Source organism: Kitasatospora sp. NPDC050463 (assembly GCF_040655255.1).
In the GTDB taxonomy this organism is placed as follows: Bacteria; Actinomycetota; Actinomycetes; order Streptomycetales; family Streptomycetaceae; genus Kitasatospora.
Map to the genome: position 1 here is coordinate 1 of NZ_JBFAJO010000025.1, position 115,343 is coordinate 115,343.

Genomic DNA, 115,343 nt, shown 5'->3' on the forward strand with positions numbered 1-115,343 from the left:
GCGTGCAGCAGGTTGCGGCGCAGCATCGTGGTGGAGTCGCGTACGGCGAGGGAGAGGGTGCTCATCGGACGGCCTCCGTCGGCTGGTCGGTGGTGGCGGTGGCGGTGCTGGCCTCGGTTCCGGTGTCGGTGAGGGCGAAGAACACGTCGTCGAGGTCGGGGGTGTGCACGGTGAGTTCGTCGGCGTCGATGCCGGCGGTGTCGAGGCGGTCGAGGGCGGTGCGCAGGTCGCGCTGGCTGCCGTTGCTGGGGATCCGCAGGGTCAGTGCTTCGTCGTCGCGGGTGGCGTCGGGCAGGGTGGTGGTGGCGTTGCGGTAGGCGGTCGGGTCGGTGAAGCGGAGCCGGAGGTGTCCGCCGGGGATGAGTCGTTTGAGTTCGTCGGCGGTGCCCTCGGCCACGATCTTGCCGTTGTTGAGTACGGCGATGCGGTCGGCGAGTTCGTCGGCTTCGTCCAGGTACTGGGTGGTGAGGAAGACGGTGACGCCGTCGGAGACGAGCTCGCGGATGATCTTCCACATGTTGTGGCGGGAGCGGGGGTCGAGGCCGGTGGTCGGTTCGTCGAGGAAGATGATTCGTGGGTTGCCGACCAGGGTCATGGCGATGTCCAGGCGGCGCTTCATGCCGCCGGAGTAGGTGGAGGCGGGCTTCTTCGCGGCGTCGACGAGGTCGAACCGCTTCAGCAGCTCGGCGGTGACGCGTCGGCCTTCGCGCTTGGGCAGGTGGTGCAGGTCGGCCATGAGGAGCATGTTCTCCTCGCCGGTGATCAGGCCGTCGACGGCGGAGAACTGTCCGGTGACGCCGATCGCGGCGCGGACCGCTTGCGGATCGACGGCGAGGGTGTGGCCCGCGACCTGGGCCTGACCGCCGTCGGCGCTGATGAGGGTGGACAGGATCTTCACGGCGGTGGTCTTGCCGGCGCCGTTCGGCCCGAGCAGCGCGAACACCGACCCGGCCGGGATGCGCAGATCGACGCCGTCGAGGACGGCCTTGTCGCCGTAGGACTTGCGCAGACCGATCGCGGAGACGGCGGCGGGCGCCTGCGGAGCGCCCGACTGCCTGGGCGTGGGCATGACATATGAAGGCATGGAGCCCTCCCGTTCGAAGAGTGGCGTGGCCGGGGGTGGGTGAGCCGAGGTCGGGCTTCCGGGGTCAGGACTTGGCGCGGAGGATGTCGATGTTGCCGTGCCTGGTCCGGGCGCGGACCTCGACGGTGTCCTCGGTGTCCTCCGGGGCCTCGGAGGCGGTGAGCGTGTTGCGCACCTGCCCGGAGCCCGAGCTGACGTCGAGCCAAGCGGCCGTGCCCTCGCGGACGCCGACCTCGATGGCCCCGTAGGAGGTCTCCAACTGGACCTTGCCGCGGGCCACGTCGCCCACGCGCAGGGTGCCGTGGGCGGTGGTCGCGGCGACCGAGCCCTCGGCGCGCCGGATCTCGATGTCCCCGTTGGCGCCGCTCACCCGAAGGTCGCCGATCGAGGCGGCGACGGTCGTCGTGCCGTGCGAGTTCTTCAGCACGGCGGTGCCCTCGACGACGCCGATGCGCAGACTGCCGGAGCTGGTGGTGATCTCGGCCGCCCCCTCGACCCGGTCCACGGTGATCGAGCCGTGCGACGCGGTCAGCTGGAGCGGCCCGGTCGTGTCGAGACGGACGTCACCGGAGGTGGTCTTCACCCGGGCCTCGCCGAGCCGCCCCTCGCCGAGCACCTGGGTCCAGGCGCCGGTCAGGTCGATGCGCGAGCCCGTCGGCAGCTCGACCGTCACGTCCACGATGCCGGGGCGGCGAAGCGAATTGCGCTGCTTGGGCGTCCTGACGGTCAGGTTGCCGCCGGCGTAGGTGACCTCGGTCTGGTCGGTGGCCCGCACGTCCTGGTCCTTCTTCGGGTCGCGGGGCCGCACCTCGACCACGGTGTCGAGGCGGTCCGCCGCGGTGAAGCGGATGGAGCCGGCCTCCACGTGGGCGGTGACGGAGATCGGGGCGGGAGTGTCGAAAGAAGGCATGGCTGTACCGTCCTCTTGGGTCTCAGTGGCGTCCCCGCTGGTGGGACGTGGTGGGTGAGTGACGTGGTACCGGCGGGGGCGTGGCTAGCGCACCCAGCCCGTGATGCTCTGTCCGATGGTCTGGGTCTTCCCCGTCGGCCGCGGACGCGCGCCGCCGTCGACCGCGGCCGACACGGCCCGCACCAGCCACGCGTTGACCGACAGGCCCTCGCGGCCCGCGGCCTCCTCGGCGCGCGCCTTGAGGTGGGCCGGCAGCCGCAGATTGACGCGGGCGGTGCCACCCTCGTCGCCGTCGGCGGGCGCCTGCGCCTGGAGCGGCTCGACGGGCGCGGCCGGCTCCACGGGGGCGGCGCCGCCGGTGGCCGGCGGCGTCACCACGAAGTCGGGGTCGAGCCCTCGCAGCCGTACGTCGACCGAGCCGGGGGCGAGCTCGCGGGTGATCTCGTCCATCGCGGCGGAGAGCACGTTCAGCATGGTCAGCCGGGCCGCCGACTCCAGAGGGGCGGTGAGCCTCTCGGCCAGCTCGCGGGCTTCGTCACCGCCGGCTTCGGCGGCCACCGCCAGTTCGCGGCGGAGGGTGTCGATGTACGGGGTGAGGTCCATGACGCCATAGTGGCACCACGATGGCCCCACATGCAAGCTCTGCGGTGGCAGTGTGGCGCAGTTCTTTGGCGAAATCGCGCTGACCTGCGAAAACGCGTCGGCGTCTAGTCGGGTGACGGTGGCGCCATGGGCGCCATTGCGCACCTGGGGGCATCGAGTGGCACCATGTGGCGCCGAGTGGCACCAGGCTGCGCCACCCCGCGTCGCATGGTGGTGGTGTCCGCCTGGCAGGGGCCCGCAGGGTGCGGTGCCACGCGGTTCACTGGTGCACCTGCCCCGCCGCGAGGGCGTCGAGCTGATCCCTCGACCAGGCGAGCCCGCCGGCTCGCAGGTCCTCGACCACCGCGCGCACCCACTCCAGCTCGGCGGCCGTCACGGCTCGCAGGTACTCGGTCTCCAGGCGGGTGACGCGCGGCAGCCCGAGACCCGCCTCCGCGGCCATGGCCGCTTCCAGCTCGTCGAGCTTCTCCGCGAGTGCGCCGGCCCGTCGCTCCATGACGTTCGCGACCTCTTGCGGTGTGAGCAGCAGGAGATTCGACAGGGCGGCCGGGAACTCCGGGAATTCCTGTTTGGGTGCGGAGAGCATCTCCGCCAGCCAGGCGCGGGCGGTCTCGCGCCCGGCGTCGGTGACCTCGTAAACGGTCCGCTCGGGGTACTGCTGGTCGCGTTCCGTCTCGCGAACCGCGATCAGCCCGTCCTCGTTGAGTCGCTCGATCGTGCGGTAGAGGCTCGCGCGCTGCCTGACGTTGACGACCTGCTCCTTGCCCCAGTCCTTGACCAGGCGCTGGATGCCGTACGGGTGCAGCGGCTTGTAGTGCAGCAGGGCCAGGACGGTCAGGGCGAGGGGTGAGCGGCGGGGGGCGGACGAAGTCATGGACTTCACTCTAGCTTCGAACGGACTAGTTGACGTGACACTAGTTGCAGTGAAACTATCAAATCGTCAAGGCAACACCGCCCAGAGAGGAAGCACCGAGATGTCCCTCGCCGAGCGCATCCACTGCGCCCACGACCGCGTCAAGCACCTGGGGCGCTGCACCGAGGCCGGCCGTTTCGCGGTCAAGGCCCGTCACGGCGTCGCCGTCCTCGACCTCCGTTTCCCCGGCCTCCCCGACGACATCGAGAGTCACGTCGACCTGGACGCGGCCGCGGCCGTCCAGGATGTGCGCCGCGCCCACGGGGCCGGCGGAGTAGCGACGACCGACGGCCCGACCAGGGGGTGCCGGTCATGAACCGCACGGGCAAAGCCCGCACGGCGCTCGTCATCGGTGGTGGTATCGCGGGTCCGGTCGCCGCGATGGCCCTCCGGCGCGCCGGTATCGAGGCCGCCGTCTACGAGGCGTACGACTCCACGGCCGACGGGGCCGGGGGCGGCATGACCATCGCCCCGAACGGTCAGAACGCCCTCGACGCGATCGGCGCGGGGGACCTCCTCCGTGCCATCGGTACACCGGTCACCGCCATGGGCCTGCGGAGCTGGACGGGCAAGCACCTCGCACGGTTCGCCCCGCCCTCCCGTCTCCCGTCGCTGCAGTTCGTCTGGCGCGCCGATCTCTACCGTGCGATCTACGACGAGGCGGAGCGCCGTTCGGTCCCCATCCACCACGGCACGCGGCTGACCGGTACGACGGACCTCGACTCCGGTGTCACGGCGCACTTCGCGGACGGTACGCAGGCCAGTGCCGACGTCCTGATCGGCGCCGACGGCATCCGCTCGACGGTCCGCTCCCTCATCGACCCGGCCGCACCACAGCCGCACTACGCCGGCCTGGTCTGCTTCGGAGCCCGGATGCACCGGTCCGGACTTCCCTCCACCGATGGCGTCATGTACATGTGCTTCGGCAAGCGTGCCTTCTTCGGCTACCAGGTCTTCGACGACTCCTCGGCGGTGTGGTTCGTGAACCTGCCGCACGTCCGCCCGATGACGGTCGCCGAGGCCCAGGCGATCGGCGCGGAGGAGTGGAAGCGCACCCTGCGGACCGCCTTCGCCGACGACCGCACCCCCGCCCTCGACATGATCAGCCGTACCGATCCCCGCCGGCTCCTCATCACCGGCCCGATGGAGAACATGCCGAAGGTCCCGACCTGGACGCGCGGCCGGATGACCGTGATCGGAGACGCGGCCCACGCCGCCTCGTCCAGTTCGGGGCAGGGCGCCTCCATCGCCATCGAAAGCGCCGTCGAACTGGCGCGCTGCCTCAGGGACCTGCCCTACGACCAGGCCTTCTCGACGTACGAACAACTGCGCCGCCCTCGCGTCGAACGCATCATCAGACTCGGCGCCCGCACGAACAGCAAGAAGAGCGCGGGCCCGGTCGGCCGTGTCCTGCGCGACCTCGTGATGCCGGCGGCCACGAAGCTGATCAATCCGGAGAGGATGGCCTGGCAGTTCGACCACCGCATCGACTGGACCGCGAAGGCGGCCCCCCTCACCTGAACGGCGGCCCGCCCTCCGCGTGCCGGTCGTCAGAAGCTCTCTGTGCCCCGTCGGCGGTCCGCCCGGTTGCCGCGATCCGCCGGGAACGGTGTGGGCCTCGGCCTTCTGCCCAGCCACCCCCGGCGAGCGCTTCCCGGTCGGAAGGGGTGCACCGCTTCGCGGCAGTCTGCCCGCCCGGGGTCGGCCACCGTACGTAGACGCTCCCGGGTCGGACGTCCGGGATCAAGCCGCGGAGGTACCGGCCGGAGCCGTCCACGGCGGCCGCGAGCCAGGGGCGGCCGATCCAGGCGGTGGCGGCTGCTCGGCGTAGCGGTCGTGGGTGAAGCTGTTCATCGGGGCCCGGAAGGTTTCGGGGTCCCCTGTCGGACTGTGCGTCTCGCGCGCCACGTTTGCTGCTGCTAGCACTCTGCTTGCATTTGCAAGCACGGTGGGGCAAGGTGGGCGCATGGCCTCACTGAACGTCGGCTCGCTGGGCGAGTACATCCGCGAGCAGCGGCGGAACGCGCAGTACTCGCTGCGGCAACTGGCGGAGGCCGCCGGCGTGTCCAACCCCTACCTCAGCCAGATCGAGCGAGGGTTGCGCAAGCCGAGCGCGGAGATCCTGCAACAGATCGCCAAGGCGCTGCGGATCTCGGCGGAGACGCTGTACGTCCAGGCCGGGATCCTGGAGGAGCGGCGGGGTGAGGGCCTGGAGCTGCGGGCCTCGATCCTGGCCGATCCGCTGATCAACGAGCAGCAGAAGCAGGCGCTGCTCGCGGTCTACGACGCCTTCCTCAAGGAGAACGCCGCCCGTAAGGACACGGACGCGGCGCCCGACGACCCCGAAGCCGACGGCCCGACGGCCGCCGGCCCGGCAACCTAGACCACGGGAGGACCGGTCATGCCGATCACGGACGAGATCAAGAAGACCCTGAGCGACCCGACGCCGCTCTACGCGCTCGCCGGCGCGGGCGACCTCGCCTACGAGAAGCTGCGCGAGGTGCCCGGAAAGGTCGAGGCCCTGGCGGCGGACCGCAAGGGCGCGCAAGACAAGGCGGCCGCCAGGCTCCAGGAGGCGCAGGCCAGGCTGGTCGAGGCGCAGGCCAAGGTCGCGGACAGCGTCACCACCCTGCCCGCCGACCTCAAGGTGCTCCAGGAGAAGGCGCAGAGCTTCGCCCTCCAGCAGGTCGGCCGTGCGGTCGAGCTGGCGGTGAAGGCCAAGGAGGCCTACGACGAGCTGGCCGAGCGCGGCAAGGGTGTCGTCGAGCGGGGCGGCCCGGCCGAAGCCGTCGAGCCCGGGGAGGCGCAGCCCGCGGCGGAGCCCGGGCCGGCCGACGCAGAGCCGGTCGACGCCGAACTGGTCGAGGACGACGAGCCGGCCGCCGAGCCCGCTCCGAAGAAGGCCGCCCGCGCCAAGAAGGCTGCCGAGTAGCGCCGTCACCGCCGTCACCGCCGCCATCCGGCGGGGAGCGGGCTGCCCCGGGCACATCCGGTGACCTCGGGACGTTGACACCGTGGCGGACGGCCCACCGTGCCAGGATGGGCGGCGGCCGACACGCCGGAGCCGAGACGCAGAGGAGACCGCGATGGGCGGAGTGGCTCAGATCCTGGGCTTGGACTACCTGAACCCGTTCTGGTGGCTGGCCGTCGCCATCCTGGGCTTCAAGCTGTTCGCACTGGTCGACGCGGCCACCCGTCCGGAGGACGGCTACCGGGCGACGGACAAGAAGACCAAGGGATTCTGGTTGGCCGTCCTGGGCGTCGCCTTCGGGCTCGACCTGCTGTTCGGGGCGAACTTCCTGACCAGCTTCCTGACCCTGGGCGGCCTGGTGGCCGCGATCGTCTACATGGTCGACGTGCGCCCGGCGATCCGGGAGCTGACGAACCGCGGCGGCGGCCGGGGCGACCAGCGCAACACGGGTCCGTACGGCCCCTGGTAGAGCGCGCGAAGTGACAGCGGCGAGCCCCGGTGCACGCGGACCGATCCGTGTACGCCGGGGCTCGCGCAGTTCCTGCTGCCCGGCCGCTCTTCCTGGTGCCGCTGCCCCGGCCGGGCTCCTCAGCCCAGGATCAGCTGCACCGGGTTGCGTTCCAGCAGCAGCACCGCGACGTCGTCCGTCAGCGCGCCGCCGTTCAGCTCCTCGACCTCGGCGATCGCGCTGTCGATGAGGCGGCCCCTGGTCAGCCCGGCGGACTGGTGGTCACCCACGAGGTCGGCCAACCCGTCCTGGCCGAGGCGACGGGAGCCGGCGCCCACCCGACCCTCGATCAGCCCGTCGGTGTAGAGCAGCAGCCGCCAGCCGGGGCGGAGTTCGATCCGGTGCGCCGGCCAGACGGCCTGGCCGTCGTCGCAGGGCAGCAGGCCGAGCGCGGGGCCGGCCGGGTCGGCCGGCAGTGTCACCGGCTTGTGGTCAGTGCCGAGCAGCAGGGGAGCGGGGTGTCCGGCGAGGTAGAGCCGGGCGTGTTCGACGGCGCCGAGCGAGCCGGGTTCGCCGGTCGCGCCGCCCGGTTCGATGACCAGCATGCAGAGCGTCGCGAAGATCTCGTCACTGCGCCGCTCGTGCTCCAGGACGTGTTGAAGGGTGGTCAGCAGCGCCTCGCCGGTGAGGCCGGCGAAGACCAGGGTGCGCCACGCTATCCGGAGCGCCACCCCGAGGGCCGCCTCGTCCGGGCCGTGGCCGCAGACATCCCCGATCACCACGTGGACGGTGCCGTCGTCGGTGCGGACGGCGTCGTAGAAGTCGCCGCCGAGCAGGGCGCGGCGACGGCCGGGGCGGTAGCGGCGGGTGAAGGAGAGCCCCGCGCCGTCCAGCAGTGGCGTGGGCAGCAGGTGTCGCTGGAGACGGGCGTTCTCCTGGCCGCGCAGCTCGGCCTCGACCAGTCGGCGCTGCGACTCGTCGGCACGCTTGCGCTCGACGGCGTACCGCAGGGCCCGGGCCAGCAGCGGACCGTCCGTCTCGTGCTTGATCAGGAAGTCCTGCGCCCCGGCGGCCACCGCGGCGGCTCCCAGCTCGGCGCCGGCGGCGTCGGTGAGCACCACGACGGCGGTGTGCGGGGCCCGCCGGAGCAGCTCGTGCAGGCCCTCCAGGCCGTCGGAGGCGTCCGAGGGGTGCGGCAGGTCGGCGGGGGCGGCCAGGTCGAGCAGCACACAGCTGAAACGGCTGGCCCGGGGCCGGCCGCGCCGGTTTCCCGACGTACCGGCGGCCAGGAGTTCGGAGGCCTGTTCCAGCCCGCGGGCCCAGTGGATCTCGATCGGGGCGCCGCTGTCGGCGACGGCTGCCTTGAGCAACTGGGCGTCGGAGGCGTCGTCCTCGATCACCAGCAGCTTGAGCGGGGCGGCGGACGCCACGGCGGGAGAGGTGCCACCCGGGGAGGTGTCCGACCGGGGGTGGGGTATCGGCGGAGTCGCGGTGGCCGGACCGGCCGACTGTTCGGCGGAGGCGGGCCGGTTGCGGGCGCGCTCGGAGAGGGCGCCGTCGAGGGCGCCCAACAGGTCCGCGGCACCAGGTGCCCGCCCGTCTCCCGTTGCGGGCATCGACTGATCCTCCTTTTCCCCGAGTGCGTAACGGTCGGCGCCCGTCCGCAGTGCCCGCCTGGCACTCTGCGCCGGGGAACTTCTCGCGACCATAACGTGACTCCGGGGATTTCTTCGGCCACCCGGCACCGTTGTGGCTCTTGCCACGCCGGTGGCGGTGCGACGGGTGGTGGGATGACGGGAACGGGAGTGACAGCGGAGCACGCGCCTGCGAGCTCCGGGGCGGACGGCGGAGGACGGCGGAGGACGGACATGACGGTGGCACGGATCACCCTGGTCGAGGGTGACATCACGGAACAGCAGGTGGACGCGGTGGTGAACGCAGCCAACTCCTCCCTGCTGGGAGGCGGTGGCGTGGACGGCGCGATCCACCGCAAGGGCGGGCCGCAGATCCTGGAGGAGTGCCGCAGGCTTCGAGCCTCGCACTACGGCAAGGGGCTGCCCACCGGGCGCGCGGTGGCGACCACGGCGGGGCGGTTGCCGGCCCGTTGGGTGGTCCACACGGTGGGGCCGGTCCATCTGGTGGAGGAGTACGACAAGAGGGCCGAGCAACTGGCCTCGTGCTACCGCGAGTCGCTCCGGGTGGCGGCGGAGCTCGGCGCACGCACGGTGGCCTTCCCGGCGGTGTCGGCCGGGGTGTACGGGTGGCCGCTGGAGGACGCGGCCCGGATCGCGCTCGGCACCGTCGCGGCCGCGAGGTCGGGGCCGGCGCGAGAGCTGGACGAGGTGCGGTTCGTGCTGTTCGGGACGGCGGCGTACCGGGCGTTCGAGCGGGAGTGGCGGACGTTGGGGCTCGACGAGGAGCGGTCGCAGGGGCAGGAGTCGGGGGAGGCCGGGGGCCAGGAGCAGGAGGGCCGGTCGTGAGTCGCAGGGGCAGTCGCGAGTCGAAGGGGCAGGGCTGGGGCGAGGGGAAACGCCGGGTCGAAAGGGTGGGACGGGAGGCGCCGGCCGAGTGCCCCCATGGTGGCGTGACGAGGCGTCAACACGCCAGAGATATTCGATAACTCGTTCGAGTGAATCCCCGGGTTCGCTCACCCGCTCCTGCCCTCCTGCGCGAACACGGCGCCCTGCACCAGGCCCGGGAAGGCCCGGCCAGGCCCGGGACGGCTTCGCCGAAGGCCGGAACGACCTGGTCACCCCCCGGGGGGGCTCCGGCAGGCCGGAGGACGGCCACGACCGGGGCGGCGAGGCCGCCGGCTACGGAGCGAGCGCCGCCCAGGGGACGGTGACCTCGCCCTGCCGCCACCGCCCGCGCGCGTCCACCAGCGGCCAGCTCCCCGCCAGCGCCGTGCACGCGGCCACCCAGCGCTGCCGGGCGCCGAACGCCCCGTACGGCGCCGCCGCCGCCCAGGCGCGGTCGAAGTCGGCGAGGAAGGCGTGCACCGGCCGGCCCGGCACGTTGTGGTGGATCAGTGCCTTGGGCAGCCGTTCGGCGAGGTCGGAGGGGAGCCCGAGGCCGCCCAGCCGGGCGGCGAAGGTCACCGTACGGGGGCCCTCCGGCCCGAGCGCGACCCAGACGTGCCGGCGCCCGATCTCGTCGCACGTCCCCTCGACCAGCAGTCCGTCCGGTGCCAGCCGGTCCCGGAGCCGGTCCCAGACCCCGGCCACCGCCGACTCGTCGTACTGCCGCAGCACGTTGGCGGCCCGGATCAGCTGGGCCGGCGCGCCGCCGTCCAACGGCACCTCGAAGCCGCCGCGCCGGAAGGTGAGCAGCGGCGGCTCGGCGTACGGCAGCGCCGCCGCAACCCGCTCCGGCTCGATCTCGATCCCCACCACCCGGACGTCCGGCCGCACCGTCCGCAGCCGCCCGGCGAGCTCGACGGCCGTCCACGGCGCGGCGCCGTACCCGAGGTCGACGGCGACCGGCGGGCGGTCGGCGGACCGCAGTACGGGCCCCAGCGTGTGGGCGATCCAGCGGTCCATCCGGCGCAACCGGTTGGTGTTGGTGGTCCCCCGCGTCACGGTCCCCACCGGACGCCCGGCCCGCCCGCGGGCAGGCGCGGTCGCGGAGTCGAAGAAGGCGGCCATGCCCAAGAGCGTACGGGGAGTCCCCGGCCGCACCGCACCGCCACCGGCACCGGCACGTGCCGCCCTGCCCGCGCCGGCCGGTCACCCGCACGCCCCGCCGCACGCCCCGACACCACCCGCGCCCGTTCCACTCCGGCGCACCGGCGCACCGGCGCACCGGCCCGCCTCCCGCCACCCCTCCCCACCACCGCCCACCTCCCGGTCCCCACCCGTGGGCCATCTCATGGGCCGGGACGGGAATGCCGGTCGATGACCACGTGGTTGGCACACTGGTGGTGGTGCACGCCCGGACGGGGCAGCACGCCGCCGCCTCACCACCGTGACGCGGCGGTGCGGCGTGGGCGGCAGCGCACACACCGAACAGCAGGCAGGCAAGCGGGCTGCAGAGACGGGCAGCACAGAGGAGGCTTCAGCCAGGTGATCCAGCATCCCGTCCGTCCGGTACGCCGTGCCCAGCCGACTCCGCCCGTGCGGAGCCGGCTCCAGTCGCTCGTCCCGGGCCGCCAGCGCCGTCCGCGCCGGATAGCCATGCTCAGCGTCCACACCTCCCCGCTGCACCAGCCCGGCACCGGTGACGCGGGCGGGATGAACGTCTACATCGTGGAGCTGGCCAAGCGCCTCGCCGAGCTCGACATCGAGGTCGAGGTCTTCACCCGGGCGATCTGCTCGGACGACGCGCCCACCGTCGAGCTGGCCCCCGGCGTCCTGGTGCGCCACGTCACCGCCGGACCGTACGAGGGCCTGGTGAAGGAGGACCTCCCGGCCCAGCTCTGCGCCTTCACCCACGGCGTGCTGCGCACCGAGGCCGGCCACCGCCCCGGCCACTACGACCTGGTGCACTCGCACTACTGGCTCTCCGGCCAGGTCGGCTGGCTGGCCGCCCAGCGCTGGGGCGTGCCGCTGGTGCACACCATGCACACCATGGCGAAGGTCAAGAACGCCGCGCTGGCCGAGGGCGACACCCCCGAGCCGGCCGCCCGGGTGATCGGCGAGACACAGGTGGTCGAGGCCGCCGACCGGCTGATCGCCAACACCACCGAGGAGGCCGCCGAGCTGGCCCTGCACTACGCGGCCCGCCCCGACCAGCTCGCCGTCGTCCACCCGGGCGTCAACCTGGACGTCTTCCGTCCCGGCGCCGCGGGCTCGCGCGCCGCCGCACGGGCCCGGCTCGGTCTGCCGCAGGACGCCGCCGTGCTGCTGTTCGCCGGCCGGATACAGCCGCTGAAGGCGCCGGACGTGCTGCTCCGGGCGGTCGCGGCGCTGCTGGAGAGGCGGCCGCAGCTGCGCGAGCGGCTGGTGGTCCCGGTGGTCGGCGGACCGTCCGGCACCGGCCTGGCCAAGCCGGAGAGTCTGCACAAGCTCGCCGCCCAGCTGGGCATCGGCGACGTCGTGCGGTTCCACCGGCCGGTCGGCCAGGCCATGCTCGCCGAGTGGTACCGCGCGGCGACGGCGCTGGTGATGCCCTCGTACAGCGAGTCCTTCGGGCTGGTCGCGCTGGAGGCGCAGGCCTGCGGAACCCCGGTGGTGGCGGCCGCGGTGGGTGGCCTGCCGGTCGCGGTCCAGGACGGTGTGACCGGCACGCTGGTCCGCGGCCACGATCCGCAGGACTGGTCACACGCGCTGGAGCCCTACGTCACCCAGCTGGCGCTGGTCGCCCGGCGGGGCGAGGCGGCGGCCCGGCACGCCGCCGGATTCGGCTGGGACACCGCGGCGGCCACCACGGCCGAGGTGTACGCCGGCACGCTGGCCCGCCCGGCGGGCCGGCTCAGTGGATCCCGGCTCCGACTGGCCTGAGCACCCGGCCGACGCGCGTCCGCCACGGATCCGCGGCAGGGTCCGGGCGGGTCTGCCGCTGCACGCCACCGGTACCGCCGAGTAACGTCACCCCCATGGCAATCCGCACCAAGGACGAGGCCCTCACCCTCCTGCGCACCGCCCTGGACGAGGCCGGGGTGGCCTGGGAGCCGGCCACCACCGACCCGTACACCCTGGTGGCGACCCTCCCGGGCACCCGCAAGCTGAGCACCACCTGCGCCCTCCGGGTCGGCGACCACACCTTCTCGGTGAACGCCTTCGTGATCCGCCGCCCGGACGAGAACCACGAGGCCGTCTACCGCTGGCTGCTGGAGCGCAACACCCGGCTGTACGGCGTCGCCTACGCGATCGATCCGCTCGGCGACGTCTACCTGGCCGGCCGGCTGCCGCTGGAGGCACTCACCGCAGACTCCGTCGACCGGTTGCTCGGGACGGTGCTGGAGAGCGCCGACGAGCCGTTCAACACGCTGCTGGAGCTGGGCTTCGCCTCGGCGATCCGGCGCGAGTGGGAGTGGCGTACCAAGCGCGGCGAGTCCACCCGCAACCTGGCCGCCTTCGCGCACCTCGCCGCACCGACGGCGCAGCAGTAACGGCCCGGGCCCGGGTTCACCGGGCACCGGACCGCACTCCGCCCCAGGAACCGGCCGGGGCCTTGAGCCCCAGGAACCGGCCGGGGCCTTGAGCCTCAGGAACCGGCCGGGGCCTCCACCGGGGCCTTCACCGACACGTCGACCGCCGCCGCCGGTGTCCGCTGCGCGGGGACGGCGGCCGTGGCCGCGCCCGGGCGCCGTCCGAGCAGCACGTACCCGGCCGCCGCGACGGTGCCGCAGACCGCGCAGGCACCCCACATCGCCGTGCTGCCGGCCCGCTCCAGCAGCACCCCGCCGACCGCCGGGCCGAGGAACGAGGCGAGCGACCAGGAGAGCGAGTAGACGCCCTGGTAGCGGCCGCGCGCGTGGGTCGGCGACAGCTCCGCGACCAGGCCCATCATGGTCGGCGCGTTCAGGATCTCGCCGATCGTCCAGACCGCCACCGTGAACGCGTAGAACCACGCGGACGACCCGGCGAGCGCGGTCAGCCCGAAGCCCCAGCCGATGAACAGCGTGCTGGCGACCAGGAGCGCCGTCCGGTTGCGCCCCTCCATCCACCGTGTGAGCGGGATCTGCAGCACCACGATCAGCAGACCGTTGAGGCCGATGACCAGGCCGTACTGGGTCGAGGTGATGCCGTTGCGGCCCATGTCCACGGCGAGCGTGGTGCTGCCCTGCTGGGCGACCAGGGCGAGCAGCAGGTTGAGGGCCACGACCGCCATGAAACGGCTGTCCCGGAAGACCGTGCCGAGACCGACCGCGGGCTGGTCGACCCGCGCGGCCGGAGCGTCCGGCTTGGTCTCGGGGATCCGGACGAAGATCACCACCGCGCAGACCAGCGTGGAGAGCGCGTCCAGCAGGAAGAGCGTGAGGTAACCGTGCGTGGCGATCAGGCCGGCGGCGGCCGCGGAGAGGCCGAAGCCGATGTTGATCGCCCAGTAGTTCAGCGAGTAGGCGCGGACCCGGTCCTCGGCCGGCACGATGTCGGCGATGATCGCCGAGGTGGCCGGGCGGGTCGCGTTGTTGCAGAAGCCGACCAGGAAGGCGACCGCGGCGATCGCCACCTGGCCGTCGGTGAAGCCCAGCACCGCTGTGAAGAGCGCCGTGCCGAGCTGAGCGGCGACCAGGGTCGGGCGCCGTCCGATCCGGTCGGTCAGCACACCGGCGACGATCGAGGCGATCGCCGACCCCAGGCCGAACAGCGAGGCGACCAGGCCCGCGTACGAGGCCGAGTACCCCCGGTCGGTCGTCAAATAGAGCGCCAGGAACGTGACGACGAACGCGCCGAGCTTGTTGATCAGGGTCGACGTCCAGAGCCACCAGAACTGCCGGGGCAACCCGCCCACCGTCTCGCGCGCAACTCTTCTCATCCGGTCAGGAAGGGGCGAATCGGGCATGTGGGGGCTCCCGGGCGGCAGGCATCGCGCTGAGCGGACCGGCATGTCCGCGCTGCGGTGAGGTAAGTGTCACTGAGGCGATGCACACATTACACACGGGCTCGGGTCCCGACCAGCCATTTAATGGCCTCCATTAAGCTGGGGGCCATGGCTGACACGACGTACCGACTCATCCTCCTCCGCCACGGCGAGAGCCAGTGGAACCAGAAGAACCTGTTCACCGGTTGGGTCGACGTCGACCTCAACGAGAAGGGCGAGAAGGAGGCCGCCCGGGGTGGCGAGCTCCTCGCCGCCGAAGGCCTCTTCCCCGACGTGGTGCACACCTCGCTGCTGCGCCGGGCGATCCGCACCTCGCAGATCGCCCTGGACAAGGCCGACCGCCACTGGATCCCGGTCAGCCGCAGCTGGCGTCTGAACGAGCGCCACTACGGCGCCCTCCAGGGCAAGGACAAGGCCCAGACCCTGGCCGAGTTCGGCGAGGAGCAGTTCCAGCTCTGGCGCCGCTCGTACGACACCCCGCCGCCGGCGCTGGCCGACGACGCCGAGTACTCCCAGGCCGGTGAGGCCCGCTACGCCGACATCCCGAGCGAGCTGCGCCCGAACACCGAGTGCCTCAAGGACGTCGTCGACCGGATGCTCCCGTACTGGTACGACGCGATCGTCCCGGACCTCGCCGCCGGCAAGACCGTCCTGGTCACCGCCCACGGCAACAGCCTGCGCGCGCTGGTCAAGCACCTCGACGGCATCTCCGACGAGGACATCGCCGGCCTCAACATCCCGACCGGCATCCCCCTGGTCTACGAGCTGGACGCCGACTTCAAGCCGGTCGCCAAGGGTGGCCGCTACCTCGACGCGGACGCCGCCGCGGCCGCCATCGAGGCCGTCAAGAACCAGGGCAAGAAGTAACCCACTTGCCGATACGGCCCCTCACCAGCGCGTTTGGCGCTAGTGAGGGGCCGTCATCATTCCCGGGCCGTCTGCGGGCCGTCAGCCTTCGTGATCTTGGGGCTTGAAGACCCCTTCGATCGCCTTCCGGGCCCGGTGCCGGCTGTCCGGCATGAGGTGGGCGTAGACCCGCAGCGTCAGCCCCGGATCGGCGTGGCCCAGGTACTCGCTGACGGCCTTGATGCTCTCCCCGGCGTCCAGCAGCACCGAGGCGTAGAAGTGCCGGAGCGCGTGCATGCCGTGCTCCCGGGCGGATGCGTAGGACTCGCCCTTGCCAGGCTTCGGGATGACCCCGGCAGCGGCCAGCGCGGGCTTCCAGTAGTCCTCGTTGAGCATGCCGCGCCAGACGATCGAGTCGGACGTGCTGGTGAAGATCAGGCGCTTGGTCAGGGGCGGGCCGCCGACCTTCATCCACGGCAACGTGATCTCGACCGGGCGGAAGCGTTCCATGTGAGCCTGGAGCACTTCCGCCACCGGTTCGGGGAGGGGCACGCTCCGCAGCGTCCCGCCCTTCGGCGGGGCGAACACCGGCTTGCTGAGGCTGAGCTTGAGCTGGTGGGTGACGTGCACCGTGCCCGCCTCGAAGTCCAGCGCGTCCACGGCCAGCCCCAGGATCTCGCCCTGCCGCAGCCCGCAGCCGGCGCCCACGTCCACGGTCGCCCGGTACCGCTCGGTCATCGCGGCCCGGACGGCGAACACCCGCTCCGGCAGCCACGGCACGATCCGCGTCGACCCGACCACCGGCGGCCGGACCGTCTGCGCGGCGCAGGGGTTCCGGGGCAGGTGGCCGTCGTCCACGGCCGCGCTCAGCACGGCACGGACGTTGGAGAAGATGACCCGGGCGTACGAGCCGGAGATGGCGGACGTCTCCAACTGCGCCACGAACTCCCGGATGTGCCCCGGCTGGAACGACCCGAGCGGCCGGGCCCCGATCCGGGGAAACGCGTGCCGCCGAAGCTGCGAGCGCATGGACGCCTGTGTGTTGGGGTCGCTGGTCTGGCTCGCCAGCCACTTCTCCGCGAACTCCTGGAACGTCGTCTTCGCTGCCGCCGGGTCGAGGTACTGCCCGCGCGACATGTCGGCCTCGATCCGGGCCAGCCACTCCTCCGCCAACCGCCGCTGTCGGTCCGGGAAGCTCTTGCTCTTCTCGGTGCCGTCCGGGGCGACGTAGCGGGCCCGGTAGCGCTTGCCGGTGCCGTACCGGTCGGTGCGGACGCGGTGGGGCTTGCCGTCGGGGCCAGAGTCGGTCTTGTACCAGCGGTCCTGGATGTGTCCGGCCATGGGTCAGGCCGCCTCTCGGGTCTGGTCCATCACCCATTGGGCGACGGCGTCGGGGTGGTAGCGGACGTGTCGGCCGGCGCGGAAGCCGGGCGGGCCGGTGTGCTTGCGGCGCCACTGGTAGACGGTTTCCAGGGGGACGCCGAAGAGGGATGCGATGTCTTCGGGGGTGAGGAAGCGGGTGGGCAGCGTGACCGGGGTGTCGGCCGGTGTGCGGCGGTTGGCCAAGGTCTTCTCCTGGTCGGGTGGTGGGCCTGTCTGTCACCTGTCACCTGTCACCTGTCTGTCGCCTGTATGGGGCAGGTCAGGGGGTAGTTCCGGGCGTGCGGGGCCCGTTCTGGGGGTGGTGGTGACAGGTGACAGACAGGGGACAGGTGGGTGGTCGGGCCTGTCGCCTGTGTCGGCTGCCTGGTCGGGGCCGGGTTCGGTCGGTGCGGGGGTGTTCCGGTGGCCGGCGGGTGCCCGGACGACAAGCGACAAGCGGGCCGGTGGGTGGTCATCGGGCGGGTTGAGGTGGGTGTCAGGGCTGTCAGGTCGGGTGTCGGGTGGTGGGCGTCTGACGCGTCAGACGGGGTGCCAGACGCGTCTGACGGGGTCGTGCGCCCGCGTTACCCGGGGTTCGGGGCGGTCGGCGTCTGACGCGTCTGACGCGTCAGACGGCTGACGGCTCCTCGGGGCCGACTACTCGGGGTGATCCGGGCGGCTGTATGGGGCATACGGCTGTGTGGGGCACACAGAGCGGGTTTCGGGGCTGGAAGCGGGCTTTGTATGGGGCTGTGTGGCCCTGTATGGCCCATACGTGTGTGGGGCACACGGGTCACACGGCCAGGTCAGGGGGCCACACGGGGCGTGTGACCCTGTGTGGCCCTGTATGGGGCTGGCGTGTGGCCCTGTATGGGGCCATACGGTCACTCTGGGTGTGCGTATGGGGTGGTGCGGGGCGGTTGCCGTAGCGGGCGGTGCCATACAGATCCGTCGCCGTGGGTGACCTCCCACCCACCCCCCACCCGGCCGGTCAGTGTCCGATCGGGCTCTTGAGCAGCCGGGATGGGCTTTCCCGGGTTGGGGGGTGGGTGGGGGGAGATTACGGACTGTTGCCCGGGAGAGCGATCGGTGCCGGTGGGGAGCGGTCTGAAGAGACCACCCACCCCCCGGGGCGGCGGGGTGGCCTCTTCTGGGCGGTGGGGCTTGGTGGGGAGCGGGCGCGGGGTGTCGTGGCGGCCGGTGGTGCGGTTCGGGGGAGCGGTCGGGGACGGGCTGCGGTGGCGGCTGTGCGGGTCATGGCGGTGGTCTCCGTCCTGTGGGGTGCGGGTGGAAAGGGTGGAAAGGTTGATAAGGGGTCTGACCTGCGGTTTTGGCTGGTGCTAAGTGGGGTGGAAAGGGGTGGAAAGGGTCGGGGCTGCGGGGGGTGGGGGGCTTGGCACCCCTTTCCACCCCGCTTTCCACCCGGCGTCTTCGCAGGTCAGTGGCCTTTCCACCCTTCTCACCCTTTTCACCCGGGGGGTGCGAAGAGGTAGACGGTGCGGTGGCGGCCTTCGCCGGGAACCTGGGCGGCGACATAGCCGGGCAGCTGACACAGGCGGGCGGTGAGGTCGGAGCGGTAGGCGGCGTTGCGGCGCTTGAACAGCCGGTACACCTCGTCGCCGGTCAGCCCGGCCGCTCCGGCGGCCTTCACGGCGGCGGCGAGCTTGTCGAGGTCGGGGTCACCGGTGCCGTCGGCGAGGGCGCCGAGGATGTGGGCGGCGCTGGCGCGGGCGTAGCGGACCAGGGCCCAGGCGGCGCGGAGGTGGTGTTCGCCGATGCGGTCGGTGTGGTCGAGCAGGGCGTAGACCATGGCGGCGCGTTTGGCGTAGGGGGCGGCGCGGGCGGTGAACTCCGCGAGCGGGCCGTCGTCGGTCTCGTTCTCGCTCAGTGCCGGGTAGATGTCCTGCTTCCAGAGCCGGGCCGCGTCGGGGGCGAGCTGGACTTCGCCGACGCGGCGGGCGTCGGTGAGTACGGTCTTCCACGCGGTGGCGAGGTTGTTGATCAGCTCGTCCGGGGCGCCCTTGCCGTCGGCGTCGAGGAGGTTGCGGTGGACGAAGACCGGCAGGAAGCGGTTGTAGGTGCCGCCGGCCATCTCGGCGTCCTGCATCTTCGCCCGCAGCTCGCGGGGGGAGATGTGGCCGATGACGGCGATGTGCGGGGCGGTGGCGTGCAGGGCTTCCCGGTTCATCACGGCGAGGTCTTCGCCGTTCCAGGCCTGGCGCAGGATGCCGCTGAGGGAGGAGCCCTCGCGTCGTCCTCGGGCCATGGTGACGCCGTACTCGGACTCCACGACCCACAGGCGCTTGTCGGTGACGCCGGGGTCCTTGTCGCCGTCGCCGTCGCGGACCGCCTCGATCAGGCCTTCGCCGGAGGAGAGGCCGGAGCGGGCGTTGGTGGCGATGAAGTCCGGGACGGCGGCCGTGAGGAGCCGCTTCACGGTGTTGGTGGCGGCGCCCTTGCGGCCGGCTGCGGTGGCGCCGACGGTGAGGGCCCAGATGAGGGCGGGGTGGCGGTCGTTGTTGATCCACAGGAACGGTCCGGGGCCGATGGCGGCGCTGGCGGCGGACAGCAGGTTCACCAGCACGCCCACCGGGTCGGCCTCGGTGGTGGAGTCGAGGTCGCGGACGGTCTCCCCGGCCCAGCCACAGAACACCTCCGGGTCCGGGACGGGGCCCGGACGCTCGGGGCGGTCCACGCCGGGCGCGGGGTCGTACATCGGGTTCGGGCGGGCCTGTGGTCGGCCGTCGGGGGTGCTGGGGAGGGTTTCGACAGACACGGGTTCTCCGGCGGGTTCGCGGCGGGTCGGTCAGGGGCGGTCGGGCTGGGGTGGTGGGTCTCGCACCGGTGGCTGCCTCTCGGTCGGGCGGGTCGGGGACGGACGGCCCTGCCTCTTAAGAGCGCTTCTCCTCGGGGGAGGGGCGCGGGTCGGTCGGGCACCGTCGCCCCGCTCCGCCAAGGAGAAGCGCTCTTAAGAAGGAGCGGCAGACAGGTCGGGTGCTCGGGCGCCGGCGGGAGGGCGGCGGGGGCGGAGAAGCGCTGTTCCGCCCCCCGTCGGGGCCCGGTGAGCGGTCGTGTTCACCGGTGAACACCAGCCCCTCACCGCGACCCGTTTCGGGCCCGCCCGGTGGCGTTTCAGGTGCGACCCGGGTCGTTTCAGGTGCAGCGGGTCCGGGCCGGTGAGCGTTTCAGGTCCACCGGGTGAGCACCCGGTGAGCACCGGTGAACGCCCACCACGAGCGGCCCCCGTTTCAGGTCCAACCGCCGCCGCTTCAGGCACGGCTGTCGGTGTTTCAGGTGCGGGTCCGGTCGCTTCAGGCCCACCCGGTGAGCGGGCCGTGAGCGATGGTGAGCACCCGGCGTTCACCGGTGAACACCCGCCCGGACCGGGCCGTTTCAGGCGCGGCGGCGACCGTTTCAGGTCCACCGACCCCGGCTTCAGGCCCGCCCCGCGAGCGGGCCGTGAGCACCGGATGAGCGCCGGTGAGCACGGGCGGTCAGGAGGTGAGCACCCCGAGCCCGATCGGGATGCCGAGGGCCTTGAGGTAGGTGCGGAAGGCCGAGCGCTGGACACGGATCAAGCCCCGGCCCCGGCCGACCCGGTAGGAGGGCAGACGGCCGTCCTGGATCTCGCGGTAGACGGTGTCGTCGGACACGCCCAGCGCGTGGGCGATCTGGCGGACCTTCAGCGGCTCGTCGCTGGCGTAGCTGGACAGCGAACTGATCGACGCGGTGACGGCCGTCTCGGCGAAGTCGACGGGACCGGGCATGGCGGGGTTCTCCGGGTTCTGGTCGGCGCCGGCGGGCAAGTGGCTGGCGCACTGAGGGGTGGTGGTGGTTGGGCGGGCGCTGCCCGGCCAGCAAGAGGAGCACCCGGCCCCTCGGCCGCCGGTGCTCTTCTTGCGGGGAGGGCGGTGGGGGCGGTTGTCGCGGAAAGTGGCGACGGCCGGCTTCAGGCGGGGCAGCCGTCGGACGGCAGGGAACCGGCCGGGACGCGCACCCGGCGACGGGCGGCGGTCTCGCGGGCGGCGAACGGCTCGTCCGGGGCGACGCCGAACACCCGGGTGACGGCGTTGCCCAAGGCCCGCACGTAGGCCGGGGCCGGGTGGGGATGGCGGCCGGTGTAGTACTCCAGCGCCAGGTGGGCGTGGTCCGTGATGGCGGTGTGGGTGGAGCTGCCCAGCTCGAACCGCAGGGCCTCCATGACGGCCGCGTCGTCGGCGGCCTCCTCCTCCCCCAGCTCGCAGACGTTGAAGACCAGCAGGCCCAGGATCTCCGCGAACGACAGGCTCAGCGTGAACTGGACCGCCACGCGCGGCGTCGTGTCCGCCGGGTCCTTCTCCCCGAACATGTCCACGCCGGACTGGAGGGCACCGGCAGAAACTCGCTGGTTGGTGAGCGTTGCAGGCATGATGGAACTCCCTTCATGGGGCATGGAGCGGCGTACTGACTTGGCGGTTGGGGCGCCGCTCCATCGCATCTGGGCAGGTCAGAGAAGTGCTAGGCCCATTCCCCGTAGTGCTTAGGGGGGCTTTCGCGCTTGCCTGATACCCAAGGTAGGCAGATGGCTCCTGCGCGTCAAGCCCCCCTCGCGGTACCCTTGCTTCGCCCCCCTAGGCAGCGAAGGGAAGATCATGCACGAGGAGCTGGAGCGCGTCGCCAACGTCGCCGTCCCGATCGAGCGGGCCAAGGCGGCGATTGCCCTGATGGCGGACTATCAGAACCGTGTCGTCGAGCTCTCCCGAGTCCGCCGAGAAGCCATCGAAGAGGCGTCGGCGTCGGGAATGTCGCAGACCGAGATTGCTGCGCTGCTCGGCGTCAGCCGTGGGCGTGTCGGCCAGCTCGCTTCGGCTGGCCCCGCTCCGGAGCGCGCCTTCTTCGGCCTGGGGCCGATGACGGTGGCACTCGGCGGCAAGTACGAGGCCGGGAAGTCGCTGGACGAGAATCCAAGCGAGGTCGTGACCAGGGAAGACCTCAGCAACTACGAGCACCTGCGGAAGCTCTTCGCCAGTCTCAAGCTGGAGTCGGAGTACGAGGTCATTCCGGCATCCGGCATCGTGAACCTCAACCGCGAGCACCTGGTGGTCATCTGCGGTCCGCGGCTGTCCCCGATCGTGGCCCAGGTGCTCGAAGGCGACGACAACCTGCGCTTCCGCAAGGATCGGGCCTGGCACCTGGTAGACCAGCGCACGGACACGGAGTACCGGTCCCCGCTCGACGAGGACGGCATGGCGGGAGACGTCGGCTATCTCGGCAGGCTGCCCCGCCTCGACGGCAAGGGAACGTTCCTCTACATCGCGGGCATCCACGCGATCGGCGCGAACGGCGTCGTGCACTACCTGGAGAACCACTTGGCCGAGCTGTACCGCGAGGTCCGGACAAAGCGTTTCTCCACGCTCATCTCCTGCCGTTACGACCCGAAGACTCTGGAAGTTCTGGAGAGCAGCAGGGTTACCCCGATCTACCGACACGAGGGCTGACAGATGCGCGTCTCCATCGCCACTGCTCCGGGTGGCGCGAACCCGAACGAAGACTGGGTGGCGGCCACGCCTGCGCTCGCCGTCGTCCTGGACGGCTTGAGCACGGCCGGGCTGGACACTGGCTGTCGGCACGGCGTCCCGTGGTACGTCTCCCAACTCGGCGGCCACCTGGTGGCTGCCCTGGCGGAGCCCGGCCGGCCGCTGGCTGACGGGCTGGCGCAGGCCCTCAATCAGGTCGCCGCGCTCCACCCCGGGTGCGATCTTGGCAACCCCGGGACGCCATCGGCAACGGTCTCGATCCTGCGGGCTGGAGCTGCCAGCTTCGACTACCTGGTTCTCGCCGACTCGCCGATCGTCTTCGAGCGGGCCGACGACTACCAGGTGGTCACCGATCTGAGGGTGGACACCGTGGTGCCGGAACTCCGCGCCGAGACGGAACGCTTCGCCACCGGGACGCCCGAGCACACTGAGGCGGTCCGCCGGATGGTCGAGGCCCAGCGGCTCACCCGGAACACCGTGGACGGCTACTGGGTGGCTGCCTCCAGCGGCGAAGCGGCACACCATGCGCTGACGGGCGCGGTGCCGCTGGCCGACATCCAGGCAGCGACGGTCCTGTCCGATGGTGCCTCGCGGCTCGTCACCGAGTACCGCGCAGCATCGTGGGCGGATGCCTTTGCGACGCTCCGAGAGGCTGGCGCAGATGGGCTGATCTCAGCAGTCCGAAAGGCTGAGGCCACGGACCCGGATGGACTTCGCTGGCCGCGATACAAGGTCAGTGACGACGCTGCTGTGGCGTTCTGCCAGCTGCCGTAAGTCAACATGGATGCTCCTCGCGTCTGATGTAACGAGGAACAGTGAGGAACGGCGAGGAACCATGAGGAGGTAAGAGCCCTCGAATAATGTGGTTCAGTTGATACAGTTCTCTTGTTGCTTGCTAGCAAGCAACAAGATCGTGCTGGCGAGCAATGAAGCAACTTCTTGATGGAAGTCTGGAAGCAGCGAATGGTTGCTTCACTAGCTTCTACAACAGAACGCCCGGACCTGGCGGCAACCAGACCCGGGCTCCTGTGTAGAGAGGTCGAGTGAGTCCGGCCGACTAAGCAACGGCCGGGCTTGCTCATGCTAGCCCTGGGCGCTCGTCCGGTTCTGCCCTCGACCATGGGGGAGCGCTAGTTCAGCGCACCAGCTGCTCTACGCAGCTCGCGATAGCCGTCACCGCAGTGAGTGCAGCAATGATGATCTGCCCCCAAGGGGGCTGACTCTCCTGCTTCCTGACAGGTGACCGCCGCTTTCCCATGTTTGCCCAGCTCCTCGGGTTGAATTGCCTCGCAATGCGAGGCCCTCGGCCGCTCGCCGAGGCGTGCGAGACCGTTAGAGCTGAACATCGATCAGCATACCGGTTGAGAGCGTGCGTTAAGACGGTTACGGCGGTGATTACCCTTGATTAAGGCATTGGCATCGGACGTATTCGACCGATGTGGCATCGGTGCTGGGGGCGCGGCCTAGGCGTGCGGCCCCCGGGCCGCCTGTGGGCCGTCCGGTGTCGACCGAGGGAGGCCAGCGATGACAACTGTCGACGACTCAGCCCCAGCTCAGAGGCCTTTGATCAGGCCCGAGAACCGACAGGCCAAACCCAGGGCAAGAAGTAGGCCCGAGCGGTTCGACCACGGTGACGGCCCGCCTCCCCGATCCGGGGAGGCGGGCCGTCGCCGTTCCACTCGAACTCCCAACCCGCCTGTAGGGCACGGGGGTTCGGTGTTTCGCCGAGGTGGTTCAGACCATTGACGGTGGTCTCGGGTGCTCCTGCCGTGTGAGCACTGACCTGGCACAGACATGCCACGGATCTTCCGCGGCCGCCGCACCCCCACGCGCGCGCGTCTGTGCCCGGCGCACTCTCCATCCACCCCCACGGAGGAGCACCATGCGCACACGTCATCTCGTCGGAGCGGCCGTCGCCGCCCTCGCCGTCCCGCTCACCGTCGCCCTGCCCGCACAGTCGCACGGGTACATCTCGACCCCGCCCAGCCGGGCCGCGCTCTGCGGGGCCGGTACGGTCACCAACTGCGGTGCGATCCAATGGGAGCCGCAGAGCGTCGAGGGACCGAAGGGCTTCCCGGGCAGAGGACCGGCCGACGGCACCATCTGCGCCGGCGGCAACGGCCGGTTCGCCGAGCTGGACGACCCGCGCGGCGGCAACTGGCCCACCACCAAGGTGTCGGCGGGGCAGCAGCTCACCTTCACCTGGAAGTTCACCGCCCGGCACGCGACCACGAACTTCAAGTACTACCTGACCAAGGCCGGCTACAGTGCGGCCCAGCCGATCACCCGGGCCGGTCTGGAGCTGACGCCGTTCCTGACCGTCCCGTACAACGGCGCCCAGGTGCCGAGCACCGTCAGCCACTCCGCGACCATCCCGAGCGGCCGTACCGGCCACCAGGTCGTCGTCGCGGTCTGGGAGATCTCCGACACCGGCAACGCCTTCTACTCCTGCACCGACGTCCGGTTCTGACCCGCGCCGCACCGGGCGGGGCCCGGCGGCCGGAGAGCGCCGACCGGGGAACCGGGGTGCACGACCGTCTCCCACGGCGGCCGTGCACCACGGAGCTTCGCGGGCTGCGCCGGTTCTCAGTGGCCGCAGCAGCCGCCGCTGACGCCGCCGCACTGGCAGGGTGCGCCGGACTGGCAGCCGCAGCCGCAGCCGGGGCCGCAGCCGCAGCCGGCAGCGAGGACGGGCAGCAGCTTCGGGGTGGGCGGCTCGACGATGTCGTGGGCCGGTGCCGGTCGGGTCGGGTTTGCCTTCATCGCGCTGGAACCCTCCTTGTGACAGGCACACTTCGGTGCCTACGGCATCGAGTGAAACCGCCCATCGGACGGAGCGTCAACGGGCGCGCAGTGGTGGGGAGCCCATCAGGTCGTGCGCCCCCACCACCCCCGCCCGAGGTTTACTCACCCCGCGGGGTGAGCGTCGGCGGCCCCGGGAGGCCGGGGCCATGCCGAGCCCGGAGGCCGGGGCCGTTCCCGACCCGGAGCGCGGCCGCACCGCCGCCCGGAGCGGGAACGGCGGCGCCCCCGGAGGCGGGACCGACCCTGCCTGCGGAGGCGCCGTACCGCCCCGGGGTCACTCCCCGGCGGCCTCCGAGGAGGCCACGAAGTCGTCCACGTGCTCGCCGGTCACCAGGTACACCACGCGCTTGGCCACCGAGACCGCGTGGTCCGCGAAGCGCTCGTAGTAGCGGCCGACCAGCGTGACGTCCACCGCGGTCTCGATCCCGTGCTGCCAGCGGTCGTCGATCAGGTGCGCGAACAGGTCGCGGTGCAGTGCGTCGATCGCGTCGTCGTCCTGCTCCAGCTCCAGTGCCTTGTCGACGTCCTTGGTGGCGATCACCAGGCCCGCCTTGGCCACCAGCCGCTGGGCGAGCTGGCCCATCTCCAGGACGGTCGCGTGCAGGTCGCCCGGCACCGCCGACACGGGGTAGCGCAGCCGCGCGACCTTGGCCACGTGGCGGGCGAGGTCGCCGCAGCGCTCCAGGTCGGCGCTCATCCGCAGCGAGGTGACGACGATCCGCAGGTCGGTGGCGACCGGCTGCTGGCGGGCGAGCAGGTCGATCGCCCGGTTCTCCAGCTCGTGGTGCAGGTTGTTGATCTTCTCGTCGGCGGCGATCACGCTCTCCGCCAGCGCCAGGTCCGCGTCGAGGAGCGCGGTGGTGGCCCGGCCCAGGGCGGAGCCGACCAGCCGGGCCATCTCGATCAGGCTGTCGCCGATCGAGTCGAGTTCCTCGTGGTACGCGTCGCGCATGCTCTCTCCTCAGTAGCTGTGTCGGTGGCGGTGCCGACCGGTCGTTCCGTACGACCGTCGGTACGGTGTGCGGATGACCGCTGCTGGTGCCGCGCATCGTACGCGCGCACCGGGGGCGACGGACAGGCGTTCGATCCGCCGACCCCTCCCACACGGGCTGCGTGGCCAACTCTGGGCCGTCCGGGCGACCACGCACGACCCGTGCGGTGAATCGGCGACCACGTGGAGGTGAATTCTCGGCAACGGGCGGCCGATCCCTTGATCCGACCCTGGGGGAGAGGCCTGGTCGTGCGCTTAGGCTGGCGGTATGGACGTGAACGTGGCCGCCGCCGCTGCCTGCGCCATAGCCGGGCTCGGCGTCGGCCTCACGGCCTCCATCGCCTTCCGTTGGAGCGAGCGCGAACAGGCCAAGGGCAAATACGGCGGCACCAACGGCAGAACCCGGCAACAGGGCCTCCACACCCCTGCCCAGGAACCCCCCCTTCCCCCGGGGGTCGACACCGTCCTCTCCGTGCTGCGCTCCTGCGCGATCGTGCTCGGCGAGGGCGACGAGGTGGTCAAGGCCAGCTCGGCGGCGTACGCGATGGGACTGGTGCGCGGCGGCGCGGTCGCCGTCGACCAGATGCTCGCGCTGGCCCGGGCCACCCGCAGGGACGGCGAGATCCGCCAGGTCGAGCTGGAGGTGCCCCGCCCGGGTGCGGCGCGGGCCGCCGAGCCGCTCGCGGTGTCGGTCCGGGTCGCCCCGCTGGGCTCCCGGCTGGTCCTGGTCCTGGTCGAGGACCAGACCGACCGCCGTCGGGTCGAGGCGGTCCGCCGCGACTTCGTCGCCAACGTCAGCCATGAGCTCAAGACCCCGGTCGGCGCGCTCTCGCTGCTCTCCGAGGCGGTCGCCGACGCGTCCGACGACCCGGAGGCGGTCCAGCGCTTCGCCGGCCGGATGCAGATCGAGGCGACCAGGCTGGCCAGCCTGGTCCAGGAGATCATCGACCTCTCCCGGGTCCAGGACGACCGGCTGATGGTCGACCCGGAGCCGGTCGCGGTGGACGAGCTGATCGCCGAGGCGATCGACCGCTGCCGCCAGCAGGCCGCCGCCAAACAGATCCTGATCGCGGCCGGCGGCATCGCCGGCCTCTACCTGCACGGCAACCGTGGCCAGCTCGCCGCGGCCCTCGGCAACCTGGTCGAGAACGCCGTCAACTACAGCCCGCCGCGGACCAGGGTCGCGATCGCCACCCGCCGGATCTCCAGCGCCGCAGCCCTCGGCGAGGCCGACGGAGAGCTGATCGAGATCTCGGTGACCGACCAGGGCATCGGCATCTCCGAGAAGGACCGCGAGCGGGTCTTCGAACGGTTCTACCGGGTCGACCCGGCCCGCTCGCGGGCGACCGGCGGCACCGGCCTCGGCCTCTCCATCGTCAAGCACGTGGCCGCCTCGCACGGCGGCACCGTCTCGGTGTGGAGCGTCGAGGGCCAGGGCTCCACCTTCACCGTGCGCCTGCCCGCCGGGCAGTCCCCCGCGGACCACACGCTCCCCGCCGGGGAGTCCGCGCAACCCCTGTCAGACACAACCCCCCAGCTTGCCCCGGAGGCCTGATCGTGACCCGAGTACTGGTGGTCGAGGACGAGGAGTCGTTCAGCGACGCTCTCTCGTACATGCTCCGCAAGGAGGGCTTCGAGGTGGCCATCGCCGCCACCGGCCCCGACGCGCTGGAGCAGTTCGAACGGAACGGCGCCGACCTCGTCCTGCTCGACCTGATGCTGCCGGGTCTGCCCGGTACCGAGGTCTGCCGCCAGCTCCGGGTGCGCTCGAACGTACCGGTGATCATGGTCACCGCCAAGGACAGCGAGATCGACAAGGTGGTCGGCCTGGAGATAGGTGCGGACGACTACGTCACCAAGCCGTACTCCACCCGTGAGCTGGTGGCCCGGATCCGCGCGGTGCTGCGCCGCCGTGGCGAGACCGAGGGCCCCGGCGACGGCGGCGGCCCCGGCGCACTGGAGGCGGGCCCGGTCCGGATGGACGTCGACCGTCACGTGGTCACCGTCGACGGTGCCAAGGTCGACCTGCCGCTCAAGGAGTTCGACCTGCTGGAGATGCTGCTGCGCAACGCGGGCCGGGTGCTCACCCGGATGCAGCTGATCGACCGGGTCTGGGGCGCGGACTACGTCGGCGACACCAAGACCCTCGACGTCCACGTGAAGCGCCTGCGGGCGAAGATCGAGCCGGACCCGGGCGCGCCGCGCTACCTGGTCACGGTCCGTGGCCTCGGCTACAAGTTCGAGCCGTAGACCGAACGGGCCCCGTGGCACCGGGGGCGGGTTGGGCGGCGTGAGCCGTGCACCCGGCCTCCGGCCCCCGCCCTGCTCCCGGTCGCGGAGACCGACGAAGGACCCCTCCGGGCAGCCGCCCGGAGGGGTCTTTCGCGTGAGCCCGGAGGCGCCCTGCCCGGAGGCTGTGCGCCCGGAGGCTGTGCGCCCGGAGGCCGTGCGCCCGGAGGCCGTGCACCCGGAGGCGGTGCGTCAGTGGGTGCCGGGGGACGGCGAGGTGGTGCCGGCCGGGGTGGCCGCGCCGGTGGTGGCCGCCGCACCGGCGGGGGTGGAGGCCCCGGCGGAGGGGGTGGCGGTGGCGGAGGCGGAGGGCGAGCTGGCGGCCTTGGACGGCGCGGCCGCGGGGGAGGCGGTCGGGCCCCAGCCCTTGTACAGCCCCTTGTTCGGGCTGACCGCGGCCTGGGTCGCGACCTTCTCGCCGTTCTTGAAGGCGAAGGCGGTGGGCACGAAGCCGCCGACGTGCACGGTGGCGGAGGCGACCCGGGCGGTCGGGTTGCCGGTGCCGCCGAGCAGCACCGCGCCGCCGGCCGGGATGACGACGGTGCTCAGCGGAGCACCCTTCTCGTCGGCGAAGACGGCGGTGGCGCCGTCGCCCACGACGACGGACTGGAGCTCGACGGCCTCCGCTCCGGTGTTGCTGATGTTCACCGACACGTTGGCGGGGCCGGTGTGCTCGCCGGAGGACTCGTCCCCGGTGACGACGACGATGTTGTTCAGCAGGAGGTCCGTGCCGATCGTCGCCGAGGCGTTGTCGGGCTTGATCTCCAGCGTCTCCGCCTGGTTGCCGGCCGAGCAGGACGACAGCGAGGCGATGGCGAGGGCGGCGATGGCGGCGATGCTGCCGACTCGAATGCTGCGGCTCACGGCGGCGGCTTCTCCTAGGTCACGTGTCGGGTGGTCAGGCCTCAGATTATCGACCCCGCTTATGCGCTCCTCACGGGGTGGTCCCCGTGTCGCGCTCAGGAGCCCCGCCGGGGCGCCCGGACGGCGGCACGTCGCCGACTTCGGAGGCCGAACATCGCCGTGTCCTGGTCAAGGACCGACCAAGATCGGATCACGATCGGGAAACGGCCCGATAAACGGTGAAAACCCAAGATCCAATCACGGTTGCGGGAGTGTTGCCGCAGGTTTCGGCAGGTGCCGGAACCGCCTCCGACCTGCGGGAAGCCCGCGCCGAACGCCGCCCGCAGCACGTCATGGGGGTCCTTGTCAAGCCCCGAGACCGGCCCTGACCTGCGAAAACGCCCTTCGGGTGCGCCGAAAAGCGTGTTATTCTGGAAAGCCACGGAAGGGGTCCTGTCACATGACGTTCAAGGTTGGCGACACGGTGGTCTACCCCCATCACGGGGCCGCACTGATCGAGGCCATCGAAATTCGCCAGATCAAAGGTGTGGACAAGACCTACCTGGTGCTCAAGGTGCAGCAGGGAGACCTGACGCTCCGCGTGCCCGCCGAGAACGCGGAGTTCGTCGGCGTGCGCGATGTGGTGGGCCAGGAGGGTCTGGACCGGGTCTTCGAGGTGCTTCGCGCACCGTACACCGAAGAGCCGACCAACTGGTCCCGTCGCTACAAGGCGAACCTGGAGAAGCTCGCTTCGGGTGACGTTATCAAGGTCGCCGAGGTTGTGCGCGACCTCTGGCGCCGCGAGCGCGAACGCGGTCTGTCCGCCGGCGAGAAGCGCATGCTCGCCAAGGCGCGCCAGATCCTCGTCAGCGAGCTCGCGCTGGCCGAGAACACCAACGAGGACAAGGCGGAGACGCTGCTCGACGAGGTGCTCGCCTCGTAGTGCAGTCGGGCTTGCGCCCACCGCTCACTCGCTCACAGCGCCCGATGCCGGCGCGCCGCTCCCCGGACGGATCGTCCTGGAGTGGTGCAGTGGCACTTCGGGCGCTGAGGCGTGTCCGGACGACACCCCGCACCCGAGCCGGCCGGCCCCGGGCCCGCATGACCGTTTCTGCGCGTTCTGCGTGCTCGGTGGGCGGGAGACCATGGAGCTTTTCGGAAGGGGCCCCGCGCGCCCGTCGTGCACGCCATGGCCATACCCACTTCGCCGAAGGAGTGAAACCTGAACGCCACAGGAGCAGTCGCAGCAGCAGTGGTGCCCGCCGCCGGACGCGGTGAGCGGCTGGGGCCCGGAGCCCCCAAGGCCCTGCGGGAACTGGGCGGAGTACCGCTCCTGGTGCATGCCGTCAGGGCGCTGACCCGCAGCCGGGCGGTCGGCCTGGTCGTGGTCGCCGCACCGGCCGCCGGGGTGGCCGAGGTGGTCGGACTGCTCGACAGCCACGGCCTCGACGGCAAGGACATCCGGGTGGTGCCGGGTGGCGCGACCCGCCAGGAGTCGGTCCGGCTCGGCCTCGCCGCGATCCCGGCCGAGGTGGAGATCGTCCTGGTGCACGACGCGGCCCGCCCGCTCGTCCCGGTCGAGGTGGTGGACGCGGTCGCGGCCGCCGTCCGCGCCGGGGCCGAGGCGGTGGTGCCGGCCGTGCCGCTCGCCGACACGGTCAAGCGGGTCGAACCGAACCCGGGCGGACCCGAACCGGTTCTCGACACGCCCGACCGGTCCACCCTGCGGGCCGTCCAGACGCCGCAGGGCTTCCGCCGGGAGACGCTGGCCGAGGTGCACGCCAAGGCGCTCGCCGAGGAGAACGCCGGAGGCGCCGACGCGCTGCCGGCGGTGACCGACGACGCCGGCCTGGTGGAGCGCTTCGGCGGCCGGGTGGTGGTGGTGCCCGGCCACGAGGAGGCGTTCAAGGTGACCCGCCCGCTGGACCTCGTGCTCGCCGAGGCCGTTCTCGCCCGCCGGAGGGCCTCCGATGCCTACTGACCCGACGCCGGCCGCCGCTCCGACGCCGGCCGCCGAACCGCAGGTGCCGCTGATCCCCCGGGTCGGCATCGGTACCGACGTGCACGCCTTCGAGGCCGGACGTCCGCTCTGGGTGGCCGGCCTGGAGTGGCCGGGCGCCGAGTACGGCCTGGCCGGGCACTCGGACGCCGACGTGGCCGCGCACGCCTCCTGCGACGCGCTCTTCTCGGCCGCCGGGATCGGTGACCTGGGCGCGCACTTCGGCACCGACCGACCGGAGTGGTCGGGCGCGTCCGGGGTCCGGCTGCTCGGCGAGGCCGCCCGCCTGGTGCGCGAGGCCGGCTTCGAGATCGGCAACGTCTCGGTGCAGGTGATCGGCGTCCGGCCGAAGATCGGCAAGCGCCGGGCCGAGGCGCAGGCCGCGCTCTCGGCGGCGGTCGGCGCGCCGGTCTCGGTCTCCGGGACCACGACGGACGGTCTCGGCCTCACCGGCCGGGCCGAGGGGCTGGCGGCGATCGCCACCGCGCTGGTGTACGAGCGCCGCTGAGCCGGTCGGGCCGACCACGGGGCCCGGACGGCGCGGTGGGCCGGTCGGGTGATCCCTGCCGGGAATACCCGGCCGGTGACGAGTGTTCAGGAGCCTTGGCCGGGGCGCGAGTCGCTACCGTTCGGTGCGGGCCCGCCAGGCCCGCCCGTCCACCGCAGGCAGCCCGCCGCCGCTTGACGAGAAGAGGTCCCCGATGGCCGCACAGCTCTCCGACCGGGCCAAGGCCCTGATCGACGGCAAGAGTTTCGCCGTGGTCTCCACCATCCAGCCCGACGGCAGCCCCCAGTCCTCGGTGGTCTGGGTGAAGCGGGACGGCGACGACCTCCTCTTCTCCACGGTGGAGGGCCGCCGCAAGCACCTCAACCTGGTGAAGGACCCGCGGATCTCCCTGGTGGTCAACCCGCCGGAGAGCCCGTACTCCTATCTGGAGGTGCGCGGCGAGGTCACCCTCAGCCGGGAGGGCGGCAAGGAGCTGATCGACGAGTTGGCGCTCAAGTACCGCGGCGAGCAGTCCTACGGCTACGACGGCCCGGACGACGTCCGCGTGGTCGTCCGGCTCACCCCGCGCAAGGTGGTCGGCAACCTCTGAGGAGAGCCCCGCGGAGGGGGCGGCTCCGGTAGGCAATGAAGAGGAAACGGCGTAGCCGCGGTATTGACATTCGAGAATGTCGCGGGGCACCCCCTCATGCCCACTACGCTTGACGCTGTGAGCATTCGCCTGTACGACACCAGCACCCGCCAGGTACGCGACTTCGTCCCGCTTGTACCGGGTTGTGTCTCGATCTACCTGTGCGGCGCTACCGTCCAGTCGGCGCCACACATCGGGCACATCCGGTCCGGGCTCAACTTCGACATCATGCAGCGGTGGTTCGCCTACCGCGGCTACCAGGTGACGTTCGCGCGCAACGTCACCGACATCGACGACAAGGTCATCGCCAAGGAGCGCCAGCTCGGCACGCCCTGGTGGCAGATCGCCTACGCCAACGAGCGGGCCTTCAACGACGGCTACTCGGCGCTCGGCTGCCTGCCGCCGACCGTCGAGCCGCGGGCGACCGGGCACGTCCCCGAGATGATCGAGATGATGCAGGCGCTCATCGCGAAGGGGCACGCCTACGCGTCGGACGGCAACGTCTACTTCGACGTGAACTCCTACCCCGGCTACCTCGAACTCTCCAACCAGAAGCTGGAGAACCTGCGCCAGCCCGAGGGCGACGGCGAGACCGGCAAGCGTGACCAGCGGGACTTCGCCATGTGGAAGTCGGTCAAGCCGGGCGAGCCGAGCTGGAACACCCCGTGGGGCCCCGGTCGTCCCGGCTGGCACCTGGAGTGCTCCGCGATGGCGCACAAGTACCTGGGCCGGGCCTTCGACATCCACGGCGGCGGGATCGACCTGATCTTCCCGCACCACGAGAACGAGATCGCCCAGTCCAAGGCGTACGGCGACGATTTCGCCAACTTCTGGGTGCACAACGCCTGGGTCACCATGAGCGGCGAGAAGATGAGCAAGTCGCTCGGCAACTCGGTGCTGGTCTCCGAGATGGTCGAGCGCTGGCGTCCGATCGTGCTCCGGTACTACCTGGCTGCCCCGCACTACCGCTCGACCATCGAGTACAGCGAGGAGTCGCTGCGCGAGGCGGAGGCCGGCTTCGGCCGGATCGAGGGCTTCGTCCAGCGCGTGGTCGAGCGCTGCGGCACGGTCGACGCGGCGCCTGAGGTGCCGCCGGCCTTCGCCGAGGCGATGGACGACGACCTGGGCGTTCCGCAGGCGCTGGCCATCGTGCACACCGCCGTCCGCCAGGGCAACAGCGCCCTCACCGCGGACGACAAGGAGAACGCGGTGGCGCGTCTGGCCGAGGTCCGTGCGATGCTCGGAGTACTGGGTCTCGACCCGCTGGACCCGCACTGGGCCGGGGCCGAGCGCGGCGAGGACCTCCACGGGGTCGTCGACTCGCTGGTCCGCCTCGTCCTGGAGCAGCGGCAGGCGGCCCGGGCCCGCAAGGACTTCGCCACCGCGGACGCCATCCGTGACCAGCTCGGCGTGGCCGGGCTGGCGATCGAGGACACCCCGTCCGGCCCGCGCTGGACGATCAACAGCCAGTAACTCCATCTGACGATGGGGTGAGGGTGGGCCGTACCGGACCGGTGCGGCCCTCCCGCATGACGTAGCGCATGCCGTCGACCGCCACCGGTGCGGCCGGGCATGCCGGACAGACAGGAAGTACAGCCATGGCCGGCAACAGTGCACGCAGGAACCGCCGCAACCCCGGATCGAAGAAGGGCGCGTCTGTCGGTACCGGCGGCCACAGCCGGAAGGCGCTCCAGGGCAAGGGCCCGACGCCGCCCGGCGCGGAGCGCAAGGGGCACCCGAAGCAGCGCGCGGCCAACGCCGCGGTCAAGCGCGAGCGGGACGCCAAGGCCCGGGCCGGCATGCGCCGGGCCGGTGCCGGCGGCCGCGGCGGGCGCGGTGGCGCCGGCGCCGCCGAGCTGGTCTTCGGCCGCAACTCGGTGGTCGAGGCCCTGCAGGGCGGGGTGCCGGCCACCGCGCTGTACGTCATGCAGTTCATCGACACCGACGACCGGGTCCGGGACGCCTTCCAGGCCGCCAACGACCGCGGCCTCCCGCTGATGGAGGCCCCGCGCGCGCAGCTGGACCAGATGACCGGCGGCATGAACCACCAGGGCCTGGTGCTGCAGGTGCCGCCGTACGAGTACGCGCACCCCGAGGACCTGGTGGCCGCGGCCGCGGAGGTCGGCGAGGACGCGCTGATCATGGCGCTGGACGGGGTCACCGACTCGCGCAACCTGGGCGCCGTGGTCCGCTCCGCCGCCGCCTTCGGCGCGCACGGCGTGGTCATCCCCGAGCGCCGGGCGGCCGGGATGACCGCCGGTGCCTGGAAGACCTCCTCCGGTGCCGCGGCGCGGCTGCCCGTCGCGCGCGCCACCAACCTGACCCGGGCGCTGGAGGCCTACCAGAAGGCCGGCCTCCTGGTGGTCGGTCTGGCCGCCGACGGCGAGGCCGAGATCGGGGACCTGGAGGCGCTGGCCGGTCCGGTCGTGATCGTCGCGGGCAGCGAGGGCAAGGGCCTGTCCCGGCTGGTCTCGGAGACCTGTGACCTCCGGGTGCGGATCCCGATGCCGGGCGCCACCGAGTCGCTGAACGCCGGCGTCGCCGCGGGCATCGTGCTCTACGAGGCCGCGCGCCTGCGCAGCAAGGTCGGCTGAGCCCTTCCGACGCGGCGGGCCGAGCCGTCCCGCGACGGCTCGGCCGAGCCCCTTCCGACGCAGCACAGACGGGCCGGACGGCGCAGGAGATCTTCCGGATTCTCCGCAGTCCGTCCGCAGTTCGGGTGAAAGCGATCGGGCCCGATCGGGCCCGATCGCTTTTCTCATGATCACTTCAAGTGGGCGCCGGATATCCACTCGGGAGAGTGTCCTAACCGGGTGTCACCCAGTTAGACGGGTGTGGACACCAGAACACCTCGGCGCCCCCTCCTGGGCAACGGCAGCACCGGGATAGACGCGGGCCCCGGCCTCAATACCGTCAAGGTGCCGTCCGACCCTGCGCGCCTCAGCATCACCCAGGCGAGCTTCCGGCTCCGGCTCGGCACCCCGGTGGCGCCGCTGATCGACCCCCCGGCCGGACTGCTCTCCACCGGGGCCGCGTTCGGCGACCCGTACGCCGGTCAGGGCCTGATCCGCCGTCCGCTGGTCACCCCGCAGGTCGTCGTGCCCGCCTCGGCCGTACCGGCGCTCGCCGGGGCCGGCGGGGCCGGTGCGCCCCGCCGCAAGGGCCGGGTCACCGCCGTCACCTGGGCCGGCCAGGCGCCCCCCGGGGACCAGGCGGCCACCCAGCTGCTGGAGGCCGTCCGGCTGACCGGCGTGCCCGCGCCGGCCGGGATCGGCGGGCGCGCCACGGTCGGCGGCTCCACGGCCGACGACGACACCCGGGTGATCCCGCCGTACGCGGGTGCCCGGACGGTCCCGCGCCCGCCGCGCGAGGGCGCCGGCACCGCCACCGAGGCCGGCGTCGGCCCGGTCGGCGCACCCCAGGGCTGGACGCCCAGCGGTGAGCTGCCCGAGGTCTCCGCCACCACGGCCGAGGGCAGGCGGCCGTGGTACCCCGGCCGCCGGGTGGACCTCGGACTGGTGCTGCTGCCGCTGCGCGCGGTGCTGGGCTCGCTCTCGGTCTACGCCGGGTTCAGCAAGCTCTGCGACCCGGTGTACTTCGACGGCGGCGAGCGCGGCTCGATGATGCGCTGGCTCTCCTCGCTGCACCCCTGGAAGGTCGCCGATCCGCTGCTGGCCTTCGCGATGGCGCACCCGGTGGGCTCGGGGCTGGTGGTGTCGTTCACCGAGATCGTGGTGGGCGTGCTGACCATCCTGGGCCTCTGGCAGCGGCTCGCGGCCGGAGCGGCGATGCTGCTCTCCGCCGCCCTGCTCTTCACCGTCAGCTGGCGGGCCGTGCCGGTCTACGACACGCCCGACCTGATCTTCCTGGCGGCCTGGAGCCCGCTGCTGATCGCCGGAGCGCCCTTCGCCTCGCTCGACGGACGGCTCAACCTGGAGGCGTGGCGACGCCACGGCTCGGGGGCGCCGGCGGCGCTGCGCCGCCGGGTGCTGCGGCGCGGTGCGGTGGTCACCGCGGTGGTGATCGGCCTGACACTGCTGCTCGGGTCGATGCTGGGCGCGGCGGTCCGTACCGGCGGCCGTCCGCACCCCGCGCCCTCCCGTCCGGCGACGGACTACGGCACGCCGGTCTGGCCGAGCGGCGGGCCCTCCGTGGCCCCCGGTGGGCAGGGCCAGACCAGCTCGCCCTCGCCCGCGGCCGCGCGTCCGGCCTCGCCCACGGCCGGCGCGTCCGCCCCGCCGGCCTCCGCCCCGGCCTCGGCTTCGGCCTCGCCGAAGGCGGGGACGGCCACTCCGAGCGGCAAGGCGCGCTCGACCAAGCCGGAGAGCGGCGCGAGCTCGGCTCCGGCGGCGGCGCCGCCGACCGCGGCCCCGGCCGCCTCGGCGCCCGCGCAGCGCGGCACCCCGACGGCGGGCAGCGGCTCGGGGGCGGCGCCCAAGCCGAGTCCGAGCAGCAGCTCCGGCTCGGGTCTGCTCGGCGGTGTGCTGGGCAGCGGGCCGTTGGCCGAGCTGTCCGGCGGCGGCGCCCGGAACTCCCGGCCGGGGGCGCCGACGGCGACCTGACGGGCTCTCGGGCCCTTCGGGGAACGCGGGTGGCCGGGTGCTCCGTGGGGGAGCACCCGGCCACTTCGCCGTGCCCGGGCCTGCCGGGTCCGTCCACGGGACCGTCGGGGGCCTGCGAGGGCCTGCGAGGGCCTGCGGGCGGGTCTTGCCGGGTGTCGGCGGGTCTTGGCGGGCCGGGGAGGGCCGTGCGGGGTAGGCCGGCCGGGCGGGCTAGCCGGGGGTGCGACCCGCGCCGGCGGCGAGCTCCTTGGCCGCCTCTGTGAGGTCCTTCGCGGTGTCGATGGCGCGCCAGTAGACGCCCTGCGGCAGCTGGTACCCCGCCAGGCGCTTGCCGCGCGCGAGTTGGGGGAAGGTGGTCCGCTCGTGGTCCCCGACGTCCGGCAGCAGCTCGGCGAACTCCGGACTGAAGACGTACAGGCCGGCGTTGATCAGGAACGGTGAGGGCGGGGCCTCGATGAAGTCCAGCACGTTGCCGAACTGGTCGGTCTCCACCGCGCCCCACGGGATGCGCGGCCGGGCCAGCGCGAGGGTCGCGACGGCGTCCCGCTCGTGGTGGAAGGCGGCCATGTCGCGCAGGCTGAAGCGGGTCCAGATGTCCCCGTTGGTGGCGTACCAGGGCTCGTCCGGCCGGGGCAGCGCCTTGGCGGCGTACTTCAGCCCGCCACCGCGGCCGAGCGGTTCGGCCTCGACGACGGTGCGCACCTTCAGCGGCAGGTCGGTCCGGTCGAGCCACTCCTCCAGCACACCGGCCAGGTGCCCGCAGGAGATGACCACGTCGGTGACGCCCTCGGAGGCGAGCCAGGACAACTGGTGCCCGAGGATCGGCGTACCCGTGCCGGGAATCTCGACCAGGGGCTTCGGCCGGTCGTCCGTGTAGGGCCGCAGCCGGGAGCCCTGGCCGCCGGCCAGGATGACTGCCTGGGTGACGGCCGTCGTCCCGGGCGGGGACGGCTGCGATGCCTGCGACGCGTGCGGTGCCTGCGGGGACGTGAGGTCGGCGGTGGGGCCGGAGTCAGCGGTCATGCCTGCACAATAGGCGGCCACCGGGGCGCGCGACCCGGTGGCCGGCGTCGCACTCACGCCCGCCCGTCCGCCCGTCTGCCCGCCTGGCTACGGCGAGGGCGGACCTAGCCGGTGATGCCCGAGGCGAACGAGCCGTCACAGACCGGGCGGGCGAAGGACCGGGCGCGCTGGACGTCCCCCTGGTACTTGCGCACGGCCGCCTTGCCCAGCTCGCCGGCGAGCGAGGTGCAGTAGGGCGTCAGCGCCGGCTGCTCGCGCATCGAGCGCTCCAGCAGGTCCAGTGCGCTGCCCGGGTTGTGCGCGCGCAGTTCCTCCAGCAGTGCGACGCGCAGGGTGTCCTGCGGGGCGAGGCCCTCCGGGGCCTTGGCGGCGGGCGCCCGGCCGATGCCGGCGCCGTCCTCGGTGGAGGCCGCCACGACCTGCTGGTCCAGCCCGGTCGGCGGAGCCCACGGCACCCTGGTCACGGCGAGGGTGCCGGTGGTCACCAGGACCACGGGCAGGGTCAGGGCGATGGTCTGGCCGATTCGGCGAACAAGCTGCTTCACGCTCAGGAGAGTAGCGCTGGGTGGGGGTCGGATCGCCCTCCGTTACACCATCGAGTGACGCGGTGTCCGGGTTCGTCCCTTCACCGTGTTGACGTGGGGGCTGCGGACGGCCGAACGACGACGGAGCCCCGCCGGACCGGGTGGGTCCGACGGGGCTCCGGCCGCTCGTTGCCCGCGGGCGACGGTCAGCTGCTCAGGCGGGCGCCGGTGCTGGTGGAGAACACGTGCGTCTCGTTGGCGATCGGCACGACGTGGATGGTCTCGCCGCGCCGCGGGATCTGGCGGCCGTGCACGCGCACGACCAGGTCCTTGTCCTCGCCGCCGAGCTTGGTGGTGCCGTAGACGAAGCCGTCCGAGCCGAGCTCCTCGACCACGTTGACGGTCACGGCGACGCCCTCGATGCCGCCGGCCGGGACGATCTCGAAGTGCTCCGGGCGGATGCCGACGGTCACGGACTTGTCGGTGCCGGCGCCGGAGAGGTCCTCGCGGGAGATGTTGACGACCGAGCCGCCGAACTTCACGCCGCCGTCCACCAGCGGCACATCGACCAGGTTCATCGCCGGCGAGCCGATGAAACCGGCCACGAAGAGGTTGGCGGGCCGGTCGTACATGTTGCGCGGGGTGTCGACCTGCTGCAGCACGCCGCCCTTGAGCACCGCGACGCGGTCGCCCATGGTGAGCGCCTCGGTCTGGTCGTGGGTGACGTACACGGTGGTGATGCCCAGGCGGCGCTGGAGGCCCGCGATCTGGGTGCGGGTCGAGACGCGGAGCTTGGCGTCGAGGTTCGACAGCGGCTCGTCCATCAGGAAGACCTGCGGCTCGCGGACGATCGCGCGGCCCATCGCGACACGCTGGCGCTGACCGCCGGAGAGCGCCTTCGGCTTGCGGTCCAGGTACTCGGTGAGGTCGAGGATCTTCGCGGCCTCTTCGACCTTGGTGCGGATCTCCGTCTTGCTGACGCCCGCGATCTTGAGCGCGAAGCCCATGTTCTCGGCGACGGTCATGTGCGGGTAGAGCGCGTAGTTCTGGAACACCATGGCGATGTCCCGGTCCTTCGGCGGCAGGTGCGTGACGTCGCGGTCGCCGATGCGGATGGCGCCGGCGTTGACGTCCTCCAGGCCGGCCAGCATGCGGAGGCTGGTCGACTTGCCACAACCCGAGGGGCCGACCAGGACGAGGAACTCGCCGTCCGCGATCTCCAGCTCCAGCGCGTCCACGGAGGGCTTGTCGGCCCCGGGGTAGACACGGGTCGCCTTGTCGTACGTCACAGAAGCCATGGCTGTGCTCTCCTTCACCGGCAGGAACGTGCCGGACGATCCGAGTAAAGGTGGATGTCGTGCGCGGCCCGCCAATGGTCTGAACCACTACACGAGCCAACTCCCGGCGACGCTACCCGCGCCCGCGCCGGTTGTCAGCCCCTGGCCCACCGGAATTCGGCATCGGTTCCATCACGCCTGTCCCGGTCCTGCCAACCCCCGGATATGCCGACACCGCCCCACCCCCGCCCGGTAGACTGCCCCCGGTGCCGCCGTGACCTCGTCGCGGACGGTCACCATGCCTCCTTAGCTCAGCTGGCCAGAGCACCGCTCTTGTAAAGCGGGGGTCGTCGGTTCGAACCCGACAGGGGGCTCAGCGGCCAGGACGCCAGAAGGGCCGGCTCCACCGGGATCACCCGGTGGAGCCGGCCCTTCTCGCGTGTCCGGCGGTGAGTCGGTCAGCTCATCGGCGGCGGTTCCGGCGGCGGGCGGCCGTGGCGTTCTCCGTCCGGGGGCTCACGGTCCGGGGGCCGGAGGAACGGGGTTCCACCTCCGGCTGGAGGACCTGGGCGAGTGCCGAGATCGTCGGGTGGGCGAAGAAGGCGGTCAGCGGGACGTCGATGCCGTGCCGCTCGCGCAGTTCCTGGCGCACCCGCACGACCAGCAGTGAGGTGGTGCCGGCATCGAAGATGTTCTCCGTGACGCTGACCCGGGAGACGCCCAGCACCTCGCACCACAGCTCGTGCAGCAGGTCCTGACCGGGGCCGCTCGGGGGGACGTGGTCCGTGCTCGACGTCTGCTGCCGGGCGATGTCCTTCAGGGCGTTCCGATCGGTCTTTCCGTTCGGGGTGAGCGGTAGCTCCGGCAGGGTCAGGACGCGGCTCGGCGCCATGTACTCGGGCAGGCGCTGCCGCAGGAAGGCCCGCGTGCTGTGCTTCAGGACCCGCAGCAGGGCGCCCTGCCTCGGGTCGTTGCTGACCGGCCCGTCGATCGCCGGCCGGGTGTGGGTGAACCGCGTCCGCGGCCCGTCAGCCCGGTCGTGGCGGGTGAAGGTGGTCCGGATGCGCCCCTGCTCCGGGAACCGCCCGGACCAGGCGTGGTGCGCCTGCCAGTCGTACCGGGCCGCCGCCCGGTCGAGCTCCTCCGGCGAACACGGGGGCAGGGCGGCGCCGTCGTCCGCCATGAGCCGGGCGAAGCGGGCGACGCGGGCGTTCGGGATGCCGTCGACGACGACGGCGGCCGCCCGGGAGGCGCCGAGCAGGCTCTCCAGACCCGCGAGGTCGGCGAGGTCCTCCCAGTCGCGGTACTCGCAGGGCTGCGACTCCTCCGGTGCCTCGCCGCCGATCCGGAGCAGGACGTCGTAGCGGAAGCGGGACATCTCGTTGTCGAACCCGGACGCCTTGAGCGACACCTGGATCCCGGTCACCGCGGGGAGCGCGTCCTGCAACTGGGCGAAGTACCCGGGGTCGAGGAGCAGTTCGTCCTCCTCCAGGGCGTGCCGGGCTGCGAGGGTGCGCAGTTCCTCGGGCCGCATCCGCTCGTCCCCCTGCAGGATGCCGGCGTGGAACGCCTCCGTCAGCCGCAGGTTCCGCAGGTCGCCGACGAATATGTGGCCGCCGGGAACGACGATCCGGCTCGCCTCGGCCAGTACCGCCGTGAGGTAGTCCCGGTCGGGGAAGTACTGGGCGACGGAGTTGATCACCACGCAGTCGAAGAGCTCGCCGGCGGCTGCCTCGCCGATCTCCGTGGCGGGCGCCGTGACCAGCCGCACCCGGTCGGTGAGGTCCCGCCGGAGGACCGCGTCCGCCACGTGGTCGATGGCTTTCGCGGAGAAGTCGACGCCCAGGTAGCGGTCTGCCGTGGGGGCGAGCCGCAGGAGCAACAGGCCGGTGCCGCAGCCGATCTCGGCGAAGCTGCGAGCGCCGGTCGCCGCGATGCGCTCGACGGTCCGCTCCACCCAGTCCCGCATGTCCGTCTCGGGCAGCGGCTGCTTGGTGTAACTGCTCTGCCAGCCCTTGAGGTTGAAGTCGTCCTCGGCGGCGGGCCCGCCCTCGGTGTAGGTGTTCTCCCACAGGGTGCGCCAGTCGTCCGTCGTGTCACCGGCCTGCTCCGGCGCGCTCTCCGGTGTCACGAAGGTGACCAGCTGGTCCTCTCCGGCGGAGGTCGTCACGGCCAGCGTGCAGGCGTCGCGGACTCCGGGGCAGGACCGCGCCGCGGCATCGACCTCCCCGGGCTCCACGCGGTGCCCGCGGATCTTCACCTGGTCGTCGAGCCGCCCCAGGTACTCGAGGTTCTCGTCGGAGCGCCACCGGACGAGGTCGCCGGTGCGATAGACCGGCACCCCCTGGACATCGGTGAACCGCTCCGCGGTCAGCGCGGGTCGGCCGAGGTAGCCGACCGCCAGACCCGCACCGCCGATGCACAGCTCTCCCGGCACCCCCATCGGGACCGGACGGCCGGCGGCGTCGGTGACGAACAGGCTGGTGTTGGCGACGGGCCGTCCGATCCCGGTGACGGTGTCCAGCCGCCGCAGCACGGCACGCGTCGACCAGATGGTGGTCTCGGTCGGTCCGTAGAGGTTGTGGACCTCGGGCCCCAGCGCGGTCAGCGCCTGGGCGAGCGAGTGCGGCAGGTGCTCCCCGCCGCTCCAGATCTGCCGGAGCGAAGGCGGCGCGGCGCTCGTCGACGCGGTGTAGAGCTTCCAGGTCGCCGGGGTGGCCTGCACCACGGTGATCTCCTCGTCGGAGAGCAGCCGGTGCAGCCGTTCCGGGTCGCCCCCGACACCCGCCGGCCCGAGGACCAGCGTCCCCCCGGTCAGCAGCGGGAGCCAGAGCTCCAGTCCGGCGATGTCGAACGAGAGGGAGGTCAGCGCGAGCAACCGGTCGCTCGCGTCGAAACCCGACTCGTGCGCGAAGTCGTCCAGGAGGTTCCCGAGGCTGGTGTGCTTGACCAGCACGCCCTTGGGGAGGCCGGTCGAGCCGGAGGTGTAGATCACGTAGGCCACGCTGTCGCCGTCCGCCACCGGAACCGGCGGTTCGGCCGGGAGCGCCGACATCGGTTCGTCCAGCAGGAGCACCTCGGTACCCGCCGGGACCGGGATGCGGTCCGCGAGGTCACGCGTACTCAGGAGGACCTTGATGCCGGCGTCCCGCGTCATGTGCTCCAGCCGGGCGCGGGGGTACGCCGGGTCGAGGGGCACGTAGGCACCGCCGGCGAGCCAGACGCCGAGCAGGCCCGCCGTCAGGTCGCGGCCGCGGGGGAGTGCGACGCCGGCCAGATCGCCCGGCCGCAGCCCGCGGGCCGCCAGCTCCGCACCGATGGCCGCCGCCCGCTCGGCGAGCTGCGCGTAGGTGTAGACGCCGTCGGGCGCCTTCACCGCCACGGCGTCCGGTCGGCGGCGCGCCGTCTCGGACAGCCTGGCGGGCAGCGCGCGGGGGTCGACCGGGCGCGCGGGGCCGGTGCCGAGCTCGACCAGCGCGGCCCGCTCCTGCTCGTCCGCCAGCTCGATGCCTTCGACGCGGACGTCCGGGTCGGCGGCGACCACCTCCCAGAGCCGCTGCAGGTGCCGGCCGAACCGCTCCGCGGTGACCCGCTCGAAGAGGTCGGTCGAGTACTGCAGCCGGCAGCCGAGACCGTCGTCGTGCGCGGTGACATCGAGCACCAGGTCGAACTGCGAGGCGACGTGCTCCGGGTCGACCGGTTCCAGCTCGGCGCCCGGCAGGTCCAGCCCGGGACCGGGGCCTGTCCGGTACGCCATCATCACCTGGACCAGCGGGTTGTGGGACAGGCTCCGCTCCGGCGCCATGCCGTCGAGGAGTTCCTCGTACGGGACGTCCTGTCGCGAGACGGTCCTCAGGTGGACGTCCCGTACGCGTGCGAGGTACGCGGCGAACGACGGGGCGCCGGTCAGGTCCGCCGGGGTCACGAGGGTGTTCGCGAAGGGGCCGATCAGCCGCTCGGCCTCGACCGGGGAGCGGTCCTCCGCCGGGGTGGCCACCAGGAGTCGTGACTGCCCCGACCAGAGACCCAGAACCGCCGAGAACGAGGCCAGCAGCGTCGTCCGCAGGGTCGCGCCGTGTTCCCGTGCCACCTTCTCCAGACCGCGGACCAGCGGGGGCGGAACCTGCCAGGACAGCGACGCCCCGGCAAAGGTCTGCACGGCCGGCCGGGGGCGATCGGCCGGCAGGTCGAGTACCGCCGGGAAACCCTCCAGCTCGCCCAGCTGCGCGGCCAGCCGTTCGACGGCCTGCGGCGTACCCGCCCGCTCGCGCTGCCGTACCGCGTGGTCGACGTACCGGAGCGGCGGCTCGGGCAGGGCCGCGACACCGCCCAGCCGGTCCTGCCGGTAGAGCTCCGCGACCTCGCCCAGGAAGACGTCCAGGGACCGGGTGTCGGCCACGAGGTGGTGGAGCACGAAGACCAGCACCGCGGTGCCGCCGCCCCGCACCAGGCTCACCCGCAGCAGGGGGGCCCGGGTGAGGTCGAAGGGCTCGCGGGCGAACTCCTCCGCCCTGGCGGGGACCGAGGCGTCGTCGGACGCGTCGAGCGTCCGCACGGCGGCCCGTGCCTCGTCCAGCACCTCCTGGACGGGGGCGCCGTCCAGGACGCCGAAGCGGGTCCGCAGCACCTCGTGCCGGTCGATCACGCCGTTGACCGCCCGCTCCAGGGCCGGCACATCCAGCTCGCCGCGCACGACGAACCGTGCGTGCAGGTGGTGCAGGGCGGTGCCCGGCACCAACTGCTCGGTGAACCAGAGCCGCTGCTGCGACAGCGAGGTCGGGTTTGCGCTTGCGTCGGTGGTCATCGGCCGGCCTGCTTCCCGGTCAGTTCCGCCGGGTCGATCCCGGGGCAGTGGTCCAGTAGTGCGGGGTGCAGCCGGGGAGTCCGGTCGAACCGCCGGGGGGCCGTGTCGATCCGCAGCGCCTGGTCGTGCTCGGCGTAGGCGTCCCAGTTGATCTGCACACCTCGTTCCCACAGGGCTCCGACGGCGCGGAGCGGCGAGCGGCCCCCGGTGGCTTCGTCGTCGGCCGCGACGGCCAGGGCGGCGTCCTCGGCCACTCCGCCGAGCCGGGCGGCGCGGAGCAGGTTCGTCCCGCCGCTCAGCTGGAGGTACACGGCCTCGGGGTACTCGGACACCACCGTGCGGACGGCCTCGTCGAACAGGACCCGCTCGCGGAGCTGCGCGCCCCAGTAGTCGGGATCGCAGGCTTCCTCGCCGGTCAGCCACGACCCGGTGACACCGGAAGTCGTCGGCGTCGTGGGGGCGTTCAGCCGCACGTCGCGCATCCGACGGGTGAAGCGGACCGCGGCCTCCGCCGGGCTCGCGTCGTCGTCCGCGATCGCCTGGCCGCGCCAGCACACCGCCCGGGCCGCGTCCTCGAAGGAGAGGACGCCGCTCAGCTGGGCGGCGGTCAGTTCGCCGACACCGTGCCCCATGAGCAGGTCGGGCCGGATTCCCAGGTCACCGAGGAAGGCGTACTGCCCGACGCCCAGCAGGTGCAGCACCGGCTGCAGGGCCGGCGCCCCGGTCGGAAGCGCGCCGTGCAGGAACGCGCCGCGCACCGCCGCGAAGGTCTCGGGAGCCAGTGCCTGTTCCATGACGGCGAGGCCGTCGTCCACGGCCGACCGGAAGACCGGCTCCGTCCCGTAGAGCGCGAGCGCCGTCTCCGACGGCCCGACGTCCTCCCCGGGGAGCATGAAGACCAGCGCCGGCGGCCCGTCGGGGGCCTTGCGGAACTGCTCCGGAGTCGGCCAACTCGCGTCGGCAGCAGTGCCGTTGACGGGTATCAGCGCGGCCGCCCGGGCGGTGAGCTCCGGGCGCCCGGTGCGCAGCGTGTGACCGATGTCCCGCCGGACGTCGGCCGAGGAGTCGTCCACGGCCGTGCGCACCTCCTCGACCGCCGCGGTCAGGCGCTGCGGATCGTCCGCGGACAGCGGCAGGAGCTGCCAGGAGCGGCCCCTGCGCGAGGCGCTCCGCTGCTCCGGCTCGGCGTCGCCGATGATGATGTGTGCGTTCGTCCCGCCCATCCCGAACGAACTGATCGCCGCATAGCGGCCGTGCTCCGAACGCGGCCAGGCGATCGCCTTGTCCGCCAGGACGAACGGCGTGCCCCGCAGGTCCACCGGGGGCGCTCCCTGCACCAGGGGGGCGTTCGGCGGGATCAGGCCGTGGCGCATGGCCAGGAGGCAGGCGATGATGCCCGCCGCGCCGGCACCCGCGGTGAGGCTGCCGATGTTCGCCTTGACGGAGTGGAGCCGGCACTCGCCCGCGCCCGCTCCGGCGGACCGGAAGGCCTGGGTCGTGGCCTCGATCTCCAGTGCGTCCCCGATGCTCGTGCCCGAGCCGTGGCCCTCCAGCAGACCGATGCTGGAGGACTTCAACTCGGCGACGTCGAGGGCCTCTTCGATCACCTCGATCTGACCGGCGACCCCCGGCGCGGTGAAGCCGGCGCGCTCCCGGCCGTCGTTGTTCATCGCGGTGCCGGCGATCACGCCGAGGATCGGGTCGCCCGCGGCCAGCGCCGCGTCGAGTCGGCGAAGGAAGAGGACGGCGACACCGTTGCCGTCCATCGTGCCGTCGGCCGAGGCCATGTACGGCTCGCACCGCCCGCGCGGTGAGTAGATGGAACCCTCGGTGGCCAGGTAGCCCGCGTCCCGCAGGTTCACCGCGACGCCTCCCGCCAGCGCCGAGTCGCACTCACCGGCGAGGATCGCCTGGCAGGCGAGGTGTACGGAGACGCTGGAGGACGAGCAGGCGGTCAGCACGGTCATCGACGGACCGGTGAGACCGTAGGTGTAGGAGATCCGGCTGGACAGGTAGTCGGGGCTGGTGCCGACGGCGAGCTTGCCGGGGTCCAGGTCACCGCCGGCCGCGCCGTGGTGGAATTCGAGCTGCGCGCCGTAGTCGCTCGGTCGCAGTCCGAGGAACACTCCGACGCGGTCCGGCAGCGATCCGATGAAGGATCCCGAGCTCTCGACCGCCCGGTAGCACGCCTCCAGCATCACGCGGTGCTGCGGATCGGTCAGCTCCGCCTCGGACCGGCTGACGCCGAACGCCTTCGGGTCGAACCCGAGACTGTCCGCCATCGGGAATGTGACAGGCACGTACGCCGGGTCCCGGTATCTGCGGTCCGAAACCCCGCGCAACGCCAATTCCTCATGGCCGATTTCGCGCCGACCGGAACGGCCGGTGCTGAGGAGTCGCCAGAGATCCGCGGTGTTCCGCACATCGGCGGCACGGATCGACATCCCTACCACGGCAACACGATCAGGCATTACACTACCCACCTCACGAATAGCATCGACTCATGGGGCGCCCGGCAGGTCTTCAAGTCGCCGACCTGGATGGCGGTGCGCGCCAGGTTGCCGCCAATCTTGTCTCGCCGGCGAGACAAGAGCAATATGTGCCCAGTCCCGTTGCGACGCCTGCCGCTGTTACGATGCCGGCCCGATTGATTCCGCTGGAGAGTCCGTGGCGAATCCGTTCGAAGATGAAGAAGCCCTTTACCTGGTCCTCGTCAACGACGAGAATCAGCATTCGCTGTGGCCGGCGTTCAGCGCGGCTCCGGCCGGCTGGACGGTCGTTCACGGCGAGGCCACGCGCAAGAGCTGTCTCGAGTATGTTTCCGCGCACTGGACGGACATGAGGCCGGCCAGCCTGATCAGGGAGATGAGCGATGAACCGCGTTAGCGAGGTGTCGGGTACGTGAGCGGCAGCGAATTCCGCAATCCCATGGACGCACTGGTGGTCGAAAGCGTGCGGGACCTCCTGGGGAAGACGACCGTCGGCATCGACGACAACCTCTTCGACGTGGGCGGGAACTCCATCATCGCCATCCGCCTCGGGCAGGTCCTGAGCGAGAAGCTCGGAATACCGCGCAATGTCCGGCTCATCTTCAAGAATCCGGTGCTCCGCGATCTCAGCGACGCACTCGGCGACCAGGTCGGCAACGCGGCCTGACCGCCCCACGGCTGTCGCGCACCGGGAGGCCGCCGCTCCCTGGCGGCCTCCCGGTGCGCGGCTACATCGTCAGGACGCGGCGGCGGCGCGCCGCAGCATCTCCGCGGCCCAGGTCTCGACCGGTGCGCGTTCCTTCCTGGCGGCGCGTTCGAGGTTCGCCAGGTCCTCGGCCGAGAGCTGGAGGTGCAGCAGCCGCGCTTCGGGTGCCGGGTCGGCGCCGACGCGGGCCTGCGCCGAGGCGGGACCGGCCGCGGCGGGACCGACGCCGCCCTCTTCGGCGGGGCTCTCGGGGTACGGCTGCGCGGCCTTGCCCTGCCGCGTGAGCAGGCTGCCGCGCACCTCCGCGCGAAGCTTGTTCCTGCTCCAGCCCAGCTCTTCGGCCTTCCGCAGCCAGTAGTCCTGCTCCGGCGGGTCGAGCGCCACCACTTCGAGGTGGTGGCTGAAACTCAGGCTCTGCCGTCGGCGGGACAGCGGAAACCTGCGGGCCACCCAGGTGTAGTTGCGAAGGGTCTGGTAGCTGAGCGAGGTCCGCTTCACGGCCTCCTCGTAGCGGTCCTGGAATGTGGATTCGCCGTAGACCAACCAGTCGGCGATCCACCACGTGGAGGAATCCGCGACGGAAAAGAGGTTGGCGCCGACCTTCTCCCACGCGCTGAGGCTCTGCTTGGCTGTGAACAGCAGGCCGGATCGGTGGAGCTGTACGCCCAGGCCCATGGGCCGTCCCGCGGTACTTGCCGCCGCCGCGTGCGGTGCGGCTGCGCCGTTGGGCTTCGCCGAGAAATCTGTACGCATCGTTACCCCCTGGATACGCTTTGTGTAAGTGAGCGGATACGCCCTGCTTGTGGCATGTGCACGCAGCGCTCGCCGCCCATCGTACGTACTTGCCGTCGGACTGAGGCACGCACGTTCGAGAGCACTCGGAACTCTTCTACCAGCGGCTCCGCATTCTTTGTCGCCACTGTCTGCGATGCCCCGCGATGGCCGGTCTGTCCGAAACGTGTAACCGGATCGCCCCGACGGCAACGGGTGTCCCCCGCTGTCTCGCCGGCGAGACACCAGGCGATCCCGTTCCGCGCCGGAAGCGCGCCCGCGGGATATATGTCGACCGGGCCCGACTTCGCAATCAGGGGCCGGGCGCGAACGGCCCGGCTTTGGTGTTCGCGGTTATGCGGCAAGGTTTTCCCGGAGTGGCGGGAGGGTAGGCCGGTTGGTCCTTCCGTCGATCCGGTGAAGAGCGGTTAGTCTCGGTGGGCTGTCCCCGTAGACATGGCCGATCGGTTGGAGGGCTTTCATGCCTCGAATGCGTCAAGCGAATTGGCGGGATATGTCGGCGCCGGACGGTGACGGTCTCGGGGCCGGGCCTCATTCGCGTGCGGTGCCCGCCACCGCCGCGCAGCGAAGGATGTACTTCGCCTCGATCCTGCGACCGGACAGTGCGGCCGATGTCTGGGGGACCGTCCTTTCCGTCACCGGGGACCTCGCGGTCGAAAGGCTGGAGCGCGCGCTGGAGGTGCTGCGCGACCGGCACGATTCTTTGCGAAGTGCGTTCCTGGAGCGCGACGGCGAAGTTCTCCAGGTGGTGCACGATGTGGATGAGGCCGCCGTGTGGCCCGTCGTGATCGACGTCGTGGAGGCCGAGGGGAAGTCGCAGGACGAGCGCCGTGAATGGGCGCAGTCCGCCGCCCGAAGGCTGATCGACATCCCGTTCGACATCTCCTCGGGACCGCTCTGGCGAGCGGGCGCGATACGGATGTCAGCCGGGCTGCACCTGGTGGTCTTCGCGTTCCATCACCTCATCATCGACGACATTTCCGCACAGGTGTTCGCCGAGGACCTCCGTCTCGCCTATGCCGACCCGAACGCACCCGCCTTCGCCGTGCCGGCCGCGCAGTACGCCGACTTCTGCCAGGCGGTGAAGGAGGCCGAGGCGGACCGCGCCGGCCTGGACTACTGGCGTGGCCGGCTGGCCGGCCTCCAGCCCACGCGGCTCCCCGAGGACGGCCGGGAGAGCCCGGACCGGATCGTCGGTGCGCGGCTGCCGGTCGCCGTGCCGGAGGGCGCGATGGCGGAGTTCGAGGAGTTCTGCCGGGAGCGCTCGGTCACTCCGTTCATGGGCATGCTCGCGGTGTACTTCGTCCTGCTGCGGCGCTGGGCGGGGGCGAGCGACATCGCGGTCGGGACGCAGGTGCTCAGCCGGCCGCACTCGGCTCTCTTCGGAGCGATCGGGTTCTTCTCCAACACCGTGGTGCTGCGCTCCCGGGTGGCACCGGAACTGACCTTCGATCAACTCCTCGGTCTCGTGCGGGACACGGTCCACGACGCGATCGACCACCAGGACGTGCCCTTCGAGGTGGTGGTGGACGCGCTGGCCCCCCGGCGGGACGCCGACCGCAACCCCCTGTTCCAGGCCGCCATCGGCTACGGCACGCTCGACCCGAGCGAACTCTGGGCACTCGACGGTCTCCAGGTGGAGCCCGTGGCGGACCCCGCGGAGCTGGCGGGGCTCCAGTTCGACCTGACCCTGGACATCCAGCGGCTGGCCGGCGAAACCACGATCACGGTCGAGTACGACCGCCGGCGGTTCTCCGAGGCGGCCATGCGGCGATTCGCCGAAGCCTACGGACACCTGCTGCGTTCACTCGGTCGGGCGCCCGACGCCCCGCTCGGGAGCGTCCCGGTGCTCGACCGGGACGCACTGGCGCACACGCTGCTGCTCGGCGCGGGAGAGGCGAGGCAGGACGGTCAGGCCGTCGCGGAATGCCCGTCGGCCTGGGAGCTCTTCGAGCGGGCCGCCGCGACCGCACCCGGACGGGAGGCGGTCAGCGCGAGCGGGGAACGGCTCACCTTCGCCGAACTGGCGGGCCGGGCCCGGTCGATGGCCGCCGGCCTGCGGGACCGCGGCGTGCGGACCGGCACCCTGGTGGGTATCTGCCTGCCCAGGCGCAGCGACCTGATCGTCGCGATGCTCGCCACCTGGTGCGCGGGCGGCGCCTTCCTGCTGCTGGATCCGCAGCAGCCCGAGGCCCGCCGCCGCGAGCTCCTGGAGGAGGCGGGCATCGCCCTGGTGGTCGCGGACGAATCCTTCGCCGAGGTGGAGACGGTCTCACCGACGGTGCTCCTGGCGGACCGGGCGAAGCCGGCCGACCCCGTCCGTCGCCCGGCCGGCGCCCCGGCCTACCTGGTCTTCACCTCGGGTTCCACCGGGCGGCCGAAGGGCGTGGTCGTCGATCAGGCGAGCCTGGTCGCGCTCGCCACCACCCAACTGGCCCCGATGTACGCACGGTTGCCCGAAGGCAGCCAGGTGAATGTCGGTGCGCTGAGCTCGGTGGCCTTCGACGTGTTCATCAACCAGTGCCTCGGCATGATCGCCTTCGGGCACCGCCTGCTGCTGATCGACGAGGAAGAGCGGATGGATCCGCTCCGGCTCCTGGCCCGCGGCTCGGACCCCGACTCGGCGATCGACGTGCTCGACTGCAACAGCAGCCAGATGGAGGTCCTGGTCGAGGCCGGCATCCTGGCGGTGCCGCACCCTCCGAAGATCGTGCTGATCGGTGGCGAGAGCGCCTCCGACCGGCTGTGGCAGCGCCTGCACGACCAGCCGGGGCTGCTCGCGTTCAACATGTTCGGCATCACCGAGTGCACGGTCGACACGGCCCGGGCGGAGATCGGCGAGCACGAGCGGCAGGTGTCCGGGCGGGCGGTCGGCACGTCGCAGCTCTACATCGTCGACGACCAGCTCCAGTTGCTGCCGCCCATGTTCGTCGGCGAGATCTGCATCGGTGGGCTCGGTGTCGCCCAGGGGTACGTGGGACAGCCGGCCTACACCAGCGAGCGGTTCATCGCCGACCCGTTCAGCCCCGTCCCCGGGCAGCGCATGTACCGCACCGGCGACAAGGGCCGACTGCGTCCTGACGGGCAGTTGGAGTACTGGGGCCGGATCGACGACCAGGTGAAGGTCCGCGGCCTGCGCGTCGAGCCCGGTGAGGTGGAGGCGGAGCTGCTCGGCCACCCCGCCGTCGCGCGCGCCGCCGTCATCGCGACCGATCCGGGCACGCGGACGGCCCGACTGGTGGCCTACCTGGTGCCCGGCGACGGAGGCCCGGACGGTCTGACCACGTCGGCCGTCCGGGAGTTCCTGCGCGGCAGGCTCCCGTCCGCGCTGCTGCCCGACCGGGTGGAGGTGCTCGACGTGTTCCCGGTGACGCCCAACGGCAAGGTGGACCGCAGGGCGCTGGCGGAGCTCAAGCCGTCGAGAAGCGAGCCGGAGGCGTCCCGGGACGTCGAGGCGCCCGCCGGCTCCCGGGAACGGCAGCTGTGCGAGATCGTGGCCGAAGCGGTCGGCGTCCCGCAGGTGGGTCTTGACGACAACTTCTTCGAGCTCGGCGGGAATTCGCTGCTCGCCATGGTCGTCATCGGCCGGGTGAACACCGTCCTGGGCCTTGAACTGGGGATCCGGGCGATCTTCGAATCGCAGTCGATCGGGGAGATCGCGGCCCGGCTCGGTACCGGCGGGAGCAGGCCCCGCCCCGTGCTGCGCAGGAGGGCGAACTCGTGACGCCGGCGGCGCGGTCGTGTTCCGGCGGCCTCCCCAGGGCGGCCTTGGCAATAGAGGTGTGCGCATGACGAACAGGGCGGTAGAAGACGCGATGGACTGGCTGCTGTCACAACTCCGGGAGCGGGCCGACGCCGAGGCGATGGTCGGGCACGGCGGCAGGGTCACCTACGCCGAGCTCGCCGGGCGGGCCACCGACTGGCTGGCCGAGCTGGATCGGCACGGGGTGGCCGCGGGCGAGAGCGTGGCGATCGTCGGGAACGCCTCGCCGGCCGTGGTCGCGCTCTTCACGGCGCTGGCCGTCCGGGGCGCCGTGGTGGTTCCGTTCGCCCCCGCCGATCCGCCGAAGGAGCAGCGGGAGCGCAGGATCGCGACGGCGCACGTGACCCGGGTGATCGAGTTCGACGCTTCCGACGAGTGGACCGTCCGGACGATCGCGGCACCGGACGAGCCGCGGCCCGAGCTCCTGACGAAGCTCGCCGACTCGGGGGAGGCCGGTCTGCTGCTGTTCTCCTCGGGGACGACGGGGGAGAGCAAGGCGGCACTGCTCTCGCTGCCGCGGCTGCTGGGCGGATTCCGTGCGTCGTCCCGCCCCCGGCGGACGCTGCAGTTCATGGCGCTCGACCACATCGGCGGGGTCAACACGCTGTTCCGCACGCTCGTCGGTGGCGGCACGGTGGTCACCGAGCCGCAGCGGACCCCGAAGCACGCGTGCGAGGCCATCGAGCGCCACCGCGTCCAGGTCCTGCCGACCACGCCGACCTTCCTCAACATGCTGCTGCTCTCCGGCGCGCATCAAGGCCACGACCTGTCCTCGCTCGAACTGATCACCTACGGCACCGAGCCGATGCGCGAGGTCACCCTGGCGCACGCGGCCGAGGTGTTCCCCCAGGTGCAGTTCAAGCAGACCTACGGCCTCACCGAGAGCGGCATCCTGCCCACCCGGTCCGTCTCGTCGGACTCGCTGCGGATGAACGTCGGAGGGCACGGGTTCAGCACCCGGGTGCGCGACGGGGTGCTCTGGATCAAGTCTCCGAGCAGCATGCTCGGGTATCTCAACGCGCCCAGCCCGTTCGACGAGGACGGGTGGCTCAACACCGGGGACGCGGTCGAGGTGGCCGAGGACGGTTCGATGCGCGTCCTCGGGCGGCGCTCGGCGCTGATCAACGTCGGCGGCGAGAAGGTGTCCCCCGCCGAGGTCGAGGACGTGCTGCTCCGGGCGGGCAACGTCAGGGACGTCGTCGTGACCGGACGGGCGAACGCCGTCACCGGAGCGATCGTCGTGGCCGTGGTCGAGCTGGTCGAGCCGGAGGAGCGGCGGGCGCTGAGCAGGAGGCTGCGTCAGTTCTGCGCCGGGCACCTTCCGCCCCACAAGGTCCCGGCCGTCATCACCGTCTCGGACGTGCCGTTGCACGGCGAGCGATTCAAGCGCATGGGAGGCGCGGCATGAACGACCCCGTGGATCAGCGACCGGTGGCGGTCATCAGCGGCGGCAGCCGCGGTCTGGGACTGGCCCTGGTGACGGACTTCCTGGAGCGCGGCTACCGGGTGGAGACCTTCAGCCGGTCCGAGTCCGCCGAACTGGCCGCGCTGCGCGAGTCGACCGATCCGGACGCACTGTTCTGGTCCGCGGTCGACGGTACGGACGCCGATGCGGTCGAGGGCTTCGTCCGCGCGGCCGCGCGCCGCCACCGCCGCATCGACGTGCTGGTGAACAACGCCGCGGTCGGGCTCGAAGGCCTGCTGACGCTGACCTCCGCGGCGGCGATCGACGCCGCGCTGCGGACCAACCTGACGCTTCCGGTCCTGCTCACCCGGGCCTGCCTCAAGCCGATGCTTGCCCGCCGGGACGGCGTGGTGATCAACTTGTCGTCGATCAACGCACTGCGCGGGCAGACCGGTGTCGCGGTGTACGGGGCGGCGAAGGCCGCGCTCGACGGGCTGACGCGAGGTCTCGCCCGGGAGGTCGGCCCGGCCGGGATCAGGGTGGTCAGCATCGCCCCCGGCTACTTCGACAGCGACATGACGTCGGGAATCAGCCCGGACCAACTCCGCCGCATCGTGCGTCGAACCCCGCTGGGCCGGCTCGGCTCGGTGGAGGACGTGCTCGGCACCGTCCGGTTCCTCACCTCGCCCTCGGCGAGCTTCATCACCGGCCAGACCATCACCGTCGACGGCGGCTACACCTGCTGAACCCCGATCGCGGGGACCCGGGCAAACCTGAACGGAAGTGTGAAACGAATGAACTGGCAGGAGACGGTCAAGGCCGTGCTGATCGAGATCGTGAACGAGGTGGCCGAGCCGGTCGAGCACCTGGACGAGGATCAGCTGCTCGTCGACCAGCTCGGTCTGACGTCGCTGCACCTCGCCCGGCTGGTCGCCGTCCTGGAGATGGAGCTGGGCACCGACCCGTTCTCCGACGAGGTGCCCATCACCGGTGTGCGCACGGTCGGTGACCTGCTGGACGCGTACGACCCGGCCGGCCAGGTGCGGCTTGGGGCCGGCGAGCAGTCATGACCCAGCGGGAACTGGGCGGGGGTCCGATCGCGATCGTCGGCATGGCCGCGCGTTTTCCGGGCGCCGCGGACGTGGACCGGTTCTGGGACGCGATCCAGGCCGGACGCGAGGCGATCCGCGACGTCGGCGACGAGGAGCTGCTCCGCGCCGGCGTGGCACCGGAGTGGCTGAAGAACCCCGACTACGTCAAGGCGACCGCCTCGATCGAGGACGTCGACCTCTTCGACGCGGCCTTCTTCGACATCTCGGGCCGCGAGGCCGCCGTCATGGACCCGCAGCACCGCATCTTCCTGGAAACCTGCTGGCACGCGCTGGAGAACGCGGGCCTGCGCTCGTCGGCACGGGACGGGGCCTCGGTCGGCGTCTTCGCCGGCAGCGGCGGCATCCTCACCAGCTACCTGCCCGAGGTACTGGACAACTCCGGGCTGCTGGAAGACCCGACGGCCTCGCTGGAGCAGCTCGGGTCCGACAAGGACTTCCTCGCCACCCGGGTGTCGTACAAGCTCAACCTGACCGGGCCCAGCCTGACGGTGCAGACGGCCTGCTCCACGTCGCTGGTCGCGGTGCACCTCGCCTGCCAGAGCCTGCTGCGCGGCGAGTGCGACGCGGCCCTGGCCGGCGGCGTGAACGTCCGGCTTCCCGACCCCTCCGGGCACTGGTACCGCCGGGGCGGCATCCTGTCGCCGGACGGCCGCTGCCGTCCGTTCGACGTCAGCGCGCAGGGGACGATCTTCGGCAGCGGCGTGGGCGCCGTCGTCCTCAAGCCGCTCGACGCCGCGCTGCGCGACGGCGACACCGTCTACGCCACCATCCTCGGCACCGCGATCAACAACGACGGTGGCGGCAAGTCGAGTTACGGAGCCGCCAGTCAGCCGGGCCAGCTGGCCGCGATGCGTCGGGCGCTCGCCGTCTCCGGCGTCGACCCCGCCACGATCGGCTACATCGAGGCGCACGGCACCGGCGTGCCACTCGGCGATCCCACCGAGATCGGAGCACTGAAGAAGATCTTCGGCGGTCACGCTCCCGTCGCCATCGGCTCGGTGAAGGCGCTGATCGGGCACATGGAGGCGGCATCGGGCATCGCCGGCCTGATCAAGACCGCGCTGGCCCTGCACCGGGGCCAGATCCCGCCGAGCCCGTACTTCACGGCGCCGAGCCCCCGGCTCAACCTGGACGGATCGGGCCTGTTCGTCAACGCGGAGCCGCTGCCCATGCCCGGGTCCCCGCGCCGGGCGGCGGTCAACTCCCTGGGCATCGGCGGTACCAACGCCTTCGCCGTGCTGGAGCAGGCACCGGACCGGGCGCCCGTGGACCGGCGTCCGGGACCGGAACTCGTCAGGATCAGCGCGAAGAGCGCGGACGCGCTGCGGACCCTGGCCGGACAGTGGGCGGACCGGCTGCGCGAGCCGGGCGCGGTGCTGGCGGACCTGGCCCACACCAGCCACGTCGGACGGCGTGCGCAGCGGCACCGGCTCAGTGTGCTCGCCGACAGCGAGCACGCCGCGGCCGAGCGCATCGAGTCGTGGCTGCGCGACGGGACCGGGCAGGCGGACGCGGGCGAGGCCGCGAGGTCCAGGCCGAGGGTCGGGTTCCTCTTCCCCGGACAGAGCTCCGAGTACGTCGGCATGGGCGTCGAGCTCTACCGGGAGCATCCCGTGTTCCGCGCGGCGGTGGACCGGCACGCCGAGCTCTTCCGCCGCCTCACCGGCGTCGGCCCGCTCGACGTGTTCGCCGACCCGGCGGCGCAGGCACGGGCCGAACTGCTTCAGCCCGCCGTCTTCCTGCTGCAGGTCGCGCTGGCCGAGTTCTGGGCCTCGTGCGGGGTGCGGCCGGACGCGGTGGTCGGCCACAGCCTGGGCGAGTACGCGGCCGCCTGCGTGGCCGGGGTGTTCAGCCCCGAGGAAGGGCTCGAACTGGTCTGCGCGCGCGGTCGCGCCTTCGGGGCCGTTCCCGGCAGCGGCCGGATGGTCGCCGTGGGCTGCACCGACGTGGCCGGGCTGGAGCGCCTGGTCGAAGCCCGGGGCGGCTCGGCGGCGATCGCCGCGTACAACGCGCCGCAGCGGTTCACCGTCTCGGGCTCGGACGCCGAGATGAGCGAGCTGGAGAGCGCGTTCCGGCAGCGGGGCTGGGAGACGATCGCCCTGGAGACCACGCATGCCTTCCACTCGTCGCTGGTCGCCCCGGCCGTTCCGGCCCTGGTCGAGGCGGCGGGCCGGATCACCCACCGGCCGCCGACCGTGCCGATGGCTCTGAACCTCACCGGTACGTGGGCGGTCGGCGGCGATCTCGGTGCGCAGTACTGGGGGCGCCAGCTCACCTCGCCGGTCAGGTTCGCGCCCGGCATCCGGGGGCTGCTCGACGGGGGGTGCACGGTCTTCCTCGAGGTGGGTTCCGGCCGGACGCTCACCACGTCGGGTCGCGCCCAGTCCACCGGCGACGCCGTGTGGCTGGCGGGTCTGGCCCCCAGGATCCCGGACCCGGCCACGGTGCTCGCGCACCTCGCCCGGCTGGAACGGGCCGGGGTGGCCGTCGACTGGGCGCGGTACAACGAGCCGTTCGGCGCGCGCAGGGTGCCCGCCCCGCTGTACCCCTTCGCCCGGACGAGGCACTGGATCGCACCGGCGCAGGCCCCCGCCGTCACCGCGCCGCCCGCGGGGCCGGCCGGTGAGCCGCCGGCACTGAGCCGGCTCGCGTTGCCGCAGTCCGCGCAGCGGCGTTACGAGACCACGGTGGCCGCGCAGGCTCCGCGAGTGCTCGCCGATCACGAGATCGCCGGCCGCCTCGTGGTGCCGGGGGCCTACCACACGGCGTGCCTGGTGGAGGCGGTGGACTCCGCGTCCGCGACGGTCGTCGAGGACCTGGTGTTCCCGCGGGCCCTGGAGGTCGCCGAGACCGAACGCCGGATCCAGCTCGTGCTCACCCCGGCCGGGGACGGCCGGTTCGTCGCACAGTCGCTCGGTCTGGCGAGGGTGGACGACCCGCTGGCCGACGAGTCGTGGCAGGTGCACGCGGAGGGCCGGATCCAGCAGGTCGGCGGCGCCGCCGAGCCGCCTCGGCGGTGGACGGACCCGTCGGGCTACCGCGCCGGCCGGCCGGTCGCCGCGGCCGAGCTCTACCCGCTGTTCGAGGCGAACGGCTTCGGGTTCGGCCCGACGTTCCAGTGGATCAAGGAACTGCGCCTGGTCGGCGAGGACAGCACGGGCGACCTCTGCTTCGCGGCCGCCTCGCCGCGTGAGCGGACGATGGCGCTGCTCGACTCCTGCGTCCAGCTGGCGATCGCGGCACGGATCGTCCGCAAGGCTCCCGAGGACGGCGTGCTGCTGCCGTTCCGGATCGAGCGGGCCGTGTTCCACGCGGCCGGCAACGCGGCGGAATCCGGTGTCGCGCTCATCCGGCACCGGGCGGCCGAGGCCTCGCGGGCCGTGGCCGACGTCTCGCTGACCGACCACGAGGGCAACCCGCTGCTCGAACTCTTCGGCCTCGAACTGCGGGCGGTGTCCTTCCGTTCGCCCTCGCACGGCGAGCCGGCCGGGCCGGGAACCGAGGCTCCGGTCTACGCCGAGGAGTGGGAACCGATCCGGCCGACCGGCGGTGCCTCGCCCACGACCGGACCGTGGATCGTGCTCGCCGACCGCCAGGGGCACTGGCGCCACGCGGTCACGGCACTGGAGGCGGCTGGAAGCCGGTGCGTGATCGCCGAGGTGGGCGAGACCTTCGCCCGCCACGACGATCACCACTACGCGCTGGACCCCGCCGACGCCGAGAGCCTGGAGCGACTCCTCCGCGACACCGGGCCCGCGAGCATCCTGCACTGCCTCGGTCTGGACGGGCTCGGCCCGGCCGGACCGGAGACCCGCACCGCCTGTGGAAGCCTGCCCGCACTCGCGCAGGCCGCCGAGCGCGCGGGCTGGGCGCCGACTTCGGTGGTGCTGCTCACCCGTGGGGCGGTGGACGTGCACGGGTCCGCCGAGACCGGCGACCCGTACGGTTCGATGCTGTGGGGTCTCGGCCGGAGCGCGGCGCTGGAAGCGCCCCAGCTGGGCGTACGGCTGCTCGACATGGACCCGCGGGACCTCCCCGGGGCGCTGCGCACGCTCCCCGGGCTGCTGGCTCCGGCCGACGCGCCGGCGGAGGCCGCGATCCGGGACGGCCGGGTCCACCGGCCCGTGCTGCGGCGCGCGTCGATGCCGACGGCGCGTCCGGGCCGGCTCGGCGCGGACGGGTGCTACCTGATCACCGGAGGGACCGGGGCGCTCGGTCTGCGTACCGCGGCGTGGCTGGCACGACACGGGGTGCGCCATGTCGTGCTCGCCTCGCGCCGTGCCCCCGAGGCGCGGATCGCGGAGCAGGTCGGCGAGCTGGAGCGGTCGGGGCTGAAGGTCACGCTGGTCGGCCTGGACGTGACGGACGAGGCCGCGGTCAAGCGGCTCGTCGAGCGTGCCGGGCAGGAGTGGGGCGGCCTCAAGGGCGTCGTCCACGCGGCCGGTGTGCTCGACGACGCGGTGCTGCCGCAGCTGAGCTGGGAGCGTTTCCAGGCGGTGCTCGACCCGAAGGTGGCCGGTGGCTGGCACCTGCACCGCGCCACGCTGGGGCTCGACCTCGAACAGTTCATCCTCTTCTCCTCCACGGCCGCGCTGCTCGGCGCGCCCGGGCAGGCCCACTACGCGGCCGGCAACGCCTTCCTGGACGGGCTCGCCCACTACCGGCGGGGGCTGGGGCTGCCCGCCCTCAGCGTCAACTGGGGACCGTGGGAGTCGGGCATGGTGGCGCGGCTGAGCCCGCGCCTGCAGGCGCGGATCCTGGACGGCGGGTTCACCCCGCTGGAGAACGGTCCGGCCTTCGCCGCACTCGACCGGCTGCTGGCCGGGCCCGGCGGCCAGTACGGCGTCTTCTCCGTGGACTGGTCCCGCTACCTGGCCCGGTTCCCCGGCGGGCGGGCCGTCGCCCTGGACGAGGAGCCCGCGGCGCCGGCCCAGGACGGAGCGGAGGCGGTCAGGCGGCTGCGCCGGGACGGGCCCGGCGCCACCCCGGAACGCCGCCGCGAGCTGGTGTTCGAGTACCTGCGCGTCATGCTGGCCACCCGGCTCGGCATGTCCGAGGCCGCGGTCCACGAGGACCTCTCGCTCCACGACGCCGGGCTCGATTCGCTGGTGGCGGTCGAGGTCCGCGGTCAGATCTTCCGCGACCTGGACATCGACCTGCCGCTCATCGGCCTGCTCGAAGGCAAGGCCCTGCGCCCGCTCGTCGACGAACTGGCGGAGCGCCTGGCGCGCGACCTGCCGGCCGAGGCGGCCCCGGCCGCCGAGGAGTCCCCGGCCGCGGCCGACGCGGCTCCCTTCTCGCCCCAGGAGGCGGAGCGACTCCTGGCCTCCCTTGACTCGCTGACTGAGGACCAGATCCAGGCGCTGCTGCCCTGGCTGGCCGATCAGGACGCCGCCGAACCGACCGAGGGGTGATTCCCATGACCGACTACGACATCCGGAAGAGGCTGGAGGCGGCGCTGCGGTCACGTGCCGGTCAGGCGCGGACCGACCACCCGCTCTCGTACGCCCAGAGCCCGCTGCTGATGCTGCACCAGATGAACCCGGACAGCGCGTCCTACAACGTCGCGTTCACCGCCCGGTTCACCGACGGGTTCGACTCCGCCGCGTTCCGCGGCGCGGTCCAGTCGCTCGTCGGGCGGCATGCCGCCCTGCGCACCACCTTCGGCCGGGTGGGCGCGGACGGCCAGGGCGACACCGCGGGCCGCCAGACGGTGCACGGGTGGCTCGAACCCGACTTCGCGGAGCCGGACGCCCGGCAGTGGAGCGAGCAGCGGCTCAAGGACGCGGTGCGCACCGCCTACCGCGAGCCGTTCGACCTCACGACCGGGCCGCTGGTCCGGGTGCGGGCGTACCAGGTGGCGGACGGCGAGGCCGTCGTCCTGCTGGTCCTGCACCACGTGGTGTGCGACTTCTGGTCGCTCGGCGTCATCCTGGCGGAGCTCGAGCAGCTCTACCTCGCGGAGGCCGAGCGGCGCCCGTCGCAGCTGCCCGGACGCAACGTCCCGTACAGCGACTTCGTCACGTACCAGCATGGGCTGATCGCCGGCGAGAAGGGCGGCAGGGCGCGCGCCTACTGGCAGGAGCAGCTCTCCGGCCGGCTCGAGCCGGCCGAGTGGCCCCGGTTCGAGCTCGACCCGGCCGATGCCGACGAGGGCGGATCGATCGTCTTCCCCATCGCCGCCGAGCTCGCCCAGGGCGTGTTCGCGCTGGCCAAGGAGGAGGGGGTCACGCCCTACGCCGTGCTGCTGACGGCCTTCCAGGTCCTCGTCGGCCGGTACACCGGACAGCGGGACGTGCTGGTGGGGACTCCGATGGCCGGGCGGACCGACCCGGCGATGGCCGAGTGCGTCGGAAACTTCGTCAATCCCGTCGTGCTGCGTGCCGATCTGAGCGACGCGGTGTCGTTCCGGGAGCAGCTCGGACGGACCCGCCGCACGGTCGTGGAGGCACTCGAACACCAGGACTACCCGTTCGAGCTGATCGTCGGCGAGCTGGCACCGCGCCGGGTGGACGACCGCAACCCGGTCTTCCAGGCGATGTTCAGCTACCAGAAGCCCAGCCGGTACCCGGCGCTGGCAGGCCTGTACATCGCCGACGAGGGCGCGGCCCCGGTCGCCTGGGCCGGGCTGACCGCGCTGCCGTACCGGCTGGACCAGCAGGACGACCAGCTGGAGCTGGTGCTGGAGGTCGTGCACGACGGTGACCGGCTCGTCGGGCTGCTCAAGTACCGGAAGTCCGTCTTCTCCGCCGAGGCGGCCCGTCAGGCGACCGGGAACTACCTGGCGCTGCTGCGGGCCGCACTCGCGGACCCCGGCCGCGGCGTGGCGGAGCTGCCGCTGGCGACCGAGGTCGACCGCGGCACCACCCCGGCGCGCCGGGCCGTTGACGTGACCCCGCGGAGCGGGCCCGCCGGCGCGGCACTGAGCGCTCTGGAACGGCGGGTGACGGCCGTCTGGCAGCAGGTGCTCGGGCGCGAGGCCATCGGGCCGGACGACAACTTCTTCGATCTCGGCGGCAGCTCCCGGCTGCTGATGCAGGTGCACACGATCCTCGCCGACGAGGACGCGGAGAAGCCGCTGAAGGTGCACGAACTGTTCCGCTACCCGACCGTGGCCAGCCTGGCCCGGCGCCTCGCCCCGGCCGCCGCCGCGGACGCCACGGGCCCGGCCCGGGGCCGGGCGTCGAGCCGGCGGGTGCAGCTGGCGGACGGAACGGCCCGCAGCGCGCGGCTGCGCGCGCGGGAGCGCCACCGCCCGGATTCCGATGGAGGTAAGGATGTCTGACGCCGACGCGGCCGGCCCGGAGCTGCGCGCGAACGACGTGGCCGTGATCGGGATGTCCGGCCGGTTCCCCGGCGCCCCGGACCTGGACCGGTTCTGGAGCCGGCTGCGCGCCGGGGACGACCTGCTGACCACGCACACCGACGCCGAACTCCTGGCCGCCGGGGTCCCCGAGCGGGTGCTGCGCGATCCCCACTACGTCAAGCGGTCCGCGTCCCTGCCGGACGCGTTCGCCTTCGACCACGAGTTCTTCGGCTACACCCGGCGCGAGGCGAGACTGCTCGACCCCCAGCAGCGGATCCTGCTGGAGGTCGCCTGGGAACTGCTCGAAACCGTCGGCTACTCCGGTGGCTCGGGCGATCAGGCCATCGGCGTGTTCGCCGGCGCGTCGATGAACACGTACCTGACCAACGTCGTGGCCCGTGCCTGCGACCCGCTGGGCTACGACGGCACCGAGCTCATGATCGCCAACGACAAGGACTACCTGACCACCAGGATCTCCTACAAGCTGGGCCTCAAGGGACCGAGCGTCAACGTGCAGACCGCCTGCTCGACCTCGCTGGTCGCGGTGCACCTGGCCGTGCAGAGCCTGCTCGCGGGTGAGTGCGACATCGCCCTGGCCGGCGGCGTCTCGGTGATCGCCAACGCCTATCCGGGCTATGTCTTCAGCGAGGGGATGATCCTCTCCCCGGACGGGCGGTGCCGTCCGTTCGACGCCGACGGCGCGGGGACCACCTTCGGTGACGGGGTGGGCCTGGTCGCCCTGAAGCGGCTGGCCGAGGCGATCGAGGACGGCGACCAGATCCTCGCCGTGGTCAAGGGTTCGGCGATCAACAACGACGGCGCCGACAAGATCGGCTACACGGCTCCGAGCGTCGAGGGCCAGCGGGCCGTGATCACCGAGGCGCAGGCGGTCGCCGAGGTGGACAGCGACACCATCACGTACGTCGAGGCCCACGGGACCGCGACCACCCTGGGCGACCCGATCGAGTTCGCCGCGCTGAGCGAGGCCTTCACCGACGGCGGCGCCCGGCCGGGCCAGTGCGTCCTGGGCTCGGTCAAGGCGAACGTCGGACACCTCGCCGCCGCGGCGGGGATCACCGGCTTCATCAAGACGGTGCTGGCGCTGCGGCACCGGGAGATCCCGGGCCACCCGTACTTCACCCGGCCGAATCCCCAGATCAACCTGGCCGGCAGCCCGTTCCACATCAACACCCGTCCGATGGCCTGGCCGTCCGGCGAAACCCCCCGGCGGGCCGGCGTCAGTTCGTTCGGCGTCGGCGGCACCAACGCCCACGTCGTCCTGGAGGAGGCGCCCCCGCTGCCCGACCGGCCGGCGCCGGCCGACGGCCCGCAGCTGCTCGCGGTGAGCGCCAAGAGCGACACGGCGCTGCGGGAGCTGGCCGGCCGGCTGGCCGACGCGTTGGAGGCGGCGGACGCCCCCGACCTCGCCGACGCGGCGTACACGCTGCGGCAGGGCCGGCGCGGCTTCGCGCACCGCTACGCCGTCGTCGCGGACGACCACGCCACCGCCGCGGCCGGGCTGCGCGCGCTCTCCGGCGGGAAGACCGCCGCCCGGCCGGCGGCGGAGACCGCCCCGGCCGTCTCCTTCCTGTTCGGCGAAGTCCCGGCCGAGGAGTTCCGGGCGCTGGCCGCGCGGCTGTCCGCCGTCGCCGACCTGGCGGAGCAGGCCACCGGGGGCGCCGTCCTCGACGCCGGCGACCCGTCGGCGGCCCAGGTGGCCGCCAGCCAGGTGCTGGCGACGCTGTGGACCGAGTCCGGCGTACGGCCGGCGGCGGCCGGGGGAGCCGGGGCGGGCGAAGTCCTGGCGGCCTGCTTCGCCGGCGCCCTGGAGGCGGCCGACGCGGTGGCGCTGCTCTCCTGGCGGGCCGGGCTGCTCGACCGTGCCCCCGAGGTGCGCCCGACGGTCCCGAGGATTCCCGTCCTGTCGGCCGTCGTCGGCGGCGAACTGCCGCAGGCGCGGGTGCTCGACCCGCTGCACTGGACCCAGGACGTCTGGGAGGGCGACCGGCTGGCCGAGGCGTTCGCGGGCCGGACGGGCGACGGTGCGGCCGTGCTGGCCGTCGGGACCCCGGTCGGCGGGCTGCCGGCGGGTGCCGGCCTCGACGCCGAACAGGCCCTGCCGCCGGTGGACCGGCTGCTGACCGCCGCGGCGCGCCTGTGGACCGAAGGCGTGCCGGTGGACTGGTCGGACTGGTGCGGCGGGTGGCCCCGCCGCGTCCCGTTGCCGGCGTACCCGCTGAACCGCGCCGTTCACCGCCTTGACCCGCCGGCCCCTGCGCCGGTTCCCGCTCAGAGCCAGGGCGGCCCGTGGCTGCTGTTCGCGGACTCCGGCGGGGTCGGTGACTCGCTGGCGGGCGCTCTGCGCGAACGAGGCGGCGCCGCGGTCGTCGTGCGCCCCGGCGAGGCCTTCGGCCGGGCCGAGGCCGACTCCTTCGTCATCGACCCCGCGAACCCCGGTGACTACGAGCAGCTGCTCGCCGCGCTCGCCGCGGACGGGCGGACCCCCGAGCGGGTCGTCCACCTCTGGTCCCTCGACACCGCTCCGGGGCAGCACACGGCCGACGACCTGTACCGCCGCGTCCAGCAGCTGCCCCGCCCCGCCGTGACGGCCGCCGCCCCCGCGCGGCAGCTGCGTGGCGACGAGCTGAAGGCGGCGCTGGCGAAGCTGTGGTCCGAGGCGCTGCGCACCGAGGTCGACCGTTACGACCTGAGCATTTTCGACCTGGGCGGCGACGAGCTGCTCGCGGTCCGGCTCGCCCGGCGAATCGAGAAGGAGCTCGGCCTGCCACTGACGGCGGTCGAACTCCTGGCGAATCCGACGATCGATCACCTGGCGGCGCGGCTGGACCCGGAACGGACGGCGGAGCCCTCGGCGGCCGCACGCCGGACGTCGCACGGCCGCATCGGCTGACACCAACCACGAGGAGAACACCGTGGAGCCACTGCTCCAAGAGATCGTCACCATTGTCGGCGGCTACTTCGACGTCCAGCCCGACCAGTTGGACCCCAACCTCCTGTTCACGGACCTCGGAGCGGACTCGATGTCGCTGCTGGGCATGCTGCGGGTGGTGGAGGACCGTTACGGCTGCAAGGTGTCGCTCCGGCAGCTCTTCGACGAGGTGCAGAGCCCGTACGACCTGGCCGAGTACCTCGCCGCGCACGCTCCGGCGGAGAAGCTGCCGGGAGCGCGGACGGCGCCGCCCGCCGCGGCCGCCACCGCCGCCGCTGTCCCGGTCGGCACGACGCCGGCCCCGCCGACCGCCCCGGTGACGCCGCCGGTCGCCGGCGTGCCGGCAGTCGCGGCACCGGTGGTCGGACTGCCGACGGCGGGCGCCTCGACGGCGGTGCAGAGCCTGATCAAGGAGCAGCTCGTCGTCATGCAGCGCCAGCTGGAGCTGCTGGCGGGCGGCGGGCCGACCGCCGCGGCCGGCCCGGCCGCCGAGCCCGCGGCCGGCGTACCGGCGCCCGTACCGGCCCCCGCCGTGCGGCCGGCTTCGACCGGGTCGGTGGTTCCGCTCTTCCCCGGCGTGCGCCGCACCGGGCCCAGCCCGGTGGAGACGGAGCAGCGGGTCCGCTATCTGAAGGCGCTGGCCGACCGGCTCGGCACCCGGACGAAGGGCTCGAAGGACTTCGCCCAGCGGTACCGGCCGATGGTGGCCGACAGCCGGTCCACCGTCGGCTTCCGGCCCACCACCAAGGAGATGCTGTACCCGCTCGTCGCCGAGCGCGGGCAGGGCGCCAAGCTGTGGGACATCGACGGCAACGAGTACGTCGACCTCACCCTCGGGTACGGCGTCCACCTCCTCGGGCACAACCCGCCGGTCGTCATGGAGGCCATGCGCGAGCGCATGGACATCGGCTTCAGCCTCGGTCCGCGCACCCAGCTGGTCGAGGACGTCGCCGCCGGCGTGCTCGAACTCACCGGCATGGAGCGGGTCGCCTTCCTCAACAGCGGCACCGAAGCGGTCATGACGGCGCTGCGCCTCGCGCGGGCGGCGACCGGCCGCGACAAGATCGTGGTCTTCTCCACCGCCTACCACGGCCACTCCGACACCGTGCTCGCCGTGCCGTCCCACGAGAACGGCGTGTTCCGCACCAAGCCGCTCGCGCCGGGTGTCTCGCCGGGTGCGGTGGACAACGTGTACGTGCTGGAGTTCGGTTCGGAGGAGGCGCTCGACTTCATCACCCGGCACGGCTCGGAGCTCGCGGCGGTCGTGACCGAGCCGGTGACCCTGCGCACTCCCGGCGTGCAGAAGCCCGAATTCCTGCGCAGGCTGCGGGAGATCACCTGGGCGCACGGCACGAAGCTCATCTTCGACGAGATGGTGACGGGCTTCCGCTGCCACCCGGCCGGCGTCCAGGGCCTGTACGGCATCGAGGCCGACATCGCCACCTACGGCAAGATCATCGGCGGTGGCATGCCGCTCGGCGTGATCACCGGCCGTGGCGGGATCATGGACTCCATCGACGGCGGCGTCTGGAACTTCGGCGACGACTCCCGCCCGACCGTGGAATCCACCTTCTTCGGCGGCACGTTCAACCAGCACCCGCTGACCATGGCGGCGGCCAAGGCGGTCGTCGACCACCTCCGTGCCGAGGGTCCCGCCCTGCAGCGGGACCTCGACCGGAAGACCGAGACGTTCGTCGACCAGCTGAACGCCGACTTCCGCGAGCTCGACATGCCGATCGAGGTCCGCCGGTTCTCCTCGATCTTCAAGTTCGAGCACGAGAAGAACATGGACCCGTTCTACTTCAACCTGCTCGACCGCGGTGTGTTCGTCTGGGAACTGCGCAACTTCTTCCTGTCGACCGCGCACGAGCAGGCCGATCTCGACCACATCCGCACCGCGGTGCGCGAGTCCGTCGAAGAGCTGCGCGAGAACGGCATGCTCGACGACGGCCGGACGAGCCCGGCCAGGGTCGAGCCGCGTCCGGCGCCGGTGCGCAGCACCCTCGCGCAGCGGCAGCTGGCGGCCCTCGACCAGGACGGCGCGCTCGCCTACCAGATGTCCGTCGGGTTCTGGCTCGACGGCCCGCTCGACCGCGCCGCGCTGCGCGACGCCGTGCGGGGCGTGGTGGCCCGTCACGAGTCCCTGCGGACCACCCTCGGTGCGGACGGCACGCTCACCGTCCACCCGGCGGAGACGGTGCCGGGCGAGGTGCTGACCGAGGAGGCCTGCGAGAACGAGGGCGACCTCGACCGCTTCCTGCGGTCCTGCGCCGAGCGGCCGCTCGACGTGGTCGACGGGCCGGTGTTCCGCGCCGCGGTGGCGCAGGTCGAGCCGGAACGGCATCTGCTGGTGATCACGGCGCACCACGCGGTGGTGGACGGCTGGTCCTTCGGCGTCATACTCGGCGACCTCGCCGAGCTGTACAACGCCGCCTGCCGGGGTACGGACTCCGCGCTGCCGTCGACCGCGCAGTTCCGGGACTACGTCGCCTGGCACGAGCGGGTCACCGCCGGCCCCGAGGCCGCCGCCCACCGCGATCACTGGCGCTCCGTCCTGCGGGAGGCGCCCACGCTGGAGCTGCCGACCTCGGGACAACCAGGGAGTTCTCCCTACCGCGGGGTGCGGCACAGCATCGTCCTCGACCCCGAGTTCGTCGGCCGGATGCGCGAGGCCGCTCGTGAGGAGGGCGTCACGGCGTTCGCCTACCTGGTCGCGGGCTGGGGAGCCCTGCTGCACCGGCTGACCGGGCAGGAGGACGTCGTCGTACCGGTCGCGTCCGCCCGGCGCCCGCCGGAGCTGGACCAGGTGGTCGGGCTCTGCTCGAACCTGCTGCCGCTGCGCCTGACCCTGTCGCAGGACGTCCCGGTCGCGGACTACGTGGCCGAGGTCCTGATGCAGCTGGTGAGTGGGATCGAGCAGCAGGACCATCCGTTCGCGGACCTGGTGACGGAGTTCGCCCCGCTCGGCGCGGGCCTGCGCAGCGAGTTCTTCACGACGTCGATCTCGTTCTACCGCCAGGTGACGGTGCCCCCCATGGACGGGCTCGCGGTGACGGAGGCCGAGGCGTTGCCGATCACGCACGTCGGCCATCCCTTGGCGCTGAACATCGTGGATGGTATGGACGGATACCGGTGCGACTTCGAGATCGCGACCGAGGTCGTTCGCCCCGATCTCACGGAGAACATCCCCCAGTACTACCGGAACCTGCTCAGCGCCATGGTCGCCGACGGCAACCGGAAGCTGGCCGAACTGGACCACGAGCTCGACCACTGAGATCCGCCGTGACTCGGGTATCTGTCTCGCCGGCGAGACAGATACCCGAGTCGCTTTGCGGACGCCCCGCGTTCATTCACGTTCGTCGGCGCCGAATGCTGGCGCCGCAAAGCCGGCACGAGCGATAATTTGCGTCAATTCTGTCAAGAATGACGGTCAATAATTCCACTGCGGCCCGGCGCTTCCCATGATTTCGGCGCCTTGACTTTTCGGCCGTGGATCGAGACCGGTAGCGGTCGGGAACAGCGAAGGAGCCGGCATGTTTCCGTTGTCGTACGCGCAGCGGCGGTTGTGGTTCATCGGTCAGTTGGAGGGGCCGAGTGCGGTGTACAACGTGCCGTTGGCGTTGCGGTTGGCGGGGGTGCTGGACCGGGGGGCGCTGGAGCGGGCGCTGGTCGATGTGGTGGGTCGGCACGAGAGTCTGCGGACGGTTTTCCCGGTGGTGGACGGTGAGCCGGTTCAGCGGGTGGTGCCGGTGGGTGAGGTGGTGCTGCCGCTGGTGTGGGCCGATGCCGGTGTGGATGAGGTGGCGGGGCTGGCGGCGGAGGCCGCCGGGTACGTGTTCGATCTGGCGGCCGAGATCCCGGTGCGTGCGCGGGTGTTCTCGGTGGGGCCGGATGAGCACGTTCTGGTGTTGCTGGTGCACCACATCGCTTGTGACGGCTGGTCGGTGGGGGTGTTGGCGCGGGATCTCGCGGCCGCTTACGGGGCGCGTCTGGAGGGGGCGGCGCCGGCGTGGGAGGAGCTGCCGGTCCAGTACGCCGATTACACGTTGTGGCAGCGGGAGTTGTTGGGTTCGGAGGACGATCCCGGCAGTGTGGTGGCCCGCCAGTCGGCGTTCTGGGGTGAGGCGCTGGCGGGGTTGCCGGAGGAGTTGGCGTTGCCGTTCGACCGGCCGCGTCCCGCGGTGGCGAGTCATCGTGGTGCGGAGGTGCCGGTGGTGATCGGTGCGTCGGTGCACGCGCGGATCGAGGAGATGGCGCGTCTGTCGGGTGCGACGCCGTTCATGGTGGTGCAGGCGGCGCTCGCGGTGCTGTTGTCGCGGCTGGGTGCGGGGCGGGATATTCCGCTGGGGACGCCGGTGGCGGGGCGCGGTGACGAGGCGCTGAACGATCTGGTGGGGTTCTTCGTCAACACGCTGGTGCTGCGGACGGACACGTCGGGGGATCCGACGTTCGGTGAGCTGCTGGCGCGGGTCCGGGAGTCGGATCTGGCGGCGTTCGAGAACCAGGACCTGCCCTTCGAGCAGTTGGTGGAGGTCCTGGACCCGGTCCGCTCGCTGGCCCGTCACCCGCTGTTCCAGGTGATGCTGGCCTTCGACGCCACCGCCGAGGTGTCCTTCGATCTGCCGGGCCTGCGGGCCGGCGAGCTGGAGATCCGTGGGCGGGACTCGGCGAAGTTCGACCTGAACTTCGAGTTCCGCGAGCTGCCCGGACAGGCGGGGATCACGGGTGTGATCGAGTACGCCACCGACCTCTTCGACCACGACACCGTCCAGACCCTCGCCGCTCGACTGGTGCGGGTGCTCGATCAACTGGTCTCCCACCCCGACCGGCCCGTCGGCCTGGTGGACATCCTGACCGACCGGGAACAGGAGCTGCTGCTCAACGACTGGAACGGCGGCGCCCGGGAGGTGCCGGACGTCACCATGCCCGCCCTGGTCGAGGCCCAGGTCCGGCAGAACCCGGCTGCGGTGGCCGTGGTGTGCGGCGATGTCTCGCTGACGTACGCGGAGTTGAACGCGCGGGCCAACCGGCTCGCCCGGCTGCTCGTCGATCACGGGGCCGGGCCCGAGCGGTACGTCGCGGTGATGCTGCCCCGCTCGGTCGACATGATCGTCGCGGTGCTCGCGGTCCTGAAGGCGGGAGCCGCCTATCTCCCGGTCGATCCCGCGCTGCCGCCGCACCGGATCGAGCTGATGCTGGACGACGTCGCTCCGGTGGCGGTGGTCACCGCGGCCGGTGTGGACGTCCCCGTTCCGGGCCGGCCCCGCATCGTGCTCGACGACGAGGACGCCCTGGCGGCCGCCGCAGCGAAGTCGGCGGAGGACCTCGCCGACGGCGAGCGGATCTCGCCGCTGCTGCCCTGGCATCCGGCCTATGTCATCTACACCTCCGGCACGACGGGCAACCCGAAGGGAGTGATGATCCCGCATCGCAACGTCGTGAGCCTGATGAGCGGGACGGAGGATTCGTTCCGCTTCGGCCCCGACGACGTATGGGCGATGACCCACTCCCTCGCCTTCGACTTCTCGGTGTGGGAGATCTGGGGGGCGCTGTTCTACGGGGGCCGTCTCGTCGTCGTCCGGCAGGAGGTTACGCGCTCTCCGGCGGAACTCCTTGATCTGCTGGCCGCGGAGAAGGTGACGGTTCTCAACCAGACGCCGTCCGCGTTCTACGAGCTCATCCGCGCCGATCCCCGGCACCTGTCCCTGCGCACGATTGTTTTCGGCGGTGAGGCGCTTTCGTTCGAGCGTCTCCAGGATTGGTATGCCCGCCATCCGGAAAGCCCTGCGCGGCTGGTGAACATGTACGGCATCACGGAGACCACCGTGCATGTCACCAGCCTGGCGCTGGATTCCGACCTGGTGGGTAATTCCCCCGCCCGCAGCCTCATCGGCGGGGCGATCCCGGGGCTGAACGCCTTCGTGCTGGATTCGGACCTGCGGCTGGTGCCGCCGGGCGTCGCCGGCGAGCTGTACGTGGCCGGGCCGCAGGTGGCGCGCGGCTACCTGAACCGGCCGGGGCTGACCGCGTCGCGCTTCGTGGCCTGCCCGTTCGGTGCGCCCGGCGAGCGGATGTACCGCTCGGGTGACCTCGCCCGGTGGCGGGCGGACGGCACCCTGGAGATCCTGGGCCGCGCGGACGACCAGGTGAAGATCCGCGGGTTCCGGATCGAGCTCGGCGAGGTGGAGGCGGTCCTGGGCGCCCCGGCCGGCGTGGCGCAGGCCATGGTGGTCGTGCGTGAGGACCGGCCCGGGGACCAGCGGATCGTGGGTTACGTCGTCCCGGCCGACGGTGCCGAGCTGCAGCCCGCCGAGCTGCGCGCGGGTGTGGCGGCCGCGCTGCCGGACTACATGGTCCCGTCCGCGGTGGTGGTGCTGGACGCCGTCCCGCTGACGGCCAACGGGAAGCTGGACCGGCGTGCGCTGCCCGCACCGGACTACGCGGGGGCGGCGACCGGCCGGGCGCCGCGGTCGCCCCTGGAGGTGGCGCTGTGCGGCCTGCTCGCAGAGGTCGTGGGTGTCGAACAGGTGGGGATCGACGACAGCTTCTTCGACCTCGGCGGCCACTCCTTGCTGGCCACCCGGCTGACCAGCCGGGTGCGCTCGGAGCTGGGCCTGGAGCTGGGTGTCAGCGAGGTGTTCCGGTTCCCGACGGTCGCGGGCCTCGTGCGGTGCCTCGACCGTCCCGGCGGTCAGGTCCGGCGCGCCCTGGCGCCGGCGGAGCGCCCGGAGCGTGTCCCGTTGTCGTACGCGCAGCGGCGGTTGTGGTTCATCGGTCAGTTGGAGGGGCCGAGTGCGGTGTACAACGTGCCGTTGGCGTTGCGGTTGGCGGGGGTGCTGGACCGGGGGGCGCTGGAGCGGGCGCTGGTCGATGTGGTGGGTCGGCACGAGAGTCTGCGGACGGTTTTCCCGGTGGTGGACGGTGAGCCGGTTCAGCGGGTGGTGCCGGTGGGTGAGGTGGTGCTGCCGCTGGTGTGGGCCGATGCCGGTGTGGATGAGGTGGCGGGGCTGGCGGCGGAGGCCGCCGGGTACGTGTTCGATCTGGCGGCCGAGATCCCGGTGCGTGCGCGGGTGTTCTCGGTGGGGCCGGATGAGCACGTTCTGGTGTTGCTGGTGCACCACATCGCTTGTGACGGCTGGTCGGTGGGGGTGTTGGCGCGGGATCTCGCGGCCGCTTACGGGGCGCGTCTGGAGGGGGCGGCGCCGGCGTGGGAGGAGCTGCCGGTCCAGTACGCCGATTACACGTTGTGGCAGCGGGAGTTGTTGGGTTCGGAGGACGATCCCGGCAGTGTGGTGGCCCGCCAGTCGGCGTTCTGGGGTGAGGCGCTGGCGGGGTTGCCGGAGGAGTTGGCGTTGCCGTTCGACCGGCCGCGTCCCGCGGTGGCGAGTCATCGTGGTGCGGAGGTGCCGGTGGTGATCGGTGCGTCGGTGCACGCGCGGATGGAGGAGTTGGCGCGTCTGTCGGGTGCGACGCCGTTCATGGTGGTGCAGGCGGCGCTCGCGGTGCTGTTGTCGCGGCTGGGTGCGGGGCGGGATATTCCGCTGGGGACGCCGGTGGCGGGGCGCGGTGACGAGGCGCTGAACGATCTGGTGGGGTTCTTCGTCAACACGCTGGTGCTGCGGACGGACACGTCGGGGGATCCGACGTTCGGTGAGCTGCTGGCGCGGGTCCGGGAGTCGGATCTGGCGGCGTTCGAGAACCAGGACCTGCCCTTCGAGCAGTTGGTGGAGGTCCTGGACCCGGTCCGCTCGCTGGCCCGTCACCCGCTGTTCCAGGTGATGCTGGCCTTCGAGGCCGAGGCCGAGACGGAGGCGTCCTTCGACATGCCGGGCCTGCGGGCCGGCGAGCTGGAGATCCGTGGGCGGGACTCGGCGAAGTTCGACCTGAACTTCGAGTTCCGTGAGCTGCCCGGACAGGCGGGGATCACGGGTGTGATCGAGTACGCCACCGACCTCTTCGACCACCACACCGTCCAGACCCTCGCCGCACGACTGGTGCGGGTGCTCGACCTGGTGGCGGCCGATCCCGGGGTGCGGCTCTCACAGATCGAGATCCTCACCGGGGCGGAGCGGAAGCAGCTCGTCGGCGGGTGGAACGGCGCGGACCTCCCGTTGGCACAGGGGACGGTCCCGGAGATGTTCGCGGCGCAGGCGGCGGCGACGCCGGATGCCCCGGCCGTGGTGTTCGACGGACGTACCTGGTCCTACCGGGAGCTGGACGAGGCCTCGGGGCGGCTGGCGGGCCACCTGGCGGGGCTGGGCGCGGGTCCGGAGCGGCTGGTGGCCGTGGTGCTGGACCGGTCGGTCGAGCTGGTGATCACGCTGCTGGCCGTCCTCAAGACGGGGGCGGCGTACACGCCGGTGGACCCGGACTACCCGGCCGACCGGATCGGGTACGTCCTGTCGGACGCGGCGCCGGTCCTCGCCGTGGTCGAGGCCCGGACCGCCTCCCTGGTGCCCGCCGGCGTGCCGGCGGTGGTGCTGGACGATCCGTCCGTCGTGGCCGCGGTCGATGCGACGGTCCCGGCGGGGGTGTGCGCGGGCCTGCGGGCCGGCCATCGGGCGTTCGTGATCTACACCTCGGGATCGACGGGGCGGCCCAAGGGCGTGGTGATCGGTCACCAGGCACTGGCGAACCACCTGGCGGGGATGGGGGACGTGCTCGGCCTGGGGCCCGGCGACCGGATGGCGGCGGTGACCACCATGAGCTTCGACATCGCGGCGCTGGAGGTCTACCTGCCGCTGGTGTCGGGGGCGACCGTGGTGCTGGCGACGCGGGAGCAGATCCTGGACCCGGTGGCCATGCGCGGGCTGTGGGCCTCCTGGGGGGTGACGGTGGCGCAGGGCACGCCGACCCTGTGGCACAGCCTGGTGGGCGAGGGCGCCGACGACCCGGCGGTGGTGTGGCCGAAGGTGCTCTCGGGCGGTGAGCCGATGTCGGCCGACCTGGCCCGGTCGCTGGTGGCGCTGGCCGGTCCGGGGCGGGTGGTCAACGCCTACGGGCCGACCGAGACGACGATCTACTCGACGGCCACCACGCTGGTCGACGGCGGTCCGCACAACCCGTCGGTCGGCACGTCGATCCGCAACGTCCAGTCCTACATCCTGGACGACTACCTGCAGCCGGTGCCGGTCGGCGTCGTCGGGCACCTCTACCACGGCGGCTACTGCCTGGCCCGCGGGTACCTGAACCAGCCCGCGCTGACCGCACAGCGGTTCGTGGCGGACCCGTTCGGCCCTGCCGGTTCGCGGATGTACCTGACCGGGGACCTGGCGCGCTGGAACCCGGACGGCGAACTGCAGATCATCGGCCGGACCGACAACCAGATCAAGCTGCGCGGCTTCCGCATCGAACTCGGTGAGATCGAGACCGTCCTCGACCAGTACCCCGGTGTCACCCACGCCGCGGTGGTGCTCCGTGAGGATCCGCACACCGGCAAGCACCTGGTGGGCTACGTCGCGGCGTCCGCCGACGTCACCCCGGCCCTGCTCCGCGCCCACCTCGGTGCCGTGCTGCCCGACTACATGGTCCCCGGCGCCATCGTCGTCCTGCCCGCCCTCCCGCTCACCCCCAACCGCAAGCTCGACCGCGCCGCACTGCCGGCGCCCGAGCTTCCCGGGGGTCGGAACGGACGGCCGCCCCGCACCCGTCAGGAGGAGATCCTCTGCGGACTGGTCGGCGAGGTCCTCGGCCTCGACGACGTCACGATCGACGACAACTTCTTCGAGATCGGCGGCCACTCGCTGCTCGGCACCCGTCTGATCAGCCGGATCCGCTCGACGCTGCGGGTGGAGCTGGGGATCCGGGCGCTGTTCGAGGCCCCGACCGTGGCCGACCTGGCCCGGCGAGTGGATTCCGCGCCGGCCATGCGGATTCCGCTGCGGGCGGTGGCGGAGCGTCCGGAGCGGGTCCCGTTGTCGTCCGCACAGGCCCGGTTGTGGTTCCTGAACCGGATGGACGACGACTCGGCGTACAACATGACGTTCGCGTCGCGGCTGTCCGGAGCGTTGGACGCCGAGGCGCTGGAGGCGGCGCTGGCCGATGTGATGGAGCGCCACGAGAGTCTGCGGACGGTGTTCCCCGAGGCCGACGGCCGGCCGTGGCAGCAGGTGCTGCCCACGTCGGCCGCGCGTCCGGTGCTGCGGGTCGTGCCGACCGGTGAGGACGATCTGGAGCCGAGGCTGGCGGCCGCCGCCGCACAGGGTTTCGACCTGACCGTCGATCCTCCGCTGCGGGCGTGGCTCTTCGAGGTGGCGCCGAAGGACAACCTCCTGCTGGTGGTGATGCACCACGTGGCAGGCGACGGCTGGTCCGCGGTGCCGTTCTGGCGGGACCTCGCCGACGCCTACCGGGCGCGGCTCGACGGTTCGCGGAGCGACCGGCCGCCCCTGCCGGTGCAGTACGCCGACTACACCCTGTGGCAGCGGCAGCTCCTGGGGGACCAGGAGGATCCGGACAGCCTGGCGGGCCGGCAGCTCGCGTTCTGGAAGGCGAGCCTGTCGGGTCTGCCCGCGCAGCTGGACCTCCCGTTCGACCGCCCGCGTCCGGCGTCGGGAGGTACGCCGGGAGCCAGTGTGCCGATCGAGCTGCCGGCGGCCACGCACGCCCGACTGGCGGAGCTGGCCCGGTCGGGCGAGGCCACGCTCTTCATGGTGCTGCAGGCCGCCGTGGCGGTGCTGCTGTCGCGCCTGGGGGCCGGGACGGACATTCCGCTGGGCAGCCCGATAGCCGGCCGTACCGACGACTCCCTGGACGATCTGGTCGGCTTCTTCATGAACACCCTGGTCCTGCGCACCGATGTGTCGGGGGATCCCACGTTCGCGGAGGTGCTGGACCGGGTCCGGGAGACGGACCTCGCCGCCTATCACCACCAGGACATCCCCTTCGAGGCGCTGGTCGAAGCGCTCAATCCCGAGCGTTCGATGACCAGGCACCCGCTGTTCCAGGTGATGGTCACCCTGCAGAACAACGCTGCGGCGACGTGGGAGCTGTCCGGAGTCGACGCCGCCCCGCTGGAAGCGCCGAGCGACACGGCGAAGTTCGACCTGTCGTTCCACTTCGAGGAGCGCGGGAACGCCGGCGAAGCCGCGGCCCCCCTGACCGGTGCGGTGGAGTACCGCTCCGATCTGTTCGACCGGTCGACGGTCGAAGGATTCGTCACGCGTCTGGTGACGGTGCTGGACGCGGTGTCCCGGGACCCGGGCGTCCGGGTCGGACGGATCGACGTCCTCACCGCCCCGGAACGTCACCGGATGCTGGTGGAGTGGAACAGCACCGAGCAGCCGCTCGACGACGGGCTGCTGCCCTTCCTGTTCCAGGCGCAGGCCGCTCGGACCCCGGAGGCCACGGCGGTGGTCTGCGAGGGCGAGTCGCTGACGTACCGGGAACTGAACGCGCGGGCCAACGCGCTGGCACACCGGTTGATCGATCTGGGGGTGGGACCGGAGCAGATCGTCGCCCTGGCGGTGGGCCGATCGGCCGGGCTGGTCGTCGCCCTGCTGGCGGTCCTCAAGACGGGTGCGGCCTACCTGCCGGTCGACGTGGCCCACCCCGCCGACCGGATCTCGTACGTGCTCGCCGACGCGTCGCCGGCGCTGGTGCTGACCACCGCCGAGGCGGCCGGAGCACTGCCCGAAACGACGTGTCCGCGCGTCCTGCTGGAGGAGCGGGCCGGGACCTGGCCGACCACGGACCCGACCGACCTGGACCGCGGCGCGCCGCTGCGGCCGGACCACCCGGCGTACGTGATCTACACCTCGGGGTCGACGGGTCGGCCCAAGGGCGTGCTGGTCGGTCACGAGGCGCTGGCGAACCTCCTGGCGGGGATGGCGGGTCTGTTCGGCCTGGGGCCCGGCGACCGGATGGCGGCGGTGACGACGATGAGCTTCGACATCGCGGCGGTGGAGGTGTACCTGCCGCTGGTGTCGGGGGCGACCGTGGTGCTGGCGACGCGGGAGCAGGTCCTGGATCCGGCGGCCATGCGGGAGCTGTGGGTCTCGTCCGGGGTCACGGTGATGCAGGGCACGCCGACCCTGTGGCAGGGGCTGGTGGCCGAGGGGGCCACCGGCTCGGGCGTGGCGTGGCCGAAGGTGCTCTCGGCCGGTGAGGCGATGTCGGCCGAGCTGGCCCGGTCGCTGGTGGCGCTGGCCGGTCCGGGGCGGGTGATCAACGCGTACGGGCCGACCGAGACGACGATCTACTCGACGGCCACCACGCTGGTCGAGGGCGGTCCGCACAGCCCGTCGATCGGAACCCCGGTCCGCAACACCCAGGCCTACGTCCTGGACGACTTCCTGCAGCCGGTGCCGGTCGGCGTCGTCGGGCAGCTCTACCTCGCCGGGCACGGTCTCGCCCGCGGGTACCTGAACCAGCCCGGACTGACCGCACAGCGATTCGTGCCCAACCCGTTCGGCCCTGCCGGTTCGCGGATGTACCTGACCGGCGACCTGGCGCGCTGGACCTCGTCCGGCGAGCTGGAGTACCTGGGCCGGGCCGATGCGCAGGTGAAGGTCCGGGGGTTCCGGATCGAGCCGGGCGAGATCGAGGCGGTGCTGCTCCGGCATGCCGACGTCGCCCGGGCCGCGGTGATCGTGCGCGAGGACCGACCGGGCGACAAGCGTCTGGTCGCGTACGTGGTGCCGGCTGCCGCAGGGGCGCTGGTCCCCGCGCAGGTGCGCGCCTTCGCGGGCGAGTCGCTGCCGGAGTACATGGTCCCGACGGTCGTCGAGATCGACGCCCTGCCGCTGTCCCCGAACGGGAAGCTGGACCGCCGGGCCCTGCCCGCCCCGCTCTCCGAGAGGTCCGCGTCCGTCGACGAGCCGCGCACGCCGCGGGAGGAGGCCCTGTGCGCTCTGTTCGCCGAGGTGCTGGGGGTGGACCGGGTCGGGATCCACGACGACTTCTTCGACCTGGGCGGGCACTCCCTCCTCGTGAGCCGGCTGGTTTCGCACGTGCGATCGGTGCTGGGTGTGGAGTTGGGGATCCGGACACTGTTCGAGGCGCCGACCGTCGCGGGCCTGGCCGTCCGGCTGGACCGCGCCCAGAGCGACTCCTTCGCGACACTGCTCCCGCTGCGGACCGAGGGGAGCCTGCCCCCGGTGTTCCTGGTCCACCCGATCGGCGGGCTGAGCTGGTGCTACTCGCGGCTCCTGCCGTACATCCCCAAGGGCCGTCCGGTCTACGGTCTCCAGTCGAGCGGATTCGCCGGCGCGGACCAGCGGCCGGACTCGGTGCAGGCGTTGGCAGGTGAGTACCTCTCGGTGATCCGGCAGGTGCAGGCCGAGGGCCCGTACACCCTGATGGGGTGGTCGTTCGGCGGCATGATCGCGCAGGACATGGCGGTGGCCCTGGAGGAGCTCGGGGAGAGCGTGCCGCTCCTGGTGCTGTTCGACGCCGTCACCTCGACGGGTGACGGGCGGGAGGCCGCGGACGAGGTGCCGGGGGATCTCCTCGATCTCGTCGAGCAGTCGATCCGAGGGGTCGGCGGGCGTGGCCTGGACGAGCTCTCGGCCGCCCGGATCGGCGAGCTGTCGGAGATCACCCGCCACAGTCTGCGGCTCCACCGAGCCCATCGGACCCGGACGTTCGGCGGCCGGATCATCAGCATCGAGGCGGCCGGTTCGCGGGAGTTCCGCGAGGACGCCGGAATCGACTGGACCGGCTTCGCCGAGGGCGGTGTCGAAGTCCACCCGGTCGACTGCGTGCACGAGGAAATGATGGATCCGCTGCCGGTGAAGCAGTTCGGACCGGTAATCCTCGACCTCCTCACGCGATCACGAGAGACCGCTCCTCGTTCATGACATCGGGCAAGCAAAGGGAAGCATGATGGATTTCAGCCTCTTCTATTTCGCCAACGACAGCGGAACCGCCGAGGGCGACCGGTACCGGCTGCTGCTGGACGGCGCCCGCTTCGCGGACGAGCACGGCTTCCACGCCGTGTGGACCCCGGAGCGCCACTTCCACCAGTTCGGAGGGACCTATCCGAACCCGTCGGTGACCAGCGCGGCGATCGCCGCGGCCACCAGTCGCGTCAGGATCCGGGCCGGGAGCGTCGTGGCACCGCTGCACCACCCGCTGCGGATAGCCGAGGAATGGTCGGTGGTGGACAACATCTCGCGCGGCCGCGTCGGGGTGTCCTTCGCCTCCGGATGGCACGCCACCGACTTCGCGCTGAACCCGTCGGCGTACGCGGACCGCCGGACCGAGATGTACCAGCGGGTCGAGCAGGTGCGGGCGCTGTGGCGCGGAGAGTCCGTCGACGTCGTCGACGGGTTGGGGAATCCGGCGAAGGTGCGCTCCTTCCCGCCGCCGGTGCAGGACGAGCTGCCGGTGTGGATCACCAGCGTCGGCGACGTCGAGACCTTCCGGAGCGCGGGCCGCATCCGCGCCGGGCTGCTGACCCATCTGCTCGGGCAGAGCCCCGAGCAGATGGCCGAGAACATCGCCGAGTACCGGAAGGCCGCGGCCGAGGCGAGCCAGGGCGAATGGTCGGGCCACGTCGTGGTGATGGTGCACACGTTCCTCGGCGAGGACAACGAGGTCGTCCGGGAGCTCGTCAGGCCGTCGCTGTCGGCCTACATGCGCAGCTCCCTGCGACTCATCCTGAGCTCGGACGCCGGCTCCGGTGCGGAGGGCCCCGAGAGCCTCGACCCCGACGAGGTCGACTTCCTGGTGGAGCGGGCGTTCGAGCACTACTACGACAACATCGGCCTGCTCGGGTCGGTCGACAAGGCCAAGGAGGTCGTCGCGCGGCTCGAGGAGCTCGGTGTGGACGAGGTCGCCTGCCTCATCGACTTCGGGCTGCCGGCGGACGAGGTCCTCTCGGGCCTGACGCACCTCAAGCGGCTGAACGACGCGTGCGGCACCGGCGAGGCGGGGGACACCGGCCGGCAGACCGGCTGAGGCCCTGGGACCGGGGACCCACATGACGCGGCCGTTCCTCCAGCCTCGCGTGGCGAGGCGGGGGGAACGGCCGCTTCCTGTCCGTCGTACGGCGCGGCCGCGTCAGCGCCCGGAACCCGAGTCGGCGGTCGTGACGCTCTCAGCGCCGTCGGTGCTCTCCGCGCTCTCCGTGCTCTCCGGCTCCTTGGGGTGCGCCGGCGTCTCGTAGGCCTGGGCCACCGCCGCGCGGTTGAACACCCGCCACGTGGCCACCGCGACGATGACGGCGACCACGAACCCGACCCAGTACGGCGCCGTCAGCCCGAACTGGTGGGCGATGAGGCCACCGAGCAGCGCGCCGATCGCGTTGCCGCCGAAGACGATGAACAGGTTCAGGCTGGCGCCACGGCCCATCATCTCCGGCGGGGTCAGGCGCTGGCGCAGCGTGCTGCCGACCATCGACCACAGCGAGTTGTGGATACCGAAGAAGAACAGCACGAGGCCGACCAGGTAGGGGCTGCGGGACCATGCGCAGGCCAGGTGGGTCGCAGCCTCGATGACCAGGCCGGCCCGGATCGTCCAGGTGGCCGTCACGCGCTTGATGAGGCGGTCGCCGAAGGCCGACCCGAGGACGCCGCCGAGAGCCATGCTGGTGTACAGCAGGCCGTAGCCGACCGAGTCGAGGTGGAGCCGTTCCTTGGCGAGCAGGACGAGGACGGCGGCGGCGGCGGTCAGCGTGATGTTCAGGACGCCGATCAGCACACTCATGGTGCGCAGGATCCGCTGGCCCATCAGGAAGCGGATGCTGTCGCCGATGTCGGAGCGGACCGAGGCCAGGCCCTGCTTCAGGCCGCCCTTGGTCGTCTCGGCCGCGCCGGACGTGGCCGCCTTGTCGTCGCCCTGACGCGCCTCGACCCGGAACGCCCCCGGGATCAGCGCGATCAGCACGGCGCTGACCGCGTAGGTCCCCGCGTTGGCCAGGAACGGAATGCTCGCCGCGACGACGAACAGGAACCCGCCGAGCGGTCCGGCGATCATCTGCTGCGTGGTGACCAGCCCGCCGATCAGCCAGCCGTTCGCACGCTCCAGGTGCTGAGAAGCCACCACCGCCTGAACCATCGACTGGCTCGCCGACTGGAACAGCACCTCGCCGGTCTGGATGAGGAACAGGGCCACGAACAGCAGCCACAACGGCGCATGTCCGAACAGCATCGCGGCGCCCAGCGTCGCCATCACCGCGAAGCGGGCCCAGTCCAGCCGGATCATCAGCCGCCGGCGGTCGACGCGGTCGACGAACACCCCGCCGGGCAATGTGAACAGCAGCCACGGAATCCAGATGACGACCGAAATCGCCGAGACGGTCAATGGGTTGCTCGTCTGCGAGGCCACGAACAGCGGCGCGGCGATCGTGACGAGCCCGGTACCGAGGGCGGACGCCGTGTTCGCCGTCCAGAGCTTGACGAATCTCGATCCCAGCCCGGGATCCGCAATCTTCTCTATTGTCTCTACCACGTCAAAAACCTAGCAGTGGTGGGGGGAGTAACGGGAGTGAAGAAATGCATGACCCGGGGGGCTGTCACGTGCGGAGTTGCCGGAGTGTCAGGCCCGGTTGGTGCGCCGTGAAGAGTTCGGCGGCGCGGCGGTAGGAGAGGCGGGCGTGGCCGGTGTGGGGGCACCGGTCGGCGGCGGGGGTGGCGGCGGGCGCGCGGCGGTCGGTGAGGAAGAGCGGGCCGGCGGTGCGGCCGGCGACGAGGAGGGGGAGCAGGCGGGCGGTGCCGGCCCGCCAGTGCAGGGGCGGGGCGGACGGGAGGGTGCGGCGGTGGACGAGGTCGAGGTCGTCGACGTCGAGGGCGAGGACGGTCTCGACGGCGGCGCCGCTCTCGTGGAGCAGGTGCCAGAGGGTCTGTTCGCGCAGCGGGGCCCGGCGGGCGAAGAGGTCGCGCAGCCGGTCGGGGTCGAGCGGGGCGCGTCCGGCGGCGTCCGGCAGTGGCTGCGGGCGGAGGCCGGCGGCAGGGTCGGCCGTGATCCAGCCCTGGGCGCGCCACCAGGTGAGGGCGGCGCGCAGGGTGGAGAGTTCGCGGTTGAACGTGCGGGGGTCGGTCGTGCTCGCGCGGTGGTCGGCGGCGGTCCGGAGGCGGGCGGCGGCGTCCGGGTGGTCGAGCAGCGCGAGCGGGAGGACGGGCGGCCGGGCGCGGCGCCGGTCGGGGCCGCCGGGAGCGGGGCGGTCCGCCAGTGCCCAGGCCCAGGTGTCCAGGGCGATCCGGTAGATCCGACGGGAGGCGCTGCCGAGCTCGGCGGCGGCCAGATAGCGCTCGACGGCGACCGCGTACTCGACGGGCTGGGCGCTCGGCATGGGCGGCTTCTTTCCGCAGTAAATGATGTGTTGGCGGGGGCTCGATCCTAGCGAGTATCCGCAGTAAAGAGCATGTCAGACCCGATTGTTGGGCAGATTTACTGCGGCAGGTGGGGGTGCCGAAAGAATTGATGGTATTAGGCTCAAGTTTTCCCTCGGAAGGTCTTGTCCCCCGCAGTCGGCCGACGGCAGACTTGCCGCCCATGGCAGTGGATGCGCACCGCGCACCGAAGCCCGGAGCGGCGGCCCCACGCAGGTGGGCGGACCGTCTGGCCGTGCTGGGTGAACGCGATTTCCGGTGGTTCTTCGTCGGCTACACGACCTCGCTCCTCGGTTCCTCGATGGCGCCGGTGGCGGTGGCCTTCGCCGTCCTCGGGGCAGGGGGCGGCGGCAGCGACCTCGGCTGGGTGATGGCGGCCCGGATCCTGCCGATCGTGCTGGTCATGCTGGTCGGCGGGGTGGTCGCCGACCAGCTGGGCAGCCGACGGGTGATGCTGGCCGCCGACGTCCTGCGCTGCGCCGTGCAGGCGGTGTTCGCCGCGGTGCTGATGTCGGGCCGGGCGCCGCTCTGGGCGATGGTGGCGCTGGTCGCCGTCTGGGGCCTGGGCGAGGGGGTGTTCCTGCCGGCGTTCGGGGCGCTGGTGCCGAGCCTGCTGCGGGACGGGAGCCGCCTCTCGGACGCCAACACCCTGCTGGGGCTGGCCCGCTCGGTGGCCACGGTGGCCGGCCCGGCCACGGCCGGTCTGGTGACGGCGGGGAGCGGCCCGGCGGCGGTCCTGCTGATCGACGCCGTCACCTACGGGATCGGTGCAGTGGCGCTCGCCCGGCTCCGTCCGTCGACGCGGGGGTCGGCGGGGGAGGGCGGCTCGCTGCTCGCCGATCTGCGCGAGGGCTGGTCGGAGTTCCGTTCGCGGCCATGGCTCTGGATCACCACGGCGCACATGGGGCTGTTCAACCTGCTGGTCTGGGCGCCGTTCCTGGTGCTCGGCCCGCTGACCGCGCAGCACGCGCTCGGCGGGGCGCGCGGCTGGGGCCTGGTGATGGGCGGCTACGGGGCGGGCGCGGTGCTGGGCGGGCTGCTGATGCTGGGGCGGCGTCCCGGCCGGCCGCTGGCGGTGGCGACGGTGGCGACGTTCGGCTGGGCGCTGCCCTCGGCGGCGCTGGCGGCGGGGGCGCCGTTGGTGCCGGTGGTGGCGGCGGCGCTGCTCGCGGGCGGCGGTTCGGCGGTCTGCGGTGCGCTGTACAGCACGACCATGCAGAGCTGGGTGCCGGCCGAAGTCCTGGCCAGGGTCAGCGCGTTCGGCGGTCTGGGGGCGTTCGTGCTCGGGCCGGCCGGGCTGGCCGCGGCCGGGCCGCTGGCGGACCGGGTCGGCGCCGGGGCGGTGCTGGCCTTCGGTGCGCTGTGGCAACTGGGCGCGGGGGCGGTGGTGCTGGCGGTGCCGGCGGTGCGCCGGCGCCGGTGGTAGCGGTGGCGCCCGACGGCCGTGCCGGGGGTCGGGGGCGCCGCCCCGGGTGTCCGCCGTCCGTGGTCGGCCGATCGCCCTCGGTCGCCGCCGACGGGGCGGCCCGAGGTGGTCCGGCCCCGGCGCCCGTGCGGCGGGCACGGCGATCGGAGCGGTCGTACGGTGGAGGGAGTGCGGGGGCGGACGGAGGAGGTTGGCCATGCCCGGTTCTCTCACCATCAGCCACCACGAGGCGCCGGTCGCCCTGGACCACGTGGACGCCAAGCGGCTCGCCACGGTGCTGGAGGAGATCGCCTATCTGCTGGAGATCCCGGGGCCGAACCGGATCAACGAAGCGCAGCTCGACGCCCTGTGCGAGGGCCGGGCGCCCGACCGGGCCGAGCTGTCGCACTGGTCGCGCGGGCTCGCCGCGGAGCTGAAGGGGCGGCTCTAGACCGGACGGGAGCCGGCGGTGACGGCCGCTCCGCAGCGGCCCGGCCCGCCGTACGATGGCGCGCGGGGCGGGTGGTCCTCGCACGCCCCGCGGGTGCCGGCGTGGCCGGCGGCCGGCCCGGCGGAGGAGGGTGGGGGCCCGAACGTGCCGCAGTCCGTGTCACAGCCCGGCGCGATGTCCTGGCTGACGGTAGAGACGCCGCTGCCGAGCGGTCCGATGCACATCGCGGTGACGCCGCAGGGTGTGGCGGCCGCCGGGTACCTGGGGCGCCCGGGTGAGCTGCCGCAGTGCACCGACCGGTCGAAGATCGACGCGGTCAGCGGCCGGATAGGCGAGTACCTGGCGGGCCGGCGGCGGGACGTGGGGCTCCCGATCGACTGGAGCCTGAGCACCGGACCGCATCGCGCCGTGCTGCGCACGCTCTGGCAGGAGGTGCCGTTCGGGCGGACCATCACCTACGGCGAACTGGCCGCCCGCAGCGGGGTGTTCGAGGGTGTCTCGGAGCCGGGACTGGCGGCCAGGACGGTCGGGCAGATGATGGCCGCCAACCCCGTCGCGCTGCTCGTCCCGTGCCACCGGGTGGTGGCGGCGGACGGCCTCGGCGGATTCGGCGGCGGCCGGGTCGGGATCGACGTCAAGCGCTGGCTGCTCACCCTGGAGGGGGTGCTGGAGCCGACGCTGGACTGGGACGGCCCGCTGTAGCGGGGCGGGTGTTCCGTGACGGGGGTGTTCTCCCGCGGGGCCGTCGACGGGGTGGCGCCGGCGGCCGCTCACGGGTGTCAGTGCACGAGCTCCACCGGGGCGAGGCCGCGGGCGAACGGCGTCTGGCGCGGCAGGACCGGCTGGATCCCGGAGACCAGGGTGTAGTCGATCCCGGCCGGATCCCCGGTGACGGCGGTGTCCGGGCGCTCGCCGAGCGCCAGCTGCACGGCGTTCCACGGCAGGTTGAGGCCGCACAGGCGCAACTGGTGCAGGCCGCCGGAGGGCCGGGTGTTGACGTCGATGACCACCGGCTCCCCGGCCAGGTGGCGGAACTGCACGTTGGAGAGGAAGGACATCCCGACGGACTCGACCAGCCGGCGGGTGGGCTCCAGGTACTGCGGCGCGGTGGTGAAGCTGCGTCGTCGCCGGTGCTTGCTGCGGCCGACGGCGGCGAGCAGGGTGCCGTCGCGGTCGCCGAGGCAGTCGACCGAGATCTCGGGGCCCTCCAGGTAGGGCATCACCAGCAGGTCGGCCGGCTCGTCGGCGGCCTCCAGCGCGGCGGCCACCTGGTCGACCTGGACCCGGCTGTCCCAGCCGGCCAGCCGGTGCAGGCCGAAGGGCTCGCGGGTGAGCATCCGGAAGCCCTCGCCGCCCGCGCCGGAGGCGGGCTTGAGGCAGGCGGTGAGTCCGGCGGCCTCGATCAGGTCGACGGCGGCGAGCAGGTCGTCGGCGTTGCGGACCAGCCACCACGGCGGGGTGGGCAGCCCGGCGGCGGCGATGGCCGCGTAGCCGTCGGCCTTGCTGTCGAAGGCCGCGATCGCGGTGGCGGGCGGGCAGACGAGGGCGGTGCCGATCGCCTCGAACTCGTGGTGGTGCAGGGAGATCGCGAGCTGGTTGAGCCGGGGCAGGAAGACGTCTATCGCGTGGCGGGCGCAGTAGTCGAGCGCGTAGGCGACGTAGGCGTCCGGGGCGAGGTCGCCCGGTTCCAGGGTGGCGTGGTCGGCGGCGGCGAGCACGGGGGAGTCGGCGTCGACGTGGGTGGCGTGGATCCGGACCGGGCGCGGAGCGGCGCGCAGTTGTTCGATGAAGAAGACGTTCTCGGCGTAGGTGCGGTTGAGCCAGACACGTACGGGGGCACTCATGAAGGCCTCCCAGGGCAGGGTGAACGAGGGGAGGGCATCCGGTGGCGGCCACACACTCGTCAACTGGCCCCAGGGCCCTTTGAGGTGGCACCTTAGCGGCCCCCTGTGGCGGAGCGGACGGCGGGTGGGTCCCGCCGAGGCCGAGGGTCGGGGCGGGGCCGCCCCGGGGTGGCTCCGGGGTGGCTCCGGCGTGCCGGCGGCGCCCGGCGGGAGAAAGTCCGCCCGCGTTCGAATGAGCATCGAACTGAAATAGATCAGGTGATCTAGTCGTCCTATTTGTTCGGTTATTCCGACCACTCGAATGAGTGATTGTGGAGCCCCCCCGAATGGGCCCATCATGATTCTTGCAAGGCGACACCTCGTCGGGTATGCGAAAGGCTCCCTATGTCGACCGAAACCAACGTCGGTATTCCTGCGCCGGGCGGCCCGCCGCAGTCCGGGCAGCAGCAGAGCCTCGGTACGGCCGGCGCGAGGAACCTCGCGACGACCACCAAGTCCGCGCCGCAGATGCAGGGCATCAGCCCGCGCTGGCTGCTCAGGATGCTGCCGTGGGTCCAGGTCTCCGGCGGCACCTACCGGGTCAACCGGCGCCTGCGCCACTCGGTGGGTCGCGGCCGGGTGAGCGTCGTCAAGACGGGCTCCGAGGTCCGGATCGTCCCGCCGAGCCTGCGCGAGGTGCCGGTGCTGCGCGGCTTCGAGGACGACGCGGTCCTGGAGGAACTGGCCGATCGCTTCGTCCAACGCGAGTTCTCCGCCGGTGAGGTCCTGGTCGCGGCGGGGGCGCCGATCGACGAGGTCTTCATCATCGCGCACGGCAAGCTCGACCGGCTGGGAACGGGCAAGTACGGCGAGCAGACGGTGCTCGGCTCCCTCGCCGACGGCGACCACCTGGGCGACGAAGTGCTCCAGCGCGAGGACGGCGCCTGGCCGTACGCGGTGAAGGCCGCCACCGCCGGCACCGTGCTGGCGCTCTCCTGGCCCGCCTTCCAGCAGCTCGCGGACCGCTCCGAGGCGCTGCAACTGCAGATCATGGACTACCTGGCCGGTTTCCAGCAGGCGCAGAACAAGCACGGCGAGGCGGCGATCGGGCTCTCCGCCGGGCACCAGGGCGAGTACGAGCTGCCCGGCGCCTTCGTGGACTACGAGCTGAAGCCGCGTGAGTACGAGCTGAGCGTCACCCAGACGGTGCTCAAGGTGCACAGCCGGGTCGCCGACCTCTACAACCAGCCGATGAACCAGACCGAGCACCAGCTCAGGCTGACCATCGAGGCGCTGCGCGAGCGCCAGGAGGACGAGCTGATCAACAACCCGGAGTTCGGGCTGTTGCAGAACGCCGCGTACGACCAGCGGATCCAGACCCACTCCGGCCCGCCCACCCCGGACGACATGGACGAGCTGCTGAGCAGGCGCCGCAGCACCAAGATGTTCCTCGCCCACCCCAGGGCGATCGCCGCCATCGGCCGGGAGTGCAACCGCCGCGGCCTCTACCCGGACACCGTGGAGGTCCAGGGCAAGTCGGTCTTCGCCTGGCGCGGAGTTCCGGTCTTCCCGTGCAACAAGATCCCGATCACCAGGGAGAACACCAGCTCGATCCTCGCGCTGCGCACCGGGGAGGACAACCAGGGCGTCATCGGGCTGCATCAGACCGGAATTCCCGATGAATACCAGCCGAGCCTCTCGGTGCGCTTCATGGGGATCAACGAGAAGGCCATCATTTCCTATCTCGTCAGTGCCTACTACTCCGCCGCCATTCTGGTGCCCGACGCGGTCGGCGTCCTGGAGAACGTCGACATCGCGCACCGCCACGACTGACCGGGGTCGGTCGTCATCGCGCCGCCCGGCCGGGCCCACGCCCCGGCCGGGCAGCGCCCACCATCAGGGGGAGGAACCCATGGGAAGTTTCACGTTGGAGCGGGAGCACCGGGAGGGCCACGAGGCGGCGGACGTGCTCGCACGCACCCGCAGCCTGGTCGATCCGGTCATGCGCGCCGCCGTCGACTCGCTGCCCGGTTCGATGCGCAAGGTGGCCGGCTACCACTTCGGCTGGTGGGAGGCCGACGGCTCACCGGCCACCGCGCCCTCCGGTAAGGCGATCAGGCCGGCCATGGTCCTGGCGGCCACCCAGGCGCTCGGCGGCAGCACGGCCACGGCCACCGCCGCGGCGGCGGCCGTCGAACTCGTCCACAACTTCACCCTGCTCCACGACGACGTCATCGACCGCGACGAGACCAGGCGCCACCGCCCCACCGCCTGGCGGGTGTTCGGCACCACCGAGGCCATCCTGGCGGGCGACGCCCTGCACTCGCTGGCGCTGCGACTCCTCGCGGAGGACGCCCACCCGGCCGCGCAGGGCGCGATCCGCAGGCTCACCGACTGCGTGGTCGAACTCTGTGAGGGTCAGCAGATCGACTGTGCCTTCGAGCAGCGCAGTGACGTTTCGCTCGCCGAGTGCCTGGCGATGGCGGAGGCGAAGACGGGCGCCCTGCTCGGCGCCGCCTGCGCGATGGGGGCGCAGTACGCCGGTGCTTCGGAGGAGGCGGCGCAGGCGATGGACGGCTTCGGTCGGGAGATCGGCCTGGCGTTCCAGCTCATCGACGACCTGATCGGGATCTGGGGCGATCCCGCCGTCACCGGTAAACCGGTCGGCGCGGATCTGGTGGCGCGCAAGAAGTCCCTTCCGGTGGTGGCGGCGCTCGGCTCCGGAACGCCGGAAGGGCGGGTCCTGGCCGAGCTGTACGCGCTCGAACGCCAGCTCACCCCGGAGGAGTTGAGCCGTTGCGCGGCTGCCGTGGAGGGTGCGGGCGGGCGGGGCTGGGCGCAGGGGGAGTCATGCGAGCGGATGGCCGCCGCGCTCGCCCAGTTGGCGACGGCGGTGCCCGAGCCGTCCGCGGCCGACGAACTGCTCGCCCTCGCCGAGCTGGTCACCCGGCGCACCCACTGACCGGGCGCACCTACTGACCGGGCCCGGCCACTGATCTGGCCGGGCCACCGAGTCCGCTGCGGCTGTCGGTTCGCCGCCTCGGGAGGGCGGCGGCCTCCGGCTTTCCGAGGCGCGGGGGTAGGAGGTCACATCGGTCGGCCTCCTACCCCTGGGCGCGCCGTCCCGCGCAGAGTCCAGCGCCGGGCCGGCCGTTGGCACGGGTACCGGGTCGCCGGATGCCGTGTTCCGCGCGGACGGCACAGCACGGCACGGCGCTACGCGAGGGCGGCGAGCAGGCGCTGCTCCTTCGCCGGGACGATGCCGGCCTTGTGGGCCGCGCCCTTGCGGCCCTTGAGGCCGTCGGCGTCGGTGTCCTCGGCCGGGCCCCGTCGCCGTAGCCAGGCCCAGGTGTCGCGCGCGGTCTCGGCGAACGGCCGGCAGCGCAGCCCGGCAGCCTGCGCCCGGGTGGTGTCGGCGAGCCATACGCCCGCCATCTCCGGTACGTCGGGTGCCCAGAGCGGGAGTTCACTCCACGGCTGGACGCTGTCCGGGCCCTCGGCGAGCAGCGGGCCGTCCTCGACCCAGACGAGTTCGGCGGGCGAGTGGGCGCCGCCGCCCTCGTCGGTGGCCTCGCCGACGACCTCCACGCAGGTCGTCAGGAACTCCCCGAAGGTGACGTTCCCGGTCGGGGCGGTGGTGATGAAGCGCCCGGTGCGGCCCGCCACCAGTGCGTCCACGCCGAACGCCGCGAAGTCGCGGACATCGATGACCTGCATCGCCCGGTCCGGGTCGCCCGGCGCCAGTACCCGGCCGCCGCGAGCCATCCGCTCCAGCCACCACGGCAGGCGGCCCCCGTTCTCGTGGGGGCCGATGAGCAGACCGCTGTTGAGGATCAGGGTGCGGTCGGCCCCGAACTCCTCCAGCACCGCGCGTTCGCAACCGGCCTTGAGGGGGTTGCCGGGCGGTTGATCGGGCGGGGTGTCGGCGGGGCAGGGGTGCAGGGGGGCGGTCTCGTCCACCGCCCGGGCCGGCCAGTCGGCGAAGGCGTGCACGGAGGAGACGAAGGTGTAGTGGCCGGCGTGCTCGCGCAGCAGCCGGGCGGAGAGGGCGGCCTGAGCGGGCTGCTGCGCCGAGGTGTCGACGACGGCGTCCCACCGCCGCCCCTCGACCAGTCGGGTCAGGTCGTCGGCCGAGTCGCGCTCGCCCCGGACGGCTTCGACACCGGGCAGGTCGGTGCCGGAGCGGCCGCGGTTGAAGGTGGTCACCTCGTGGCCGCGGGCGAGGGCCTCCGAAGCGAAGGCCCGCCCCAGGAAGGACGAACCGCCGAGCAAAAGGATCTTCATGGCGACAGCCTGTCCTGCTCGGACCCCCGCCAGACACCCGTTCGCGCTGGGCGGACGCCGCGCTCGGGACGCCGCCCGGCACCCGTGCGCCATCGTCGACATGCTGATCGACTGGGCGAACCCTAGGATCCGTTTGTACCTGTTGGTCCGTAAAGAGGCATGTGCCGAGCCAGGGAGATCGTCAGCATGGGCAACCCGGCACTCGTGGATCCGACCACCGTCCGCGCGACCGCCGCCGAGGCGTGGATCTGGGGGTTCCCACTCCTGGAGAACTACCGGACGCTCTACCCGCAGGCGGTCGACGACGCGGACCCGCGCCACGTCGGCGGCTTCGGCGTCTTCCGGCACTATCCGCAGCCCTTCACCCCGGCCGACACCGACGTCGTCACGCCCGACAACGACACCCCGCATTCCTGGGCCTGGCTCGATCTGCGGGCCGAGCCGTGGGTGGTCTCGGTACCCGCCGAGGACCGCTACTACGTCCTCCCGCTGCACGAACTCGACACGCTGTACGCCGGGTTCATCGGTTCCCGCACCACCGGCCAGGAGGCCGGCGACTACCTGGTGGCGGGCCCCGGCTGGCAGGGCACGGTGCCCGACGGCACGGCCGGCGTGATCCGCACCGCCACCGAGCTGATCGGCATCCTCGGGCGCACCTACCTCGGTGGTACGTCGCCCGAGGCGATCGAGGAGCTGAAGGGCATCCAGCGGCAGTACCGGCTGCGGCCGTTGCACGAGTACGCGGGCACCGCGCCGCCGCCGCCCGCGCCCAACCCCGTCTGGCCGGTCTGGCGGGAGGAGGTGCTGGGCACCGTCGAGTTCTTCAGCTTCCTCGACTTCCTGCTCGAGTTCTTCCCGGTGCTGCCCGCCGAGGCGGATCTGCGCGGCCGGCTCACCGATCTGGGCATCGACGGCCGGGGCGAGTTCGAGCCCGCCGCGCTGCCGCTGGAGGTCCGCGCCGAGATCGAGCGCGGTATCGCCGACGCCCGGGCCGAGCTCGCCCGGGCGGCCGAACGGACCGTCGTGTCGACCGGCCTCTTCGGCACGCGCGAGCAACTCGGCACGAACCACCTCACGCGGGCCGTCGCCGCCCTGAAGGGCCTGTACGGGCTGCCCGCCGAGGAGGCCTGGTACGGCGGCTGGGCCGCCGACAGCAACGGCGAGAGCCCGCTGAACGCCAGCGAGCACGACTACGTCCTGCGCTTCGGCCCGGACCGGCTCCCGCCCGCGCGGTTCTTCTGGTCGGCCACCATGTACGCGCTCCCGGACCGCCTGCTGGTCGACAACCCCCTGGACCGCTACTCGATCGGCGACCGCACCCCCGGGCTGGTCCGTGACCCGGACGGCGGCCTGACCCTGTACATCCGGCACAAGCGGCCGGCCGACGCCCAGCACTCGGCCAACTGGCTGCCCGCGCCCGACGGCCCGTTCACCGTCGTCATCCGGCTCTACGGCCCCGACGAGCAGGTCCTCGACGGCCGCTGGACGCTCCCGCCGCTGACGCGCGCCGACCCGATGCCGAGCTGACCGGATGCCGCGCCGACCCGATGCCGCGCGGCTCCGGCACCGCCGCCCCCACCCGCCCCCGCCCCCGCCCACCCGGACCCGAGAAGGACTGCCGATGACCCAGCCCGAGCTGGAGGCCCTGGCCGCCGACGCCTACGTCTACGGCTACCCGCTGGTCTCCGACCTCACCATGGTCGAGCGTTTCACCGAGGGCGGCATGGGGACCCTGCCGGCGGCACCGTTCAACGACTTCAGCCACGCCACCCGGCTGGCCGGCCCGGACGACCCCTTCGTCTCCGTCAACAACGACATCGTCTACTCGATCGCCCAGCTCGACCTCTCCGAGGGCCCGCAGGTGGTGCGGGTGCCGGACACCGCCGGGGCCTACTACGTGCTCCAGTTCGTCGGCGCGTGGACGGACAACTTCGCCTACCTCGGCCGGCGGGCCACCGGCACCGGTGCGCAGACCTGGCTGGTCGTCCCGCCCGGCTGGCACGGGACCCCGCCGGACCGGGACCGGGTGATCGTCTCGCCGACCACCGTGGCCACCGTCGTGGGCCGCTTCGCCTGCACCGGCCCGGACGACCTGCCGCGGGTCCGGGCCCTCCAGGAGGGGCTGACGCTCGAACCGCTGGAGCCGGGCGGCCTGGCCGCCGGACTGCCGGCGCCGGACCCGGAGGTGCCCGAGCGGCTGGCCTTCTTCGAACGGCTCCGGATCTGGATGGCGGCCTTCCCGCCCGCCGGGCCCGACATCGAGTACCAGCAGCGCTTCGCCCCGCTCGGCCTGCTCGACGCCGGGCCGTCGCCCTACCGCGCCGCCGCGCCCGACTGGACCCTCGCCCTGCTCAAGGGTCTGGCGGCGGGCCGGGAGCGGGTCGAGGCCGCCACCCGGCCGCCGGAGGACCACCCGGCCGGCGAGTGGCGCACGGCACTGCACCTGTTCGACTACAACGTCGACTTCCTCGGCCCCGGCACCGTCGACGACCCCGAGTGGCGCATCCCCGACCGCCGTGCCGCCTACCTCAGCCGGGCGGCCGCCGCCCGGGCCGGCCTCTGGGGCAACCACGCGTACGAGGCGACGTACGCGGTGACCAACGACGACGCCGACGGCCGGCCGCTCAGCGGTGCCCACGCGTACACGCTGCGGCTGGACCAGCCGCCGCCGGTCGAGGCCTTCTGGTCCGTCACCATGTACGGCCTGCCGGACCACTACCTGGTCGCGAACCCGATCGCGCGCTACTCGATCGGCGACCGCACGCCCGGTCTGGTCCACGACGAGGACGGTTCGCTGACGCTCCGACTGCAGCACCACCCTCCCGCCGACCCGGTGGAGGCGGCGAACTGGCTGCCGACCCCGGAGGGGGAGTTCCGGCCGATCATCCGGCTCTACCAGCCGAAGCCGGCCGTCCTCGACGGCACCTACCGGGTGCCTCCGATCCGGCGGAGCTGAGCGGCCGTCCGCACGCCGGTGGCAGGGAGGAGAAGGGGATGGGTGAGGCCGTCGGCCAGATGCTGGCCTCGGCCGTGGGTATCGCGATCAGCCCGATGCCGCTGGTCGCGGTGGTCCTGATAGTGGCGACCCCGAAGGGCAGGACCAACGGCCTGGCGTTCACCGCCGGCTGGGTGGTGGCGCTGGCGGCGGTGGTCACCGTGGTGGTGCTGGTCGGCTCGGGGCTGAGCGCCGACACCTCCGAGCCGACCTGGGCGTGGTGGCTGAAGCTGGCGCTGGGTCTGCTGTTCCTGCTGCTGGGGTTCAGACAGTGGAGGGGCCGCCCGCGCGAGGGCCATGTGCACGGGCCGCCGAAGTGGATGCAGGCGGTCGACCGCTTCACCCCGGGCAGGGCGGCCGGGTTGGCGGCCGCCCTGGTGGCGGCCAACCCGAAGAACCTGGTCCTGGCGGTGGGCGGTGCGGTCTCGATCGCGACGAGTACGGCCTCCGGCGCCGGCAAGGCGGTCGCGGCCGTGCTGATGGTGCTGATCGGCTCGCTCTGCACCGTGGTGCCGCTGGCGGTCCACCTGTTCGGCGGCGACCGGTCGGCCCGGGTGCTGGGCGAGTGGAAGGCGTGGCTGGCCACGCACAACGCGGCGATCACGATGGTCGTCCTGGTCGTCCTCGGCGCGAAGTACGTCGGTGACGCCATCGCCGGTCTGACCGGCTGAGGCCCGGCGACCGCTGCGCGACGGCGGGCCGCCCCGGTGGCGGCCGACCCGCCCGCCCGCCACCGTCTCTCCGGTTCAGCGCGCCGACGCGGGGGCGGACGCGCCGCCCGTCGTGGCCGGCGAGGCGGACCCACCCGTCGACGCCGTTCCGCTCGGCGTCCCCGTCGGCGCCCCCGTGGGTGTCCCGCCGGGCGTCGCCGACGGAGCCGTGGTCGGTGCGGCCGTCCGCGTGGCGGTCGGCGAGGCCGTGGCGGCCGGCGAGGACGGCGTCGCCGTGGGCCCGGGACCGGTCGGTGGGGCGGACGGCGTACCGCCGGTGGGCGCGGGGCCCGGGCCGGTCGGGGTGGTGCTCGGCTCGGCCGGGACGGAGGTGCTGCCGCCCCGGTGCTGCGGACCGCCCTCCAGGGTGACCACCGCCTGTGAGGGCGGCAGCGCGATCCGGGCGGTCCAGTGCGTGTTCGGTGCGAGGTCCTCGTCGACGGTGACGATCACCGTGATCCGCTGGCCCGGCGCGAGCGTCCCGGCGTCCCGGCTGAGCCGGAGCCAGCCGGCGTCCACCTCGGCGTGCCAGCGGATCTCGGTGGCGCCGGAGTTGGTCAGGGTGAGGACGGTCCGGGTGCCGTAGTCGCCGGCCTCGACCGTCAGCAGCCCGACCGGTGCGGGAGCGGGTGCCCCCGCCGGCGCGGACCCCGGGCCGGGGCCGGTGGCGGTGCCGGTGCCGGTGGCGGTGGGGGCCGGTGCGGCGATCAGCGTCGGGCTGCCGAGCGGGGTCGCGCCCCGGCCGGGCACCGGGATCGCGGGGCCCTGGATCCCAGGAAGCAACGTTTCTGCAGACCTCGGTCCGGCCCCGGCCAGCTCCAGCCCGGCCACCGCCGGAGCCGCCCCCACGGCCCCCACCACCTCGCCCGCCTGCCCGGCGACCGGTCCGCTCGGCCGGCGCCCGGCCGTCCGCCCGTCGTCCTCGACCCGGACCGAGGAGACCGAGGCCGCCGCCCCGGTGCCGCTACCGCCCCGGTGACCGGCCCAGAGCGCGACCACCGGCGCGGCCAGTACGGCGGCCAGCACCCCGGTGGTCACCACCCGGCGGCGTACCGCCCGGGCCCGGCCGCTGTCCGGCACGCGGTGGCGGGGGAACCCGCCCTGGTCGAACCGCAGGCCCGGCTCGACCACCGGCGCCGGCGCCGACGACCTGCGCCACACGGCCTCTCCCGCCACGCGCGGCAGGAACGTCGCCCCGTCTTCGCGCTGTGCCGCGTCGTCCCGCCGGCCCCCGGCGGCCCCGGGTGCCGACAGCACCGGCAGCCCCGACAGGCCCTCGGCGCCCTGCAGCACCTCGCCGGCCACCCGCTCCGCGGTACCCCGACAGGTCGGACAGTCCGCCACGTGCTGCACCAGCTCCCGGCGCAGTGCGGGGCCGAGCACCCAGTCCCGCCAGCTCTCCGCCCCGGCCCCGCCGAGCCGGTCCAGTTCGGGACAGCTGCCGACGCCGAGCACCAGCAGCGCCGCCCTGGTCCGGCCGACCTCGGCCTCGGCCGAGGCGAGCAGCGCACGGGAGGACTCGAAGGGGACCCCCAGTACGGCCGCCACCTCGATCGGGCTCAGCCGGTGGCGCACCGACAGCTCCAGCGCCTCGCGCTGCTCGGGGTCGGTGCCGGCCGCCTCGGGCCAGGCGAGCGAGGCCAACTCCTGCCGCCGCCGGCCGGCCTCCGCCGCCGAGAGCCCGGCCGCCCCCGCACCGGTCACCCCGACCGGCCCGGCCGCATGCGCGCCGGCCGCCGCATCAACGGCACCGGCGCCAGCGCCCGGGCCGAAGCCGGCCCCGTCCTCCAGGCGGCGCAGGCAGCAGTACCGGGCCAGCGAGTACAGCCAGGCCCGGACCAGTCCGGGCTCGGCCAGGCGGGCCCCGTGCCGCAGCGCCAGTTCACGCACCTCGCGCAGGGCGGCGGCGGCCGCGTCGTGCTCGCACAGCACCGAGAGGCAGTAGGTGAACAGGCCGTCCACCTGCCGGTCGTACGCCGCGAGCACGGGGTCGCGCGGCCCTTCAGTACGCGTTGTCACCCGTCCGACGGTAGAGACGCCGGGGGCCGTGCCCGGGCTGTTCCCCGCTGTTGTACTTCTTTCGGGTAACAACATCGCCCATTCGTGGACCGCGGCCGCCCCCACCGTCCCACCCGCGCTCCCGTCGAACGACGGCCCCGAAGCCACCGGACGACCCTCCCGCCCCCACGCCCGCGCCGCCGGCCCCGCCGCCCCACCCGCGTTGTCGGACCCAGGCGCTACGGTGACCGCATGGCTGCCCGCACCAAGACCACCGCCAAGCCGCGCCCGGCGTACCGCTGCACCGAGTGCGGCAACCAGCTGCCCAAATGGGTCGGCCGCTGCCCGGAGTGCAACGCCTGGGGCACGGTCGAGGAGTACGGCGCGGTGCCGATCAGGACGACGGCCGCCGGGCCGGTGAGCGCGCCCGCCCGCCCGATCGGCCAGGTCGACGGCCAGGTGGCGACGGCCCGCTCCACCGGCGTGCCCGAGCTGGACCGGGTGCTCGGCGGCGGCCTCGTCCCCGGCGCCGTGGTGCTGCTGGCCGGCGAGCCCGGCGTCGGCAAGTCCACCCTGCTGCTGGACGTCGCGTCCAAGGCGGCCAGTGCCCAGCACCGCACGCTCTACGTCACCGGCGAGGAGTCGGCCGGCCAGGTCCGGCTGCGGGCGGACCGGATCAACGCGCTCTCCGAGCACCTGTACCTCGCCGCCGAGTCGGATCTCGGCGCCGTCCTCGGGCACATCGAGGCGGTGAATCCGGGTCTGCTGATCCTGGACTCGGTGCAGACCATCGCCTCCGCCGAGCTGGACGGCGCACCCGGCGGGCCGGCCCAGGTCCGCGAGGTGGCCGGTGCGCTGATCCGGGCGTCCAAGGACCGTGGCATGGCCACCCTGCTGGTCGGCCACGTCACCAAGGACGGCCAGATCGCCGGCCCCCGCCTGCTGGAGCACCTGGTGGACGTGGTGCTGAGCTTCGAGGGGGACCGGCACGCCCGGCTGCGCATCATCCGCGGGGTCAAGAACCGGTACGGCGCCACCGACGAGGTCGGCTGCTTCGAGCTGCACGACGAGGGCATCGTGGGCCTGGCCGATCCGTCCGGCCTCTTCCTGACCAGGCGTGACAAGCCCGTCCCCGGCACCTGCCTGACCGTCACCCTGGAGGGCCGCCGCCCGCTGGTGGCGGAGGTCCAGGCGCTGATGGTGGATTCGCAGATCCCGTCCCCGCGCCGGACGACCTCCGGTCTGGAGTCGCCCCGGATCGCGATGATCCTGGCCGTGGTCGAGCGGCACGGCGGGGTCAAGCTCGGCAAGCAGGACATCTACACCGCGACGGTCGGCGGGGTGAAGCTGAGCGAGCCGTCGGCGGACCTCGCGATCGCCCTCGCCGTCGCCAGTTCCTCCTCGGACACCCCGCTGCCGAGCAACCTGGTGGCGATCGGTGAGGTCGGGCTCGCGGGCGAGGTGCGGCGGGTGACGGGTGTGCAGCGGCGGCTGGCCGAGGCGCACCGGCTGGGCTTCACGCACGCGCTGGTCCCGCCGGACCCGGGCAAGGTGCCGGCGGGGATGAAGGTGGTCGAGGTCGCGGACATCGGTGAGGCGTTGCGGGCCATCCCGGGCCGTCGCCGGGCCGCCGCCAAGCCGCGCGGCGAGGCGGCGTCGACGCCGCCCACCCCGCGTCGGGCCACCGCCGCAGCACCCGTCGCAGCACCCGTCGCCGCCTACCCGGAGGAGCTCATGGAGGGGTGGGAGCCGATCGACTCGGACGAACTGCGCTGACCCAAGCCCTGTTAATGCCGCACGCAGTTAGACTTTCCCCTGTCCAATCGGCAATAAGGCAGTAATAAGCGACAGAGCGACAGACCGTAGGCCGGCGCCCGGCGCGAGGCGCGCGGTACGGGGTCGACCGGAGGAGTCACGTGGCAGCCAGCGACCGGGCGGACAAGTCCTCCCGCGAGGAGGCCCTGCTCCGGGCCTCCCTCACCGCCATCGCCCCCGGCACGGGGCTGCGTGACGGCCTGGAGCGGGTGCTGCGGGCCAACACGGGCGGTCTGATCGTGCTCGGCTTCGACAAGACCGTCGAGTCGATCTGTACCGGTGGGTTCGTCCTGGACGTCGAGTTCACCGCGACCCGGCTGCGCGAGCTGTGCAAGCTCGACGGCGCCGTGGTGCTGGACAAGGACATCACCAAGATCGTCCGGGCCGGGGTCCACCTGATGCCGGACTCCACCATCCCCACCGACGAGACCGGCACCCGCCACCGCACCGCGGAGCGGGTCAACCGGCAGACCGGGTTCCCGGTGGTCGCGGTCTCGCACTCGATGCGGCTGATCGCGATGTACGTCAACGGCACCCGCCGGGTGCTGGAGGACTCGACCACCGTCCTCTCCCGGGCGAACCAGGCGCTGGCCACCCTGGAGCGGTACAAGCTCCGGCTGGACGAGGTGGCCGGGACGCTCTCCGCCCTGGAGATCGAGGACCTGGTGACGGTCCGGGACGTCACCGCCGTCGCCCAGCGGCTGGAGATGGTCCGGCTGATCGCCACCGAGATCGCCGGCTACGTGCTGGAGCTCGGCATCGACGGCCGGCTGCTCTCGCTCCAACTGGACGAGCTGATCGCGGGTGTGGAGCCGGAGCGCGAGCTGGTCGCCCGGGACTACTTCCCGGAGCGGGCCGCCAAGAAGGGCCGGACGGTCACCGAGGTGCTGGCCGATCTGGAGGCGCTGACCCACGCCGAGCTGCTCGACCTGCAGACCGTCGCCAAGGCGCTCGGGTACTCGGGCACGCCGGAGTCGCTGGACTCCGCGGTCTCGCCGCGCGGCTACCGGCTGCTGGCCAAGATCCCGCGCCTGCCCAACACCGTGATAGAGCGGCTGGTCGAGCATTTCGGCGGACTGCAGAAGCTGCTCGCGGCCAGCATCGACGATCTGCAGACGGTCGAGGGCGTCGGCGAGACCAGGGCGCGCTCGGTGCGCGAGGGCCTGTCCCGCCTTGCCGAATCGTCCATCCTGGAGCGCTACGTCTGACGGTGCCCCGGTACGCGGGGCCGGCCCCCGGGGAGCGATCTCCGGGGGCCGGCCCGTTCTCGGGCTCCGTTGCCGGGTCACTGTCGCCGCGTCACCGTTGCCGGGGCGCTGTTGCCGTCGCGCCGCTGTCGCCGCCGTTGTCGAGCACCCGGACCCCGACCTCCTCGGCGCCCTCGGCGACCCCGTAGGTGCTGCCCGCGATGGTCGCCGCGACCCCCTGGGTCGGCAGCCGGCCGCCGGGCCTGCCTGGCCGTCAGGGCGGCCTCGTGGCCCTTCACCGCCCGGTGCCAGGTTCGCTGGATGCGGCCGCCGTGGCGGGCCACCACGTGCCGGCCCTGCTCGGAACGGGCGGGATCCGGCCGCCGTCCGGGCGTCACCCGCGGACACCGGCCGACACCCTTCCTCAACGCCGCCGCGGCGGGGTGTGCCGCCCGGGCGGCCGGAACGCGCCGAAGCCCCGGCGCGACGGGCGCCGGGGCTTCGGGGGCGGGGTGTTCGGGGGGTGCTCAGCTCTCCAGGCGGATCGAGGAGCGAGCCGACACCTGGCCCCCGGAGAGGCCGGTGAGGTCGGCGACCACCAGGTAGGTGCCGGCGGGAGCGCTGGTCGCGTCGGCGGTGGCGCACTGCGGCTTGCTGCGGCCGCGGTCCCAGCTGAAGGTCTCGGTCAGGCCGCCGTTCGCCGGGATCTGCGCCCAGTTGCTGCCGCGGTCGGCCGGGCAGTCGCCGGAGGACCAGACGCGGTCGCCGTTGCTGGCCGTCACGGTGATGGCCGAGGCCGTCCGGCCCAGGTCCACCCGGCAGTTGGCGCCGGAGGAGTTGTGGACGGTCAGCGTCAGCTTCGGCTTGTCCTTGGGCTGGTAGGAGTTCTGGGCACTGGCCAGTTCCAGCGTCACCTGGGAGGAGGCGCAGACGGGCAGCGCCATCACCTCGGAGGTGTTCACGGGGGGAGTGCCGCCACCGCCGCTGGTGCCGCCGGCCGCGCCGCCGCCCGTGGCCGAGCCGCCCGCGGCGGACCCGCCCGTGGCCGATCCGCCGGTGGCGGGGGCCGGGTTGGGCGCGCCGCCCGTGCCGCCGGTGCTGAGACTGACGTCACCGCCGCCGGATCCGGAGACCGCGCCCCCGGTCGGGTTGGTGCCGCCCGTCCCGCCGCCGCCGGGGCGCGAGTTGTTCGCGGGGCCGCTCGGGGACGCGCCGGGCGTGATCGCCTCGGCGGGGGTCTGGGTCTGGGACGGCGCGGCCTGCGCGGCCTTGCCCGCCGGTCCGTCACCACCACCGCCCTGATCGGACATCAGCCAGACGAGCAGGGCGACGACCGCGGCGACGGCGACGAGCACGACAAGGCGCCGTCGCCAGTAGATCGAGGCAGGCAACGGTCCCACGGGTTGACGCAGAGAGGGCACACCCGAACTCTACGAGACTGTGTGTGCCCTTTGACTCACCAACACCGCACACTCGCCCCTTCTTTCACATGATCCGCCATATGCGCCGTTCGGGGGAGGCCTGGTGGGGGCCTTTCGAAGGAATCCGGAGTTCACCCATCCGCTTCGGGTCCCGGCGCGGACATGGGAGGATCGCAGGGCCATGGCTGCCATCACCGTCACCCCCGCCGTCCCCGCCCCCGCGTCCACAGCGGCTGCCCCGCCGGCACTGCCGCTGCCGCTGCCGGTGCTGCACTCGACCGTCCTCGGCTGGTACGACGCCCATGCGCGCGATCTCCCCTGGCGGACCTCGGAGGCATCGCCCTGGGCGGTGATGGTCAGCGAGTTCATGCTTCAGCAGACCCCGGTGAAGCGGGTGCTGCCCGTCTACGAGGCCTGGCTGGAGCGCTGGCCGACACCGGCGGACCTGGCGGCCGACGCGCCCGGCGAGGCGGTCCGGATGTGGGGCCGCCTCGGCTACCCCCGGCGGGCGCTGCGCCTGCACGGGGCGGCGGTGGCGATCACCGAGACGCACGGCGGCGTCGTCCCGGACGACCACGCGACGCTGCTCTCGCTGCCGGGGGTGGGGGAGTACACGGCGGCCGCGGTGGCGTCCTTCGCCTTCCGTCAGCGGCACGTGGTGCTGGACACCAACGTCCGGCGGGTCTTCGCCCGCGCGGTGACGGGGGTGGAGTACCCGGCCCAGGCCACCACGGCGGCCGAGCGGCGGACGGCCGCCGCGCTGCTGCCCGACGACGCCGAGACGGCGGCGACCTGGGCGGTCGGCGTGATGGAGCTCGGGGCGCTGGTCTGCACGGCGCGCGGGCCGGAGTGCGGCGGCTGTCCGCTGTTCAGCCACTGCGCCTGGCAGCGGGCCGGCTGCCCGCCCTACGAGGGCCCGGCCCGGCGTGGCCAGTCCTACGAGGGGACCGACCGGCAGGTGCGCGGGAAGCTCCTCGCGGTGCTGCGGGACGCGCACGGCACGGTCGAGCAGGTGCGGCTGGACGCGGTCTGGCCGGACGCGGTGCAGCGGGCCCGGGCGCTGGACGGACTGGTCGCCGACGGCCTGGTCGAGCCGGTGGAGCAGGGCGTCTACCGGCTGCCGCAGTAGCATCGGGCGGCTGCCGCTCGCGCCGCCCCCTCCGCGCACGCGTGCCCGCAGCCGCGAAACGCAGGCGACGCGAAACGCCGGAGCCGCGAATGCCCGGGGACGCGACTGCCCGGAGCCACCGAACGCCGGAGCCACCGAACGCCCGAGTCACAAACGCCCGGAGACGCGAAATCCCCCCTCCCGGCGCGGGAGGGGGGACTTGGGGGCGTCAGATCGCGACGGCCTCGACGTTGGGCTCGGTGCCCTTGTCGTCGCCCTTCGCCGGCGAGCCGGTGCCGCGCAGCGGCACCTCGCGCATGAACACCGCGGCGGCGATCGAGATCACCGCGACGGCGGCACCCCAGAGGAAGACGGTGTGCATGCCGTTGGCCACGGCGTGGTGGTAGGCGTCCTGGACCGGGGCGGGCAGCTCCCGCAGCGCGGCCGGGCTCAGGGAGCCCGGGTCGCCCTTGCCGCCGCCGTTGGCGGCCGCGTCGCCGAGCCGCTCCTTCATGGTCTCGGAGACCCGGCTGTTGAACAGGGCGCCGAACAGCGCCACGCCGAAGGAACCGCCGATGGTACGGAACAGCGTGGCGGTGGAGCTGGCCACGCCCATGTCCTTGAGCTCGACGCTGTTCTGCGCGACCAGCATGGTGATCTGCATCAGGAAGCCCATGCCGGCGCCGAGCACCACCATCCAGCAGGCGGAGGTGAAGCCGCTGGTGTCGGTGGAGAGCGTGGACAGCAGCAGCATGCCGACGGTCATCACGATCGTGCCGATGATCGGGTAGATCCGGTACTTGCCGGTCTTGGTCACCGCCTGGCCGACCACCAGGGAGATGACCAGCATGCCGAACATCATCGGCATCAGCAGCAGACCCGAGTTGGTGGCCGAGGCGCCCTGCACGGTCTGCTGGTAGAGCGGCAGGAAGACGGTCGAGCCGAACATCACGAAGCCGACGATGAAGCCGATCAGCGACACCAGGGTGAAGTTCAGGTTCTTGAACAGGTCGAGCGGGAGCATCGGCTCCTCGACCCGCTGCTCGACGTAGCAGAAGGCGATCAGCGTGGCGGCGGCGAGCGCGGCCAGGCCCAGGATCTGCTTGGAGCCCCAGGCGTACTCCTGGCCGCCCCAGGTGGTGATCAGGGTGAGTGCGGTGATGCCGGTGGTGAGCAGGAGCGCGCCGAGGTAGTCGATGCGGGCCTTGCTGCGGACCTTCGGCAGCTTCAGGGTGACCACGACGACGGCGAGCGCGACCACGCCGAGCGGCAGGTTGATGTAGAAGGTCCAGTGCCAGCTCAGGTGGTCGGTGATGAAGCCGCCGACCAGCGGGCCGCCGATGGTGGCCAGTGCCATCACCGCGGCGAACATGCCCTGGTACTTGCCGCGGTCACGCGGCGGGACCAGCGCGCCCATGATCGACATCACGCCGACCATCAGACCGCCGGCGCCCAGGCCCTGGAGGGCGCGGAAGCCGATCAGCTCGTTCATGTTCTGCGAGAGGCCGGAGAGGGCCGAGCCCGCGAGGAAGATGACGATCGAGGTGAGGAAGGTGCCCTTGCGGCCGTAGAGGTCGCCGAGCTTGCCCCAGATCGGGGTGGAGGCGGCGGTGGCCAGGGTGTACGAGGTCACCACCCAGGCCAGGTGCTCGGCGCCGCCGAGGTCGCCGACGATCGTCGGCATCGCGGTGCCGACGATCAGGTTGTCGAGCATGGCCAGCAGCATGGTGACCACCAGGCCGATCATGACCAGGCGGATCTCGCGGGGGGAGCGCGGCTGCTCCTCCTCGGTCGTCTTCGTTTCCGGCGCCGGGGTTTCGGCCTTGGGTTGTGACATGGGGTGGTGTCTCCCGGACTGGAGGCGGACGACCGATCTGGCCTGCGGAAGGCTTACTTACTTGTCGCCCGGCTAGTTTGTGGACCGTCGGCACGGTAAGTTGTCCACTAGCCGGTCGTCAAGCCAGTTTCTCGGCCGACCGCCCGGGCGGGGAGAATGAGTTCGGACAGGCGTTGGACCGGCGCCCGCCGAACGCAGCCGCAGTAGTCACCGACGCAGTCAACGAGGCAGGCCATGGGTACGACGCACAGCCCCCGCAGCGACACCCGGGCCCGCATCGTCGCGGTCGCACTGGAGCTCTTCGCCGAACAGGGTTACGAGCAGACCTCGCTGCGGGAGATCGCCGACCGCCTCGGCGTCACCAAGGCCGCGCTCTACTACCACTTCAAGACCAAGGACGACATCGTCCACGGCATCGTGCAGAGCATGGCCGCGCCGATCGACGAGACCATCGCCTGGGGCCGGGAGCAGGAGTGGACGCCCGCGCTGCGGGACGAGCTGATCCGACGGTTCGCTGCTGGCATGTCGGAGCGGGCCCCGCTGCTGCGCTTCTTCCACGAGAACCAGCCCGCGCTGCGCGACTCGCCCGCCGGGCTGGAGTTCAAGGAGCGCATGATCGCGATGGTCCAGCTGGTGCACGGCCCGGACGCCACCTTCGAGGACCGGCTGCGTGCCGCGATGTCGTTGTTCACCATCAACTCGGCACTGTTCCTGATCAAGCAGGACGCCTCCGAGGGCCAGAAGCCCGGGCACGTCCCGGAGCACGCGGTACCGGTGGCCACCGTCGAGGAGGCGATGGCGGCGGCGCAGCGGGTCGCGCTGGAGATCGGCGCCCTGATCAGCCCCCCGGCGCGGGTCTGAACCGGTCTGCCGACACGCGTTCGGGCGAGGCCCGAGCCACCCATGACGCCCGAGGGCGGGCCGGTCACCGACCGGCCCGCCCTCGTCGTTCGCCGTGGCCTCAGAAGCCGGTGACGCCGTGCCCGGAGAGGTAGGCGATCGGGTTGATCACCGCGCCGTAGTGGTTGCTGGAGCGGATCTCGAAGTGCAGGTGGGGACCGGTCGAGTTGCCGGTGTTCCCGGACCGGCCGATCTGCTCGGCGGCCGACACCCGGTCACCCGCCGACACCGAGATCGCCGACATGTGCGCGTACTGCGCGAACCGCCCGTCGGCCAGCCGCAGCACGACCTCCTTGCCGTAGGCGCCGTCCCAGCCGGCCGACACCACGGTGGCGTTGCCGACCGCGAGCAGCGGGGTGCCCGGCTTCACCGCGAAGTCCACCCCGGTGTGGTAGCCGGCCGCGTACTCCGGGTTGGCCACGCCGTACGGATTGCTGGTCGGCGCGCCCGGCACCGGGGCGGACCACTCGGGGGCCGGGGCAGGCGCCGGTGCCGGGGCAGGGGCAGGGGCGGGGGCGGGCTCGGGGGCCGGAGCAGGGGCGGGCTCGGGCGCCGGAGCCTGGTCGGCGGACGGCGCGGGCGCGGGCGCTGCCGGCGGCTCCGGGGGCAGCAGGTTGGCGGCCACCGCCACGTACTCCTGCGCCGAGCCGTGCTGCGGCAGGTGGTACGAGCTCGGGCCGGCGACCTGCACCGGCGCGGGGGCGGGCACCGCGTCCGGCGAGGCGGTGAACGCCGAGCTGCCGGGGGTGGTGGGTATGACCGTCTGCGCCGAGGCGCTGCCCGGGGCGGCGACCAGCAGGGCGCCGGACAGTATCACCGCGCTCGCGCCGATCGCGGTGACGGTGCGGTGGCGGTCGGTCCGGAGCGGGCCGCCGGGCAGGGTGTGACGGGGCGCGGTGAGCGTGCGCAGCGGGGCGGCGTGGGTGCGGACGGCCTGGCCGAGCCGGGGCTGCCAGGTCGTCGCCTGGGTCGCCGCGCGGGCGGCGAGGCGGCGGAGGGCCGGCCCCATGGGCGGGACGGAAGACATCGGGTAGCTCAACCTCACGGACGTACGGGGGCACAACGAGCCCGTTCGGGCGTGCTGAGCGGGGGACCACTCAGGTGTAACCGTCACCGAGCGGACTCCCAAAAGGTGTGACCTACTACGGCGTGTAGTCAGCGTTGCGCCGGAGATTCAAGCTGACGGAGTAACGATCATGTGATCCGACAGTCCGGTCACGGGCCATGGGCGCCCGGGGGCCGCCGCGCCTCGCTACTACCGCCGCTCGTACCGCGGCGGGCGCTTGTGACCAGTGCCACCCGTCACCGGTGTTTGGCGGGCGCCGGGCGGGTCCGTCGGGACCGCACCGCTGACCCGGCGCCCTCCCTGCGGGACCATCGACGCATGTATCCCAACAGGAGCGAAGAGACCGACGGCAGCCACGGGCCGAGCCGCCAGGAGCGCCGGTACGCCGCGCTGCGGGCCAGCGAGCGGCTGCTCTCCGGCACCCGGCCGCGAAGCCTGCGCGAGCGGCTCGCCGCCCTGGCCGAGGACGGCGAGAACACGTACGACCTGGACCGGCGGCCGGACATGTACGGCGACGGCGTGGTGCGGGCACTGGAACACCGCGTGGCCGAGCTGCTCGGCACCGAGGACGCGGCGTTCTTCCCCACCGGCACGATGGCCCAGCAGGTCGCGCTGCGGATCCATGCCGAGGCCGCCGGCCTGCCGACGGTGGCCACGCACCCGCTCGGCCACACCGAACTCCACGAGCGGCACGCGCTGGTGCAGCTCAGCGGCCTGCGCAGCGTCTGGCCCACGGTCGCGCCGCGCCAGCCGACGGCGGCCGAGCTCAGGGCCTTCGACGAGCCGTACGCCGCGCTGGTCCTGGAGCTGCCGCTGCGCGAGGCCGGCTTCGTCCTGCCGTCCTGGGCGGACCTGCTGGCCGTGGCCGCGGTGGTCCGGGAGGAGCACGGCGCCGCGCTGCACCTGGACGGTGCCCGGCTCTGGGAGTCGGTGGTCCACTTCGGCCGTCCGTTGCCGGAGATCGCCGCGCAGGCCGACTCGGTCTACGTCTCCTTCTACAAGACCCTCGGCGGGATCAGCGGCGCCGCGCTGGCCGGCCGGGCCTCCTTCGTCCGGACCGCCAAGGCCTGGCGGCACCGCTACGGGGGCCAGCTCTTCCAGCAGTGGCCAGCCGCGCTGGCCGCGCTGGCCGGTCTGGACCGCGAACTGCCGCGCCTGGACGGCTACGTCGCACACGCCAAGACGGTCGCGGCGGCGCTCGGGGAGGGGTTCTCGGGCGTTCCGGGGGCCAGGGTCCACCCGGCCCCGCCGCACACCCACCAGTTCCAGCTCTGGCTCCCGTACACCCCCGAGGAACTGGATCTGGCGGGCCTGCGGCTGGCGGAGGAGTCCGGGACGGCGCTGTTCGGCGGCTGGCGGGAGCAGGGCCTGCCGGGGCTGTCGATGACGGAGGTCACGGTGGCCGCGGACGCGCTGGAGTGGACCGGGAGGGACGTCGCGGACGCGGTGGACGCCTTCCTCGCGCTGCTGCCCAAGCGGCCGGTCTGAGCGTCCGCTCGGTGAGCGGCAGCGTCAGGCCCGGCCGGGCCTGACGCTGCGCCGATCGCCGCGGACAAGCGTCCGGCCCGCCCCCGCAGTTGCGGGGACGGGCCGGACGGGTGAATCAGGTGTGCCTGGTCAGAGGCTGATCGTCACTGCTCGATTCGATCAGTTGTCGACCGGGCGGACGCGGATCCAGGTCTCGAGGTAGTTCGAGGACTCGTTCTCGACCTCGATGCTGGTGCCGGTCTTCGGGACGATGACGCTGCTGTACGGGTTGTCCTTCGACCAGTACGACTTGAGGTCGCTGAACTCGTCGACGCCCTTGGCCTTCGGGACGACCGTCTCGACGCTGTTCTTGTGCAGGGTCAGGCTGTCGACCTTGCGCGAGCCGAAGGTCGAGTCGTAGCCCTGGATGCGCGGGCGCATCAGGGTGCCGTCGGCCCACTTGATCGGGGTCGGGTGCGAGTCGATCGGGAGGGCCAGGCCGGAACCCGGGTGGTTGGTGACGTTGTTGTCGCTCTGGGAGGTGTCCCACAGCCAGATCAGCAGACCGGCCTGGTAGGGGTAGTGCTCCACCCAGTTCGGCTTGGTGTTGGCGAAGCCGAAGTTGTACGGGCCGGTCTTCAGGGTCCGGTCGTACGAGATGTGCTGGCGGTTCTCGGCGATGTAGTACTGCGCGTAGTCGTTCGAGAACTGGCCGGTGATCCGGGAGAAGCCCTTGGCGGCCCAGCCGTTGTCGCCGTTCTCGGCACCGTCGGTGAAGACGGTCGCGCCGTCCACGGAGATGGCGATGTCGTCCAGGGCCAGGCCCTTGAGGTGCAGACCGCCGTCGGTGGTGTAGTGGAAGCGGACCTTGACGGCCTTACCCGCGTAGGCGTTCAGCGGGAACGACAGGTCGCCCCACTTGTTGCCCGAGTTGCCGGTCAGGCCGGCCTTGTCGGCGGCGTTCTTCGGGATCGCGACCCCGTTGAAGGTGCCGTCCAGGGCGGTCCAGTTGGCGCCACCGTCGGTGGAGACCTCGGCGTAGCCGTAGTCGAAGTCCTGCTCGATGTCGTACCAGGCCTTGGCCGTCAGCGCGCCGGCGGTCTTGCCGGTCAGGTCGACGTCACGGGTCAGCGACACGTTCAGGTCGTCGGCGCTGCCGCTCCACCACTCGTTGGCACCCGCGAACGGGGTGTTGATCGTGGTGGTGACCGTCTTCTTCGGCAGGTCGACGACCAGTGCCTGCGGAAGGGCGGTGTTGAACTCGACCGGGCCGATGTGGTGGGTCGACTCGGTGCCGGCCTTGGCCTTGTCGTACTTGAGCCAGCCGAGCTGGAGCTTGCTCCAGGCGTCGAGGTCGTTCGGCATGTCGCCGATCGAGTTCTTGCCCTCGCCGAGCCAGGAGCCCGAGGACATCAGCGACCAGAAGCCGACCGAGTTGTCGATCCCGCTGCCCGAGGTGTCGTACAGGTCCGGCAGACCGAGGTCGTGGCCGTACTCGTGGGCGAAGACACCGAGGCCGCCGTTCTCGGGCTGCATGGTGTAGTCACCGACCCAGATGCCGGTGGAGCCGACCGGGGTGCCGCCGAGCAGGTTGTCGGCGGGGCCGGCGGAGCCGGCCGCGGTGCCGTAGACGTACGAGCGGTGGGCCCACAGCGCGTTGTCGCCCTGCTTGCCGCCGCCCGCCGACTGGTCCTCACCGGCGTGCACGATCTGGAAGTGGTCGATGTAACCGTCGGGCTCGTTGAAGTTGCCGTCGTGGTCGAAGTCGTACCGGTCCCACTGGTCGTACTGCGCGATGGCGGCCTTGATCTGAGCGTCCGTCTGGCCCTTGGCCTTCTGGTCGGCGACCCAGGCGTTGACGCCGTCGCGGATCAGGTCCTGCGCGTTGTTGCAGACGTGCTGGCCGCAGTAGTCGGAGCCGTAACGGGCCTCGTTCCACGGGACCTTCACCCAGTCGGTGACCTGGCCGTCGACGGAGTAGCGGCCCGAGGACTGCTTCTCGTAGAAGGTCTTCAGCGAGTCCTGGGTCTTGCTGAAGTACATGTCCTGGTAGTGCTGCTGGTTGTAGTCAGCCTGCCAGAGCGTCGAGTTGTTGGTCGCCGCGTCGGGCTGCTGGATCTGGTTGTGCTGCGGACCGGGGTCCCCACCAAACTTGATCTTGCCGTCCGGCGTCTTCGTGGTGTTGTCCACCTGGTCGCTGAAGTCGACCAGGATGGTGAAGATCTTGTCCGTCCGCTCACGGGCGAGCTCGACGTACTTGTCCTTGCCCAGCTTGACGCTGGTGCTGCCGCCGTGCTCCTCGACCTTCGCGGTGCCGGCGAGCAGCTGCTCGGTGGCGGCCTTCTGCTCGGCCTCGACCTTCTCGGTCAGCGGGCCCGGCAGGTTGTGGTCGGTCTTGACCGACTGGACGGCGTCGGCGGGGTCGTTCGGAACGGGTGCCGAGCCGGCCGCGGTGGCCACGCTCGGGAACAGACCCGCGCCGAGAGCGGCTATGACCGCCCCGGCCGTGGCGGCCGCGGCGGCTTTCCTGGTCATCTTCAACGTTGTGACGTCCTCCCCAAACCGGTCCGGCTCTTGGCCATCCGGTAAACCAATGAAAGACAGGTGGACGACATTTGATCCAAGCGTGGACGGAAAAGATAGACCTTGACCGTGACATGGCTACGGCGCTATGCTCCGCGACCCACTATCAGCTGACGATCCGTCAACGTCATTGGCATTAAAGATGACTGCATATTCGATCGCACCCGGACCACCGCTCCACCAGGCCTCCCACCTGCGAGCTCGTGGGGTGGATCACAGTTTTCGTGACGGCACGGAAAAAGTCTGAGCCCCCGGCGCGAACGCCGGGGGCTCAGACGGTGTGCTGTTATCTGTTAACTGTTACTACTTCGTCAGGTCCGGACCGGGCGAGGCCACCGCGGCCGGAGTGTCCGCGACAGCGGACTTCTCCTCGCCGCGGAAGGTGAACTTCGCTTCCTTGCCCTCGCCCTCGACGCCGACGACCACGATGTGACCGGCCCGCAGCTCACCGAAGAGGATCTTCTCGGAGAGGTGGTCCTCGATCTCGCGCTGGATGGTGCGACGCAGCGGACGCGCGCCGAGCAGCGGGTCGTAGCCGCGCTTGGCGAGCAGCTTCTTGGCCTCGATGCTGAGCTCCAGGCCCATGTCGCGGTCCCGCAGCCGGCCGTCCACCTTGTCGATCATCAGGTCGACGATCTGGATGATGTCTTCCTCGGACAGCTGGTGGAAGACCACGATGTCGTCGACGCGGTTCAGGAACTCGGGGCGGAAGTGCTGCTTGAGCTCCTCGCCGACCTTCGCCTTCATCCGCTCGTACCCGGTGGTGGAGTCACCCGTGGCCGCGAAGCCCAGGTTGAAGCCCTTGGAGATGTCCCGGGTGCCGAGGTTGGTCGTCATGATGATGACGGTGTTCTTGAAGTCGACCACGCGGCCCTGGGAGTCGGTCAGGCGACCGTCCTCCAGGATCTGCAGCAGCGAGTTGAAGATGTCCGGGTGGGCCTTCTCCACCTCGTCGAAGAGGACGACGGAGAACGGCTTGCGGCGGACCTTCTCGGTCAGCTGGCCGCCCTCCTCGTAGCCCACGTAGCCGGGGGGCGAACCGAAGAGCCGGGAGACGGTGTGCTTCTCCGAGAACTCGGACATGTCGAGCGAGATGAGCGCGTCCTCGTCGCCGAAGAGGAACTCGGCGAGCGTCTTGGACAGCTCGGTCTTACCGACACCGGACGGGCCGGCGAAGATGAACGAGCCGCCGGGGCGCTTCGGGTCCTTGAGGCCCGCACGGGTGCGCCGGATGGCCTGGGAGAGCGCCTTGATGGCGTCCTTCTGGCCGATGACGCGCTTGTGCAGCTCGTCCTCCATGCGCAGCAGACGGGAGGACTCCTCCTCGGTCAGCTTGAAGACCGGAATGCCGGTGGCGGTGGCCAGGACCTCGGCGATGAGCTCCTCGTCGACCTCCGCGACGACATCCATGTCGCCGGCCTTCCACTCCTTCTCGCGCTTGGCCTTGGCCTGCAGGAGCTGCTTCTCGTCGTCGCGCAGGGACGCGGCCTTCTCGAAGTCCTGCGCGTCGATCGCGCTCTCCTTCTCGCGGCGCACGTCGGCGATCTTCTCGTCGAACTCGCGCAGGTCCGGCGGCGCGGTCATCCGGCGGATGCGCATCCGGGAGCCGGCCTCGTCGATCAGGTCGATGGCCTTGTCCGGCAGGAAGCGGTCCGAGATGTACCGGTCGGCCAGGGTGGCGGCGGCGACCAGGGCGGCGTCCGTGATGGAGACCCGGTGGTGGGCCTCGTAGCGGTCGCGCAGACCCTTGAGGATCTCGATGGTGTGCGGCAGCGACGGCTCGGCGACCTGGATCGGCTGGAAGCGGCGCTCCAGCGCGGCGTCCTTCTCCAGGTGCTTGCGGTACTCGTCGAGCGTGGTGGCACCGATGGTCTGCAGCTCGCCACGGGCCAGCATCGGCTTGAGGATGCTGGCGGCGTCGATGGCGCCCTCGGCGGCGCCCGCGCCGACCAGGGTGTGCAGCTCGTCGATGAACAGGATGATGTCGCCGCGGGTGCGGATCTCCTTGAGCACCTTCTTCAGGCGCTCCTCGAAGTCACCGCGGTAGCGCGAGCCGGCCACCAGGGCGCCCAGGTCCAGCGTGTAGAGCTGCTTGTCCTTGAGCGTCTCCGGGACCTCGCCCTTGACGATCGCCTGGGCCAGGCCCTCGACCACGGCCGTCTTACCGACGCCGGGCTCACCGATCAGCACGGGGTTGTTCTTGGTGCGGCGGGACAGCACCTGCATGACCCGCTCGATCTCCTTCTCGCGCCCGATCACCGGGTCGAGCTTGGCCTCGCGGGCGGCCTGGGTGAGGTTGCGGCCGAACTGGTCCAGGACCAGCGAGGTCGACGGGGTGCCCTCGGCGGGCCCGCCGGCCGTGGCCGACTCCTTGCCGCCACCGGTCTGGTAGCCGGAGAGCAGCTGGATGACCTGCTGGCGCACCCGGTTGAGGTCGGCGCCGAGCTTCACCAGGACCTGGGCGGCGACGCCCTCGCCCTCGCGGATCAGGCCGAGCAGGATGTGCTCGGTGCCGATGTAGTTGTGGCCGAGCTGCAGGGCCTCCCGGAGCGACAGCTCCAGGACCTTCTTCGCCCGGGGGGTGAAGGGAATGTGACCGGACGGGGCCTGCTGGCCCTGGCCGATGATCTCCTCGACCTGCTGGCGAACGGCCTCAAGAGAAATCCCGAGGCTCTCCAGGGCCTTAGCGGCGACACCCTCACCCTCGTGGATCAGACCCAGGAGGATGTGCTCGGTGCCGATGTAGTTGTGGTTGAGCATCCGGGCTTCTTCCTGAGCCAGGACGACAACCCGCCGCGCGCGGTCGGTGAACCTCTCGAACATCGTTTATCGCTCCTCAGAGCGGTCGGGCAGTTCGGGGTCGGTCCCCGCCCTGTCCTTCCGCATGCTAGTCCCGCTCAGCGGCGCGGCCCACGGATTCACTCCCCGGTACGGGAGCGACATGCTGCGCGACCAGCCGACACCAATACCAACCTGATGCTGGGAGACGGTGTTCCCACAGGTGGGCCGGATGCACCAGATACCGCTACGCCATCGGCGAACAACACCGGTCTCGGCGGATCCGGACGGTCTCCGGCGGGTCGCACGTACTGCCCCGGACGACGCCCTGGCGCCGTCCACCTGCATTCATACCCGGTATCGGGGCGGTTCTCGCACAGTTTCCGCGGTGGCGGTGTTCGCCTGGCGAGAAGTCGGCCGGCGGTGACGGCGGGTCAGCTCCGACCGCCGGGGCCGGTAGGCCATCCCGGTGGTGTCGGCGTTACCGCTTCGCCCCTACAGCGTTGCACAGCTCGTGATTGTTCCGCCGCCCGATCCGGTGCTGCCCGGGCGGGTGCCCGAAGGGGCGCCCGTGCCCCGGCAGGCCGCCGTGCCCCCGGGGCCGGGCGGACGGGCCGGACGGGCACGCGCCGCAGGGCGCGGAGAGAGTTCCTCCGCGCCCCGCGCATGTGCCAGGTGTGCCTCGGGCGACCACCGGAGCCCCGCACCCGCTCCGGCCGACCGGCACCGCCGGGGTCAGGCCGCGTTGGCCTTGTCGTAGGCCTCGCGGACGGTGCTCGGCACCCGGCCGCGGTCGTTGACGTCCAGGCCCTGCTCCTTGGCCCACGCGCGGATCTTTGCGGTGTCCGGCGCGCTGCCGGACGGACGCGGAGCCGCACCGCGGCCCGGGCGCCGGGCGCCGGCGAGCCGGCCGCTCTGCTTGCGGCCCTTCTCCACGTACGGCGCCAGCAGACCGCGCAGCTTGTCCGCGTTGGCGCTCTTCAGGTCGATCTCGTAGGCAACGCCGTCGAGCGCGAACGTCACCGTCTCGTCCGCCGAACCGCCGTCGAGATCGTCTTCAAGAATGACCTGCACCCTCTGTGCCACGGGCTTCCCTTTCCGCTAAACGACCCATTGCCTAAGGAAAGGAAAGCGCCTTTCTCCGGAAAACACAAACCCCTGCCCGGTCCGGGGGCCGCTCACAGGTGCAGCAGCATGCGCGAGTTGCCCAGTGTGTTGGGCTTCACGCGCTCCAGGTCCAGGAACTCCGCGACACCTTCATCGTACGAGCGGAGAAGTTCTTCATAGACATCCGTAGCGATCGCCGCCGGATCTGTCGTACCATCATCGGTTTCCTGGAGCTCGCCGATCTCGACGAAACCGTGTTTCGCGAAGAAGGGCACCTCGAACGTCAAGCAGAAAATCCGACGGACGCCGAGCCAGCGTGCGGTCTGCAGCAGCTTCTCCAGCAGGAGGTGGCCGACGCCGTGGCCGCGGCAGGACGGGTCGACCGCGAGGGTGCGCACCTCGGCGAGGTCCTCCCACATGACGTGCAGCGCGCCGCAGGCCACGACCGCCCCGGTGTCGTCGCGTTCCGCGACCCAGAACTCCTGCACGGATTCGAACAGGGTGACGGTGGGCTTGTCGAGCAGAATGCCGTCGCGCGAGTAGGCGTCGATGAGCCCGCGCACTGCCCGCACGTCCGTGGTCCGCGCCCGGCGGATGGTGACCTCCATGGCGGGACGTTATCGTGCCGGCCCCGGCCGGGTCTCCCCGGTATCCGTCCCGTCCTCCCCGGAATCGGGCCCGGTCGGATCGGGCGGGAACAGTGCGGCCACCCGCAACGCGTCGCGCAGCGCCTCGCGTTGCTCGGGCGACATCAGGCCGAAGAAGTGCACCAGGGCGGCCGCGGGATTGTCGCTGGTGGCCCAGGCGTCGTTCATCAGAGCGGCCGTGTACGCCTCGCGGGACGAGACCGGTTCATATCGATAGGCCCGCCCGGCGCGGTCCCGGCGGAGCCAGCCCTTTCTGTGGAGCTTGTCCAGGACGGTCATCACCGTGGTGTAGGCGATTTCGCGTTCCGACTGCAGATCCAGGAGAACCTCGCGAACCGTGACCGGTCGGTTCCACTGCCACACCCGGGTCATGATGGCGTTCTCAAGTTCGCCGAGTTGCCGGACCATAGTGCGGCCAGGATAGGGAGTGAAAGGGGCAAATCTTGTGAAGTGCGGCAAACCGGCGCGCCGCCACTCCCGGAATCGGGAATGGCGGCGCGCCGGTTCGGGAACGGGTCGGGGTCAGTCGACCGCGTCCTCCTTGGCCTTCTGGGCCCCGCCCTGGCTGCGGATGATGGCCCGCACCAGGAAGCCGAAGCCGATCGCCATGACCAGCGGCGGGACGATCGCGCTGACGTAGTCCATCAGGTCACTCCTCCTCGGTCCGGTCCGCCGCGGTGGCGGCGGACGCCTTGGGCTCCGGCTTCACGAGCGGGAAGAGCACGGTCTCCCGGATGTTCTTGCCGGTGAGCAGCATGATCAGGCGGTCCACCCCGAGGCCGAGGCCGCCGGTGGGCGGCATCGCGTACTCCAGGGCCCGCAGAAAGTCCTCGTCGACCTGCATCGCCTCGACGTCGCCGCCGGCCGCCAGCAGGGACTGCGCGGTCAGGCGGGCGCGCTGCTCGACCGGGTCGACCAGCTCGGAGTAGGCGGTGCCGATCTCGGTTCCGAAGATCACCAGGTCCCACTTCTCGGCCACGCCCGCGATCGAGCGGTGCTGGCGGGTCAGCGGGGAGACCTCGGTCGGGTAGTCCTTGATGAAGGTCGGCGCGACGGCGTTCTCCTCCAGCAGGCGCTCGACCATCTCCAGCACGATCTGGCCGTGGCCCCAGTCCTTCTCGAACGGGATGCCGTGCTCGGTGGCCAGCTTGCGCAGCTCCTCCACGCCGGTCTCCGGGGTGACCTCGGTGCCCAGGTGCTCGGAGATGCCCGGGTAGACGCCGACCTCGGCCCACGGCTCGGCCAGGTCGATCTCGTGCTCCACGCCGTGCGGGTCGAGGCCCCGGATCACCGTGGTGCCGAGCGCGTCCCGGGCGGCGTTGATGATCGTCGCCCGGATCAGCTCGGCCTGGGTGTCGTAGTCGCCGTAGGCCTCGTAGGACTCCAGCGAGGTGAACTCGGGGTTGTGGGTGGAGTCCGCGCCCTCGTTGCGGAAGTTGCGGTTGATCTCGAAGACCTTCTCCGCGCCGCCGACGACCAGCCGCTTGAGGTACAGCTCGGGGGCGATGCGCATGAACAGGTCGATGTCGTACGCGTTGATGTGGGTCTTGAACGGGCGTGCGTTGGCGCCGCCG

At 72.2% G+C, this 115,343-nt stretch carries 82 protein-coding genes and 1 tRNA gene (1 of these 83 running past the window's edge); 47 read left to right on the forward strand and 36 right to left on the reverse strand.

Going from position 1 to position 115,343, the window contains the following annotated elements:
* Positions 1 to 61: 61 nt before the first annotated feature.
* The 4 genes from AB0J08_RS17840 to AB0J08_RS17855 form a co-directional block, all read right to left on the reverse strand.
* Positions 62 to 1,084, reverse strand: coding sequence for an ATP-binding cassette domain-containing protein (locus tag AB0J08_RS17840; RefSeq protein WP_360634289.1), 1,023 nt, complete (start codon positions 1,082 to 1,084; stop codon positions 62 to 64).
* A gap of 64 nt (positions 1,085 to 1,148) precedes the next feature.
* Positions 1,149 to 1,994 carry a DUF4097 family beta strand repeat-containing protein gene (locus tag AB0J08_RS17845; RefSeq protein ID WP_360634292.1) on the reverse strand — a complete coding sequence of 282 codons (846 nt, stop codon included), beginning with the start codon at positions 1,992 to 1,994 and terminating at the stop codon, positions 1,149 to 1,151.
* A gap of 84 nt (positions 1,995 to 2,078) precedes the next feature.
* A complete protein-coding gene (locus AB0J08_RS17850; RefSeq protein ID WP_360634295.1) occupies positions 2,079 to 2,597 on the reverse strand; it encodes a hypothetical protein in 519 nt (172 codons plus the stop codon).
* Between the two features lie 259 nt (positions 2,598 to 2,856).
* A complete protein-coding gene (locus tag AB0J08_RS17855) occupies positions 2,857 to 3,471 on the reverse strand; it encodes a PadR family transcriptional regulator (protein WP_360634298.1) in 615 nt (204 codons plus the stop codon).
* Positions 3,472 to 3,571: 100 nt separating this feature from the next.
* On the opposite strand from AB0J08_RS17855, the gene AB0J08_RS17860 reads away from it, so the two are divergent.
* The 5 genes from AB0J08_RS17860 (at position 3,572) to AB0J08_RS17880 (ending at position 6,950) form a co-directional block, all read left to right on the forward strand.
* Positions 3,572 to 3,826, forward strand: coding sequence for a hypothetical protein (locus AB0J08_RS17860; RefSeq protein WP_360634301.1), 255 nt, complete (start codon positions 3,572 to 3,574; stop codon positions 3,824 to 3,826).
* On the forward strand, positions 3,823 to 5,031 hold the full coding sequence (locus tag AB0J08_RS17865; RefSeq protein ID WP_360634304.1) for an NAD(P)/FAD-dependent oxidoreductase: 1,209 nt from the start codon (positions 3,823 to 3,825) through the stop codon (positions 5,029 to 5,031). The genes AB0J08_RS17860 and AB0J08_RS17865 overlap by 4 nt, the downstream gene beginning before the upstream one ends.
* A 445-nt stretch (positions 5,032 to 5,476) precedes the next feature.
* Positions 5,477 to 5,893, forward strand: a complete 417-nt coding sequence (locus tag AB0J08_RS17870; RefSeq protein WP_360634307.1) for a helix-turn-helix transcriptional regulator — start codon at positions 5,477 to 5,479, stop codon at positions 5,891 to 5,893.
* Between the two features lie 18 nt (positions 5,894 to 5,911).
* Complete coding sequence (locus AB0J08_RS17875) at positions 5,912 to 6,442, forward strand: hypothetical protein (protein ID WP_360634310.1); 531 nt, start codon at positions 5,912 to 5,914, stop codon at positions 6,440 to 6,442.
* Between the two features lie 154 nt (positions 6,443 to 6,596).
* Entirely contained in the window at positions 6,597 to 6,950 is a 354-nt protein-coding gene (locus tag AB0J08_RS17880; RefSeq protein WP_360634313.1) for a DUF2516 family protein, read from the forward strand.
* A 119-nt stretch (positions 6,951 to 7,069) separates the two neighbouring features.
* Here AB0J08_RS17880 and AB0J08_RS17885 read toward each other — a convergent pair whose 3' ends face one another.
* On the reverse strand, positions 7,070 to 8,545 hold the full coding sequence (locus tag AB0J08_RS17885; RefSeq protein WP_360634316.1) for a SpoIIE family protein phosphatase: 1,476 nt from the start codon (positions 8,543 to 8,545) through the stop codon (positions 7,070 to 7,072).
* A gap of 252 nt (positions 8,546 to 8,797) precedes the next feature.
* On the opposite strand from AB0J08_RS17885, the gene AB0J08_RS17890 reads away from it, so the two are divergent.
* On the forward strand, positions 8,798 to 9,409 hold the full coding sequence (locus AB0J08_RS17890) for an O-acetyl-ADP-ribose deacetylase (RefSeq protein WP_360634319.1): 612 nt from the start codon (positions 8,798 to 8,800) through the stop codon (positions 9,407 to 9,409).
* A 333-nt stretch (positions 9,410 to 9,742) separates the two neighbouring features.
* On the opposite strand, the gene AB0J08_RS17895 is transcribed toward AB0J08_RS17890, so the two are convergent.
* Entirely contained in the window at positions 9,743 to 10,573 is an 831-nt protein-coding gene (locus AB0J08_RS17895; RefSeq protein ID WP_360634322.1) for a class I SAM-dependent methyltransferase, read from the reverse strand.
* Between the two features lie 468 nt (positions 10,574 to 11,041).
* Between AB0J08_RS17895 and mshA the strand changes: the two genes are divergently transcribed.
* Both mshA and AB0J08_RS17905 read left to right on the forward strand, forming a co-directional pair.
* A complete protein-coding gene (gene mshA / locus AB0J08_RS17900) occupies positions 11,042 to 12,367 on the forward strand; it encodes a D-inositol-3-phosphate glycosyltransferase (RefSeq protein ID WP_360634518.1) in 1,326 nt (441 codons plus the stop codon).
* 95 nt (positions 12,368 to 12,462) lie between these two features.
* On the forward strand, positions 12,463 to 12,978 hold the full coding sequence (locus AB0J08_RS17905; RefSeq protein WP_360634325.1) for a YbjN domain-containing protein: 516 nt from the start codon (positions 12,463 to 12,465) through the stop codon (positions 12,976 to 12,978).
* 95 nt (positions 12,979 to 13,073) lie between these two features.
* On the opposite strand, the gene AB0J08_RS17910 is transcribed toward AB0J08_RS17905, so the two are convergent.
* Positions 13,074 to 14,348 carry an MFS transporter gene (locus AB0J08_RS17910; RefSeq protein ID WP_360634328.1) on the reverse strand — a complete coding sequence of 425 codons (1,275 nt, stop codon included), beginning with the start codon at positions 14,346 to 14,348 and terminating at the stop codon, positions 13,074 to 13,076.
* Positions 14,349 to 14,522: 174 nt separating this feature from the next.
* On the opposite strand from AB0J08_RS17910, the gene AB0J08_RS17915 reads away from it, so the two are divergent.
* Entirely contained in the window at positions 14,523 to 15,281 is a 759-nt protein-coding gene (locus tag AB0J08_RS17915) for a phosphoglyceromutase (protein WP_360634331.1), read from the forward strand.
* Positions 15,282 to 15,362: 81 nt separating this feature from the next.
* Here AB0J08_RS17915 and AB0J08_RS17920 read toward each other — a convergent pair whose 3' ends face one another.
* The 5 genes from AB0J08_RS17920 to AB0J08_RS17940 all read right to left on the reverse strand — a co-directional run bounded on the left by AB0J08_RS17920 (position 15,363) and on the right by AB0J08_RS17940 (position 21,030).
* Positions 15,363 to 16,601, reverse strand: coding sequence for a tyrosine-type recombinase/integrase (locus AB0J08_RS17920; protein WP_360634334.1), 1,239 nt, complete (start codon positions 16,599 to 16,601; stop codon positions 15,363 to 15,365).
* A 3-nt stretch (positions 16,602 to 16,604) separates the two neighbouring features.
* Positions 16,605 to 16,826 carry a helix-turn-helix domain-containing protein gene (locus AB0J08_RS17925; protein ID WP_360634337.1) on the reverse strand — a complete coding sequence of 74 codons (222 nt, stop codon included), beginning with the start codon at positions 16,824 to 16,826 and terminating at the stop codon, positions 16,605 to 16,607.
* Positions 16,827 to 18,090: 1,264 nt separating this feature from the next.
* The gene (locus AB0J08_RS17930) at positions 18,091 to 19,398 is read right to left on the reverse strand and encodes a DUF3987 domain-containing protein (protein ID WP_360634340.1); all 1,308 of its coding nucleotides are present in this window, start codon (positions 19,396 to 19,398) and stop codon (positions 18,091 to 18,093) included.
* A gap of 718 nt (positions 19,399 to 20,116) precedes the next feature.
* Positions 20,117 to 20,389, reverse strand: a complete 273-nt coding sequence (locus AB0J08_RS17935; RefSeq protein WP_360634343.1) for an excisionase family DNA-binding protein — start codon at positions 20,387 to 20,389, stop codon at positions 20,117 to 20,119.
* Positions 20,390 to 20,571: 182 nt separating this feature from the next.
* The gene (locus AB0J08_RS17940; RefSeq protein ID WP_360634346.1) at positions 20,572 to 21,030 is read right to left on the reverse strand and encodes a hypothetical protein; all 459 of its coding nucleotides are present in this window, start codon (positions 21,028 to 21,030) and stop codon (positions 20,572 to 20,574) included.
* 223 nt (positions 21,031 to 21,253) lie between these two features.
* Between AB0J08_RS17940 and AB0J08_RS17945 the strand changes: the two genes are divergently transcribed.
* The 3 genes from AB0J08_RS17945 to AB0J08_RS17955 all read left to right on the forward strand — a co-directional run bounded on the left by AB0J08_RS17945 (position 21,254) and on the right by AB0J08_RS17955 (position 24,608).
* Entirely contained in the window at positions 21,254 to 22,099 is an 846-nt protein-coding gene (locus AB0J08_RS17945; protein ID WP_360634349.1) for a sigma-70 family RNA polymerase sigma factor, read from the forward strand.
* 3 nt (positions 22,100 to 22,102) lie between these two features.
* Positions 22,103 to 22,912 carry a hypothetical protein gene (locus AB0J08_RS17950; protein WP_360634352.1) on the forward strand — a complete coding sequence of 270 codons (810 nt, stop codon included), beginning with the start codon at positions 22,103 to 22,105 and terminating at the stop codon, positions 22,910 to 22,912.
* A 1,108-nt stretch (positions 22,913 to 24,020) separates the two neighbouring features.
* Entirely contained in the window at positions 24,021 to 24,608 is a 588-nt protein-coding gene (locus AB0J08_RS17955; RefSeq protein WP_360634355.1) for a lytic polysaccharide monooxygenase, read from the forward strand.
* Positions 24,609 to 24,724: 116 nt separating this feature from the next.
* On the opposite strand, the gene AB0J08_RS17960 is transcribed toward AB0J08_RS17955, so the two are convergent.
* The gene (locus tag AB0J08_RS17960) at positions 24,725 to 24,901 is read right to left on the reverse strand and encodes a hypothetical protein (RefSeq protein WP_360634358.1); all 177 of its coding nucleotides are present in this window, start codon (positions 24,899 to 24,901) and stop codon (positions 24,725 to 24,727) included.
* 316 nt (positions 24,902 to 25,217) lie between these two features.
* On the reverse strand, positions 25,218 to 25,895 hold the full coding sequence (gene phoU, locus AB0J08_RS17965; RefSeq protein WP_360634361.1) for a phosphate signaling complex protein PhoU: 678 nt from the start codon (positions 25,893 to 25,895) through the stop codon (positions 25,218 to 25,220).
* 307 nt (positions 25,896 to 26,202) lie between these two features.
* Here phoU and AB0J08_RS17970 point away from each other — a divergent pair, with 307 nt between their 5' ends.
* A complete protein-coding gene (locus AB0J08_RS17970; RefSeq protein WP_360634364.1) occupies positions 26,203 to 27,489 on the forward strand; it encodes an ATP-binding protein in 1,287 nt (428 codons plus the stop codon).
* A gap of 2 nt (positions 27,490 to 27,491) precedes the next feature.
* A complete protein-coding gene (locus AB0J08_RS17975) occupies positions 27,492 to 28,184 on the forward strand; it encodes a response regulator transcription factor (protein WP_360634367.1) in 693 nt (230 codons plus the stop codon).
* Positions 28,185 to 28,415: 231 nt separating this feature from the next.
* Here the strand turns inward: AB0J08_RS17975 and AB0J08_RS17980 are convergent, their stop codons facing one another.
* Positions 28,416 to 29,087: a DUF461 domain-containing protein gene (locus tag AB0J08_RS17980; protein WP_360634370.1), complete on the reverse strand. Its 672-nt coding sequence runs from the start codon at positions 29,085 to 29,087 to the stop codon at positions 28,416 to 28,418.
* Between the two features lie 439 nt (positions 29,088 to 29,526).
* On the opposite strand from AB0J08_RS17980, the gene AB0J08_RS17985 reads away from it, so the two are divergent.
* The 7 genes from AB0J08_RS17985 to AB0J08_RS18015 all read left to right on the forward strand — a co-directional run bounded on the left by AB0J08_RS17985 (position 29,527) and on the right by AB0J08_RS18015 (position 36,763).
* A complete protein-coding gene (locus tag AB0J08_RS17985; RefSeq protein WP_030244332.1) occupies positions 29,527 to 30,009 on the forward strand; it encodes a CarD family transcriptional regulator in 483 nt (160 codons plus the stop codon).
* 279 nt (positions 30,010 to 30,288) lie between these two features.
* Positions 30,289 to 31,047 carry a 2-C-methyl-D-erythritol 4-phosphate cytidylyltransferase gene (ispD, locus tag AB0J08_RS17990; protein WP_360634521.1) on the forward strand — a complete coding sequence of 253 codons (759 nt, stop codon included), beginning with the start codon at positions 30,289 to 30,291 and terminating at the stop codon, positions 31,045 to 31,047.
* Complete coding sequence (ispF, locus tag AB0J08_RS17995; protein ID WP_360634373.1) at positions 31,037 to 31,573, forward strand: 2-C-methyl-D-erythritol 2,4-cyclodiphosphate synthase; 537 nt, start codon at positions 31,037 to 31,039, stop codon at positions 31,571 to 31,573. Before ispD ends, ispF begins: the two co-directional genes overlap by 11 nt.
* A gap of 193 nt (positions 31,574 to 31,766) precedes the next feature.
* Positions 31,767 to 32,162 carry a PPOX class F420-dependent oxidoreductase gene (locus AB0J08_RS18000; RefSeq protein ID WP_360634376.1) on the forward strand — a complete coding sequence of 132 codons (396 nt, stop codon included), beginning with the start codon at positions 31,767 to 31,769 and terminating at the stop codon, positions 32,160 to 32,162.
* 117 nt (positions 32,163 to 32,279) lie between these two features.
* Positions 32,280 to 33,674 (forward strand): cysteine--tRNA ligase, encoded by a 1,395-nt coding sequence (gene cysS, locus AB0J08_RS18005; RefSeq protein ID WP_360634379.1) that lies wholly within the window; start codon positions 32,280 to 32,282, stop codon positions 33,672 to 33,674.
* Positions 33,675 to 33,799: 125 nt separating this feature from the next.
* Positions 33,800 to 34,795: a 23S rRNA (guanosine(2251)-2'-O)-methyltransferase RlmB gene (gene rlmB, locus AB0J08_RS18010; protein WP_360634382.1), complete on the forward strand. Its 996-nt coding sequence runs from the start codon at positions 33,800 to 33,802 to the stop codon at positions 34,793 to 34,795.
* Between the two features lie 324 nt (positions 34,796 to 35,119).
* Entirely contained in the window at positions 35,120 to 36,763 is a 1,644-nt protein-coding gene (locus AB0J08_RS18015; protein WP_360634385.1) for a DoxX family membrane protein, read from the forward strand.
* Between the two features lie 210 nt (positions 36,764 to 36,973).
* On the opposite strand, the gene AB0J08_RS18020 is transcribed toward AB0J08_RS18015, so the two are convergent.
* The 3 genes from AB0J08_RS18020 to ugpC all read right to left on the reverse strand — a co-directional run bounded on the left by AB0J08_RS18020 (position 36,974) and on the right by ugpC (position 39,608).
* Complete coding sequence (locus tag AB0J08_RS18020; protein ID WP_360634387.1) at positions 36,974 to 37,786, reverse strand: nucleotidyltransferase family protein; 813 nt, start codon at positions 37,784 to 37,786, stop codon at positions 36,974 to 36,976.
* Between the two features lie 104 nt (positions 37,787 to 37,890).
* A complete protein-coding gene (locus AB0J08_RS18025; RefSeq protein ID WP_360634389.1) occupies positions 37,891 to 38,331 on the reverse strand; it encodes a hypothetical protein in 441 nt (146 codons plus the stop codon).
* Positions 38,332 to 38,516: 185 nt separating this feature from the next.
* A complete protein-coding gene (gene ugpC / locus AB0J08_RS18030; RefSeq protein WP_360634392.1) occupies positions 38,517 to 39,608 on the reverse strand; it encodes a sn-glycerol-3-phosphate ABC transporter ATP-binding protein UgpC in 1,092 nt (363 codons plus the stop codon).
* A gap of 279 nt (positions 39,609 to 39,887) precedes the next feature.
* On the opposite strand from ugpC, the gene AB0J08_RS18035 reads away from it, so the two are divergent.
* Positions 39,888 to 39,961 (forward strand) — tRNA-Thr (locus AB0J08_RS18035).
* Positions 39,962 to 40,050: 89 nt separating this feature from the next.
* Here the strand turns inward: AB0J08_RS18035 and AB0J08_RS18040 are convergent.
* A complete protein-coding gene (locus AB0J08_RS18040; protein WP_360634395.1) occupies positions 40,051 to 44,391 on the reverse strand; it encodes an amino acid adenylation domain-containing protein in 4,341 nt (1,446 codons plus the stop codon).
* Positions 44,388 to 46,862 (reverse strand): type I polyketide synthase, encoded by a 2,475-nt coding sequence (locus AB0J08_RS18045; protein WP_360634399.1) that lies wholly within the window; start codon positions 46,860 to 46,862, stop codon positions 44,388 to 44,390. Before AB0J08_RS18045 ends, AB0J08_RS18040 begins: the two co-directional genes overlap by 4 nt.
* A gap of 196 nt (positions 46,863 to 47,058) precedes the next feature.
* Between AB0J08_RS18045 and AB0J08_RS18050 the strand changes: the two genes are divergently transcribed.
* Both AB0J08_RS18050 and AB0J08_RS18055 read left to right on the forward strand, forming a co-directional pair.
* Positions 47,059 to 47,277 carry an MbtH family protein gene (locus AB0J08_RS18050; RefSeq protein WP_360634402.1) on the forward strand — a complete coding sequence of 73 codons (219 nt, stop codon included), beginning with the start codon at positions 47,059 to 47,061 and terminating at the stop codon, positions 47,275 to 47,277.
* A gap of 15 nt (positions 47,278 to 47,292) precedes the next feature.
* Positions 47,293 to 47,547 carry a phosphopantetheine-binding protein gene (locus AB0J08_RS18055; protein ID WP_360634405.1) on the forward strand — a complete coding sequence of 85 codons (255 nt, stop codon included), beginning with the start codon at positions 47,293 to 47,295 and terminating at the stop codon, positions 47,545 to 47,547.
* 69 nt (positions 47,548 to 47,616) lie between these two features.
* Here the strand turns inward: AB0J08_RS18055 and AB0J08_RS18060 are convergent, their stop codons facing one another.
* Positions 47,617 to 48,261, reverse strand: coding sequence for an LmbU family transcriptional regulator (locus AB0J08_RS18060; RefSeq protein WP_360634408.1), 645 nt, complete (start codon positions 48,259 to 48,261; stop codon positions 47,617 to 47,619).
* A 661-nt stretch (positions 48,262 to 48,922) separates the two neighbouring features.
* Here AB0J08_RS18060 and AB0J08_RS18065 point away from each other — a divergent pair.
* From AB0J08_RS18065 to AB0J08_RS18110, 10 genes are all read left to right on the forward strand, one after another.
* The gene (locus AB0J08_RS18065) at positions 48,923 to 52,102 is read left to right on the forward strand and encodes an amino acid adenylation domain-containing protein (RefSeq protein WP_360634411.1); all 3,180 of its coding nucleotides are present in this window, start codon (positions 48,923 to 48,925) and stop codon (positions 52,100 to 52,102) included.
* A gap of 64 nt (positions 52,103 to 52,166) precedes the next feature.
* Positions 52,167 to 53,549, forward strand: coding sequence for a class I adenylate-forming enzyme family protein (locus tag AB0J08_RS18070; protein WP_360634414.1), 1,383 nt, complete (start codon positions 52,167 to 52,169; stop codon positions 53,547 to 53,549).
* Positions 53,546 to 54,292: an SDR family oxidoreductase gene (locus AB0J08_RS18075; RefSeq protein ID WP_360634417.1), complete on the forward strand. Its 747-nt coding sequence runs from the start codon at positions 53,546 to 53,548 to the stop codon at positions 54,290 to 54,292. The genes AB0J08_RS18070 and AB0J08_RS18075 overlap by 4 nt, the downstream gene beginning before the upstream one ends.
* A 48-nt stretch (positions 54,293 to 54,340) precedes the next feature.
* Positions 54,341 to 54,616 (forward strand): phosphopantetheine-binding protein, encoded by a 276-nt coding sequence (locus tag AB0J08_RS18080; protein WP_360634420.1) that lies wholly within the window; start codon positions 54,341 to 54,343, stop codon positions 54,614 to 54,616.
* Complete coding sequence (locus AB0J08_RS18085) at positions 54,613 to 60,072, forward strand: type I polyketide synthase (protein ID WP_360634423.1); 5,460 nt, start codon at positions 54,613 to 54,615, stop codon at positions 60,070 to 60,072. Before AB0J08_RS18080 ends, AB0J08_RS18085 begins: the two co-directional genes overlap by 4 nt.
* 5 nt (positions 60,073 to 60,077) lie before the next feature.
* A complete protein-coding gene (locus tag AB0J08_RS18090) occupies positions 60,078 to 61,943 on the forward strand; it encodes a condensation domain-containing protein (RefSeq protein WP_360634426.1) in 1,866 nt (621 codons plus the stop codon).
* The gene (locus AB0J08_RS18095; RefSeq protein ID WP_360634429.1) at positions 61,936 to 64,875 is read left to right on the forward strand and encodes a beta-ketoacyl synthase N-terminal-like domain-containing protein; all 2,940 of its coding nucleotides are present in this window, start codon (positions 61,936 to 61,938) and stop codon (positions 64,873 to 64,875) included. Before AB0J08_RS18090 ends, AB0J08_RS18095 begins: the two co-directional genes overlap by 8 nt.
* A 22-nt stretch (positions 64,876 to 64,897) precedes the next feature.
* Positions 64,898 to 68,188 carry an aminotransferase class III-fold pyridoxal phosphate-dependent enzyme gene (locus AB0J08_RS18100; RefSeq protein ID WP_360634432.1) on the forward strand — a complete coding sequence of 1,097 codons (3,291 nt, stop codon included), beginning with the start codon at positions 64,898 to 64,900 and terminating at the stop codon, positions 68,186 to 68,188.
* A 259-nt stretch (positions 68,189 to 68,447) separates the two neighbouring features.
* Positions 68,448 to 78,713 carry an amino acid adenylation domain-containing protein gene (locus tag AB0J08_RS18105; protein ID WP_360634435.1) on the forward strand — a complete coding sequence of 3,422 codons (10,266 nt, stop codon included), beginning with the start codon at positions 68,448 to 68,450 and terminating at the stop codon, positions 78,711 to 78,713.
* 22 nt (positions 78,714 to 78,735) lie between these two features.
* The gene (locus AB0J08_RS18110) at positions 78,736 to 79,815 is read left to right on the forward strand and encodes a MupA/Atu3671 family FMN-dependent luciferase-like monooxygenase (protein ID WP_360634438.1); all 1,080 of its coding nucleotides are present in this window, start codon (positions 78,736 to 78,738) and stop codon (positions 79,813 to 79,815) included.
* A gap of 102 nt (positions 79,816 to 79,917) precedes the next feature.
* Here AB0J08_RS18110 and AB0J08_RS18115 read toward each other — a convergent pair whose 3' ends face one another.
* A complete protein-coding gene (locus AB0J08_RS18115; protein ID WP_360634441.1) occupies positions 79,918 to 81,306 on the reverse strand; it encodes an MFS transporter in 1,389 nt (462 codons plus the stop codon).
* Positions 81,307 to 81,370: 64 nt separating this feature from the next.
* Positions 81,371 to 82,147, reverse strand: a complete 777-nt coding sequence (locus tag AB0J08_RS18120; RefSeq protein ID WP_360634444.1) for a hypothetical protein — start codon at positions 82,145 to 82,147, stop codon at positions 81,371 to 81,373.
* A 275-nt stretch (positions 82,148 to 82,422) separates the two neighbouring features.
* Here AB0J08_RS18120 and AB0J08_RS18125 point away from each other — a divergent pair, with 275 nt between their 5' ends.
* The 3 genes from AB0J08_RS18125 to AB0J08_RS18135 all read left to right on the forward strand — a co-directional run bounded on the left by AB0J08_RS18125 (position 82,423) and on the right by AB0J08_RS18135 (position 84,745).
* Positions 82,423 to 83,613 carry an MFS transporter gene (locus AB0J08_RS18125; RefSeq protein WP_360634447.1) on the forward strand — a complete coding sequence of 397 codons (1,191 nt, stop codon included), beginning with the start codon at positions 82,423 to 82,425 and terminating at the stop codon, positions 83,611 to 83,613.
* 196 nt (positions 83,614 to 83,809) lie between these two features.
* Positions 83,810 to 84,043, forward strand: a complete 234-nt coding sequence (locus tag AB0J08_RS18130; protein WP_360634450.1) for a hypothetical protein — start codon at positions 83,810 to 83,812, stop codon at positions 84,041 to 84,043.
* Between the two features lie 174 nt (positions 84,044 to 84,217).
* Positions 84,218 to 84,745 (forward strand): methylated-DNA--[protein]-cysteine S-methyltransferase, encoded by a 528-nt coding sequence (locus AB0J08_RS18135; RefSeq protein ID WP_360634452.1) that lies wholly within the window; start codon positions 84,218 to 84,220, stop codon positions 84,743 to 84,745.
* A gap of 77 nt (positions 84,746 to 84,822) precedes the next feature.
* Here the strand turns inward: AB0J08_RS18135 and AB0J08_RS18140 are convergent, their stop codons facing one another.
* On the reverse strand, positions 84,823 to 85,887 hold the full coding sequence (locus AB0J08_RS18140) for an ATP-grasp domain-containing protein (protein ID WP_360634455.1): 1,065 nt from the start codon (positions 85,885 to 85,887) through the stop codon (positions 84,823 to 84,825).
* Between the two features lie 384 nt (positions 85,888 to 86,271).
* On the opposite strand from AB0J08_RS18140, the gene AB0J08_RS18145 reads away from it, so the two are divergent.
* Both AB0J08_RS18145 and AB0J08_RS18150 read left to right on the forward strand, forming a co-directional pair.
* On the forward strand, positions 86,272 to 87,699 hold the full coding sequence (locus AB0J08_RS18145) for a family 2B encapsulin nanocompartment shell protein (RefSeq protein WP_360634458.1): 1,428 nt from the start codon (positions 86,272 to 86,274) through the stop codon (positions 87,697 to 87,699).
* A 79-nt stretch (positions 87,700 to 87,778) separates the two neighbouring features.
* A complete protein-coding gene (locus AB0J08_RS18150) occupies positions 87,779 to 88,828 on the forward strand; it encodes a family 2 encapsulin nanocompartment cargo protein polyprenyl transferase (RefSeq protein ID WP_360634461.1) in 1,050 nt (349 codons plus the stop codon).
* A 254-nt stretch (positions 88,829 to 89,082) separates the two neighbouring features.
* On the opposite strand, the gene AB0J08_RS18155 is transcribed toward AB0J08_RS18150, so the two are convergent.
* Positions 89,083 to 90,150: an NAD-dependent epimerase/dehydratase family protein gene (locus AB0J08_RS18155; RefSeq protein ID WP_360634464.1), complete on the reverse strand. Its 1,068-nt coding sequence runs from the start codon at positions 90,148 to 90,150 to the stop codon at positions 89,083 to 89,085.
* Between the two features lie 159 nt (positions 90,151 to 90,309).
* Here AB0J08_RS18155 and AB0J08_RS18160 point away from each other — a divergent pair, with 159 nt between their 5' ends.
* The 3 genes from AB0J08_RS18160 (at position 90,310) to AB0J08_RS18170 (ending at position 93,816) form a co-directional block, all read left to right on the forward strand.
* Positions 90,310 to 91,677 carry a DUF1254 domain-containing protein gene (locus AB0J08_RS18160; RefSeq protein WP_360634467.1) on the forward strand — a complete coding sequence of 456 codons (1,368 nt, stop codon included), beginning with the start codon at positions 90,310 to 90,312 and terminating at the stop codon, positions 91,675 to 91,677.
* A gap of 94 nt (positions 91,678 to 91,771) precedes the next feature.
* On the forward strand, positions 91,772 to 93,106 hold the full coding sequence (locus AB0J08_RS18165) for a DUF1254 domain-containing protein (RefSeq protein ID WP_360634470.1): 1,335 nt from the start codon (positions 91,772 to 91,774) through the stop codon (positions 93,104 to 93,106).
* 38 nt (positions 93,107 to 93,144) lie between these two features.
* Entirely contained in the window at positions 93,145 to 93,816 is a 672-nt protein-coding gene (locus AB0J08_RS18170) for a GAP family protein (protein WP_360634473.1), read from the forward strand.
* A gap of 75 nt (positions 93,817 to 93,891) precedes the next feature.
* Here AB0J08_RS18170 and AB0J08_RS18175 read toward each other — a convergent pair whose 3' ends face one another.
* Positions 93,892 to 95,874, reverse strand: a complete 1,983-nt coding sequence (locus AB0J08_RS18175; protein ID WP_360634476.1) for a sigma-70 family RNA polymerase sigma factor — start codon at positions 95,872 to 95,874, stop codon at positions 93,892 to 93,894.
* 231 nt (positions 95,875 to 96,105) lie between these two features.
* Here AB0J08_RS18175 and radA point away from each other — a divergent pair, with 231 nt between their 5' ends.
* Both radA and disA read left to right on the forward strand, forming a co-directional pair.
* Positions 96,106 to 97,629: a DNA repair protein RadA gene (gene radA / locus AB0J08_RS18180; RefSeq protein ID WP_360634479.1), complete on the forward strand. Its 1,524-nt coding sequence runs from the start codon at positions 96,106 to 96,108 to the stop codon at positions 97,627 to 97,629.
* A 140-nt stretch (positions 97,630 to 97,769) separates the two neighbouring features.
* Positions 97,770 to 98,876 (forward strand): DNA integrity scanning diadenylate cyclase DisA, encoded by a 1,107-nt coding sequence (gene disA, locus AB0J08_RS18185; RefSeq protein ID WP_360634482.1) that lies wholly within the window; start codon positions 97,770 to 97,772, stop codon positions 98,874 to 98,876.
* Between the two features lie 506 nt (positions 98,877 to 99,382).
* On the opposite strand, the gene AB0J08_RS18190 is transcribed toward disA, so the two are convergent.
* The gene (locus tag AB0J08_RS18190) at positions 99,383 to 100,255 is read right to left on the reverse strand and encodes a hypothetical protein (protein ID WP_360634485.1); all 873 of its coding nucleotides are present in this window, start codon (positions 100,253 to 100,255) and stop codon (positions 99,383 to 99,385) included.
* Between the two features lie 202 nt (positions 100,256 to 100,457).
* Between AB0J08_RS18190 and AB0J08_RS18195 the strand changes: the two genes are divergently transcribed.
* Positions 100,458 to 101,405, forward strand: a complete 948-nt coding sequence (locus AB0J08_RS18195) for an A/G-specific adenine glycosylase (protein WP_360634488.1) — start codon at positions 100,458 to 100,460, stop codon at positions 101,403 to 101,405.
* Positions 101,406 to 101,613: 208 nt separating this feature from the next.
* Here AB0J08_RS18195 and AB0J08_RS18200 read toward each other — a convergent pair whose 3' ends face one another.
* Entirely contained in the window at positions 101,614 to 103,221 is a 1,608-nt protein-coding gene (locus AB0J08_RS18200) for an MDR family MFS transporter (protein ID WP_360634491.1), read from the reverse strand.
* 234 nt (positions 103,222 to 103,455) lie between these two features.
* Here AB0J08_RS18200 and AB0J08_RS18205 point away from each other — a divergent pair, with 234 nt between their 5' ends.
* Positions 103,456 to 104,082, forward strand: coding sequence for a helix-turn-helix domain-containing protein (locus AB0J08_RS18205; RefSeq protein WP_360634494.1), 627 nt, complete (start codon positions 103,456 to 103,458; stop codon positions 104,080 to 104,082).
* 100 nt (positions 104,083 to 104,182) lie between these two features.
* Here the strand turns inward: AB0J08_RS18205 and AB0J08_RS18210 are convergent, their stop codons facing one another.
* Positions 104,183 to 105,130, reverse strand: coding sequence for a M23 family metallopeptidase (locus AB0J08_RS18210; protein WP_360634497.1), 948 nt, complete (start codon positions 105,128 to 105,130; stop codon positions 104,183 to 104,185).
* A 375-nt stretch (positions 105,131 to 105,505) separates the two neighbouring features.
* Here AB0J08_RS18210 and AB0J08_RS18215 point away from each other — a divergent pair, with 375 nt between their 5' ends.
* Complete coding sequence (locus tag AB0J08_RS18215) at positions 105,506 to 106,675, forward strand: beta-eliminating lyase-related protein (protein WP_360634500.1); 1,170 nt, start codon at positions 105,506 to 105,508, stop codon at positions 106,673 to 106,675.
* Between the two features lie 159 nt (positions 106,676 to 106,834).
* Here AB0J08_RS18215 and AB0J08_RS18220 read toward each other — a convergent pair whose 3' ends face one another.
* The 7 genes from AB0J08_RS18220 to lysX form a co-directional block, all read right to left on the reverse strand.
* The gene (locus AB0J08_RS18220; protein ID WP_360634503.1) at positions 106,835 to 109,189 is read right to left on the reverse strand and encodes an immune inhibitor A domain-containing protein; all 2,355 of its coding nucleotides are present in this window, start codon (positions 109,187 to 109,189) and stop codon (positions 106,835 to 106,837) included.
* 351 nt (positions 109,190 to 109,540) lie between these two features.
* Positions 109,541 to 112,060: an ATP-dependent Clp protease ATP-binding subunit gene (locus AB0J08_RS18225; RefSeq protein WP_360634506.1), complete on the reverse strand. Its 2,520-nt coding sequence runs from the start codon at positions 112,058 to 112,060 to the stop codon at positions 109,541 to 109,543.
* A gap of 690 nt (positions 112,061 to 112,750) precedes the next feature.
* Entirely contained in the window at positions 112,751 to 113,101 is a 351-nt protein-coding gene (locus AB0J08_RS18230; RefSeq protein WP_360634509.1) for an Lsr2 family protein, read from the reverse strand.
* Positions 113,102 to 113,193: 92 nt separating this feature from the next.
* Entirely contained in the window at positions 113,194 to 113,730 is a 537-nt protein-coding gene (locus AB0J08_RS18235) for an amino-acid N-acetyltransferase (protein ID WP_329885568.1), read from the reverse strand.
* A gap of 9 nt (positions 113,731 to 113,739) precedes the next feature.
* A complete protein-coding gene (locus AB0J08_RS18240) occupies positions 113,740 to 114,177 on the reverse strand; it encodes a BlaI/MecI/CopY family transcriptional regulator (RefSeq protein WP_360634512.1) in 438 nt (145 codons plus the stop codon).
* 114 nt (positions 114,178 to 114,291) lie between these two features.
* Positions 114,292 to 114,414 carry a hypothetical protein gene (locus AB0J08_RS18245; RefSeq protein ID WP_329488349.1) on the reverse strand — a complete coding sequence of 41 codons (123 nt, stop codon included), beginning with the start codon at positions 114,412 to 114,414 and terminating at the stop codon, positions 114,292 to 114,294.
* Positions 114,415 to 114,418: 4 nt separating this feature from the next.
* Positions 114,419 to 115,343 carry the 3' portion of a bifunctional lysylphosphatidylglycerol synthetase/lysine--tRNA ligase LysX gene (gene lysX, locus AB0J08_RS18250; RefSeq protein ID WP_360634515.1) on the reverse strand. The gene runs 635 nt beyond the window's last position, so the window shows 925 of its 1,560 coding nt (coding positions 636-1,560); its start codon lies off the right edge, out of view — the gene reads right to left on this strand; its stop codon occupies positions 114,419 to 114,421.

Bases quoted from the DNA above. Each gene is read 5' to 3' on its own strand.
- AB0J08_RS17840 (WP_360634289.1), bottom strand. From the start codon at position 1,084: ATGCCTTCATATGTCATGCCCACGCCCAGGCAGTCGGGCGCTCCGCAG.
- AB0J08_RS17845 (WP_360634292.1), bottom strand. From the start codon at position 1,994: ATGCCTTCTTTCGACACTCCCGCCCCGATCTCCGTCACCGCCCACGTG.
- AB0J08_RS17850 (WP_360634295.1), bottom strand. From the start codon at position 2,597: ATGGACCTCACCCCGTACATCGACACCCTCCGCCGCGAACTGGCGGTG.
- AB0J08_RS17855 (WP_360634298.1), bottom strand. From the start codon at position 3,471: ATGACTTCGTCCGCCCCCCGCCGCTCACCCCTCGCCCTGACCGTCCTG.
- AB0J08_RS17860 (WP_360634301.1), top strand. From the start codon at position 3,572: ATGTCCCTCGCCGAGCGCATCCACTGCGCCCACGACCGCGTCAAGCAC.
- AB0J08_RS17865 (WP_360634304.1), top strand. From the start codon at position 3,823: ATGAACCGCACGGGCAAAGCCCGCACGGCGCTCGTCATCGGTGGTGGT.
- AB0J08_RS17870 (WP_360634307.1), top strand. From the start codon at position 5,477: ATGGCCTCACTGAACGTCGGCTCGCTGGGCGAGTACATCCGCGAGCAG.
- AB0J08_RS17875 (WP_360634310.1), top strand. From the start codon at position 5,912: ATGCCGATCACGGACGAGATCAAGAAGACCCTGAGCGACCCGACGCCG.
- AB0J08_RS17880 (WP_360634313.1), top strand. From the start codon at position 6,597: ATGGGCGGAGTGGCTCAGATCCTGGGCTTGGACTACCTGAACCCGTTC.
- AB0J08_RS17885 (WP_360634316.1), bottom strand. From the start codon at position 8,545: ATGCCCGCAACGGGAGACGGGCGGGCACCTGGTGCCGCGGACCTGTTG.
- AB0J08_RS17890 (WP_360634319.1), top strand. From the start codon at position 8,798: ATGACGGTGGCACGGATCACCCTGGTCGAGGGTGACATCACGGAACAG.
- AB0J08_RS17895 (WP_360634322.1), bottom strand. From the start codon at position 10,573: ATGGCCGCCTTCTTCGACTCCGCGACCGCGCCTGCCCGCGGGCGGGCC.
- AB0J08_RS17905 (WP_360634325.1), top strand. From the start codon at position 12,463: ATGGCAATCCGCACCAAGGACGAGGCCCTCACCCTCCTGCGCACCGCC.
- AB0J08_RS17910 (WP_360634328.1), bottom strand. From the start codon at position 14,348: ATGAGAAGAGTTGCGCGCGAGACGGTGGGCGGGTTGCCCCGGCAGTTC.
- AB0J08_RS17915 (WP_360634331.1), top strand. From the start codon at position 14,523: ATGGCTGACACGACGTACCGACTCATCCTCCTCCGCCACGGCGAGAGC.
- AB0J08_RS17920 (WP_360634334.1), bottom strand. From the start codon at position 16,601: ATGGCCGGACACATCCAGGACCGCTGGTACAAGACCGACTCTGGCCCC.
- AB0J08_RS17935 (WP_360634343.1), bottom strand. From the start codon at position 20,389: ATGCCCGGTCCCGTCGACTTCGCCGAGACGGCCGTCACCGCGTCGATC.
- AB0J08_RS17940 (WP_360634346.1), bottom strand. From the start codon at position 21,030: ATGCCTGCAACGCTCACCAACCAGCGAGTTTCTGCCGGTGCCCTCCAG.
- AB0J08_RS17945 (WP_360634349.1), top strand. From the start codon at position 21,254: ATGCACGAGGAGCTGGAGCGCGTCGCCAACGTCGCCGTCCCGATCGAG.
- AB0J08_RS17950 (WP_360634352.1), top strand. From the start codon at position 22,103: ATGCGCGTCTCCATCGCCACTGCTCCGGGTGGCGCGAACCCGAACGAA.
- AB0J08_RS17955 (WP_360634355.1), top strand. From the start codon at position 24,021: ATGCGCACACGTCATCTCGTCGGAGCGGCCGTCGCCGCCCTCGCCGTC.
- AB0J08_RS17960 (WP_360634358.1), bottom strand. From the start codon at position 24,901: ATGAAGGCAAACCCGACCCGACCGGCACCGGCCCACGACATCGTCGAG.
- phoU (WP_360634361.1), bottom strand. From the start codon at position 25,895: ATGCGCGACGCGTACCACGAGGAACTCGACTCGATCGGCGACAGCCTG.
- AB0J08_RS17970 (WP_360634364.1), top strand. From the start codon at position 26,203: ATGGACGTGAACGTGGCCGCCGCCGCTGCCTGCGCCATAGCCGGGCTC.
- AB0J08_RS17985 (WP_030244332.1), top strand. From the start codon at position 29,527: ATGACGTTCAAGGTTGGCGACACGGTGGTCTACCCCCATCACGGGGCC.
- ispF (WP_360634373.1), top strand. From the start codon at position 31,037: ATGCCTACTGACCCGACGCCGGCCGCCGCTCCGACGCCGGCCGCCGAA.
- AB0J08_RS18000 (WP_360634376.1), top strand. From the start codon at position 31,767: ATGGCCGCACAGCTCTCCGACCGGGCCAAGGCCCTGATCGACGGCAAG.
- rlmB (WP_360634382.1), top strand. From the start codon at position 33,800: ATGGCCGGCAACAGTGCACGCAGGAACCGCCGCAACCCCGGATCGAAG.
- AB0J08_RS18020 (WP_360634387.1), bottom strand. From the start codon at position 37,786: ATGACCGCTGACTCCGGCCCCACCGCCGACCTCACGTCCCCGCAGGCA.
- ugpC (WP_360634392.1), bottom strand. From the start codon at position 39,608: ATGGCTTCTGTGACGTACGACAAGGCGACCCGTGTCTACCCCGGGGCC.
- AB0J08_RS18040 (WP_360634395.1), bottom strand. From the start codon at position 44,391: ATGACCACCGACGCAAGCGCAAACCCGACCTCGCTGTCGCAGCAGCGG.
- AB0J08_RS18045 (WP_360634399.1), bottom strand. From the start codon at position 46,862: ATGCCTGATCGTGTTGCCGTGGTAGGGATGTCGATCCGTGCCGCCGAT.
- AB0J08_RS18060 (WP_360634408.1), bottom strand. From the start codon at position 48,261: ATGGGCCTGGGCGTACAGCTCCACCGATCCGGCCTGCTGTTCACAGCC.
- AB0J08_RS18070 (WP_360634414.1), top strand. From the start codon at position 52,167: ATGACGAACAGGGCGGTAGAAGACGCGATGGACTGGCTGCTGTCACAA.
- AB0J08_RS18075 (WP_360634417.1), top strand. From the start codon at position 53,546: ATGAACGACCCCGTGGATCAGCGACCGGTGGCGGTCATCAGCGGCGGC.
- AB0J08_RS18080 (WP_360634420.1), top strand. From the start codon at position 54,341: ATGAACTGGCAGGAGACGGTCAAGGCCGTGCTGATCGAGATCGTGAAC.
- AB0J08_RS18085 (WP_360634423.1), top strand. From the start codon at position 54,613: ATGACCCAGCGGGAACTGGGCGGGGGTCCGATCGCGATCGTCGGCATG.
- AB0J08_RS18090 (WP_360634426.1), top strand. From the start codon at position 60,078: ATGACCGACTACGACATCCGGAAGAGGCTGGAGGCGGCGCTGCGGTCA.
- AB0J08_RS18095 (WP_360634429.1), top strand. From the start codon at position 61,936: ATGTCTGACGCCGACGCGGCCGGCCCGGAGCTGCGCGCGAACGACGTG.
- AB0J08_RS18105 (WP_360634435.1), top strand. From the start codon at position 68,448: ATGTTTCCGTTGTCGTACGCGCAGCGGCGGTTGTGGTTCATCGGTCAG.
- AB0J08_RS18110 (WP_360634438.1), top strand. From the start codon at position 78,736: ATGATGGATTTCAGCCTCTTCTATTTCGCCAACGACAGCGGAACCGCC.
- AB0J08_RS18120 (WP_360634444.1), bottom strand. From the start codon at position 82,147: ATGCCGAGCGCCCAGCCCGTCGAGTACGCGGTCGCCGTCGAGCGCTAT.
- AB0J08_RS18130 (WP_360634450.1), top strand. From the start codon at position 83,810: ATGCCCGGTTCTCTCACCATCAGCCACCACGAGGCGCCGGTCGCCCTG.
- AB0J08_RS18135 (WP_360634452.1), top strand. From the start codon at position 84,218: ATGTCCTGGCTGACGGTAGAGACGCCGCTGCCGAGCGGTCCGATGCAC.
- AB0J08_RS18140 (WP_360634455.1), bottom strand. From the start codon at position 85,887: ATGAGTGCCCCCGTACGTGTCTGGCTCAACCGCACCTACGCCGAGAAC.
- AB0J08_RS18145 (WP_360634458.1), top strand. From the start codon at position 86,272: ATGTCGACCGAAACCAACGTCGGTATTCCTGCGCCGGGCGGCCCGCCG.
- AB0J08_RS18150 (WP_360634461.1), top strand. From the start codon at position 87,779: ATGGGAAGTTTCACGTTGGAGCGGGAGCACCGGGAGGGCCACGAGGCG.
- AB0J08_RS18155 (WP_360634464.1), bottom strand. From the start codon at position 90,150: ATGAAGATCCTTTTGCTCGGCGGTTCGTCCTTCCTGGGGCGGGCCTTC.
- AB0J08_RS18160 (WP_360634467.1), top strand. From the start codon at position 90,310: ATGTGCCGAGCCAGGGAGATCGTCAGCATGGGCAACCCGGCACTCGTG.
- AB0J08_RS18165 (WP_360634470.1), top strand. From the start codon at position 91,772: ATGACCCAGCCCGAGCTGGAGGCCCTGGCCGCCGACGCCTACGTCTAC.
- AB0J08_RS18170 (WP_360634473.1), top strand. From the start codon at position 93,145: ATGGGTGAGGCCGTCGGCCAGATGCTGGCCTCGGCCGTGGGTATCGCG.
- radA (WP_360634479.1), top strand. From the start codon at position 96,106: ATGGCTGCCCGCACCAAGACCACCGCCAAGCCGCGCCCGGCGTACCGC.
- AB0J08_RS18195 (WP_360634488.1), top strand. From the start codon at position 100,458: ATGGCTGCCATCACCGTCACCCCCGCCGTCCCCGCCCCCGCGTCCACA.
- AB0J08_RS18200 (WP_360634491.1), bottom strand. From the start codon at position 103,221: ATGTCACAACCCAAGGCCGAAACCCCGGCGCCGGAAACGAAGACGACC.
- AB0J08_RS18205 (WP_360634494.1), top strand. From the start codon at position 103,456: ATGGGTACGACGCACAGCCCCCGCAGCGACACCCGGGCCCGCATCGTC.
- AB0J08_RS18210 (WP_360634497.1), bottom strand. From the start codon at position 105,130: ATGGGGCCGGCCCTCCGCCGCCTCGCCGCCCGCGCGGCGACCCAGGCG.
- AB0J08_RS18215 (WP_360634500.1), top strand. From the start codon at position 105,506: ATGTATCCCAACAGGAGCGAAGAGACCGACGGCAGCCACGGGCCGAGC.
- AB0J08_RS18220 (WP_360634503.1), bottom strand. From the start codon at position 109,189: ATGACCAGGAAAGCCGCCGCGGCCGCCACGGCCGGGGCGGTCATAGCC.
- AB0J08_RS18225 (WP_360634506.1), bottom strand. From the start codon at position 112,060: ATGTTCGAGAGGTTCACCGACCGCGCGCGGCGGGTTGTCGTCCTGGCT.
- AB0J08_RS18235 (WP_329885568.1), bottom strand. From the start codon at position 113,730: ATGGAGGTCACCATCCGCCGGGCGCGGACCACGGACGTGCGGGCAGTG.
- AB0J08_RS18240 (WP_360634512.1), bottom strand. From the start codon at position 114,177: ATGGTCCGGCAACTCGGCGAACTTGAGAACGCCATCATGACCCGGGTG.
- AB0J08_RS18245 (WP_329488349.1), bottom strand. From the start codon at position 114,414: ATGGACTACGTCAGCGCGATCGTCCCGCCGCTGGTCATGGCGATCGGC.